This is a genomic window from Marinomonas sp. THO17, from assembly GCF_040436405.1.
Classification (GTDB): Bacteria; Pseudomonadota; Gammaproteobacteria; order Pseudomonadales; family Marinomonadaceae; genus Marinomonas.
In genome coordinates, this window is the sequence record NZ_AP031575.1 from 620,172 (window position 1) to 735,514 (window position 115,343).

General features: G+C 44.3%; 108 protein-coding genes and 1 other RNA gene (2 of these 109 cut by a window edge). 52 read left to right on the top strand and 57 right to left on the bottom strand.

Annotated features, from left to right (window positions below; translation table 11 throughout):
- Window positions 1-24, top strand: partial view of an alpha/beta hydrolase gene (locus ABXS85_RS02895; RefSeq protein ID WP_353668548.1) — the 3' portion only. 882 nt of this gene lie to the left of the window's left edge; the window shows 24 of its 906 coding nt (coding positions 883-906); its start codon lies off the left edge, out of view; the stop codon is at window positions 22-24.
- A gap of 86 nt (window positions 25-110) precedes the next feature.
- Here ABXS85_RS02895 and groL read toward each other — a convergent pair whose 3' ends face one another.
- From groL to ABXS85_RS02910, 3 genes are all read right to left on the bottom strand, one after another.
- Entirely contained in the window at window positions 111-1,757 is a 1,647-nt protein-coding gene (gene groL / locus ABXS85_RS02900; RefSeq protein WP_353668549.1) for a chaperonin GroEL, read from the bottom strand.
- 60 nt (window positions 1,758-1,817) lie between these two features.
- Window positions 1,818-2,108 (bottom strand): co-chaperone GroES, encoded by a 291-nt coding sequence (locus ABXS85_RS02905; RefSeq protein ID WP_353668550.1) that lies wholly within the window; start codon window positions 2,106-2,108, stop codon window positions 1,818-1,820.
- A 128-nt stretch (window positions 2,109-2,236) separates the two neighbouring features.
- Window positions 2,237-2,707, bottom strand: a complete 471-nt coding sequence (locus ABXS85_RS02910; protein WP_353668551.1) for an FxsA family protein — start codon at window positions 2,705-2,707, stop codon at window positions 2,237-2,239.
- A gap of 37 nt (window positions 2,708-2,744) precedes the next feature.
- On the opposite strand from ABXS85_RS02910, the gene ABXS85_RS02915 reads away from it, so the two are divergent.
- Both ABXS85_RS02915 and ABXS85_RS02920 read left to right on the top strand, forming a co-directional pair.
- On the top strand, window positions 2,745-3,083 hold the full coding sequence (locus ABXS85_RS02915) for an MGMT family protein (RefSeq protein ID WP_353668552.1): 339 nt from the start codon (window positions 2,745-2,747) through the stop codon (window positions 3,081-3,083).
- A gap of 125 nt (window positions 3,084-3,208) precedes the next feature.
- Window positions 3,209-4,933, top strand: coding sequence for a BCCT family transporter (locus ABXS85_RS02920; RefSeq protein ID WP_353668553.1), 1,725 nt, complete (start codon window positions 3,209-3,211; stop codon window positions 4,931-4,933).
- 108 nt (window positions 4,934-5,041) lie between these two features.
- Here the strand turns inward: ABXS85_RS02920 and ABXS85_RS02925 are convergent, their stop codons facing one another.
- Complete coding sequence (locus ABXS85_RS02925) at window positions 5,042-5,527, bottom strand: YajQ family cyclic di-GMP-binding protein (protein ID WP_353668554.1); 486 nt, start codon at window positions 5,525-5,527, stop codon at window positions 5,042-5,044.
- 58 nt (window positions 5,528-5,585) lie between these two features.
- Between ABXS85_RS02925 and ABXS85_RS02930 the strand changes: the two genes are divergently transcribed.
- Window positions 5,586-6,557, top strand: coding sequence for a 2-dehydropantoate 2-reductase (locus tag ABXS85_RS02930; RefSeq protein WP_353668555.1), 972 nt, complete (start codon window positions 5,586-5,588; stop codon window positions 6,555-6,557).
- A gap of 60 nt (window positions 6,558-6,617) precedes the next feature.
- On the opposite strand, the gene ABXS85_RS02935 is transcribed toward ABXS85_RS02930, so the two are convergent.
- Both ABXS85_RS02935 and ABXS85_RS02940 read right to left on the bottom strand, forming a co-directional pair.
- The gene (locus ABXS85_RS02935; protein ID WP_353668556.1) at window positions 6,618-7,451 is read right to left on the bottom strand and encodes a S1-like domain-containing RNA-binding protein; all 834 of its coding nucleotides are present in this window, start codon (window positions 7,449-7,451) and stop codon (window positions 6,618-6,620) included.
- Window positions 7,452-7,510: 59 nt separating this feature from the next.
- A complete protein-coding gene (locus tag ABXS85_RS02940; RefSeq protein ID WP_353668557.1) occupies window positions 7,511-8,065 on the bottom strand; it encodes a DUF1415 domain-containing protein in 555 nt (184 codons plus the stop codon).
- 192 nt (window positions 8,066-8,257) lie between these two features.
- Between ABXS85_RS02940 and ABXS85_RS02945 the strand changes: the two genes are divergently transcribed.
- A complete protein-coding gene (locus ABXS85_RS02945) occupies window positions 8,258-9,451 on the top strand; it encodes a DEAD/DEAH box helicase (protein WP_353668558.1) in 1,194 nt (397 codons plus the stop codon).
- 64 nt (window positions 9,452-9,515) lie between these two features.
- Here the strand turns inward: ABXS85_RS02945 and ABXS85_RS02950 are convergent, their stop codons facing one another.
- From ABXS85_RS02950 to ABXS85_RS02970, 5 genes are all read right to left on the bottom strand, one after another.
- On the bottom strand, window positions 9,516-10,655 hold the full coding sequence (locus ABXS85_RS02950; protein WP_353668559.1) for a hypothetical protein: 1,140 nt from the start codon (window positions 10,653-10,655) through the stop codon (window positions 9,516-9,518).
- Window positions 10,655-12,190: a DUF4105 domain-containing protein gene (locus ABXS85_RS02955; protein ID WP_353668560.1), complete on the bottom strand. Its 1,536-nt coding sequence runs from the start codon at window positions 12,188-12,190 to the stop codon at window positions 10,655-10,657. Before ABXS85_RS02955 ends, ABXS85_RS02950 begins: the two co-directional genes overlap by 1 nt.
- A gap of 127 nt (window positions 12,191-12,317) precedes the next feature.
- Entirely contained in the window at window positions 12,318-13,136 is an 819-nt protein-coding gene (locus tag ABXS85_RS02960) for a hypothetical protein (protein ID WP_353668561.1), read from the bottom strand.
- A 194-nt stretch (window positions 13,137-13,330) separates the two neighbouring features.
- Window positions 13,331-13,948, bottom strand: coding sequence for a GTP cyclohydrolase II (gene ribA / locus ABXS85_RS02965; RefSeq protein WP_353668562.1), 618 nt, complete (start codon window positions 13,946-13,948; stop codon window positions 13,331-13,333).
- A 133-nt stretch (window positions 13,949-14,081) separates the two neighbouring features.
- Window positions 14,082-14,555: an Lrp/AsnC family transcriptional regulator gene (locus ABXS85_RS02970; RefSeq protein WP_353668563.1), complete on the bottom strand. Its 474-nt coding sequence runs from the start codon at window positions 14,553-14,555 to the stop codon at window positions 14,082-14,084.
- 212 nt (window positions 14,556-14,767) lie between these two features.
- On the opposite strand from ABXS85_RS02970, the gene leuA reads away from it, so the two are divergent.
- Window positions 14,768-16,441 carry a 2-isopropylmalate synthase gene (gene leuA, locus ABXS85_RS02975; protein ID WP_353668564.1) on the top strand — a complete coding sequence of 558 codons (1,674 nt, stop codon included), beginning with the start codon at window positions 14,768-14,770 and terminating at the stop codon, window positions 16,439-16,441.
- A gap of 478 nt (window positions 16,442-16,919) precedes the next feature.
- Window positions 16,920-17,576, top strand: coding sequence for a S24 family peptidase (locus ABXS85_RS02980; RefSeq protein WP_353668565.1), 657 nt, complete (start codon window positions 16,920-16,922; stop codon window positions 17,574-17,576).
- Window positions 17,577-17,859: 283 nt separating this feature from the next.
- On the opposite strand, the gene ABXS85_RS02985 is transcribed toward ABXS85_RS02980, so the two are convergent.
- The 3 genes from ABXS85_RS02985 to ffs all read right to left on the bottom strand — a co-directional run bounded on the left by ABXS85_RS02985 (window position 17,860) and on the right by ffs (window position 20,664).
- Window positions 17,860-19,464: an ATP-binding protein gene (locus ABXS85_RS02985; RefSeq protein ID WP_353668566.1), complete on the bottom strand. Its 1,605-nt coding sequence runs from the start codon at window positions 19,462-19,464 to the stop codon at window positions 17,860-17,862.
- A 32-nt stretch (window positions 19,465-19,496) separates the two neighbouring features.
- The gene (locus ABXS85_RS02990; protein WP_353668567.1) at window positions 19,497-20,309 is read right to left on the bottom strand and encodes a phosphate/phosphite/phosphonate ABC transporter substrate-binding protein; all 813 of its coding nucleotides are present in this window, start codon (window positions 20,307-20,309) and stop codon (window positions 19,497-19,499) included.
- Window positions 20,310-20,567: 258 nt separating this feature from the next.
- Window positions 20,568-20,664, bottom strand: an RNA gene (ffs, locus tag ABXS85_RS02995) — signal recognition particle sRNA small type.
- Between the two features lie 184 nt (window positions 20,665-20,848).
- Here ffs and ABXS85_RS03000 point away from each other — a divergent pair.
- From ABXS85_RS03000 to ABXS85_RS03015, 4 genes are all read left to right on the top strand, one after another.
- Window positions 20,849-21,712: a hypothetical protein gene (locus ABXS85_RS03000; RefSeq protein WP_353668568.1), complete on the top strand. Its 864-nt coding sequence runs from the start codon at window positions 20,849-20,851 to the stop codon at window positions 21,710-21,712.
- A complete protein-coding gene (hisI, locus tag ABXS85_RS03005) occupies window positions 21,709-22,116 on the top strand; it encodes a phosphoribosyl-AMP cyclohydrolase (protein ID WP_353668569.1) in 408 nt (135 codons plus the stop codon). Before ABXS85_RS03000 ends, hisI begins: the two co-directional genes overlap by 4 nt.
- A 340-nt stretch (window positions 22,117-22,456) precedes the next feature.
- Window positions 22,457-24,124 carry a HAMP domain-containing methyl-accepting chemotaxis protein gene (locus ABXS85_RS03010; protein WP_353668570.1) on the top strand — a complete coding sequence of 556 codons (1,668 nt, stop codon included), beginning with the start codon at window positions 22,457-22,459 and terminating at the stop codon, window positions 24,122-24,124.
- Window positions 24,125-24,214: 90 nt separating this feature from the next.
- The gene (locus ABXS85_RS03015; protein WP_353668571.1) at window positions 24,215-25,000 is read left to right on the top strand and encodes a class II glutamine amidotransferase; all 786 of its coding nucleotides are present in this window, start codon (window positions 24,215-24,217) and stop codon (window positions 24,998-25,000) included.
- Between the two features lie 72 nt (window positions 25,001-25,072).
- On the opposite strand, the gene ABXS85_RS03020 is transcribed toward ABXS85_RS03015, so the two are convergent.
- The 3 genes from ABXS85_RS03020 to ABXS85_RS03030 are packed head-to-tail and all read right to left on the bottom strand — an operon-like array spanning window position 25,073 to window position 29,513.
- Window positions 25,073-26,026 (bottom strand): 2-oxoglutarate and iron-dependent oxygenase domain-containing protein, encoded by a 954-nt coding sequence (locus ABXS85_RS03020; protein ID WP_353668572.1) that lies wholly within the window; start codon window positions 26,024-26,026, stop codon window positions 25,073-25,075.
- A 20-nt stretch (window positions 26,027-26,046) separates the two neighbouring features.
- Window positions 26,047-28,362: an ATP-dependent helicase gene (locus ABXS85_RS03025; RefSeq protein ID WP_353668573.1), complete on the bottom strand. Its 2,316-nt coding sequence runs from the start codon at window positions 28,360-28,362 to the stop codon at window positions 26,047-26,049.
- 8 nt (window positions 28,363-28,370) lie between these two features.
- The gene (locus tag ABXS85_RS03030; RefSeq protein WP_353668574.1) at window positions 28,371-29,513 is read right to left on the bottom strand and encodes a succinylglutamate desuccinylase/aspartoacylase family protein; all 1,143 of its coding nucleotides are present in this window, start codon (window positions 29,511-29,513) and stop codon (window positions 28,371-28,373) included.
- 185 nt (window positions 29,514-29,698) lie between these two features.
- Between ABXS85_RS03030 and ABXS85_RS03035 the strand changes: the two genes are divergently transcribed.
- From ABXS85_RS03035 to ABXS85_RS03050, 4 genes are all read left to right on the top strand, one after another.
- Entirely contained in the window at window positions 29,699-30,913 is a 1,215-nt protein-coding gene (locus ABXS85_RS03035) for an ABC transporter substrate-binding protein (protein ID WP_353668575.1), read from the top strand.
- Between the two features lie 47 nt (window positions 30,914-30,960).
- A complete protein-coding gene (locus ABXS85_RS03040) occupies window positions 30,961-32,721 on the top strand; it encodes an ABC transporter permease (RefSeq protein ID WP_353668576.1) in 1,761 nt (586 codons plus the stop codon).
- Complete coding sequence (locus tag ABXS85_RS03045) at window positions 32,714-33,340, top strand: ATP-binding cassette domain-containing protein (RefSeq protein ID WP_353668577.1); 627 nt, start codon at window positions 32,714-32,716, stop codon at window positions 33,338-33,340. The genes ABXS85_RS03040 and ABXS85_RS03045 overlap by 8 nt, the downstream gene beginning before the upstream one ends.
- 128 nt (window positions 33,341-33,468) lie before the next feature.
- Entirely contained in the window at window positions 33,469-34,005 is a 537-nt protein-coding gene (locus tag ABXS85_RS03050) for a glutathione peroxidase (RefSeq protein ID WP_353668578.1), read from the top strand.
- Between the two features lie 20 nt (window positions 34,006-34,025).
- Here the strand turns inward: ABXS85_RS03050 and ABXS85_RS03055 are convergent, their stop codons facing one another.
- On the bottom strand, window positions 34,026-35,117 hold the full coding sequence (locus ABXS85_RS03055; protein ID WP_353668579.1) for a DUF3524 domain-containing protein: 1,092 nt from the start codon (window positions 35,115-35,117) through the stop codon (window positions 34,026-34,028).
- Window positions 35,118-35,194: 77 nt separating this feature from the next.
- Between ABXS85_RS03055 and ABXS85_RS03060 the strand changes: the two genes are divergently transcribed.
- Window positions 35,195-35,941 carry a dienelactone hydrolase family protein gene (locus ABXS85_RS03060; RefSeq protein ID WP_353668580.1) on the top strand — a complete coding sequence of 249 codons (747 nt, stop codon included), beginning with the start codon at window positions 35,195-35,197 and terminating at the stop codon, window positions 35,939-35,941.
- Between the two features lie 19 nt (window positions 35,942-35,960).
- Here the strand turns inward: ABXS85_RS03060 and ABXS85_RS03065 are convergent, their stop codons facing one another.
- A complete protein-coding gene (locus tag ABXS85_RS03065; protein WP_353668581.1) occupies window positions 35,961-36,515 on the bottom strand; it encodes a YaeQ family protein in 555 nt (184 codons plus the stop codon).
- A 387-nt stretch (window positions 36,516-36,902) separates the two neighbouring features.
- On the opposite strand from ABXS85_RS03065, the gene ABXS85_RS03070 reads away from it, so the two are divergent.
- A complete protein-coding gene (locus tag ABXS85_RS03070) occupies window positions 36,903-37,118 on the top strand; it encodes a hypothetical protein (protein WP_353668582.1) in 216 nt (71 codons plus the stop codon).
- Window positions 37,119-37,201: 83 nt separating this feature from the next.
- Here ABXS85_RS03070 and ABXS85_RS03075 read toward each other — a convergent pair whose 3' ends face one another.
- The gene (locus ABXS85_RS03075) at window positions 37,202-37,435 is read right to left on the bottom strand and encodes a YdaS family helix-turn-helix protein (RefSeq protein WP_353668583.1); all 234 of its coding nucleotides are present in this window, start codon (window positions 37,433-37,435) and stop codon (window positions 37,202-37,204) included.
- An 86-nt stretch (window positions 37,436-37,521) separates the two neighbouring features.
- On the opposite strand from ABXS85_RS03075, the gene ABXS85_RS03080 reads away from it, so the two are divergent.
- The 3 genes from ABXS85_RS03080 (at window position 37,522) to ABXS85_RS03090 (ending at window position 39,116) form a co-directional block, all read left to right on the top strand.
- The gene (locus ABXS85_RS03080; protein WP_353668584.1) at window positions 37,522-38,151 is read left to right on the top strand and encodes a LexA family transcriptional regulator; all 630 of its coding nucleotides are present in this window, start codon (window positions 37,522-37,524) and stop codon (window positions 38,149-38,151) included.
- Window positions 38,152-38,252: 101 nt separating this feature from the next.
- On the top strand, window positions 38,253-38,444 hold the full coding sequence (gene csrA, locus ABXS85_RS03085) for a carbon storage regulator CsrA (protein ID WP_353668585.1): 192 nt from the start codon (window positions 38,253-38,255) through the stop codon (window positions 38,442-38,444).
- A gap of 201 nt (window positions 38,445-38,645) precedes the next feature.
- Window positions 38,646-39,116: a hypothetical protein gene (locus tag ABXS85_RS03090; protein WP_353668586.1), complete on the top strand. Its 471-nt coding sequence runs from the start codon at window positions 38,646-38,648 to the stop codon at window positions 39,114-39,116.
- A gap of 85 nt (window positions 39,117-39,201) precedes the next feature.
- Here the strand turns inward: ABXS85_RS03090 and ABXS85_RS03095 are convergent, their stop codons facing one another.
- On the bottom strand, window positions 39,202-41,223 hold the full coding sequence (locus ABXS85_RS03095; protein WP_353668587.1) for a hypothetical protein: 2,022 nt from the start codon (window positions 41,221-41,223) through the stop codon (window positions 39,202-39,204).
- Between the two features lie 1,008 nt (window positions 41,224-42,231).
- On the opposite strand from ABXS85_RS03095, the gene ABXS85_RS03100 reads away from it, so the two are divergent.
- Window positions 42,232-42,552: a DUF6694 family lipoprotein gene (locus tag ABXS85_RS03100; protein ID WP_353668588.1), complete on the top strand. Its 321-nt coding sequence runs from the start codon at window positions 42,232-42,234 to the stop codon at window positions 42,550-42,552.
- 13 nt (window positions 42,553-42,565) lie between these two features.
- Window positions 42,566-43,210: a hypothetical protein gene (locus tag ABXS85_RS03105; RefSeq protein ID WP_353668589.1), complete on the top strand. Its 645-nt coding sequence runs from the start codon at window positions 42,566-42,568 to the stop codon at window positions 43,208-43,210.
- 530 nt (window positions 43,211-43,740) lie between these two features.
- On the opposite strand, the gene ABXS85_RS03110 is transcribed toward ABXS85_RS03105, so the two are convergent.
- The 36 genes from ABXS85_RS03110 to ABXS85_RS03285 form a co-directional block, all read right to left on the bottom strand.
- Complete coding sequence (locus ABXS85_RS03110; RefSeq protein WP_353668590.1) at window positions 43,741-44,094, bottom strand: hypothetical protein; 354 nt, start codon at window positions 44,092-44,094, stop codon at window positions 43,741-43,743.
- Window positions 44,095-44,300: 206 nt separating this feature from the next.
- Entirely contained in the window at window positions 44,301-44,798 is a 498-nt protein-coding gene (locus tag ABXS85_RS03115) for a hypothetical protein (RefSeq protein ID WP_353668591.1), read from the bottom strand.
- Window positions 44,785-45,909, bottom strand: coding sequence for a hypothetical protein (locus ABXS85_RS03120; protein ID WP_353668592.1), 1,125 nt, complete (start codon window positions 45,907-45,909; stop codon window positions 44,785-44,787). The genes ABXS85_RS03115 and ABXS85_RS03120 overlap by 14 nt, the downstream gene beginning before the upstream one ends.
- Before the next feature lie 196 nt (window positions 45,910-46,105).
- Entirely contained in the window at window positions 46,106-46,636 is a 531-nt protein-coding gene (locus ABXS85_RS03125; protein WP_353668593.1) for a hypothetical protein, read from the bottom strand.
- Window positions 46,587-48,668 (bottom strand): hypothetical protein, encoded by a 2,082-nt coding sequence (locus tag ABXS85_RS03130; RefSeq protein ID WP_353668594.1) that lies wholly within the window; start codon window positions 48,666-48,668, stop codon window positions 46,587-46,589. The genes ABXS85_RS03125 and ABXS85_RS03130 overlap by 50 nt, the downstream gene beginning before the upstream one ends.
- A 17-nt stretch (window positions 48,669-48,685) precedes the next feature.
- Window positions 48,686-49,252 carry a hypothetical protein gene (locus ABXS85_RS03135; protein ID WP_353668595.1) on the bottom strand — a complete coding sequence of 189 codons (567 nt, stop codon included), beginning with the start codon at window positions 49,250-49,252 and terminating at the stop codon, window positions 48,686-48,688.
- A gap of 53 nt (window positions 49,253-49,305) precedes the next feature.
- The gene (locus ABXS85_RS03140) at window positions 49,306-50,268 is read right to left on the bottom strand and encodes a PoNe immunity protein domain-containing protein (RefSeq protein ID WP_353668596.1); all 963 of its coding nucleotides are present in this window, start codon (window positions 50,266-50,268) and stop codon (window positions 49,306-49,308) included.
- Window positions 50,265-50,657, bottom strand: coding sequence for a hypothetical protein (locus tag ABXS85_RS03145; RefSeq protein WP_353668597.1), 393 nt, complete (start codon window positions 50,655-50,657; stop codon window positions 50,265-50,267). The genes ABXS85_RS03140 and ABXS85_RS03145 overlap by 4 nt, the downstream gene beginning before the upstream one ends.
- An 82-nt stretch (window positions 50,658-50,739) precedes the next feature.
- Window positions 50,740-51,702, bottom strand: a complete 963-nt coding sequence (locus ABXS85_RS03150; RefSeq protein ID WP_353668598.1) for a PoNe immunity protein domain-containing protein — start codon at window positions 51,700-51,702, stop codon at window positions 50,740-50,742.
- A complete protein-coding gene (locus ABXS85_RS03155) occupies window positions 51,699-51,980 on the bottom strand; it encodes a hypothetical protein (RefSeq protein ID WP_353668599.1) in 282 nt (93 codons plus the stop codon). The genes ABXS85_RS03150 and ABXS85_RS03155 overlap by 4 nt, the downstream gene beginning before the upstream one ends.
- 194 nt (window positions 51,981-52,174) lie before the next feature.
- Entirely contained in the window at window positions 52,175-53,143 is a 969-nt protein-coding gene (locus ABXS85_RS03160; protein WP_353668600.1) for a PoNe immunity protein domain-containing protein, read from the bottom strand.
- Window positions 53,140-53,547, bottom strand: a complete 408-nt coding sequence (locus tag ABXS85_RS03165) for a hypothetical protein (RefSeq protein ID WP_353668601.1) — start codon at window positions 53,545-53,547, stop codon at window positions 53,140-53,142. Before ABXS85_RS03165 ends, ABXS85_RS03160 begins: the two co-directional genes overlap by 4 nt.
- 83 nt (window positions 53,548-53,630) lie before the next feature.
- Window positions 53,631-54,593 carry a PoNe immunity protein domain-containing protein gene (locus ABXS85_RS03170; protein WP_353668602.1) on the bottom strand — a complete coding sequence of 321 codons (963 nt, stop codon included), beginning with the start codon at window positions 54,591-54,593 and terminating at the stop codon, window positions 53,631-53,633.
- Complete coding sequence (locus ABXS85_RS03175; protein ID WP_353668603.1) at window positions 54,590-54,982, bottom strand: hypothetical protein; 393 nt, start codon at window positions 54,980-54,982, stop codon at window positions 54,590-54,592. The genes ABXS85_RS03170 and ABXS85_RS03175 overlap by 4 nt, the downstream gene beginning before the upstream one ends.
- Before the next feature lie 83 nt (window positions 54,983-55,065).
- Window positions 55,066-56,028: a PoNe immunity protein domain-containing protein gene (locus ABXS85_RS03180; RefSeq protein ID WP_353668604.1), complete on the bottom strand. Its 963-nt coding sequence runs from the start codon at window positions 56,026-56,028 to the stop codon at window positions 55,066-55,068.
- Window positions 56,025-56,231: a hypothetical protein gene (locus ABXS85_RS03185; RefSeq protein WP_353668605.1), complete on the bottom strand. Its 207-nt coding sequence runs from the start codon at window positions 56,229-56,231 to the stop codon at window positions 56,025-56,027. Before ABXS85_RS03185 ends, ABXS85_RS03180 begins: the two co-directional genes overlap by 4 nt.
- A gap of 187 nt (window positions 56,232-56,418) precedes the next feature.
- Window positions 56,419-57,381, bottom strand: coding sequence for a PoNe immunity protein domain-containing protein (locus tag ABXS85_RS03190; RefSeq protein WP_353668606.1), 963 nt, complete (start codon window positions 57,379-57,381; stop codon window positions 56,419-56,421).
- A complete protein-coding gene (locus ABXS85_RS03195; RefSeq protein ID WP_353668607.1) occupies window positions 57,378-58,697 on the bottom strand; it encodes a hypothetical protein in 1,320 nt (439 codons plus the stop codon). Before ABXS85_RS03195 ends, ABXS85_RS03190 begins: the two co-directional genes overlap by 4 nt.
- Before the next feature lie 2 nt (window positions 58,698-58,699).
- Window positions 58,700-60,889 (bottom strand): type VI secretion system tip protein TssI/VgrG, encoded by a 2,190-nt coding sequence (gene tssI, locus ABXS85_RS03200; protein WP_353668608.1) that lies wholly within the window; start codon window positions 60,887-60,889, stop codon window positions 58,700-58,702.
- 141 nt (window positions 60,890-61,030) lie between these two features.
- Window positions 61,031-62,986 (bottom strand): type VI secretion system tip protein TssI/VgrG, encoded by a 1,956-nt coding sequence (gene tssI / locus ABXS85_RS03205; RefSeq protein WP_353668609.1) that lies wholly within the window; start codon window positions 62,984-62,986, stop codon window positions 61,031-61,033.
- Between the two features lie 126 nt (window positions 62,987-63,112).
- A complete protein-coding gene (locus ABXS85_RS03210) occupies window positions 63,113-63,631 on the bottom strand; it encodes an Hcp family type VI secretion system effector (RefSeq protein ID WP_353668610.1) in 519 nt (172 codons plus the stop codon).
- A gap of 238 nt (window positions 63,632-63,869) precedes the next feature.
- A complete protein-coding gene (gene tssM, locus ABXS85_RS03215; RefSeq protein WP_353668611.1) occupies window positions 63,870-67,418 on the bottom strand; it encodes a type VI secretion system membrane subunit TssM in 3,549 nt (1,182 codons plus the stop codon).
- 14 nt (window positions 67,419-67,432) lie between these two features.
- Window positions 67,433-68,845 (bottom strand): type VI secretion system protein TssA, encoded by a 1,413-nt coding sequence (gene tssA, locus ABXS85_RS03220; RefSeq protein WP_353668612.1) that lies wholly within the window; start codon window positions 68,843-68,845, stop codon window positions 67,433-67,435.
- A gap of 3 nt (window positions 68,846-68,848) precedes the next feature.
- The gene (locus ABXS85_RS03225) at window positions 68,849-69,448 is read right to left on the bottom strand and encodes a type VI secretion system-associated protein TagO (protein WP_353668613.1); all 600 of its coding nucleotides are present in this window, start codon (window positions 69,446-69,448) and stop codon (window positions 68,849-68,851) included.
- Between the two features lie 38 nt (window positions 69,449-69,486).
- Complete coding sequence (locus tag ABXS85_RS03230) at window positions 69,487-71,037, bottom strand: sigma 54-interacting transcriptional regulator (RefSeq protein WP_353668614.1); 1,551 nt, start codon at window positions 71,035-71,037, stop codon at window positions 69,487-69,489.
- 2 nt (window positions 71,038-71,039) lie between these two features.
- Window positions 71,040-73,631: a type VI secretion system ATPase TssH gene (tssH, locus tag ABXS85_RS03235; protein ID WP_353668615.1), complete on the bottom strand. Its 2,592-nt coding sequence runs from the start codon at window positions 73,629-73,631 to the stop codon at window positions 71,040-71,042.
- A gap of 25 nt (window positions 73,632-73,656) precedes the next feature.
- On the bottom strand, window positions 73,657-74,448 hold the full coding sequence (gene icmH / locus ABXS85_RS03240; protein ID WP_353668616.1) for a type IVB secretion system protein IcmH/DotU: 792 nt from the start codon (window positions 74,446-74,448) through the stop codon (window positions 73,657-73,659).
- Window positions 74,449-74,466: 18 nt separating this feature from the next.
- Window positions 74,467-75,801, bottom strand: coding sequence for a type VI secretion system baseplate subunit TssK (tssK, locus tag ABXS85_RS03245; RefSeq protein ID WP_353668617.1), 1,335 nt, complete (start codon window positions 75,799-75,801; stop codon window positions 74,467-74,469).
- Between the two features lie 4 nt (window positions 75,802-75,805).
- Complete coding sequence (gene tssJ, locus ABXS85_RS03250; protein WP_353668618.1) at window positions 75,806-76,369, bottom strand: type VI secretion system lipoprotein TssJ; 564 nt, start codon at window positions 76,367-76,369, stop codon at window positions 75,806-75,808.
- The gene (gene tagH, locus ABXS85_RS03255; RefSeq protein ID WP_353668619.1) at window positions 76,296-77,783 is read right to left on the bottom strand and encodes a type VI secretion system-associated FHA domain protein TagH; all 1,488 of its coding nucleotides are present in this window, start codon (window positions 77,781-77,783) and stop codon (window positions 76,296-76,298) included. The genes tssJ and tagH overlap by 74 nt, the downstream gene beginning before the upstream one ends.
- Before the next feature lie 3 nt (window positions 77,784-77,786).
- The gene (tssG, locus tag ABXS85_RS03260; protein ID WP_353668620.1) at window positions 77,787-78,797 is read right to left on the bottom strand and encodes a type VI secretion system baseplate subunit TssG; all 1,011 of its coding nucleotides are present in this window, start codon (window positions 78,795-78,797) and stop codon (window positions 77,787-77,789) included.
- Window positions 78,761-80,530 carry a type VI secretion system baseplate subunit TssF gene (gene tssF / locus ABXS85_RS03265; protein ID WP_353668621.1) on the bottom strand — a complete coding sequence of 590 codons (1,770 nt, stop codon included), beginning with the start codon at window positions 80,528-80,530 and terminating at the stop codon, window positions 78,761-78,763. The genes tssG and tssF overlap by 37 nt, the downstream gene beginning before the upstream one ends.
- Before the next feature lie 2 nt (window positions 80,531-80,532).
- Window positions 80,533-80,958, bottom strand: coding sequence for a type VI secretion system baseplate subunit TssE (gene tssE / locus ABXS85_RS03270; protein ID WP_353668622.1), 426 nt, complete (start codon window positions 80,956-80,958; stop codon window positions 80,533-80,535).
- A 23-nt stretch (window positions 80,959-80,981) separates the two neighbouring features.
- Window positions 80,982-82,460 (bottom strand): type VI secretion system contractile sheath large subunit, encoded by a 1,479-nt coding sequence (gene tssC, locus ABXS85_RS03275; RefSeq protein WP_353668623.1) that lies wholly within the window; start codon window positions 82,458-82,460, stop codon window positions 80,982-80,984.
- Window positions 82,461-82,491: 31 nt separating this feature from the next.
- Window positions 82,492-83,010 (bottom strand): type VI secretion system contractile sheath small subunit, encoded by a 519-nt coding sequence (tssB, locus tag ABXS85_RS03280; protein ID WP_353668624.1) that lies wholly within the window; start codon window positions 83,008-83,010, stop codon window positions 82,492-82,494.
- 80 nt (window positions 83,011-83,090) lie between these two features.
- A complete protein-coding gene (locus ABXS85_RS03285; RefSeq protein ID WP_353668625.1) occupies window positions 83,091-83,969 on the bottom strand; it encodes a hypothetical protein in 879 nt (292 codons plus the stop codon).
- Window positions 83,970-84,598: 629 nt separating this feature from the next.
- Between ABXS85_RS03285 and ABXS85_RS03290 the strand changes: the two genes are divergently transcribed.
- The 30 genes from ABXS85_RS03290 to ABXS85_RS03435 form a co-directional block, all read left to right on the top strand.
- Window positions 84,599-87,031, top strand: coding sequence for an ankyrin repeat domain-containing protein (locus tag ABXS85_RS03290; RefSeq protein WP_353668626.1), 2,433 nt, complete (start codon window positions 84,599-84,601; stop codon window positions 87,029-87,031).
- A gap of 230 nt (window positions 87,032-87,261) precedes the next feature.
- Window positions 87,262-87,780, top strand: coding sequence for an Hcp family type VI secretion system effector (locus ABXS85_RS03295; protein ID WP_353668610.1), 519 nt, complete (start codon window positions 87,262-87,264; stop codon window positions 87,778-87,780).
- A 126-nt stretch (window positions 87,781-87,906) separates the two neighbouring features.
- Window positions 87,907-90,006, top strand: coding sequence for a type VI secretion system tip protein TssI/VgrG (gene tssI, locus ABXS85_RS03300; RefSeq protein ID WP_353668627.1), 2,100 nt, complete (start codon window positions 87,907-87,909; stop codon window positions 90,004-90,006).
- Window positions 90,007-90,090: 84 nt separating this feature from the next.
- Window positions 90,091-91,389 (top strand): DUF4123 domain-containing protein, encoded by a 1,299-nt coding sequence (locus ABXS85_RS03305; protein WP_353668628.1) that lies wholly within the window; start codon window positions 90,091-90,093, stop codon window positions 91,387-91,389.
- A gap of 11 nt (window positions 91,390-91,400) precedes the next feature.
- Window positions 91,401-92,762: a hypothetical protein gene (locus ABXS85_RS03310; RefSeq protein ID WP_353668629.1), complete on the top strand. Its 1,362-nt coding sequence runs from the start codon at window positions 91,401-91,403 to the stop codon at window positions 92,760-92,762.
- Window positions 92,763-92,772: 10 nt separating this feature from the next.
- A complete protein-coding gene (locus ABXS85_RS03315; RefSeq protein WP_353668630.1) occupies window positions 92,773-93,528 on the top strand; it encodes a hypothetical protein in 756 nt (251 codons plus the stop codon).
- Between the two features lie 54 nt (window positions 93,529-93,582).
- Complete coding sequence (locus tag ABXS85_RS03320; RefSeq protein WP_353668631.1) at window positions 93,583-93,999, top strand: hypothetical protein; 417 nt, start codon at window positions 93,583-93,585, stop codon at window positions 93,997-93,999.
- A gap of 15 nt (window positions 94,000-94,014) precedes the next feature.
- Window positions 94,015-94,569, top strand: a complete 555-nt coding sequence (locus ABXS85_RS03325; protein WP_353668632.1) for a hypothetical protein — start codon at window positions 94,015-94,017, stop codon at window positions 94,567-94,569.
- Window positions 94,566-95,519, top strand: a complete 954-nt coding sequence (locus tag ABXS85_RS03330; RefSeq protein WP_353668633.1) for a hypothetical protein — start codon at window positions 94,566-94,568, stop codon at window positions 95,517-95,519. Before ABXS85_RS03325 ends, ABXS85_RS03330 begins: the two co-directional genes overlap by 4 nt.
- A 43-nt stretch (window positions 95,520-95,562) precedes the next feature.
- Entirely contained in the window at window positions 95,563-95,979 is a 417-nt protein-coding gene (locus ABXS85_RS03335) for a hypothetical protein (RefSeq protein WP_353668634.1), read from the top strand.
- Between the two features lie 15 nt (window positions 95,980-95,994).
- Window positions 95,995-96,549 (top strand): hypothetical protein, encoded by a 555-nt coding sequence (locus tag ABXS85_RS03340; protein WP_353668635.1) that lies wholly within the window; start codon window positions 95,995-95,997, stop codon window positions 96,547-96,549.
- On the top strand, window positions 96,546-97,499 hold the full coding sequence (locus ABXS85_RS03345) for a hypothetical protein (RefSeq protein ID WP_353668636.1): 954 nt from the start codon (window positions 96,546-96,548) through the stop codon (window positions 97,497-97,499). Before ABXS85_RS03340 ends, ABXS85_RS03345 begins: the two co-directional genes overlap by 4 nt.
- A 48-nt stretch (window positions 97,500-97,547) precedes the next feature.
- Complete coding sequence (locus ABXS85_RS03350) at window positions 97,548-97,964, top strand: hypothetical protein (RefSeq protein ID WP_353668637.1); 417 nt, start codon at window positions 97,548-97,550, stop codon at window positions 97,962-97,964.
- A 59-nt stretch (window positions 97,965-98,023) separates the two neighbouring features.
- Entirely contained in the window at window positions 98,024-98,422 is a 399-nt protein-coding gene (locus tag ABXS85_RS03355; protein ID WP_353668638.1) for a hypothetical protein, read from the top strand.
- A gap of 17 nt (window positions 98,423-98,439) precedes the next feature.
- Window positions 98,440-98,670, top strand: coding sequence for a hypothetical protein (locus ABXS85_RS03360; RefSeq protein ID WP_353668639.1), 231 nt, complete (start codon window positions 98,440-98,442; stop codon window positions 98,668-98,670).
- Window positions 98,671-98,754: 84 nt separating this feature from the next.
- Window positions 98,755-100,053 carry a DUF4123 domain-containing protein gene (locus ABXS85_RS03365; protein WP_353668640.1) on the top strand — a complete coding sequence of 433 codons (1,299 nt, stop codon included), beginning with the start codon at window positions 98,755-98,757 and terminating at the stop codon, window positions 100,051-100,053.
- A gap of 11 nt (window positions 100,054-100,064) precedes the next feature.
- On the top strand, window positions 100,065-101,456 hold the full coding sequence (locus ABXS85_RS03370) for a hypothetical protein (RefSeq protein ID WP_353668641.1): 1,392 nt from the start codon (window positions 100,065-100,067) through the stop codon (window positions 101,454-101,456).
- A gap of 10 nt (window positions 101,457-101,466) precedes the next feature.
- The gene (locus ABXS85_RS03375; protein ID WP_353668642.1) at window positions 101,467-102,219 is read left to right on the top strand and encodes a hypothetical protein; all 753 of its coding nucleotides are present in this window, start codon (window positions 101,467-101,469) and stop codon (window positions 102,217-102,219) included.
- A gap of 54 nt (window positions 102,220-102,273) precedes the next feature.
- A complete protein-coding gene (locus ABXS85_RS03380) occupies window positions 102,274-102,690 on the top strand; it encodes a hypothetical protein (RefSeq protein WP_353668643.1) in 417 nt (138 codons plus the stop codon).
- Window positions 102,691-102,705: 15 nt separating this feature from the next.
- Window positions 102,706-103,260, top strand: coding sequence for a hypothetical protein (locus ABXS85_RS03385; protein ID WP_353668644.1), 555 nt, complete (start codon window positions 102,706-102,708; stop codon window positions 103,258-103,260).
- Window positions 103,257-104,213 carry a hypothetical protein gene (locus ABXS85_RS03390; protein WP_353668645.1) on the top strand — a complete coding sequence of 319 codons (957 nt, stop codon included), beginning with the start codon at window positions 103,257-103,259 and terminating at the stop codon, window positions 104,211-104,213. The genes ABXS85_RS03385 and ABXS85_RS03390 overlap by 4 nt, the downstream gene beginning before the upstream one ends.
- 43 nt (window positions 104,214-104,256) lie before the next feature.
- Window positions 104,257-104,673 (top strand): hypothetical protein, encoded by a 417-nt coding sequence (locus ABXS85_RS03395; protein ID WP_353668634.1) that lies wholly within the window; start codon window positions 104,257-104,259, stop codon window positions 104,671-104,673.
- Between the two features lie 164 nt (window positions 104,674-104,837).
- Complete coding sequence (locus tag ABXS85_RS03400) at window positions 104,838-105,434, top strand: hypothetical protein (RefSeq protein WP_353668646.1); 597 nt, start codon at window positions 104,838-104,840, stop codon at window positions 105,432-105,434.
- Window positions 105,431-106,381 carry a DUF4123 domain-containing protein gene (locus ABXS85_RS03405; protein ID WP_353668647.1) on the top strand — a complete coding sequence of 317 codons (951 nt, stop codon included), beginning with the start codon at window positions 105,431-105,433 and terminating at the stop codon, window positions 106,379-106,381. Before ABXS85_RS03400 ends, ABXS85_RS03405 begins: the two co-directional genes overlap by 4 nt.
- Window positions 106,368-109,967, top strand: a complete 3,600-nt coding sequence (locus ABXS85_RS03410) for a hypothetical protein (protein WP_353668648.1) — start codon at window positions 106,368-106,370, stop codon at window positions 109,965-109,967. The genes ABXS85_RS03405 and ABXS85_RS03410 overlap by 14 nt, the downstream gene beginning before the upstream one ends.
- A 50-nt stretch (window positions 109,968-110,017) precedes the next feature.
- Window positions 110,018-111,112: a hypothetical protein gene (locus ABXS85_RS03415; RefSeq protein WP_353668649.1), complete on the top strand. Its 1,095-nt coding sequence runs from the start codon at window positions 110,018-110,020 to the stop codon at window positions 111,110-111,112.
- Window positions 111,113-111,181: 69 nt separating this feature from the next.
- Window positions 111,182-112,276, top strand: a complete 1,095-nt coding sequence (locus ABXS85_RS03420) for a hypothetical protein (protein ID WP_353668650.1) — start codon at window positions 111,182-111,184, stop codon at window positions 112,274-112,276.
- A gap of 69 nt (window positions 112,277-112,345) precedes the next feature.
- The gene (locus ABXS85_RS03425; protein ID WP_353668651.1) at window positions 112,346-113,440 is read left to right on the top strand and encodes a hypothetical protein; all 1,095 of its coding nucleotides are present in this window, start codon (window positions 112,346-112,348) and stop codon (window positions 113,438-113,440) included.
- 69 nt (window positions 113,441-113,509) lie between these two features.
- Complete coding sequence (locus ABXS85_RS03430) at window positions 113,510-114,604, top strand: hypothetical protein (RefSeq protein ID WP_353668652.1); 1,095 nt, start codon at window positions 113,510-113,512, stop codon at window positions 114,602-114,604.
- 69 nt (window positions 114,605-114,673) lie between these two features.
- A protein-coding gene (locus ABXS85_RS03435; protein WP_353668653.1) for a hypothetical protein crosses the window boundary here: on the top strand, window positions 114,674-115,343 show its 5' portion. The gene runs 425 nt beyond the window's last position; 670 of the gene's 1,095 nt are visible here — the first part of the coding sequence; its start codon is at window positions 114,674-114,676; its stop codon lies beyond the right edge, outside the window.

Consider the following 115,343-nt stretch of genomic DNA (forward strand, 5'->3'; position numbering starts at 1 on the left):
AAGCACTTTCCAGTGAATCAATAAAGCTTATTGGCCTTCAACACAAAAAAGCCCCGCTACCTTTCGGCAGCGGGGCTTCTTTTTCAGCTGAGCTGAGTGTTGGGGGATGATTACATCATGCCGCCCATGCCACCCATGCCGCCCATGCCGCCCATGTCTGGCATAGCTGGTGCGTCTTCTTTTGGAAGGTCAGCAACCATAGCTTCAGTCGTGATCATCAGACCAGCAACAGAGGCAGCAGCTTGAAGAGCAGAACGAGTTACTTTCGCTGGATCTAGGATACCCATTTCCAACATGTCACCGTATTCACCTGTCGCAGCGTTGTAACCGTAGTTACCTTCGCCTAGCTTGACTTTGTCAACAACCACAGAGGCTTCGTCACCTGCATTGCTAACGATTTGGCGCATTGGCGATTCCATTGCACGAAGTGCTAGGGCGATACCCACGTTTTGGTCTTCGTTATCGCCTTCCAAAGTCTGTACTTTTGTCAAAGCGCGAACCAAGGCAACACCACCACCGGCAACAACACCTTCTTCAACCGCAGCGCGAGTCGCGTGAAGTGCATCGTCAACACGAGCTTTCTTCTCTTTCATTGCCACTTCAGTCGCCGCACCAATCTTGATAACCGCAACACCACCAGCCAACTTGGCTACACGTTCTTGAAGTTTCTCTTTGTCGTAGTCAGAAGAAGAGTTAGCAATTTCTGCGCGAATTTGCTCAACACGAGACGTGATGTTTGCCGCATCGCCAGCACCATCAACTATGGTTGTGCTTTCTTTTGTCAAGGTAACACGCTTCGCCGTACCTAATTGCTCAAGAGTTGTGCCTTCAAGACTTAGGCCCACTTCTTCAGAGATCACAGTCGCACCCGTTAGGATGGCGATGTCTTCCAACATAGCTTTACGACGATCACCGAAACCAGGTGCCTTAGTGGCTGCCACTTTCACGATACCGCGCATGCTGTTAACAACCAATGTCGCCAAGGCTTCGCCTTCAACGTCTTCAGCGATAATCAACAATGGACGAGAGGATTTTGCAACGCCTTCCAATATCGGTAGCAGATCACGGATGTTAGAGATTTTCTTATCAACCAATAGGATGAATGGATTTTCAAGTTCCGCACTCATGGTTTCTTGGTTGTTAATGAAGTAAGGAGATAGGTAACCGCGATCAAACTGCATACCTTCTACAACATCTAGCTCGTCTTCGAAACCAGAACCTTCTTCTACCGTGATAACACCTTCTTTACCAACACGCTCCATTGCTTCCGCAATGATTTTACCGACAGACTCATCAGAGTTAGCAGAGATAGTACCTACTTGCTCCACTGCACGAGTATCAGCACAAGGTGTTGCAAGGGCAGCGATTTCCGCAACAACCGCTTCAGATGCTTTGTCGATACCACGCTTAAGATCCATTGGGTTACGACCTGCTGCAACAGATTTAAGACCTTCTGTTACCAAAGCTTGCGCCAAAACGGTAGCGGTTGTTGTACCATCACCCGCAACATCGTTCGCTTGAGACGCAACTTCTTTAACCATTTGCGCGCCCATATTTTCGAATTTATTTTCCAATTCGATTTCTTTCGCAACGCTGACACCGTCTTTGGTAACCAAAGGTGCACCGAAAGATTTTTCGATGACTACGTTACGACCTTTAGGCCCCAAAGTTACTTTCACTGCATCAGCAAGTACGTTAACACCTTTAAGCATTTGCTGACGCGCACTGTCTCCAAATTTCACTTCTTTAGCTGACATGCTCTAATACCTTTTTAACTGTTTTAATCATGTAAAAATAAATAAGAAAGACAAGAAGAATTAAGCTTCTACCACTCCGTAGATTTCATCTTCTTTCATGATAAGTAGTTCTTCACCGTCGATTTTCACTGTCTGGCCAGAGTATTGACCGAACAAAACAGTGTCACCAACACTAACAGCAAGCGCTTGCACGTCACCATTAGACTGAATACGGCCAGTGCCCACAGCCAAAACCTCGCCTTGTGTCGGTTTTTCTGTAGCAGATCCAGGTAAAACAATACCAGATGCGGTTGTTGTTTCTTCTTCTTTACGGCGAACAACGACACGATCGTGCAAAGGACGAATATTCATCTCTCATTTTCTCCAAATTAAAACAATACCAGGACTCCCCTGGCAGGACTTATCTCGCACTCTCGCGAGAATCTCTATTCGTGCTCATATATAGAGCTACTCAATTATTTTTCAACCCCAGAAAAAAATTATTTTTTATCAATTAAATCATTATCTTCGTTCTCGTATTCGCCTTCGATGATGTCACCATCTTGAGAAGATCGATACTGACCGCCAGCACGCCACTGGGCTCCTCGCGCCATCATGGAACTCATCAATTTAATTACCAAACCAGCGGCAAACAGTTTGCGCAAGCCGGGAATCAACAGCAAACCACCAATGGCATCGGTTACAAATCCTGGCATCAACAAACACAGACCTGCAAACAACAACATCACGCCTTCAGCCACTTCTGAGGCGGGCAACTCTCCACGCTGCATTTTCTCTTGGGCTTTCAAGGACATTTGCAAACCTTGCTTACGGATCAAACTCACCCCTACAATGGCGGTAAGGAATACCAGTCCCACTGTGGCCAAACTGCCAATTTCGCTGCCGACCTGAATCAGCACCGTCATTTCGATTATGGGCACAAGGATAAAAAGAAATATCGCAAATCTCATGATCACCTTCATTTTGTTTTTGAGTTAACAGGTTACTATGGGCAACAAAGCAACTAATCAAGCGATGAGCGAGTTTAAATCGCAAGTATTTCAAATTTTGAATCAAACTCAGATGGGAGAATGTGTGAGTTATGGTGACATAGCGAAACAGGCTGGCTTTCCAGGTTACGCACGTCAAGTAGGCCAATTACTAAAAAAACTCCCTAAAGACACCAAATTGCCTTGGTATAGAGTCATCAATGCACAAGGCCGAATCAGCTTTGCAGAAGGCACAGATGCTTACCTGAGACAGAAACAACACCTTGAAGCGGAAGGTTGGTTAATTGTCGGGAAAAAACTACAGACTAATAATCAAACCAAACTAAAAACTAAGTAAATTCAAGAGTGTCAGAAAGCCTTATCAACTAAAGTGTCGTTTTTTTGATCAAAAACAGGCATGATGTCTCTAATTAAAGGATTTTGTAGACAATTCATCACCCAATAAAGAAGGAACTCAATAAGATGAATAGTAAGAAGGTAGATTCGTTGATCGCAACCCGAGGCATTTTAAAAGGCCTCAACTCCACCCTTGGCCTCACCTGTATTAGTCTCATCCTTATCTTCGTGCTGTATAGCATTCTACTAGGCAAAACCGCCAGCTCTCAATTTTTCAATATCAAAAACTGGATTGAGCAAACCCTTGGCTGGTATTACATTGCCTTGATGCTGGCAGCGTTTCTGATCTGCGTATATTTCATGCTTTCCAAAGTGGGTAGCATTCGTCTTGGGCGGGATAACGAAAAACCAGAGTTTTCTAATTTTGCTTGGTTTTCCATGTTATTTAGCTGTGGCACTGGCGCAGGAATGTTGTTTTTTTCCATGTCGGAGCCCATGCTGCACTTTGCCAGTCAATGGAACGGTGGCAATCCTTTCATGAATGTTGAAACCAAGCAGGCGGTACAGGCTTTTTTTGCTGCCAAACAAACCGCGCTGGAAAATGGTTTACAGCCTGGACAAAACGGCTTCCCTGTACCAAACGATTTGGTTGCCGATGCGGCCTCAGCAGGCTTAACACTTACCTTTTTCCATTGGGGAACAGTTGCATGGGGCATGTATGGCTTAGTGGGATTGTCTCTGGCCTATTTTGCCTACCGAAAAGGCTTACCTTTATCCATTCGTTCAGCGCTTTACCCTATAATTGGCGATAAAATTTACGGCCCAATAGGCAATATTGCGGATATTCTCGCTGTACTCGGCACGATTTTTGGTATCTCCACCACATTGGGGCTGGGCATCCAACAAATTGGTGCAGGCTTAGTTGCATTAGGCATTATTGAACACACTTCTTTATCTATCACAATTGGCTCCATCGTCATTGTGACGGCACTGGCTACCTTATCCGCCACCAGTGGCGTATCACGAGGGATAAAATCCTTAGCCACTTCCAACAGTTATATCTGCATTATTATCCTGCTGTATTTTCTGTTCGCCAGTGACGGTACCAATTACATCATTGCCAACACCTTAACTTCGTTAGGCGACTTTATATCGAATGCCACAGCAATGAGTTTATGGACAGCTCGTAGCCCTGAAGAACGAACCTGGCAAGGGAGTTGGACAATTTTTTACTGGGGGTGGTGGATCGCTTGGTCTGCTTTTGTTGGTTTATTTATTGCTCGAATCTCTCGTGGTCGTACCATTCGTGAATTCGTACTGGGAGTGATTTTAATTCCATCTTTGGCAGCCATGCTGTGGTTTGGCATCATTGGCTCCGCAGGCATTTACGAATCCATCTACGGCACGGACATGAGCATTTATAATGAGGCCGTCACGAATTGGAATTACGCTGGTAGCCTATATGCCGCTTTTGACGTATTAACACCTGGAAATATGGCTTTCATTGCCAAAGGTTTTGCGCTTATTGCCGTGGTGATTTTCTTTATAACCGCTGCAGACTCCGGCACCTTAGTGGTAGGACGATTACTTGCATTTGGCCGTCGTCCCCCCAAACAACAGATCATTATCTGGGGTATTCTATTGGGCGCAGTCACCTTAATTGTTTTATTAATGGGCGGCAGAGAAGCATTACAAGGTTTGCAAGCAGCCTCTATTGCTGGTGCGCTCCCCTTCTCTCTGGTAGTGATCGCCATGATGTTTGGTTTGATTAAATCGCTCATGAAAGAAGATCAATTGCTGACCTCAAAGCAAACAGAGATAAGTAACAACGTAAAAACCGATAATCTCTAAAACGAACAATCTGAAATACGATTCTAGAAAGACAACACAAAAGCCATATTCACCTTGCAAGGCGAATATGGCTTTATGACTTAGCCTTCCTTAACTAAGTGAGCTTACTTAGTCACGAAAATTAGTAAATTGTACGGGTTGGCCAAGGTCAGCACCGCGCAATAAACTCATCACTTGTTGTAGATCATCACGCTTCTTACCTGTTACACGTAATTGATCTCCTTGAATTTGCGCCTGCACCTTAATTTTGCTGTCCTTGATCATTTTTACGATCTTTTTAGCTTCAGCGGTTTCAATGCCTTCTTTCATTTTAATGGCCTGCGACACACGCATACTGCCTCTATCAACCTCTTCCTTTTCCAGACTTTTCAAGTCAATGCCGCGCTTTACTAACTTCTGGTTCAAAATATCAGACAATTGAGTCAATTGAGGCTCTGCTTCAGCGTGCATAACAACGCTGGTCTTATCCTTAATTTCAAAGCTGGCTTTCACCCCTTTAAAGTCGTAACGTGTGGTCAGTTCACGATTGGCTTGGTCTACCGCGTTGCTGACTTCGTGCCAGTCCAATTCAGAGACAACATCAAATGATGGCATTTTCTGCTCCTATGCATTTTCAATCAATTCATTTGGCGCGATAATAGCAAGAAATGAAATGAAACACCTAATGGATCACCCTATGAAACAAACTCGTTGGTTAGTGGTCGGCTCAGGCGCAATTGGTCTTTTTTGGGCCTGCAAGCTGAAACGACTCGATCACAAAGTGCATATGGTCTACCGCAGCACCAACCCCGGGAAATACATCACCCTTGATGCTCATGTTGATGAGTATGGCGAACAACTGGCTGAAACTCAGGTCTATAAAATCAAACCTTTCACCGCAGCCGAACTAGAAAAACAATATGACCGAGTGTTGCTCTGCACCAAATCCTTTGATCTGCTTAATGCTTACCAACAAATCGCGCCACACTTGACCAAAGACGCGGAGGTGATTTGCCTGTGCAACGGCATGGGGGCACAAGCTGAATTGGCTAATGTACTCACAGCAGAGCAAACCCTATGGGCGGGCGTTACTAACGAAGGGGTGTTAAAAGTCGATATTAATCACATCAAGCACACTGGACTTGGGGATACCTTCGTTGGCCAATGGAACCGTGAAGCCGCAATGAAGACCTGTCCATTAGAAGGCTTTGGGGTCATCAATATTCATCAAAGAATTCTTGAGAAGCTTGCTGTCAATGCTGTCATCAACCCCATTACAGCCATTTTCAACTTGCATAATGGCGACATTCTCAATGATGAATATCAAAATTTGGTGCAGGCTACCCTCTCTGAACTGGCGAGTATTTTTACCCATCCTAAGTTTACTTACGCCGAACAAAGCCAACATCTCACCTACGACAACTTAAAAAATCGTGTCGAAACCGTGGCTAAATTAACGCGTTTAAATCGTTCTTCCATGTACGAAGATTTGCGCTTACAACGCCAAACCGAAAACGATTTTATCTCAGGTTTTTTAATCCATCACAGCCCAATCGATCTCAAAGTTCAGCCCTTACTCCATGAGGGCATAGCTCATCCCGAACGACGTGATGAAGTACAAAAAAAGCTGCTAAGCCTTGCTTAGCAGCTTTTAATCAGAGCCGTATTCAATCAACATCAACAAGCGACTGCGCTCATTCAAACCTTAGAGCTTGGTAATTTTTTCCTTAGTTAAGGCAATTTTCTTCTCTTTGTACAAGGCACCCAAGGCTTTTTTGTAGGTGGCCTTACTTACTTTAAAGACTTTATATATGGCTTCAGGTGAAGCTTTGTCGGTTAAATCCGATTCACCACCTTGCGCTTCCAAATAATCCATCACATCATCCAAAATATTGCGAACTTTTTTATAACCCACCTCCTGTAAGCTGATGTCGATTTTGCCATCATCACGCATTTGCTTAATATAGGCGGTGGTTTTCTCACCTTTGCGCAGTTGACGAAACGCATCTTCAAAAAACAGCACGCCCCAGAAGCGATGATCAATAATACACTTGAAACCGATATTGGTTTTGTCGCCAACGATAATCGACACTTTATCCCCCACACGATAAGGGGCCTCTTCACGATTCAACAAAGGATCGATTTTAGTAGTTGCCACGATACGATGTGTGTTTTGATCCAGATAGATGAACATTAAATGAGTTTCACCTTCCTCGACACGATTCTTTTGCTGACTAAATGGCACCAACAAATCTTTTGGTAAGCCCCAATCAAAGAAAGCGCCAACCTGATTCACCGCCACCGCTTTTAACGCCGCAAACTCACCCACTTGCGCCTTTGGAAAATCCGTTGTGGCAATCAACTTATCGTCCGAGTCCAAATAGACAAAGACTTCAATATCGTCGCCCAGTGCCAAATTTTTTGGCACATAACGTTTTGGTAAAAGGATTTCACCCAGTGCTTCAGCATCCAAATAGACGCCAAACTCTTTTTCTTTCACAACACTTAAGGTATTTAAGCGTCCAATTTGTGTGGCCATGGTTTCTCCGGCTAGCGATTTTTCCCGCACTATACTGACTTATACTGGTATCGCAAGGATTAGTTTGTGCTCATGCAGGCTTGAAAGATATCCTCCAAGCTTTTTTTCCCCAACGCTTCCATTTTACTGATGTTGTCATTCGGAATGTTTGAAGTATCACCATAAAAGGCAATGGCTTTATCCAAACTGGCTTCACGAAGAATATGCAGCATTGGATAAGGGGAACGATTGGTATAATTCGATACATCATCGTCTTCAGTGCCAGCGAAACAATAATTAGGGTGGAAAGTCGCCAATTGATAAACGCCTTCACAGCCTTGATCAAACATTAAGTTCTCCGCCGTTTCAACAAAATCCAAATAACGATGAAAATCTTTAAACAGGGTTGGAAAAATCAACAAGGTCGTTTCCGTCTCGGAATGTTCGTCTAACCATTGAATTTCCGTCATTAACTCTTCTAAAGCAATGTCCATTTTCTTTGAACGCAAGACCACCAGACGCACAGTGTCATTGTCGATTTCTCGTTTCGCAAAAGGACAAACATTGTGTTCCACAATAAATCCTTTTACCCAATTCATGGTTTGGTGGATCACCAAGTCGTCTGATAGCAACATAAATTATCTTCTTATAAGCAATGGTCATAGTCGTCTTACAAGCAGTAAGCCAAAAACTCACTTTGGTAAAACGGCTTTTGATTTCGAAACAGCATAAAACAAGGTATCATGCTGCTCATCTGCCTGTTACTGATTATTGCTCAACAACAGGTCCTTTTTTCTGCAATAAAATTCCTGCAACAGAGAGATTACATGTCATTTGCTGAATTAGAGCTAGATTACACGATAGTAGAAGCAATCAATAGTCTAGGTTTTGACACACCGACCGAAATTCAACAGCAAGCCATCCCTGTTATTTTAGAAGGTTCTGACCTTTTGGCTACCGCCCCGACCGGAACAGGTAAAACCATCGCCTTCTGCGCCCCAGCCGTTCAGCACGTATTAGACAGGGATGAGACCGCCACCACAGCACCAAAAGTATTAATTTTAGCGCCAAGTCGCGAATTAGCGCGGCAAATTTTTAACGTAATTGGCGAACTGACTCAGCATACACGCATTCAATCACAGCTCATTATTGGCGGCACTCCTTACGGCATGCAGCAGCAACAATTAAGCGAAGCCTGTGACATCTTGATTGCCACCCCTGGGCGCCTAGTGGAATTGGACGAAAAGCAATGGCTGGATCTAACCGATGTTAGCTATTTTGTTATCGACGAAGCCGATCGCATGCTCGATATGGGCTTTGTTAATGCCATTAACCATATCGCCAAAGAATTGCCCACAGAGCACCAAACCTTGATGTTTTCAGCCACCCTTGAAGGTGAAAAAATGGGCCGCTTTGCCAGTGCCCTATTAAGCCCAGATACGGAACAAATTCGCCTTGGCGAATCATCACGCACTGTGCCCAATCAGATTCGACAAATTGCTTATCGTGTGGACGACGATGCCCATAAGGAAGCAATACTCAAGCATCTGCTCGGCAAAGAAGGGGTTCAGCAGGCAGTAGTATTCGTATCGAACCGTGATCATGTGGATGTGTGGGTACAAAAGATACGTAACATGAACATTATGTGTGATGGCCTACATGGGGAAATGAAGCAAGGTGATCGTAGCGAGCATTTAAAACAAATGAAGCGCGGTCGCTTGCAAGTGTTGGTCGCCACTGATGTGGCATCGCGCGGCATTGATCTACCGGAAATCAACACCGTCATTAACTTACGCTTACCACGCAAAGCGGACTCTTATATCCATCGTGCTGGCCGCGCCTCTCGGGAAGGTGCTCCGGGCGAATGCATCTCATTGATCGACATTAATGACCTGCCGATGATTGAGAAGATTCAGCGCTTCATGCAAAGCAATATTAAATTTGGCCGCATTGAAGGGTTAGAACCAAAAACCAAAGCCCGCTCACCACGTAACAAAAAGAAAAAGAAGAAAACTAAGTGATCTTTTCACTTTACCCAAGTTTCAAACAGCAAAAGCGTCGATTCATTAAACGGCGCTTTTTACTCTAACAACCTTCGACTGAGGTGGCGCGAACCACAAACTGTTTGGCTGGACAAGCAACCGAACTAGGTACTTGACTAGTATCGCCAAAACAACTTCCTGCATTCATATTAATGTGATTTCTGAGCACACCACGGTGCACGACAGGCCCTGAGGAAGAGCATTGTACAGAGAAATTTACATTCACACAGGACACTAACTCAGGCTTAATCACTGGCAAGGTCCCAAAAACATGTTTTTCACCAAAACAATTTCTTGCCGCTAAGCGAGCTCCTGAAGTCAGTTTGCTCAGATATATCTGCTTGTTTCTGGCCTCTTCTTCTTTGGCTCTTTGCTGGGCTAACGCACGGGCCTGTCTTTCCTGACGACGTTTCTCTTCTGCTAAACGACGCTCCTCCTCTCGCTGCCGACGTGCTTCTTCTGCCTGCCGTCTTTGCTCTGCCTGACGTCTAGCCTGCTCTTGTTGTTGCTGAATATTTGCCAGTGCCTGTTGTTGCTCTTGTTGTACTCGACGCTGTTGAGCTTGTTGCTGACGTTTTTGCCGTTCTTTTTCTTGTCGTTGTGCTTCAATCTGTTTCAGTTGACGATTAAAATCCGCTTGTTGACGAGCCAAATCTGCCTGCAATTGATTATTCAATTGAGTCAAAGCGGAGCTAAATGCCGCCATTGTGCTATTAGATCCAGATGAACCACCTGAGTTGTCGCTTGCTTCCTCATCACGACAATCCCAAGAATCCAAATTGCCAGCAACACACTGGGCATATTCTCTAGCAATGGGGCAACGTCTGGCACATTTCGCTTCCAATTTTTGTTGGACAACGAGACGCTGCTTTTGTTTGTAGTATTTTTCCTGATCCTGACGGTAAGCCATTAAGTCATTCAGGCGCTGTTTTGAGTCTTGATCGAATACCAGAGGGCGTGCTTTTTTGATTTCTTGATCTGCACAAGCAAAGTTTTCATCGTCCGTACAGCGATAACCTGCTTCAATAGCGTCATCAAATTCCATTTGATCCAAGCGATCCAACTGATCTAACTGGTCCAACATTTTAAGCATGTCCTGCGGCGAGGTTTCTGCCATTGTTGTCATGGTGCCAAAGCTAAGTAACAGACTTAATATCCCACTCATTATTGTGCATTTTTTCATCAGAACAGCCCCTCTAAAGTCTCAATATTATCGAGCGTTTGCACCAGCTCTTGCTCCAGTAACTTCAGCTCTTTCATACCTTGATGATCATCTGGCACCGCCGACGCCACCAGAGTAAATATTTTCTGTTGTGCTTGTTGTGAACCACACACCAATTCGCTCTTGGCTTGAAAGTCAGCTAACTGTCTTAGCTTAGGAATGCCATCAAAACGAGGCACAGCCATCTGCACTTGCAATAAAGGCAACACGTAACAGTGTCGCAAAAGCTGCTTATCCACCCCCTCGGGCAAAGCCTTGAGCTTGGCTTGCATGACATCCAGCAGTTGCAGCTCAATGACAATGTCAACCACCTTAAGAAACAGATCAAAACGCAAATACACCAGCTGGCGTTCCTCAAGCAACAATTGCGCCTCTAATAAGTAGTCATTGCTGGCCAAGTTGTTATAAACCGAATCAGACAACAACAAATCATACAAGCGTTTCGCTGCACGGGATTGATCGTATTGCTCTAAGCTTGCATACGGATACTCATCAATGGCATCCAACAAGGCTGATAAAGCTTGTTGGTAATACACACGATTGCGTGGAAAGTAGTAACCTTTCGACTCAGCCTTATCGAGTGAAAGCAACTCACTACCCCGCGCTAAAGGGCTATTTCTTAACTGATGAAACAATGAATCAGGACGCAAAAAACCCAATGCTTCATTTGACTGATTCTCTAATTGCAAAGCCTCATTCAAGAGATCTTGCAATAAGGTGGCGCAATTCACCGTAATAAAACGGTAATTACCACGATAACTCCAATGAATTTCTGATAAATCCCTAACAATTTGTTCGACCTGTTGCGCAGACAAATTCAACGGCAAGGAATACAAGTCGCGATCCGCAAGTAAGGTATTGGCACGAAACACTTCGCGAAAAGTTGAAGCAAATAAGTGCGCATCATAACCACCAAAAAAGCCCTTTAACACATTCATAGTAAAACCGTCTATGCGCGCTACATAGCCTAAAAACACATGATTAAAGAGGTTTTGTTGACAAGCTTGTAGACTGGATGAGGCATCAGGACAAACCAAAAGCCGCACCGAAACATGGCCAAAAGAGGAGGCAACCCCCCGTCCTTCTGAAGCGAAAACCAGATGAATTTCTCGCACATCTTGTGGATTAATGGATACCAGGTGTCCGCCTTGGTTGGAATCAAACAGATAAAAAGGTACTGGATCTAGACAGTGTTGGTAATTCACTTGCGCCTGATAACGTCGTGCAAAATAAGCAGCATAAACAGGATGACGACAGGCAAAGTCTTCTTCTACAAGATACGCACGCAATATCGCTACAAAAATGTCATACTGAGCTTGATGTCGATCTTTAATTAAATCTTTGGCGTATTGAAAACGTTTATCCGCCAGTAATTCAGATGACGAAAACTCAAAATCCGCCACGGCATTGTCGACCGCCAACAAATAAGTTAACTCTGTGCACAAGCTATTGTCTCGACGTGCGGCCGCTAATAAAGCTGGTGCTTTATTCAGCACACTTTTGTCCATCGTATTATCACAATAAACAACAGGCTTACTTGCCTTATGAGGTATGGCGCATCCTTGCAATATCATAAGCAAACCAAACAGTATGCTTAACGAAATGCAGCGCTTCATTGCAAACCTAAGGTGTCGTTTTTGCCACCATAGCATCAGGCTTAGCCCAACGCACTGCATGCCCTTCGATGGCATCTAATCTTTCTTGAATGTCTTTGCGAGCTGAATAAACCGTTGGTGAAGAAATAATGTCGCTGAAGGTATAGGATGGTAGTCCGGTTATAATGGTTGAGCTTTCAGACGCATCGGAATTTTTCATGGCCCTTGGAAACAAACCCAACCAATAAAAATAAGGATTGTCATCCAACTCCTGTTGTAATTTGGCAATTTTAGCTTGACGTTCTTGCTGCGCTTTTTGAACTTGATATTGACGCTGCCAATAGTCTACCTGAAGCGGATTTTTCTCTACGCCCCGACCCGTTTGATAACGCTCAATGACTCGCTGCATTGCCGCTAAATCCCCCGCTTTGGCTTGCGCCAAATCGGACTCTAAAGCTTGCTTAGCTTTGCGTTCCTGTTCAAGTACCAATTTTCGCGCCGCTTCCGCTTCTCTTTGTTTTTTCATCGTCACACCATAAGCCGTCAGCGTGGCTTCTTGCGGCATGGTTATGCGCACTCTTTGTGGTCGATCAGGAGTAGCATCCACTTGCTGAGAAAAGATTTTTTCTTGTTCTTGATTGATACTTTGTACCGCTTTAACTTGATAGCGACCTTCCTCAACCACCAGGGCTTCACGAGCAAAATCCGCACACTCAAATTTCAGTTCCTCGTTCACATACACCTTGGCACCATTGCTGTTTTCCTGACAATAAATGCCAATTAATGCACTGTCAGCCAGAGCAGCTGATGGTCCTAATACAAGCAAAACAAGAAACATCTTCTTCATAACTACACCTTTCTATTGACTCAATCTCTTCGTGACGTTTAAAAAAGCCATGTTTCATCCGCATGGCTTTTGTATCACTTTTTGTCAGATAAAGGTCAAGATTACTCAAAAAATGTACAAAGACCAAATCATCAAAGCCAAAAAAAACCCCTTTCGGGGCTTTCGCAACAAATCGTAACATTTTAATGTTAACGTCATTCTTCAAACTTAAGCGTGTGTTGCTTGCGTTTTGCCTTGGTTTCCAAATATTGACGATTATGTTGATTAACATGGACTTTTGTCGGTACCAGCTCCACAACATCAATGCCATGCTCTTTTAATTGCTGAGCTTTATCTGGGTTGTTGGTTAACAAGCGTACTTGCTTTACTCCAAGGGCTAATAACATGTTGGCAGCAATGCCAAAATCACGGCCATCCTCAGGCAAATGCAACATTTCGTTGGCTTGGTAGGTATCGTAACCTTGATCCTGTAAAGCGTACGCTTCTAGTTTGGCATACAAGCCAATACCACGACCTTCTTGACGCAAATAGAGGATGTAACCCCCTTCCTCATTAATGCGGTCAATGGCTTCATCCAGTTGCTCACCACAATCACAGCGGCCAGAACCAAATACATCACCTGTCAAACATTCAGAATGCAAACGCACTAAAGGCACATAATCCGTTTGCTGAGTGTATTTCGAGTTACCTTCAAAATATATCCCTATGTGTTCTTTACCTGAGTCATCACCATTAAAGGAAATGAACTCAGCGGTCACGTCACCGGCTCGAACCGGAATCATTACTCGACGCTTAATGGTCAAATCTGTCATTACTGCTCTCTCTAGGGATTATTTACTGCGGTAAAGTATAACGCCCTTACATTTGGTCAATTATGAAAAAATCAATATTAATCCAGCATTTCTTTCATGCTTTTTTGGAAAAGTTCAACACCTGTTCAACGCATCATGCCAAATGATCCAATGGCAAAGCGGTACGATTAATAATACGCCTCAATAAGAAACTGGAATGCACTCCGGTGACACCCGCTATACGCGTCAATCTACCCAGTAGAAACTCCTGATATTTATCCATATCCTCAACCACCACTTCTAATAAGTAGTCTGCTGATTGGCCAGTCACGAGATTGCAAGATTTTACTTCTGGATAGGATTCCACCAATGATTCAAACACTTCAAAGCGTTCCGGTGTATGTCTGTCCATACTAATCTGAATAAAAGCGGTTAATTTTAGCCCCAACTTCTTTTGGTCGAGTAAAGTCACACTGCGATCAATCACACCAGCCTCTTCCAAGGCTTTCACCCTCCGCAGACAGGGAGAAGCAGACAAGCCAACCCGATCAGCCAGCTCTTGATTGGTTAAGCTAGAATCTTGCTGTAATTCTCGAAGAATACTCAAATCAATCTTATCAAAACCCAAAACATAAGCCTCATATTGCTAATTTATTCTTTATATACGCAATATAATGCCATACGGATTGAAATTTCTATAAAAAACGCAATCTTTTACCCCAGAAAGTTCGCTATTATATACAGATAGCGAAATCATTAAGGACGCCACCGTACCTCCTTAACAACGCAACTGTTTACCATCGGAGCTTATCCGCTCCTTAACATAGGAAGGGAAAGATCATGACCTCTTTTGATCACACTAAGTACAGACCATTCCAGCCTGTCGCCATTGCAAACCGCACTTGGCCCGACCAAGAAATCACCAAAGCACCGATTTGGTCTAGCGTTGACCTGCGCGATGGCAACCAAGCACTGGTTGAACCCATGACAGTGGAACAAAAGAAACAATTCTTCGCCCTACTGGTTGACGTAGGTTTCAAAGAGATAGAGGTCGGCTTCCCAGCGGCTTCTCAATTGGATTTTGATTTTGTTCGTTGGTTAATAGAAGAAGATCAAGTACCAGACGATGTGTATATTCAGGTATTGACGCAAGCGCGCCCTGAATTGATTGAGCGCACTTATGAGTCTCTAAAAGGGGCCAAAAAAGCCATCGTCCACGTCTACAATTCAACGTCCAAAACCCAACGCGAACAAGTCTTTCGCCTTGGTAAAGACGGCATCAAAGAGATTGCCGTAAAAGGCGCGCAATGTGTAAAAGAACACGCCGAAAAATACCCTGAAACAGAGTGGGTATTCCAGTACTCACCAGAAAGCTTCACGGGTACGGAAACCGACTTTGCCGTCGAAGTGGTTGATGCGGTTGCTGACGTTTGGCAACCCACACCAGACAACAAAATCATCATTAACTTGCCAGCGACAGTGGAAGTGGCGACCCCAAACCGTTTTGCTGATCAGATTGAATATTTCTGCCGCGAGGTAAAACAGCGCGATAGCATGATCATTAGCCTTCATACTCACAATGACCGTGGCTGTGGGGTTGCAGCGGCGGAACTTGGCCTCATGGCGGGCGCTGATCGCATTGAAGGTACCTTACTAGGTAATGGTGAAAGAACCGGCAACATGGACGTGGTGACTATGGCCATGAACATGTACAGCCAAGGCATTGATCCAGAGTTAGCGTTAGGCGATATGGACCGCATCATAAGTGTGGTTCAAGCCTGCACCTTACTACAGGTTCATCCGCGCCATCCTTACGCGGGTGAATTGGTGTTTACCGCTTTCTCTGGCTCTCACCAAGACGCCATCAAAAAATGTTTGGCGAATCAGACCGATGACAAACCTTGGGACGTGGCTTACTTGCCGATTGACCCTCGCGATGTGGGTCGCAGCTACCAAGAAGTGATCCGCGTTAACAGCCAATCTGGTAAGGGCGGTGTGGCTTATACCCTTGAACAAGAATACGGTTTAGCCTTGCCACGCTGGTTGCAAGTGGAATTCAGTCCAATCGTACAGCAATTTGCCGAGCAAGATGGTGGTGTTGTCAATGCGGAATCGATGAAAGATTTATTCGAATCCAGTTTTATGACTGGCACCAAGCCCTATCAACTGGGCAAATACGATCACGCCAAAGATGACGTGGACACAGTTCATGCCGACCTAAACAGCGCATCCGGTACAATCAAAATAACCGGAACTGGCAACGGCGCTTTGTCTGCCTTCAGTGAAGCCTTAGGCAAACACTTTGGCATGCGGGTTGATATTATTCAGTACCAAGAACATGCCCTAACGGTGGGCAGTGATGCGCAAGCCATCGCCTATGTACAAGCCAATATTGATGGTGATCGCTTCAATGGCGTAGCCATTGATAACGATATTGTATCCGCTTCCGTACAAGCACTGATGGCTACCGTTAACCAAAAAATTCTGCAAAGCACAGACGCTAATGTGGCTTAAGTAGAATCAAAAGTAGAATCACATCCTCTACACAATAAATAAGCCAGCAATAATAAGCTGGTTTATTTATTTTCTCTGTACATGGATTTTACTAACACATCTCAATAACATTAATACAACAGGTCTTTGCGCAGCATTATTACAAGACTGATGCTCGTCTCCCCTCTTCGCATACAAAACCTTTCAAAAACGTAACACAATGACTCTATACGATTTTTCTAATAAAGCTTAGGATGATATTTCAGTATGCCGTTAATGAGCCTTTTGAGTCACAAAGCTTATTTCTCGGTAATAATCGCACCTCACTGTGATGCAGAACCTCTACTGATTCTTAGTCGTTGGGCTAATTCTTGTTGGGTGCAAAAAAATACTGAATAACTATAAGTAATAATTATCTTTATAAAACATCAAAAAAGTTTATTTGATTAAACAAAATAAAGTTGTATAAATAAACCAAAGTTAGTTTAGCATTCTTAACATGGATATATCAGATCGTATTCGACAAAAAATGACGGAACACAACCTTCGGGCCGTCGACATAACAAGGATGACAGGCGCAACCAAAGGATCAGTCAGTCAGTGGCTTCATGGTATTTCTTCGCCTGGCGGTAAATACATTATTCCACTCACTAGAGCATTACAGTGTGATGCAAACTGGTTGTTTGGAGGAGTGTCAACCAACTCGCACTCATCTTCTCCAGCCCAGCAAGGAAATGGCTTCACGCCATCTTTTATCAGCAAAAAACTGCCTATTCTCAGCTATGCTCAAGCAGAGACTTGGCGTGAGTTTGAAGATAAAGCTAGCATAAAAGACCAATTAGAGTGGGAATACGCTCCAGCCGCCATTAGTCATCAGGCCTTTTGGCTAATGGTTTCGGGAGACAGCATGGTATCCCCGGTTGGCCCCAGTATTTGTGAAGCGCACATCATCCTGGTTGATCCTTGTATGCAGGCTCAAAACGGCGACTTAGTCATAGCGAAAGTGGGTTCAACCAAAGAGGTCACTTTTAAAAAGCTGATCATAGATGCAGGACAAACCTATCTAAAACCACTCAATCCCAATTACCGTCCAATTGAAGTCACTGACCAATGTCGTATCATTGGTGTCGTTCGTGAGGCCAGATTAAAGCTCTGACCTCACTCATCACTTCAATATCCAACAAAACATCAGCAGGGAAAGCAGCTTCCTTGTTGATGTTTTTTACAAATAAAAACATGAGTTTGTTTTTGCATACGAAAAAGTACAATTTTGTATATATTTTGGTGAAAAGGCCATACTGACCGAATTCATCAAGCGAAAAGAGAGTAAAAGTGTTTTTTTACTGAAGAAAATCCGCACTCGCTTAAGAGAACGAGTCGGTTTGAAAAAGCCGGTAAGATAGTGCGTTATATCATTGGAAAATTATATCATTGGAAAATTATATCATTGGAAAATAGAGAGTAAACCGAGTGCCCTTATCGACCACACTTTCTAATTCTATTCTGCCGTTGTGATCTTGCATAATGCCATAAGCAATGGATAAGCCCAAACCACTGCCTTTGCCAACTTTTTTGGTGGTGAAAAATGGGTCGAAAATCTTTTCTTGCAATTTTGGTGATATTCCTGTGCCATTGTCAGTGATAGCAACATATACTTCTTTCCCCGCAACGCCACTTTTAATCTTAATGATGCCCTTCTCACTGATGGCGTGCCCAGCATTAATAAGAAGGTTAAGTAACACTTGCTGCACCTGACCAACATTACATCGTACATTAGGAATATTACCTAAGTCTGTTTTCACCCTCGCTATGTATTTGAGTTCGTTATGCGCTACTTTCAGGGTTCTTTCAATCGCTTCATTCAAATTTTCCTCACGCATCACATGGTCAGTATTGCCATGGGAAAAGTCTTTTAACCCCGAGACAATTTCTCTTATACGCTTTGTGCCTTCAAGAGTATCTGTCATTAACTCAGCGACATCTTCCTGAATAAAGTCGATATCCTGCTCCTGCAACCACTTCATTAGATCTTCTAAAGACGGCTCAATATCCGCAGATTCTTGATTCATTAAGTATAAGATGCGCTTAATGGCTTCCTGATAGGTTTCACTGTACTCCTGCAGCCTTTGCACATTACTCATCACATAACCAATCGGATTATTAATTTCATGGGCCACGCCCGCCGCAAGGGTACCAATGGACGCCATTTTTTCCGATTGCACCAATTTTTCATGAGTGGCTTGCAGCTTCTTATTGGTGGCTTCCAACTTATAAAGGTTATTTCTCAACTGCTCTGTTCGACGCTCCACCCGCCCTTCAAGAGTTTGATTCAACTCTTTCAATTGATTTTCATAATTCGCTCTTTGCTTTGCTTCCTTGGTCAAGCGCTTCGACATATGATTAAAAGCCTCTGCCACATCAGACACTTCATCCTTGCCTTTGGTTGATAGCCGCACCTTGGTATTGCCATTGGATATCTCGTTAGCCGCATCACGAAGCTTACTTAAACGTCCTGTTAGATAGGTTCCTAACAAGTACGAAAACAAGGCCACCAATAGCATTTCCCCAAAGGCAATGGAGGCACTCCACAACCTAGCTTCATGAATGGACTGACTCAAGGCACTGGTATCAATGCCCAATTCAATCCTGCCAAAGATCTGACCGCCTTCCTCTATGCTTGCACTGATATCAAATACCCCATCTGTTATTGCCGAGACCTCTGTATCTTCAATAAAAGCACGTGTTAAAAATTGCTCTTCACCCGCTTGTGTAAATACCTGACCTTCAGGGGTTAACACCTTCACATAGACAATATCTGGATTCGTCATCAACTCAGTGCTAAAGGCTTCTAATGAAGCAAGGTCATAAGAAATCACCGCGTCTTTGGTTGTTGTCGAGAACAGAGTTGCCGTGGTGGTTGCTCGCTTATACAAACCCTCGTAGTTGGTTGACTCCAAATAATTCAATGTCATTGATATCAAAAAAGCCAACAAGACAGCTTCGATCAACGCAATGCCCAATATTGTCTTCAACCTTAATGACATTTTTCCTTCCTTTGCCCTATTCGATAGCAGGGTTACTCAAGCATGTGATCAAGCAACTTAATATCCAGGTCACGAATGTCATCCCATCTATCGTTTGAAGCGGCCTCCAGGCCATTGAAATTGAGCGCCTTGAGCAAAGACATTGCCTCAGCTTCATCGTTCATTTGCAACATGGCCTGTACAATTTTGCGCTGTTGTTCCTGAGCGACTCTAGGATGTGCCGCGATGGCATGAGAGGTATAAGGTTTGGTCTGCCAAAGTACTTTCAACTGCTCGCGAACCTCAGGGGAAGTATTGTTAAAGGTTCGAATTACGCCACCTCCTGCTGGGAAAAAACCCCGTGAGACATTGAGGTACACAGAATCATGGGACGACACATAAGAAGGCGTAAAGACAATATTTTCCTGTGCCATTTGTGCTCTCGGTAAAATGCTTGCCGCGAAGGCAGCAGGAGAAGGAAATGCCAAGCGTGTGTTTTGCAAATCCTCTAACGAGTCAATATCACTGTCTTTTCGCACCACAACAATGCCACGTATTTGCTTGTCTTTTTGCTTGGCAATGGCCTGATACCCAGGTTTTTGATGAAACACCACATAGTGATAAGGGTTCATATACGCCAGATCGTATTCCCCAGCCAACAAGCGCTTTTCGAACTCAGGAATATTTTTAGCGGTGGCAAACTGAATCGTTATCCCCGTATTTTCACTGATGTAGTTCAGTACGGGCGACCATCTTGCCGCTAGGGTTTTAGCCGATTGTTGTGGTACTACGCCAAAGGTTAAAGTCTGCGCCAGACTCAAAGATGGCAACAACACGACTGCCAGCAAGAATAAACGAATCCTCATACGATGCTCCTAAAATGCTTTCTTAGATACTATAAATATAGAATTCATCTAGGAAACTTCCTGCCCTATAACAAGAAATTACGTAATTGCTCAAACCGCTCACAGGAAGGCATCAAAACACACAGTTAAATGTATTCGCCGTTCGAACTCTGTTAGCAAGCCCAGACACGATCAAATAGGAAATACCTTAGACATTGACGAAAAATAAAAACCACTGAAATAAGGTAAGGAAATATAAGTGGGAAATTTAGGTGGCACCTCCACCAGCCGCACCTCGGCACACAAGTCCATCGCTGTGGCTGCTTCCTTCCGGACCTGACCAAATTCACGATTTATTGTTGCGAGGGGACCAGCAGAGACACCATAAAGGAGGCCTGTTGACCTTGGGGCGAGATTATACGCTGCCGATCTGAAATATCAACCGCCTTCTTAGGTTTTTCCCATACTGAAAAGAGGATTCGAAAACAGGCTTTTCTTCCGCTATATCCTCCTAGGTAAATAAGGTAAAATACGCGCCGTTATTTTTGAGGAGTAGCAAGTTGAAGCTATTTGTAAAAAACCTAACCCACGTGGATTTTTCCTACTATGACGCAGAGCGTGGTTTATTAGGGGAAAGTTGGCAAACCGACATAGTGCTAACGGGCAAGTTGAATGACGAAAGTATGATTTGTGACTTCAGTATTGTGAAAAAACAAATCAAGAAATGGTTGGACGACAATATTGACCATATGTTGGCCATTCCAACGCAACACCCCAATAGCAAATTAACCCGTTTGCCTGAGGATCGCCTGTCTTTTCAATTTGATCATCAAGATGGTCGTCATTTTCGTTGCGATGCTCCTCAACAAGCTTTTTGTTCGCTACCTTGTGACAAAATCACCCCAGAATTTGCACAAGCCTGGGTTGAACAGCAAATACTCAATTTATTACCAGCGGAACTGGAAGCCATTCGTGTTCGCTTTACTCCAGAAAAAATCCAAGGCGCCCAATACCAATACAGTCATGGTTTAAAGAAACATGCTGGTAATTGCCAACGTATCGCTCATGGACATCGCTCTAGCATAGAGATTTATCAGAATGACGAAGCCGCACCTGCACTGGAACAGGACTGGGCACAACGCTGGCACGACATTTATTTAGGCACACAAGAAGATTTGCTTGAAATCACGCAAATCAATGGTCTGCCACACCACGCCTTTCGCTATACCAGCCAACAAGGTCTTTTTGAGCTCACCATCAACTCCAATCAGGTTTACATGTTAGAGTGTGACACGACAGTGGAATCGTTATCCGACCACATTGCACACACTTTGGCGTATGAGCATCCAAATAGCATGATTCAAGTTCATGCATTTGAGGGAATAGGAAAAGGCGCTATTTCAGAATATAAGGTAAAAAAATGAGTTTAAAAGCATACGAAAACCTTAATAAAGGTGAGACTATTTCGTTAGACACAGTGTTAGCCAATCTTAAAACGGATGATGCGGGTCTCATTGCGGCCATCGCTCAGCAACACGATACTGGCGAAGTGTTAATGCTGGCCTACATGAATGAAAAGTCGATTCGTGAAACCTTGGCAACGGGACAGGTATGCTACTGGTCGCGTTCTCGACAAACTTATTGGCGCAAAGGCGAAAGCTCTGGTCATCGTCAGTCTTTAATTGCCATGTCCTTTGACTGCGATGGCGACTGTATCCTTTTACAAGTGGATCAAAAAGGCCCTGCTTGCCACACCAACCGTCGCGATTGTTTTTTCTTTAAGGTAGAAGGCGATCAGGTAGTAGTCAGCTCAGCGCCGCAAAAATAGCAGAGTTCACCGCTGTTTGACGCACTAAATTTGGGCAATAAAATCATAGAAATGACGCTACGCCCACTCTTATGGCAGTCATTTTAGTAATGGATTTGTTTTTTTGAAATTGCTTTTAATTTGTATTGTTTGACAAGATTTATACTGTTGTCTATCTCCTTCCTATACGCAATAATGACCATCAATTTCCCTTAAGGCCTTGCTCAAAAGGCTATCCTTTACCCAACCTCCCACAAGGAGAACAAATTACCGTGAATAACAGACAGCATTTGTATCTGGATGTAACGACAACTGGCATAAGGATTGCTCCTCTTAGTTCAACCACAACTCAGGAGCCACTATGCTAAACCTATCCGTGCGCACCAAAATTCTCTCCCTAATCGCATTATTTTCTATTGTTATTATTGGCATGAGTATTAACTCTGCCCTTTCTAGTAAATCTGTATCATCAGAATTACAGAGTCTTTCTTCCCAAAGCTTGCAATTAATGCAGCATCTAGAGAAAAGCCGCCAATTACTCCTACAGCAATCCGTAGAATTTGAACGTGGTTACTTTCAAGTTTCCATCGCCAAGTCCCTAAGTGGGTATGGTACTGAACTCATCGCAGAATCTGAGAAAAAATTCAAAGCTTATACCGATGAATTACTGGCTAGCTTTGAGAGTGTCAAAAGCATTCTTGGCGACATGCCAAAAAATGACAATTTAACCAATCTACTTGAGCAAATTGCTCAACTAGAGCAAGAGCAAAGCGTCTTCCTAAAAGCCAGTACGGAAACCTATGGTTGGTGGATTAAGTTGAAAACCTTACAAGCCAACAAAGCACGCCGTGTGGCCGATGCGAGTTTGGCCAATGTTAATACCCAAATGGAAGCCATCATTACTTCCATTAATGACTATGGTAACCAGGTCGCCGCCAACCAAAACAGTAAATTAAACCAAACCATTTACGCTAATGGCGGCATCGCAGCCATTCTCATCATTATTGGCGTTGTTATCAGTGTGTTGATCATTAATGGTATCTGCGGCCCTCTCATTAAAGCGGTTCGCCGCGCAGAAGACATTGCTTCTGGTGACCTTTCGCAGGAGCCAGTAAACAGCACACGCAAAGACGAAATCGGCATGTTAGAAACGGCCATGGACAAACTGGTCACGCAATTAAGCGGCATCCTTCATGATGTTGCCAATTCAAGTGAGATGCTGACCAAGGCTGCAAATGATCTCAATCGTATTACCCATGAATCGTCAGACATGGTGGATCGCCAGCAAGAAGAGACGCAATTGATTTCACAAGCCATTAACGAAATCCAAGCCACCGCTGTGCATGTGTCTGAATCAACAAGCGATGCCAGCCAAGCGGCTCATGTGGCAGAAACCGCCGCCAATCAAGGCGCAGAGATTGTCACACGCACCATCAACAGCATTCAAGAACTGGCCAAAGAAATAGCCTCTTCAACGGAAACCATCCATCAGTTACAGCTCAATACCGATGAAATCAGCAACATTCTTAATGTTATTTTAGGCATAGCCGAACAAACCAACCTATTAGCACTGAATGCGGCCATCGAAGCAGCCCGTGCTGGAGAACAAGGTCGTGGTTTTGCTGTGGTGGCTGACGAGGTACGTCATCTGGCACAAAACACCCAAGACGCTACCCAGCAAATTGAGAAAATGATTAGTCAACTGCAATCTGGCACCTCTTCTGCGGTTAAAGCCATGACCTCCAGTCATCAAAGATCATCGGATGCGGTTGAACAAGTCAAACACGAAGAAGATTCTTTATTGAACATCAATCAATCTGTGTCTAAAATTCGTGAAATGAATGATCGTATTTCGGCAACTGCAGAAGAACAGGCATCTGTTACCGCCGAAGTGAACCGAAACGTGTCGAACATCACCAGTATTACAGAGAGAACGACAAACTCGATTCATTCCATTAGCCAATCTGCCGAACAATTAGCAGGCTTAGCAAAACAGCTTTCTCATAAAGTCAGCTACTTCACCGTCTAGTAGATGAGTGATATCAATTAAAAAGGGAAACTCAGGTTTCCCTTTTTATGTTCTAATTATCTTAATGCTTCTTGCAGTCAGGAGAAGAAAATGTGTCGTTGGATGGCCTATCAAGGAGACACTGTCTACCTTGAGTCATTATTATTTGAACAGGAGCATTCCCTTGTTCACCAGAGTTTAAGTGCCAAAAAATCAGAAGTCACGGTGAATGCCGATGGCTTTGGTTTGGGCTGGTACGATGAACGCAGTGAGCCCGGCTTATATCACGAAATTCTGCCCGCTTGGAGCGACAGTAATCTCAAAAGCCTTGCCAGACATATTAAAAGCGGCCTCTTTTTCGCTCATGTACGGGCCTCAACGGGCACGGCCACCAGCCGTTCAAACTGTCACCCTTTCAGTTATAAGAATTGGCTCTTCATGCATAACGGACAAATTGGCGGCTATGAGTCCATTCGTTACCAATTGGATCGCCTTATTCCTGAAGCGCTTTATGGCGAGCGACAAGGAGCAACCGACTCAGAAGTGATTTTCTTGTTAATGATCGCCAATGGCTTAGAGCAAAACCCAGAACAAGCCATTGCCACCACACTGGCACAGATTTTAGAGATTATGAAAAGCAAAGGCATTCAGGAACCGCTGAGATTTACCTCTGTGGTCTCCAATGGTGAAGAGATGATTGCCATTCGTTTTTCCAGTGATGAACAAGCGCCAAGCCTATACTGCAAAGCTTTTGACTCTCATATTGTGATTGGCTCAGAACCACTTGAACTGTCCAATAAAGATTGGACATTGGTACCGGCTGGCCACATGGCGAAAATTCGCAACAATGGGTATCAAATTCAAGCCCTACCAAACCTAATGAAATTGAGCGCCTAAGGCGCTCAATAGATTGCCATCTTTGATCTTTGCTTTCTCAATAGACGAGCTTTCTCATTCTTAGTCGAAGAGTCAGTGCTTTTCCTCTCGATAAGCATAAGTGGCATCAAAACGCGACTGAATCCAATCCCCAGCTAAAACAGGCTGATATTTTGCTGGCTTATCAGCCGACTGACAACTGGGCACGCAAGTCACTTGCGTTTCGTAGTCAGGTTCAACAAAGAAAGGGAAAGAATAACGATGCACGTCCGGCAACGAAGCACGCACTCGGTGGGCGGTGGAAACGTATTCATCGTTCGTCCAATGCTGCATTAAATCCCCAATATTCACCACCAGCGCATTTTCAATTGGTGTCGCATCCACCCACTCTCCTTGGCGATTCTTCACCTGTAAGCCGCCAGTTTGATCTTGCAGTAACAAGGTCACACAACCATAGTCTGTGTGCGCCCCCGCGCCATTGTCGTGACCGGCTTCTGGTCGAGGTGGGTAATGAATCATGCGCAGTACTGTCACGTGATCCGTAAAACAACGGGTGAAGAAATCGTCTTCTAGTGATAAGGCTTGCGCCATGGCCGTCAGCAACTTTTGTGCGACCTCAAATGCCGCCACATAATAGTCTTGCAATACTTCCAAGGTTTGAGGATCGCGCGGATTTTGATTGGGGCCATACATGGTCGGGTATTTTGCCACCAAAGGGTGATCAGCCGGGTAGTCCAATGCCATGTCAAAGGTCTCTTTCCAGTCCGCATGAGTCACTTCATCAAGCTGCTCTTCACCTATGTTGCCATAACCTCTGTGATTCGCGCTGTTTTTAATGTCTATGGCATTTTTCACCTGCTGAGGCTGATTAAAAAAACGCTTCGCTTCACGCATCAAGGCTTGCATCAGACTATTTGGCAAGCCTGTATTTACTAAGTAAAAGAAACCAATTTCTCGACATGCCGTGTCCAACGACTGAATTTCTTGTTGGCGCACCGCATCGCTGGCGCTGGTTAATTTGGCTAGGTCAATAAGTGGAATGGACATTGATACTCTCCTCGTCGGGATTAAGTCCGTGAAGATACTTTCACTAATTTAGTATGTTTGGGATTAAAACGTTTTAATCCAGCTTCGCCAAAATCGACAAAAATCATCTGCCTATCATTTTGCTCTTGTCGGACAACCACACCTTGACCAAATTGATCATGACGTACCTTGTCCCCGGGCTTGAGTTGGCTTTTTCCTGCCACCTTATGACGGAAGGAAAGCCTGGGTGACGGCTGAACAAACGCCAAGTAGCGCTGAAAAACCGAGCCTTTCTCCGTATCAATCACATCACCATCACGAGCTTGATACCAAGCATCGCATATTTGGCTCACCGCAAAGGGCTGAGCCTCAAAAATAAAACGTGATAATGACAAGGACTTTATACCGGCTCTGGGGATATTCCCCAGCTTCAATTGTTTGTTCTCGTCAGCACTTGGCGTTTCTAATATCACTAACTTATGACGGGCTCGTGTCATGGCCACATAAAATAAACGCCGCTCAGCCGCCAGTTCATTAGCGGCTTGCTTGTCGATTGCACTCAAGTCTTCTTCATAATAAGGAAAACGACCTTCTTGCAAGCCACACAAAAGTACTTGCCCAAACTCCAAGCCTTTGGATTTATGGATCGTCATCAGATGCACACCTTGTGCCACATCGGATTGGCGCTCATTCAAGCTTGCCAGCTGTTGTAAAATGCTAGCCGCTTCCCCTCCCACACCTCGAACATAAGCAATAAAGGCCTCACAAGTGGCGATTTTTTCTTGCGCTTGAATGTCCTTACTGCTGGTGCTCTCAAAGTATCGATAGATACCGAGTTTCTCCAAGGTAACAAGCAAGCCTTGTGCAGGATCCTTGCGATACGCACTCAAACTGCGCAGCCAATCTGCTCGTTCGAGCAATTTTTTCCCTCGCCAGCCTTCTGTACTGTCCGCCATGTTCTCAATGATTTGTGGTAGCAAATGTGGGGCTTGTTTGGCTTGTTGAATCAAGTGTCGACGTTGCGCTACCGCACCACCTAAACTGGGTACGGTCAGCAAGTACTCAAGGTCATCTGCTTGGAAAAACACCTTGGCTTGTTCTAATCCGCCTGCCATCACCGCCAAATACGCCATCAGCATACGAATCTGTCGGTTTTCCAACAGGGGCGAGTCGCCGTGCAACTGATACGGCACCCCCTTGTGCATCAGCGCCAATTGTACAGGTACCATGTCACTGTAAAGCCGAACCAAAACCGCGCAATCATCCAGCGACTGACCTTCATCCAACCAGGCTTTGAGCTCACCAAGCAGTGCCTTGCCGGTTTTTGCAGACTTGGCGAAGGAGACTCGTGTTCGCTCTCCCATTCCCACCACCAGAGCATTCCCGTCATTTTCACTAATCACACTGGACGCCATCAGCCCCACCGCATGACCAAAGCGGAAGCTGGTACTCAAGGGATAAGTCACGGTATCGGCAAACTCAACATCAAATTGACGCGCCATAATGTCTGGACTGGCTCCGCGCCATTCATAAATACATTGTTGCACATCGCCTACTATCATCCATTGACAAGGAGCAGGATAGAGACGTTTAAGTAACGCATACTGACAAGGGTTGATGTCTTGAAACTCATCAATCAATAAGATCTGGAAATTGGGCACCAAAGCACTAATACGATGCAAATCTTCTGCGCTTAATTGAGCAATGAGCGCATAAGGATCGCTCAACAAATCGGCAAAGAAGCGTATTTTTTGACGTCGCCTCAGATTTTCCAATTCTTCATACAAGGCCACAAAAAAGCGCCGTTCTTTCGACCAAGCTAACTGCTCAAACACATCCTGTGCCGCCATGTTTGACGCTTTCACCTGATCGATAAAGAGCAGCATGTCCTCCAGCCAGTCTTTTTCGTCTTGGATGGTCACTTTTTCACCGCGTTTCAGCAACCCCTGCATGGCCTCACGCAATAACTTGATCAGACTGAAATCGTCCGTTAGCAACTTGGCCGTCTCAAGCCAGCCTGCTTGCTCCAAACGACGACACAAGCGCATACCAAAAGCATGAAAGGTCATCACACTGGGCGCACGCCAGCCTTTATGGGCCAAGGCTTGATGCAAGCGTTGGGAAAACTCTTCTTGCGCGCTTTTATTGAACATAAAAACGCCTATCTGAGCAGCATCCACACCCTGTGACAACAGATACTCGATGCGAGCAATCAAGGTGGTGGTTTTACCCGCCCCCGCTACGGCAATGACCTTAGCAGGACGAGTTAGGTCGTGTTGCACCACAGCCATTTGCTCATCCGTTAAGCGATTAGCGGATGCACTCATTTGTGTTTGACGCAAAATGTCTTCACTCAAGGAATTACCTAGTCTTCAAATAAATGACCGATTTCCCGGTAAGCTAGGTGTTCTTTACCGGCAATTTTGGCGATGGATTCACCACACACCACCAAGCGCCGCTGCAACCGAGCAAAGAAAATTCCGTTGGTTCGTGATACCAAAGGATAATGAGATTGCTCGACATCGTCTTCCAGTAGATTGACCACTTCGCCAATCACTTCTCCTTCTTCCACTAGGTCACCTATGTCTTTGTGATAACACACAATGCCCGCGCAAGGCGCTTTCACCAAATCCATGGCATCCAAAGGGTAATAATGTACTTGTGACGTATCCGGCTCGACGACCTCACCTTGCACCACACCTCGATAAAGCAAGTAATCAAACAAAGCTTGCGCATCTTGCCCGGCAAAAGCTTGATTAATATCATTTTCACCGCGCAACTCCAGCGTCAAAGAGCGACAGCCCCACGGAATCAAATGAGCGTAATGATTCTTCAAGCTGCGCCACACACTGGCATTGGTTTCATCAAAAGAAGCGGCCCCCGTGTCCAATTCAGATAGGCCTACCTTCGCCTCTAATAAGCCTAACAAGGGTTTGAAATGCTCCTCAAATTCCTGCGGTACATAAGCATGCATTGACGCTTCACCAGAACAATGCAAATCAATCACCTCATCGGCATCCATAGACAAAGCCAGCAAGGTTTTCTTCATGCCTTGCAATTCGGTCATCTCCGGCAGTAAAGCAAGCTCCTCACGAATCGCTTGCCGTACCAAGGCCAAGTTGCTTTCCACATCGGCACTGACGTCCCCTTTAATGCGCTTTTCAACTTTGTCTCCCAATCTTGGCCAATTACGATTGAAGTTTTCACCGCCATCCGAAAAAGCAAAACGCCCCGGGATATAACCGTGAAAATTCTGCGCTAAGCCTATCGGGTTCGCCACTGGTACTATAATGATCTCACCTTGAATTGAGCCCGCTTGCTCAGCTTTTATCAACAACTTAATCAATGTATTAAGCACCAAAAAACCCGGCCATTCGTCTGCATGCAAACCAGCCTGAAGGTACACTTTTGGACGCGCCCCAGCCTCACCAAAATGATGTGCTTTTAAGACTCTTTGTGTGCCCGGTGTTGCACTGGGTAACAGGTGAGAATAAATTTGATAGGACATAGAACCTCAATCTTGGTCAAAGTAAGCGGTAGCTCAAGCTCTGTGTTAACAGCACAAATAATGCCGCTCATTTTACGCTAAATAACAATGTTAATAAAAACCAAATACTATAATAAAATCAGTGTAATAAAGGATGCCTATGTTACGTCTAATCCAAAAACATATAACACAATAGGAGCTTTTTCGTGATCAAATCTGTTGTTGCGACCTCACTCACCAGCGCCATTTTACTCTTTTCTCAATCTGTACCAGCCCAATCAGAGCCAACTCACTGGCCAGATACCCTTCAGCAAGCGAAAGGGCAAACCGTCTACTTCAATGCTTGGGGTGGCGCCGATAATATCAATAACTACATTCAATGGGCAGCCGATCGCATCCAAGACGATTATCAAGTGACATTAAAGCACGTCAAGCTAACGGACACAGCGGACGCTGTAAACCGAGTATTGGCCGAAAAAGCCGCTGGCAAAGATCAACAAGGTTCCATTGACCTCATTTGGATTAATGGCGAAAACTTCCGCGCTATGAAAGACAATCAACTGCTGTTTGGCCCATTCAGCCAGAGCTTACCCAATTACCAAAACTACGTAGATGAAAATGCTCGCCAAAGTTTAACGCAAGACTTTGGTACCCCCGTGGAGGGCATGGAATCCCCTTGGGGCATGGCACAAGTCATCTTTATGTACGACACTGCCAACCTCAGCAATCCGCCTAAATCCATGGCCCAGTTATTGGCCCATGCACGAGCCAATCCGGGTCGCATTACCTACCCTGAGCCACCGCAATTTTTGGGCTCAACCTTCTTAAAACAAGCCCTATATGAACTTTCCCCTTATCGCAAAGCGCTGGCCCAACCGGTTGATCAAGTGGATTTCGAAAAGATCACTGCGCCTTTGTGGACCTATTTAGATCAATTGCATCAAGTGGCTTGGCGAAGCGGTCAAACCTTTCCATCCAGTTCTGAAGAAATGATGCGCTTATTGGACGATCAAGAAATTGACATCGCCCTAAGCTTTGATATTTCTGCCGCTTCCGTACAGATTGATCAGGGCAACCTAGCCGAGACCGTACGTTCTTATGTGTTTACTGGTGGCACCATAGGCAACACGCATTTTTTGGCCATTCCTTACAACAGCAGCGCCACCGCCGGCGCACAAGTAGTGGCCAATTTTTTGCTGTCACCAGAAGCACAAATTCGTAAGCAAACCCCCACCGTATGGGGCGATTTGAGTGTGCTCGCCTATCACAAGTTGAGTTCAGCGGATCAGCAAAAATTTGATGACCTACCCCGCGGTATCGCCACCTTAACCATTGAGGAACTGGGCCAAACCTTGCCAGAACCTCACAGTAGCTGGGTAGGCGCATTGGAAACGGAATGGCGCAAAAGATACGCTAACTAAAGCAAACATCTTGTTAACTCTGTTTTCACTTGAGAAGCCCGTTGTTTATGCCTAGCAAATTCCGCCAGATGGCCACAGGGCTAATTTGCCTATTATTACTGCTGCCTATTCTGGCGGGGTTAGTGGGCACCCTACTGCCCGCTTTTCAATACTTCCCTCCGCTTGGAGAAGAGGATTTCTCCTTGACGGCTTGGCAAAGTCTCTTTGCTCAGCCTGAATTTTTTGCCAGTCTCAAGCTCACCCTCATAACCGGCATAGTGTCGCCAATGCTCGCCTTATGGTTGGCCTTGGCCCTATTAGCATGGTGCTATGGCAAGCCCTTTTTTCGCACCATTGAAAATCTGCTCGCGCCCATTCTGGCCATTCCTCACGCAGCGATTGCCATCGGCTTGGTCTTTTTATTAAGTCCATCAGGTTGGCTGGTTCGACTCTTTAGCCCTTGGCTGACAGGCTTTGATAGACCACCGAATTGGATTAGCGTGCAGGATCCCTACGGACTGTCACTGATACTCGCCTTGGTCATCAAAGAAATGCCCTATTTACTCTTTGTGATGCTGGCTTGCATGAACAGCATTCGTGCTGGTGACACCTTACAAGCTTGCCAAACCCTAGGTTACGGCCGTTTTACCGCGTGGCGAAAAGTGCTCATTCCGCAATTGTATCCCTTAATACGCTTACCACTTTTCATTGTCATCAGCTTCAGTCTCACTGTGGTCGATCTGGCCTTAATCATTGGTCCTAACACGCCCTCTACCCTAGCCGTTACCTTATTCCGCTGGTTTAACGACCCAGCTTTGACCATGCGTTTTAATGCCAGCGCAGGGGCTGTGTTGCTTATGCTGGTGATTATCTTAGTTTTAGCTGGATGGGAAGTCAGTCACCGTATTCTGAGTAAGCTCACTCGAGCCGAACGCAGTGATGGCAAACGCCACGGCATGACAGACAGCCTATTGACCTGTGGCGCAGCTCTGGCGTGTATGTGTTTAGGGTTAGCCGTTTGGGCATTATTGATTCTCCCCTTATGGTCGCTAACCAAACGCTGGCGTTTCCCAGATGCTCTCCCTTCCCAATGGACACTGGACAACTTGGAACGGGCTGCACCCTTGTTGATGGAACTGACACAAAACACCTTATTTATCGCCTTGGTGAGCACTCTGTTTGCCTGCCTCATCAGCTTAGTGATGCTGGAAATTAAACGCAGCGCTCAAACAACTAGCAAACACACAAAACATCATGCTTTTGACAGTCTCATTTACGTGCCCATTTTACTGCCACAAATTGGCTTTCTGTTTGGTTTGCACGTGTTACTCATTCATCTTGATTGGAATGGCTCCCTGTCTGCAGTCACGGCTCTGCATTTACTCTATGTTTTACCTTACGTTTATCTCACCTTAAAAAACCCCTATTTGGCATACCCGCAAGCCTATTTAGAGCAAGCCAATCGTTTAAACCAGCGGAGCCTGCAAAACTACCTTTGCATTAAACTCGCCATGTTAAAACCCGCTCTCTTTACCGCGTTTGCCATTGGTTTTGCAGTGAGCATAGCGCAATATCTGCCCACCCTGATTGCTGGCGAAGGTCGCTACAGTACCTTAACCACAGAAGCCGTTACTCGCGCCGCTTCAGGTGATCGTAAACAAGTGGGCAGCATGGCCTTGTTGCAAACCCTGTTTCCCATTATTGTCTTCTGGCTGGCGATGACGCTACCGCCCCGCTGGAGCAAGTGGCGACTCATACTTAAGACCCGCTGTAAAGCGACTTTCCAGTCCGTTATCAGCTTATTGCGAAAAAGGACATCCCGTGCTTAGTCTAAAAAACTTCAATCTACAGCTTGGCGAACAAAGCTTAATTCAGAATCTCAGTTTTGACATACAAAAGGGCGAAGTCTTGTCCATCATGGGGCCAAGTGGCATAGGTAAATCTAGTTTACTGCACTATTTAAGCGGCACACTTGATCACGCCCTTAGCGCACAAGGTGAGGTGCTGCTGGACAACAAAACACTACATGACTTAGGGCCTCAAGAACGCCAAGTGGGTCTGTTACAACAAAGCCCTTTGTTGTTTCCCCATATGAGCATTCTAGAAAACTTACTCTTTGCCATTCCCCATCATCACCACAAAAAAACGCGCCATCAAAAAGCACAACATGCCCTTGAGAAACTCGGTATTCCTGATAAAGCCAATGTGTTACCAGAAGCTCTATCTGGTGGACAACAAGCCCGTGTGGCCTTGCTACGAACCTTATTAGCGGAACCAAACTGTCTCTTACTAGACGAACCTTTTAGCAAACTCGACCCAGCGCTGCGTCGTGAGGTACGGGAATTTGTACTGAACGAAATTCGCCAGGCTAATATTCCCGCCTTGCTGGTCACCCATGACCCAGAAGACGCAAAAGCCATGCAGGGGCAATGCATCGAGCTCTCTTAACAGAAATTATGCCAATCGATATTTACGCTGATCTGAGCAGCATGATTGATATTTTTTCTCGTGCAACCCTTTTACCCGCTATGCTAAAAGTGAACAAAAGATCATTTACAGGAATCAAAGGAGGAAAAATGACCACAGTCTTAAACCATGTTGTGAAAACCATTCAAGGAGAGGCCATTAACCTTTCGGACTACGAAGGCAAAACCCTACTCATTGTGAATGTCGCGTCAAAATGCGGCTTAACCCCACAATATAAAGGCCTTGAAGCCTTGTACAACAGATATAAAGCACAAGGTTTTGAGATATTGGGTTTTCCAGCCAATGATTTTGCCGGGCAAGAACCCGGTTCAGATGCCGAAATCCAAGCATTTTGCAGTCTGAATTATGATGTTAGCTTCCCCATGTTTAGTAAAATTGTGGTGACTGGCCCCGAAACACACCCTTTGTATCAAGACCTCACTCAAGCAGTTCCCATTACCCCCAATCGTGAAAGCATGGAAAATATGCTCAAACAACATCAGATTGAACCAACGCAAGCTCCTGAGGTGGTGTGGAACTTTGAAAAATTTCTCATCAGTAAGCATGGTGATATTCAACGTTTTGCGCCTGATGTGGAGCCGAACAATGAGGCTTTAATCGCCGCCATAGAAGCAGATCTCACTTGAGGTCTGCCTCACTAATGAGGTTATTTCACCAAGTCCTTAATTAAAGCCTGATAGCTTGCAATAAGGTGCTCCTCGGAATATTCGCTTATGTTTGGAGCAAGTGCTTCTTGCTCCAGCAATGCCAAAAGACGATCCACCGCCCCTTTCGCCTCTGCGATTTCATCGCCCAATACACTTGGGTAGAGAAACACAGGGTCGAACAATTCAGGATAAACTTGACGCTGTGGTAAGAGTGGCAAACAGCCCATAGCCACGGCTTCGAGTACGGACAAACCTTGAAATTCGTGCAAAGCAGTGGATAAAAACACATCGGCTTGGTGCAGAATAGACAGATACTCTTCTCGGTTATCGGCAAAACCAAACTGTGTTATCTGTTCGGCAAACTCGATTTGTATCTGATCAAACACCTCTGGGTAACTGCGAAACTGCTCGCCCATGATGGCAATCTCAAACGCCAGATGTCGTGCCTTTAACTCACGCAATATGGCCAATAAATTCTCAGGGCCTTTGTCATACTCCCAGCGCGCCGCCCATACCAATTTAATTTTACCTTGGCCAAATGCCCCAGTACGGCGACCTTGGGATGACAGGGAAACCGGTACAGGAAGTACTTCCGATTTGGCTTGTGTATCGTCCAACCAGTCCGGGGAGACGTAGTCAGGCAGTTTCTTCAATAACGCCTTAGCCCCCTGAAAAAAACTGTGGCAATTGAATTCGCTGTTAAAAACACATTTGTCTGCCGCCAATGCGCTGTATAAGGTGACCATTTGCATTTCCACCACACCCTGTTGATTATCATTAGCAGGGTAAGCAAATTGATTCTCATGGAAATATAAGATCCAAGGCAGGTTTTGCAGATCGGGGCAAAAAGCTTTCAGACCCACACAATCGGTCATTGAGGTGGCGATCACCAGGTCATAAGGTCGTTGCAATGTGTCTTTGAATTTAGGATCAAACGCAAAACTCATGGCGTTACCACGAATGCGCCAAGCAAAATGCCTTGCGGGCAGAGACAAATAGTGCCAATCATGCTCTGGCATTGCCGCCATCAGCGTATTCGCCCAAGCTTTATGGCTGCTTGCCTCATAAGCACTGATCAATAAAATTCGCACGGCTTCATTTTCCTTCTAGCCCATACTCTTAGACTCGCTTATCATGTAATAAAGCAACACATCCGATAAGGACCAAGATGATTATTCAACGTCACGATCAAGATATTACCACGCCAACCGGCACCATGCGCTGCACAGTTTACCGACCCAAAGCGGAAGGACGTTTCCCCGGCATTATTTTTTATTCTGAAATTTTCCAACAAACCGCGCCCATTGCGCGATCGGCTGCCATCATGGCAGGGCACGGTTTTATCGTCATAGTGCCGGAAGTGTTTCATGAACTGAACCCCATTGGCACGGTTCTGAGCTACGACGACGAAGGCAAAGACAAAGGCAACTCAGACAAGTTTAGCAAACCATTGGAATCTCACGATTCGGATACCACTGCCATGTTGGACTACCTTTCTCAACAAGATTATTGCAATGGACAATTTGGCAGCATGGGCGTTTGTTTAGGCGGACACCTAGCCTATCGCGCCGCGTTAAACCCTCGTATTCAAGCGGCTTTTTGTCTTTACGCTACAGACATTCACTCCAACACAATTCCTTGTCAGCCTGACAATGATTCCTTTACTCGCACAGGTGAAATCCAAGGGGAATTGGTCATGGTTTGGGGAAAACAAGACCCACACGTGCCAACCGAAGGACGTCAGAAAATTTATCAGCAATTAATCGCGACAGATCGTTTGTTTAGCTGGTATGAAGTGAACGGACAACATGCCTTCATGCGTGACGAGGGAGACCGATACGACCCTGCGCTGGCGTTGGAGTATTATGCGAAGGCGGTTGCCCTATTTCAACGCACCCTTAACCGAGCCGTCTAATCATAAGCAAGTGGCGAGTTTATTGCTCGCCACGCCATGTTGGAGTAAGGGCAACCTCGCCTAACTCGCCCGACACCCACATCTCACCATCTTGAATGGTCACATTCAATTGCATGGAACGCGCACAAATCTTGGCGAGCTCAATGACTTGCTGTTCCGGAAAATGTAAGACGCGCAAATTGTCAAAGCGACTGTTTTTGCCTTTATTCTGCTGCCACCAAAGATCGGATTTGTCATTGTAATTCACCACTACCACTTGTTGGGCGCGACCGCAGGCTTTACGTAAGCGTTTTTCATCCGGCTGGCCCAATTCCACCCACAGCAAAATCTCATCTGAAAAGTTCTTTTGCCACAAATCAGGCTCTTCTTCGGTACTCAACCCTTTGGTAAAACTCAGCTGCTCATCCCCTACCTTGTCATCGGCCAACAGAGCAAAGGCGGCTAACCGCACCATCATACGTTCTTCCGTTTCCGATGGATGCAATGCCAAAGTAATGTCATAACCTTGATAATGATGCCTGTCCATGTCCGACACCTGAACGGACGCTTTATAAACCCTTGCTTTAATTGCCATAATACTTCTCAAACAAATAAGATGGAAAACCGCGCGCATTGTACAGGAAAATCACTAAACACAGGACGTCGAAGCAAAATTAAATTTTCGTTATTTGCATATAAGTGTTTGACATAAAGAAAATAATCAGGCTCAATGAAAAAGCTCAAAGAGCACAATTACATTATTGAACTAGACAGAGAAAAGGAGAAGCAAGATGACACAATTCTATCTGAATAATCACCAAACTTCTTCTATGGCGATTACTTGTAATAAACAAGTGCGATCACTCTATCGCTGTACGCGTTCAATGCCTGTGTAATTGCATCATTGACCGCGGAATTTACGCGGTCACCTTTTCCATATCCTCGTAAGTTCCGCTTTTACTTTTTCTATTTGGAGAAACTTATGAGTATTATTGCCCTATTCAACGCCGCTAAAGATTACTTGGAAGCCCGTCGTACCAATCAAATATTTCGTCATTTAGACGATCATTACCTCAAGGACATTGGCTTTTACCGCGATAACGGTCATATCCGTCCTCTTGCTGGTAGCAATCACGATGACAATGAAAGACCAGTTAAAACTCACATACCGCCGGGAGAAAACCCGAGCGACGGCTAGCTGAATCGTCACCTGAAATCTTCTTTCAGGTGACGGTAAACATCCGGCCAACATGGCCAATACGCCTTTCCCTCTCACCTTGATTAATGAGCGAAAGGCGTTTTTGTTTTACCAACTTTTTGCACTTCATGATCCATCAACAAATCCACTTCCGTTACTTCACCATTGGTCGCCAGCGATGTTCGTCGAATGTATTTGGCTGGACACCTATGATGCAAATGCATCCAATTCCAGACATGAGATTGATTGACTCCTAACTGCTTAGCTAATTCAGTTTGACTTCCAACAATGGCAACGGCTTTTGCGATGGCTGACATATAACCTCCTTATTTACAACCTTTGTTGTATCTAAAAACAGTTTTTATTGTTTGTCAAATACAGATAAAGTTGTAATCATCCTTTTATGGGTATTGCAAAGCGCGTCAAGGAAAAACGAATAGCATTAGGACTGACTCAAGTTGAGTTAGCAAGCCGTGTTGGCATTAGCCAACAGTCTTTACAGAAAATTGAAGATGGTCATACCCAAAATCCTCGTAAATTACTCAATCTCGCTAAAGCCCTAAACTGCCAAGCAGATTGGCTCTTAAATGGACATGAAGACGAAGTTCGCGAAGTCTCAAGTCACTACCAAAAGCGTATTGAACGCCCCTTGCTTGACGCCGCTCAACTCCTCCGTAGCCATAACCTAGAAGAGACATTAGCCACGGCCAAACAACTCTTCGAAGCGCCCGAAGCCGCTAGCAGCAAAGCATTTTGGTATAAAGTTATTGGCGACAGCATGAGCAACCAAACTGGTTTGTCCATACCCGACGGTTACCTAGTATTGATAGAACCAGGTCTGCAGCCAACACATGGCAGCTTTGTACTAGCGAGAATCAACAAGGCAAAAGAGGTGACCTTTAAACAACTTGTCATGGATGCGGGTCAATCCTACCTAAAACCCCTTAATGGCCACTATTTACCCGTGACTTTAAGCCGCGACGATGAGATTATCGGTGTTGCACGAGAAGTAAAACGATCACTGATTGATTAGCTAATTCATGAATAGAAAATAAAAAAACAATATTAATTGTTGACTGAAATACAATTTATACTGTATTTTTAAACAGTACTCATTCATAAAGGAATTACACCATGCTAGTAGTAACAAGACGTCCGGGAGAAACCATCAATATTGGCGACGATATTCAAGTCACCGTATTAGGTGTGCAAGGTAACCATATAAGAATTGGCGTTAAAGCGCCACGTCAGATCAGCGTACACAGACATGAGATCTACAAGCGCATTCAAGAAAGCAGAAACGAAACCACAGCAGAACCGAGCTAATCTATGTCATGTGGCATGTAAAAAGGAACAGCTTGCCATTTTGCTGCTTGGCTTCTAAGGTTAAACAGTGTCATAACTAAAGTAAAAAAGTGTCATAACTAAAGTTAAAAGTGTCACAACTAAAGTTAAAAGTGTCACAACTAAAGTTAAACAGTGCCACAACGCTTTATGCCATCGTATTCATTGTTTAAGGACTAAGACATGAAATACCCAATGCAATCTCTGAAAAATACACTGCTCACTTGCTCATTCCTGCTTACCGGTCTGCTTTTGGTAGCCTGTTCTACCCCATATCATACGACCGACTTGCCAGCACCCGATATTAAAGGCAGCTACACAGATAACTACAACTACAGTCAAGATATTGAGGCAAAACAATGGATTATTAACAATCAATCCGTATTTGTTTATCAGTTGGTTAACAATGCAGAAAGTTATCTCACTGCCAAGAACAGCAGTGCCAACCCATACTATCCTGACAAATTTAGTCGTTTTGAATGGACTCATTATTTTGGCGATATCTGGTATTGCCAGCAGGTCTATGATGCCAGCACAGCAGCCAATGCCAATAACTTTACTATTTACCCAAAAGCAGACAGCAGCAATCCAGCCACAGGGGGTTGTGGTCTAAACGGCCATAACTTCCCATGGAGCAAACTGATACCAAATTGATTCAGCAAACTTAGCGTCAATTGCATAAAGGCTGTCCGCCCGAAAATAGGCTGACAGCCTTTGTTTCTGGTGACACTCAAACGAGTTAACAAGGCATCATGACCCAAGCAATCACATCGTTAATATAGCCATCGTCACGTTTGTATTCGCGATAACCTGCTGACTGAGCCGCCCCAATTAAAAAAGAGTGACCTGAAAGGGTAAGCACACAAGCGGTGGTCCCTTCTCTTTTCAGCTCTGCCACATCAATTTCCGGCATGAAGTGCTGACCGATATTATACGCCTCTGACGTACTGGAAAGAATCTCACCTGTTTCCGTCGTAAACAAGGCAAAACTCCCCTCCTTCACCACACCATTTTCCTTAGGCAAAATATCTTGCAAGATGGCTTTAAACTCGACACTGGAGTCAAAGACGATGCCTATTCCTCCGACAATGTTCGCCGCATCATTGCTATCCCGGATGGCAGCATTGTAAATGTAGGTTTTTTGTTGGTCGTAACAGTCAAATGGCACAAAATCTGATACTCGATACGAGTATATATCGTCCAACTCAAATACCGACTGACCAGCAGACTGTGGCTCAATGTCGTGACCAATGCGTTCCTTATATTGATCATCCGAAAACGCCACATAACGCCCTTGTCGATCAAACACATAAAGCGTGTGATAAACCGTATAAAGAGAATGAATTTTCGCTAACGTATGTTCAATACGCGTTTGATCGAGGGTTTGAGATGACAATTCTGCTCTCAATAACGAGTTCAACCCCCACCAACGACAATCATTGGCTCGTTCATACAAGTTGCGATCCATAATGTCCACGGCCAAACTGGCTTGAAGCCGCATGGCATTTAATTGACCTGAAATAATGGTAGTGAACAAGGAGCTTATCGAGTCGGCAAACACACCATCTATGTCGCGGCCTATTTTCTTTATGGCCTCAAGCACGGGCATGAATTCTACCGCTTCTTTGCGCGCCGCAGTGATGATGCCATTCAACACGATTAACTCAAGATCATCATTAATCGCAGTGGAACGATTCCGAATATCCAATAAATCATCCGATACAAGCCCAGTGATGATGTCGGTATCTGTCCCCGTGGATGATGCCCTTTCTTGCGCACTGCTACTGGGCAGAGCCCCTCGGGTGTTCGACTCAATCTCATGAATGGCAACCAAGGAACTCATCAACCAATCCTTAGGACCAGCATAACCTTGATAAGCGGTCCCTTTGGCACAAACTTGCACCAATTCATTGCCTTTGTTCGTCACCAGTTGCGGCTCTAATGCAATAGAAAAGCGCTCAGGCAGGTCTTTCTGGTAATAAAATGGCGCAAAAAGCACATTCCCTGCACTATTTAAGAGCAAGAAGTGGTTTGTTTCGTCTTCCGCTAATAAGTGATTTATGATGCCCTCTAATTCATTTTGAAAACGAAAGCTCAATACGATCACACCAATCACAACACCATTGTCCACCACAGCATTGGCGTACAAAAGATTGTCCTCATGACCGCCCATCAGTTCCGTGATACCAAAATACTCCACATAATCATCAGGATTATCGAGCGCTTGTTGAATAAAGGCGTCATTAACCTTGCCTGTTCGACTTGGCTGGCTTAATTCAAACACCACCTCGCCTTGCGGAGTTAATAAAAGTGCATTGTGATAAACAGAATAGATATCGATATAGGCTTGCAATCGCTGCTGCATAAACAAACGATCTTCTTCCTCGAGATTGGCTTTTTTCAAGTAGCGTACCACATCGTCATCGGTGGCTAGAAAGCCTATATCAGCGGTACGTTCGAACAAGTTGCGAATCAAAACATCAATCGCCACCTGACACCTTGACCAGTTTTGGCCGATCACCTTACGGGCATGCTCGCTGACCAAACTTTCAATGAGTTTTTCTTGCAAGCCGTGAAACTGTTCTAGAGTCGTTTCCATATCCTCTAGAATGGTTGAAGCAACATCTAAACTGTTAATTTTCCCTATTAACGCAATCTTTTCCCACCAAGTACTCAGCGATTTCAGATCTCGATCATATTGATCGACTTCTTTAATAGCACGCTTCATCGCATCTTGGTGTTGAGCGATAAATACATCCACAACTTAGGCACCTTATATACAACTACAACTACAACTACAACGTAAGTTACTGTTTAAGCAAAAATATTGCCAATTAAGCATATTTAATTTGCCATTAAGGTATATCTAGTTCTCCTTACAAGTAAGTCAACGATATTGAGAATTTTTATCACCTTCCTTTCATAGAACACCTACACGTCTCATCACAAACCAGCCAGCAAATTAACTATGTTGGCCTAATCAACATACAAGACAGGCATGGACAAAGGGAAGTCAAAGTGAACACTTCAATAAAAAACAACCAAACACTGTGATCAAATGGAAGTATTGAATTAAAAATATTCGACATAAAGAAAAATGCTATTGAGAAAGGTAGGATTTAATCTTCCCCAGAAACCTGCAAATCACTAAATCACTAAATCACTAAATCACTAAATCACTAAATCACTAAATCACTAAATCACTAAATCACTAAATCACTAAATCACTAAATCACTAAATCACTAAATCACTAAATCACTAAATCACATTAAAAAATCAAGCCTTTAGGAATAAATGTAAATCAACAACCAGAGTCGATAAGGTCATATACAGATTAACTAATGATTTTATTCTTAATAGCTTTCAAGTCTAAATGCGAGCACCCGCTCAAAATATAAAGCCCTTACTATCTGTCCGTATTAATTATCAATTTTTTATATCTTAATTATCATATTTTATATATCTAAATTCCTTTATCAAAAAAACTTAAAAATAAGCAGAATTTTATATTGATTCTTTACACAATCTTGTTATAGCATGATTTTGTGCTTATAAGATTCATAATTTTTAAACAATACATGGAACTGTTTTATGATCTATATTCTCGTCTAGTTTATTGCCTATATTGTTTTTAGAAAGTTGCCTTTAGAAAGGCATTTACCTTGCTGCCAAATTATAAATTTAGTTCTATTTTTTAGCACACTTAAATATTGGAAATATCGCTAATAACTATTTTTAATATCTTATTCAATGTAAAAGGAATGGAAAGTGAATAAATTTTTCAAAACCATGTCAGTTATTATTTTGTCTGTATTCTTGATCGCATGCGGTGAACCAGAGCTGGATACATCCTCAGATCAAGCCATGAAAGAATCAGCAAAAGAAATAATGTCAACCCTATCTTCTGAAGACAAAAATAGATTTCAAAAAACCGTCACCGGAATCTACATGATGGCTGGATTTGCTGCTATGGGGAGTAATGTCTCTGCCGAGGATGCTAGAGCCAAAGTAAATGAAATGCTAGACGGTAAAACAGCCGAAGAGATATTTGCCCTAGCCGATGAAATAAAAAAGGCCAGTAATGAATAATAGAGGCAGTGATATGAAATTATTTTATATTGCACCTTTATTATTACTGCCTCTACTCACCGGCTGTAAGTCTATTATAGAAACAGAGGTGAAATTATCGGATTTGTTAAATTCACCTACCAAAAAAATCACAGGCGACCTATATGTTAGTGTCGCCGCTTGTTCCTCTTATGAAGACTCTAGACTGGAATCAGAAGCGGTAAGAGAATCTAAAACGACGGTAAAAGACATTTTTCCTGAAGCTCGATACGTAGAATGTTTTCAAAAAAAGTTTGATTCTTTAGCGCACTTTAACATTCCTATTACATTAGACAAAGATGATGACAGCCAACTGGCTTCAAATGATAGTCTCAATATCATTTCAAACAAAAAAGAACTACTAAAAATTGCCATTCCAGCATCCATCAACAATCGCATTAATAAACTTGAAAAAAGTAGTTTTGGAATGGGCGATATTGAATTGTCAGTTCATATCAAAGTAGACAATGATTTATCTACTGATCATCCTTTTAAAGTGGTATCTGCTTATATAGATGATACCCCATATGTTTATGGTGCCTTGTCTTCTAAAAAAGGAAGCTCTTTTGACATAAAGTTATCTGATGTTTCCGTTGGACAAGCAAGATTGAACGGTGATCCACTGGTGTTACTTCACTAAAACGTATAAATAAGGAAATAATTAATATAAAAGCTCTTGCTATTATCGCGCTTGTATTTGGTGCATTATCTATATTTATCCCAGTAGGTGGCGTATTTATTGCTATGATTTGTACTGTTATGGCAATGATTTCGTTTCGCTCTCAACCTACTCTATCTGTAATAACTTTTGGTATTAACATTATTAATACCGCATTCCTCAGTCCCAGTATTTTAATAAGCGATGCAGCATCCTCTCAAACCGTTGGGTTTGATGGTGTGGCAAACAATGCGCCAACCGAGCCGGGAGCTGTTTATTGGTTCTATGTTGGATTTCATGTTGTCTTATTTTGTGTTGCTATTGGATAGCGCTATTTCCGAGGTGCTTCAACACCAGAACAATCCGTAAATAAATAGAATCTAGTTACACTCTATAAAATTCTATTTCATGGATTACTAGAGGCAAATAATATTTCAATTATTATCTCACTCTTTTAGAATGGTATTTATCAACTAGATACCATTCTATCCTCTCAATACAATAAATATTCTCTAACTTATACATATCGGTTTTGCTAACCCCAAACCACTGGCATCTTGCATCCACACCAGCTTATACACTCGCTCTTTTTCGTGTTCGATCAGTTCAGCAAAATGGGGGCTTGTGAATTTACCAAGCAGGGTGCCCCATAAGGATTCTTTGTCAGGGGCTTTGTCGTACCATTCGCTGGCGTGTTTATGGTATAGGAATTGAGCACTGTCCCACTTAGAAAGGTTCTTAGCAATCTCAGTACCCGGTACATCACTTTCATCTAGGGTCACTGTTTGATAGAAGGCTTTAAAAAAATCATTGGGTTCTTCAAGATTCAGGTAGCCATCCGAACCATCACCTTCCACTTTTTTCACTTTATTGCTTACTTTTATAAAAAAGTGCACTACCATAAAACCGCTTCAAAAACGCCTCTGGCGGTTCTTCTATAGGCTTTTATTAAAGCTTCAGTTTGAATAAAGAAATTAAATAAGTATAAACAACCACCCAATTCGCTATCATTACATTTTTATAGGCTATAAAAATCATCTTAAAAACAAAAAAATTATTCATGTGATAAATTTTATTTAAGTTCCTTAATACGATCACAAGCAAATTTTTCTACATTATCTAAAGTGAAGATATGTTGTTCATCTATATAAAATCCAGAGTCATCTTCTTCAGCCCGATATGTACTTTCATATCTCTTCAATAATTTCAATAATTCATCAAAAATATATAACCTATTAATTATAAACTTTGTACTTAAACTAGCTTTTTCATGACTAGCATCAGTCTGTAACATAATAGTCGGATAATCAATTCCATCACAATTTAAAGCTTTCTTATATTTTACAATAGTCGGGTTATCAGTATGAATAAAGAATTGGTTTTTTTTATCAAAATAACGAACATGAACACTACTGTAATAATCAGGATTAGCCATCGATGATTGATTTATTAGCTTAGAGCTTTCTAAAGGTGTTAACTTACCAATGACTATATCCCAATCATTTACAGATCCTAAAAGAGAGCCACTAAAAAATATACTTAAAAATAAAAAATTCTTAAATCGCTTCATTGAAAATTCTTTCCTTAATAATTTCGTTAAAATGTTTCCTTCTATCCTCTTTAGTATCAGTAGCTAAATTAATAATCTCCGTTACCTTATCAACAATAATTCCAGCATCACCCTCATCCGCTTTGTCCCACATTTTTTTCTTCAACCAAAAGAGCGCACCGGAGCGAACAGCGTATTTGATCTCTAATAATTTTTCAGGGGTTGCAACAAAATCCATTTGTTCATCTGGCCATAGGTCGTTATACCAATCAGTGATATCTTGATAATTATCCTTGCCTGTCAATTGCTTAAGCCCACGACCTCGGTATTTCCATCCATCACCGAATTCGGTATTACCTAGGGCAAATTCTGTCCCTTCTCGATGAGCACCGTAAATTTTATTGGCAATCACTTCATATTTCGCTTGCTTTTCTGCATCCGTCATCAGTGCCCTGCCAGCTCTATCTGGAAAAGCATCCGTCGCCGCTTCAGAAGTATGTTCTGCAAGTTTGTAATAACTAAACTCCTTCAATGCGCTTTCTTGGTACGTTAAATCTTCTTCTAAACGAAAGTTTTCACCCACTTCTTGCTGAATTTGCGCAAAAAAGTGATCAAGTCTTAACTTAGTATCCAGTTTGACCATGACAGCAATTTCATTAATTTCATCCGCAACACTTTCTAGGAAGTCATCAGTAACTGAAGTACGACGCCAAATTTTCCTCAGCATGTCTTTGGTGATACAACAACCTGACTTAAAAGCCACACCATGCCCTATCGGCCACCAGTTCCACACTTCTTTTGATAAGCCTAAGCCACTGGCATCTTGCATCCATACGAGATTATCCACTCGCTCTTTTTCGTGTTCGATCAGTTCGGCAAAATGGGGGCTGGTGAATTTGCCGAGCAAGCTTTCCCAAATGGATTCTTTTTCAGGGGCTTTGTCGTACCACTCGCTGGCGTGTTTATGGTATAGGAATTGGGCACTGTCCCACTTAGAGAGGTTCTTAGCAATCTCAGTACCCGGCACATCACTTTCATCTAAGGTCACTGTTTGATAGAAGGCTTTGAAAAAATCATTAGGCTCTTCAAGGTTCAGGTAGCCATCCGAACCATCACCTTCCACTTTTTTCACTTTATTGCTTACTTTTATAAAAAAGTGCACTACCATAAAACCGCTTCAAAAACGCCTCTGGCGGTTCTTCTATAGGCTTTTATTAAAGCTTCAGTTTGTTGAATAAGTATAAACAACCACCCAATTCGCTATCATTACATTCTTACAGGCTATACAAATCATCTTAAAAACAAAAATTTTATTCATGTGATAAACTTTATTTAAGTTCCTTAATACGATCACAAGCAAATTTTTCTACGTTATTTAGAGTAAATATATGTTTTTTATCTATGTAAAATCCAGAATCATCTTCTTCAGAGCGATATGTACTTTCATATTTATTCAATAATTTCAAAGTATCATCAAAAATAAAAAGTCTATTAATTAAAAATGTTACGCTTAAGCTAGCTTTTTCAAAACTAGAATCCGTTTTAAGCATTACAACAGGGTAATCAACCCCATCACAATTTAATAAATTATTATATTTTACTGATGTTGGAATATTACCGAGCCAAATAAATTGATACGTAGCTTTATCTTGATATGTAATATGCACCGTTTTATATGAATCCCGCACCGCTCGAGGAGCCGTTGTTTCCTTGAGTTCTATTAGTTCACTATCTGTAAGAGGCTCGATTGTCACTGAGATTTCATCTGCCCAGCAGACATCAAGCATAATCAAAAATACCAACAAGCATTTAAATAGCCTCATCAAATACCCCTCCTTCTCTTTTTCCAGTTGTTTCATTTTCTTTACCCTGACTGATATCTTTAAAATGGCCGATACGACTATTTTTCTGCTCCTCATCAAGCCCAGCATTAATAATCTCCGTTACCGCATTCACGTCATCATTAGTATCACCATTATCTGCTTTGTCCCACATTTTATGTTTCAGCCAAAAGAGCGCACCGGAGCGAACAGCGTATTTGATCTCTAATAATTTTTCAGGGGTTGCTACAAAGTCTATGTTTTCATCTGGCCATAGGTCGTTATACCATTTCGTAAAATTTTGATAATTCGATTTACCAGTGAGTTGCTTAAGCCCACGACCACGGTATTTCCATCCATCACCGAATTCGGTATTACCTAGGGCAAATTCTGTCCCTTCTCGATGAGCACCGTAAATTTTATTGGCAATTACTTCATATTTTGCTTGCTTTTCTGCATCCGTCATCAATGCTCTGCCAGCTTTATCAGGAAAACCATCAACATCAGCGGCAGCATAATACCTTGGTGACTGCTTATAATAACTATACTTTTTTAGTACATGAGGCTGATATGTTAGATCCTCTTCTAATCGAAAGTTAGGGCCCACTTCTTGCAGAATTTGTGCAAAAAAGTGATCCAGTCTTAACTTAGTATCCAGTTTGACCATGACATAAATTTCATTAATTTCATTAGCGACACTTTCTAGGAAGTCATCAGTGACTGAAGTACGACTCCAAATTTTCCTCAGCATGCCTTTGGTGATACAACAACCTGGCTTAAAAGCCACACCATGCCCTATCGGCCACCAGTTCCACACTTCTTTTGATAACCCCAAGCCACTGGCATCTTGCATCCACACGAGATTATCCACTCGCTCTTTTTCGTGTTCGATCAGTTCGGCAAAATGGGGGGTGGTGAATTTACCAAGCAAGGTTTCCCACAAGGATTGTTTTTCAGGGGCTTTGTCGTACCACTCGCTGGCGTGTTTATGGTACAGGAATTGGGCACTGTCCCACTTAGAAAGGTTCTTAGCAATCTCAGTACCCGGCACATCACTTTCATCTAGGGTCACTGTTTGATAGAAGGCTTTGAAAAAATCATTGGGTTCTTCAAGGTTCAGGTAGCCATCAGAACCATCACCTTCCACTTTTTTCACTTTATTAAAGTTAGCACTACCATAAAACCGCTTCAAAAACGCCTCTGGTGGTTCTTCTTTGGAAAACAATTCAAAGTGAATCTGGTAACGTGCGTCCGCAACCGGCGTCTCCGCCTCAATCTGAGTTGCTACGTGAAATTGCCCAAGGTAGCCAATGGCATCGCCACCTTTGATATCAATCTGATCTGCACCACTTAACTCTACCAGAGCCCCTTCTGTGACGGTTTTTGCCCCGATGGTTTTGACCAAGTCATCGTCCACACACAACCAAGTCTCGGTGATGCTACTGCCACCATAGTTCAATGCTGGGTCTAAAGTACAACGAGCAAAGTGTCTCGCTTTGTCACCAAACACTTGGCTTTTCAGGCGTCTTGGATCGTAGCTAAACTTCTGCTCTTTACTGACTGCAAAACCCGCTTTCCCTAGGCTATCCGTACGGCAAATCAAACCGTTCGTCGAGGTCACCTCGGCGGTTTTTTCAGTATAAAGCCAGTTTGGTAGCTGAAAATGTTCAACAAGATCGGACAGGTTTTCTTCCGTGGCAGGGGCCAAATGCATGTACAGGGAGTAGAAATCAAAATGTTTCTCCTGCTCCCCTTCCTTATAGGAAAACACATGCTGTATCAAACAAAAGTCCCCTGAATAGGGCAATTCGAGACCACGAAATGTCGAAGTTGAATAGTCATTATGAATACGATAAGCCACGATTTTACCATCGGCGATGGCGATGATTGGATGCGCTTTTTGGCAGTGTTCGGCATTTTTCAATGAAAAGTGTAAACCACCGTGCCAACACCCATTCCCTGGGTTATAACCATATTGTCCGGCTAGCTCTTGCTGCAGCTGAGTCTGAAACGCGTTGCCATCGTCATAAACAAGACCATTCGGTTTAGGAACAGGGTAAATAAACTTCATTCACAACATCCTTATTACTAACCAGAAAAACTGAAGTCACTGGTGGTTATCATATCGGCTAGCGCTTCTGTTTCATAGCTTTCTGCACCAATATTGACTTCTGGGGCGACCAGAAACACCCCTTCGCTGTTGATGCTCACAAAGCTTTCACCTACTTTTATGGTGAGTTCCGCGTCCGCTTCAATCACGGTCAAATCGCCACTTTGCAGCTGGATCACTTGCGCCACCTCGGTCGCGGCAATGCCGCTAATCTGCTGTTGTAGACTAGCGTGAATGGTTTGGGCTTGATCTTTCTCAATATGCACACGGCGCTCGCCTGTTACCTGTATGTGCTGGTTGTTCTTCACTTCCATGAAGCTGTCATTGGCCACCGTTAGGTGATGGTCATTGCCAATGTTGGTTTGGACATCGTTGAGGACTTGCTGTTTGAGGTCTTTTTGCGCATGCAAGTAAACTTGCTCTTGCCCCGCTTGGTCTTCGAAAGACAGCTCGTTAAAGCCCGCCCCTTGGTGTGTATGTTTGAGTGAAAAGCGCGCCACACGCTTTTGGTTTTGAAATGCAAAACTGAATGGATAACCACCCATCTCTCAATCAGATGGGTGATCAAGACGTCGGAATAAATGTATTGTTAATCTTTTTATTCACTCACCCAAAACAAGGCCTCTTCCTGCTCGTTTAGTCTGTTTGACGGTAAACGCTCACCTTGTTTTAAACGCACTTGGTCGTCAGTCAGGTTGCAATGCCATACCGCATCTATTGGGCTTTCGTCGTTAGGGAGTGCAATGTGATGCGTGGCAGTGGACAGCGGAAAAAGTTGGCCGTAACCCTGAGCGCGGGCATGGGCAACAAGGTCTTTAGGATAATACAGCATGTGTGAATACGCGCTGTCATCTAGGTCGTACAAAAGGCTCACCAAGGCAGTTTCCAGCGCCCAATAACCAATAAAAATGGATTTTTGATGGGTGTTGTACCAGTAGCAGTCTTTCATGCCCTTGTACCAATCCCGTAGGTATTGAGTGAGGCTCTCTTGTCGTTCTGCTTTTGTTGGGCTAACGCCATCGCCTTTAATGGCATCGTACAGATGTTGGTAAGGTGTTGGAAAAGCCAGATGATCCAAACGCGGCAAACCAATATAGCCCAAGCGCGCCAGCAGCATACTCAACAAAGGATCATCATTGTCTTGAGGATTTTTTCCGAGCATGCGCACTATGGTGTGCAAGGCCTCTGGTTTCCCCGACAAGACAGCAAAGCTCATGGAACGCAGTAAGAAGTGAAAAGCGTCCGGCTCCCAGTATAAAAAATTATCATCTGGAAATTGATTTTTATGGCGCTCTAATTCCGCCAGCGCCTCGTGCATAAGGGTTTGGCAAAATACCAAGTCGTTGCCAGCAGAGTATTCCAAGGTAGCATATTCGAATTTATGGCGAGCAACACTCCAACTAACGCGAGAACGATGACCCAGCCTATTGTTCAAGTTATTTATGATGTCATAGCGTTTGGCTATATCTCTTTGAAAAAAAATGCTTTGTTCATCATACACTTTAAACTTGAGTAACGGATCTCTCTTGTTATTATTAAAGCCTACTTCATCAAGAGTCATAAAATCACCTCGGCGATACTGTTTGCCTTTTCATCCAATTTAGTAATATTCACCACCTCGCCAGAGCTGTCCACTATCATTAACCAACGTTCATAATCTGAGTCGGCAACATCCGCTGCAATACCTCGATCCCCTAATGCAGGCTCCAATCGAGGCTTAATCCAGTCATCATTCATTTGTTTACCGTCTTTGGTATTCCCCAATACCGTATCTTTGGCGACCCCATCACTGTCTATGTATTTGCCAGATGCGGTTCGGTATTTGGTTTCGGTAATCACATAAGGCGGCGGTGGGTTGGTATTTTCATAAATTCCGTCAATGCCTCGTCCTCTGGGTTCGGTATTTGGTTTCGGTATATTGGTGGTGTTTTTATAAGCTTCAATCGTCACCAAGAAGACAACAAAAAGCCAACTCTTATTCTGAGTGGCTTTGTAAACAAATCAAACAGGTAAGATAAGCCTTAACGCTCGGCTATTCACTCACCCAAAACAAGGCCTCTTCCTGCTCGTTTAGTCTGTTTGACGGTAAACGCTCACCTTGTTTTAAACGCACTTGGTCGTCGCTCAGGTTGCAATGCCATACCGCATCCACTGGGCATTCGTCGTTAGGAAGTGCGATATGATGTGTAGCAGTGGACAGCGGAAAAAGTTGGTCGTAACCTTGAGCGCGGGCATGGGCAACAAGGTCTTTAGGATAATACAGCATGTGTGAATACGCGCTGTCGTCTAGGTCGTACAAGAGGGTCACCAAGGCAGTTTCCAGCGCCCAATAGCCAATAAAAATGGATTTTTGATGGGTGTTGTACCAGTAGCAGTCTTTCATGCCCTTGTACCAATCCCGTAAATATTGCGTCAGGCTCTCTTGTCGTTCTGCTTTCGTCGGGCTAATACCATCCCCTTTGATAGCATCGTATAAAGACTGGTATGGTTTGGGAAAAGCCAGATGATCCAAACGCGGTAAACCAATATAACCCAAGCGCGCCAGCAATATACTCAATACAGGATCATCATTCCCATCAGGATTCTTTCCCAACATGCGCACTATGGTGTGCAAGGCCTCTGGTTTCCCCGACAAGACCGCAAAGCTCATGGAACGCAGCAAGAAGTGAAAAGCGTCCGGCTCCCAATATAAAAAATTATCATCTGGAAATTGATTTTTATGGCGCTCTAATTCCGCCAGCGCTTCGTGCATAAGGGTTTGGCAAAATGCCAAGTCGTTGCCAGCAGAGTATTCCAAGGTAGCGTATTCGAATTTATTTAGAGCTATCACCCAACTTAGTCCAGACCTATGATCATATTCATTATCTGTGTTATTTATGATCTCATACGATTTGGATCTGTCTTTTTGAAAGAAGGCATTCTTTTTCTGGTATATATCAAAACCAAGTAGTGGATCTCTTCTATTTGATTCAAAACCAGTTTCATTTACTATCATAAAACTACCTCGGCGATACTGTTTGCGTATTTGTCTAGCTTAGTGATGTTCACCACCTCGCCAGAACTGTCTACTATCATCAGCCAGCGTTCGTAGCCACTTTCTACTATATCGAAAGCGCGATCATCATCTTCTAATGCAGGCCCTAATCGGGCCCTAATCCATTTATCATTCATTTGTTTACCGTCTTTGGTATTCCCCAATACCGTATCTTTGGCGACCCCATCACTGTCTATGTATTTGCCAGATGCGGTTCGGTATTTGGTTTCGGTAATCACATAAGGCGGCGGTGGGTTGGTATTTTCATAAATTCCGTCAATGCCTCACCCTCTGAGTTCGGTATTTGGTTTCGGTATATTGGTGGTGTTTTTATAAGCTTCAATCGTCACCAAGAAGACAACAAAAAAGCCAACTCTTATTCTGAGTGGCTTTGTAAACAAATCAAACAGGTAAGATAAGCCTTAACGCTCGGCTATTCACTCACCCAAAATAAGGCCTCTTCCTGCTCGTTTAGTCTATTTGACGGTAAACGCTCACCTTGTTTTAATCGCACTTGGTCGTCGCTCAGGTTGCAATGCCATACCGCATCTATTGGGCTTTCGTCGTTAGGGAGTGCAATGTGATGCGTGGCAGTGGACAGTGGAAAAAGTTGGTCGTACCCCTGAGCACGGGCATGGTCAACAAGGTCTTTAGGGTAATACAGCATGTGTGAATACGCGCTGTCGTCTAGGTCGTACAAGAGGGTGACCAAGGCAGTTTCCAGCGCCCAATAGCCAAAAAAAGTAGGAAACCTACCTTTATGACGGTTATACCAATAACAGTCTTTTATGCCCTTGTACCAATCCCGTAGGTATTGAGTGAGACTCTCTTGTCGTTCTGCTTTTGTTGGGCTAACGCCATCTCCTTTGATGGCATCGTATAAAGACTGGTATGGTTTTGGAAAAGCCAGATGATCCAAACGCGGTAAACCAATATAACCCAAGCGCGCCAGCAGCATACTCAACAAAGGATCATCATTGTCTTGAGGATTTTTGCCGAACATGCGCACTATGGTGTGCAAGGCCTCCGGCTTCCCCGACAAGACCGCAAAGCTCATTGACCATAATAAAAACTGAAAGGCATCCGGTTCCCAGTAAAAGAAAGACTTGTGTGGAAATTGATTTTTATGGCGCTCTAATTCCGTCAACGCATTTTGCATAAAAACTTCACACTCTAACAAACTATAGCCAGCAGAATACTCAAGGATAGCATATTCAAACTTATCTAAAGTTATAGACCAACTAACTCCTTCTCTATGATCCAATGCGTTTTCTAAATTATTTACGATATTATAAGATTTAGCTCTATCTTCTAGAAAAAAATCTCTTTGATCATCATAAACAGGCAAGGTCAATAACGGGTCTCTTCTGTTTTTTTTAAACTCACTTTCATCCATTGTCATAAAATTACCTTTTCAATACTTTTTGCAGAAGCATCCAATTTCGTAATATTCACTACCTCACCAGAGTTGTCCACTATCATCAGCCACCGCTCATAACCACTTTCAATAATATCACGAGCTTTACGACTACCTAGCTCATCTTTTATACGTGGCTTAATCCAACCATCATTCATTTGCTTAGCTCCAGGTAAACCTGAAGAGCCTTTGGTTTTACTCAGCACCGTATCTTTGGCGACCCCATCACTGTCTATGTATTTGCCAGATGCGGTTCGGTATTTGGTTTCGGTAATCACATAAGGCGGCGGTGGGTTGGTATTTTCATAAATTCCGTCAATGCCTCGCCCTCTGGGTTCGGTATTTGGTTTCGGTATATTGGCGGTGTTTCTATAAGCTTCAATCGTCACCAAGAAGACAACAAAAAAGCCAACTCTTATTCTGAGTGGCTTTGTAAACAAATCAAACAGGTAAGATAAGCCTTAACGCTCGGCTATTCACTCACCCAAAACAAGGCCTCTTCTTGCTCGTTTAGTCTATTTGACGGTAAACGCTCACCTTGTTTTAAACGCACTTGGTCGTCGCTCAGATTACAATGCCATACCGCATCTATTGGGCTTTCGTCGTTAGGGAGTGCGATATGATGTGTAGCAGTGGACAGTGGAAAAAGTTGGTTGTAACCCTGAGCGCGGGCATGGTCAACCAAGTCTTTAGGATAATACAGCATGTGTGAATACGCGCTGTCGTCTAGGTCATACAAGAGGGTCACCAAGGCAGTTTCCAGCGCCCAATAGCCAATAAAAATGGATTTTTGATGGGTGTTGTACCAGTAGCAGTCTTTCATGCCCTTGTACCAATCCCGTAAATATTGCGTCAGGCTCTCTTGTCGTTCTGCTTTCGTCGGGCTAATACCATCCCCTTTAATAGCATCGTATAAAGACTGGTATGGTTTAGGAAAAGCCAGATGATCTAAACGCGGCAAACCAATATAACCCAAGCGCGCCAGCAGCATACTCAATACAGGATCATCATTGTCTTGAGGATTTTTTCCGAGCATGCGCACTATGGTGTGCAAGGCCTCTGGTTTCCCCGACAAGACCGCAAAACTCATGGAACGCAGTAAGAAGTGAAAAGCGTCTGGCTCCCAGTATAAAAAATTATCATCTGGAAATTGATTTTTATGGCGCTCTAATTCCGCCAGCGCCTCGTGCATAAGGGTTTGGCAAAATGCCAAGTCATTGCCAGCAGAGTATTCCAAGGTAGCGTGTTCGAATTTATCCATAGCAACATCACAACTCAGCCCAGACCTATGATCATATTCCTTGTCTAAGTTATTTATGATGTCATAATCTTCAGTAATATCTTCTTGAAAATAACTCTTCTTCTTCTGATATATCTCAAATTTCAACAAGGGCTCGCGCCTATTTTGTTTAAATGTTGCTTCATCGACTATCATAAAATCACCTCGGCGATACTGTTTGCCTTTTCATCTAATTTAGTAATATTTAGCACCTTACCAGAACTGTCCACTATCATTAACCAGCGCTCATAACCGGCTCGCCTAATCTTTTTTGCTGCACTATCATCTTCTAATGCAGGCCCTAATCGACGCTTAATCCATTTATCATTCATTTGTTTACCGTCTTTGGTATTCCCCAATACCGTATCTTTGGCGACCCCATCACTGTCTATGTATTTTCCAGATGCGGTTCGGTATTTGGTTTCGGTAATCACATAAGGCGGCGGTGGGTCGGTATTTTCATAAATTCCGTCAATGCCTCGCCCTCTGGGTTCGGTATTTGGTTTCGGTATATTGGCGGTGTTTCTATAAGCTTCAATCGTCACCAAGAAGACAACAAAAAAGCCAACTCTTATTCTGAGTGGCTTTGTAAACAAATCAAACAGGTAAGATAAGCCTTAACGCTCGGCTATTCACTCACCCAAAACAAGGCCTCTTCCTGCTCGTTTAGTCTATTTGACGGTAAACGCTCACCTTGTTTTAAACGCACTTGGTCGTCGCTCAGGTTGCAATGCCATACCGCATCCACTGGGCATTCGTCGTTAGGGAGTGCGATATGATGTGTAGCAGTGGACAGCGGAAAAAGTTGGTCGTACCCCTGAGCACGGGCATGGGCAACAAGGTCTTTAGGGTAATACAGCATATGGGAATAGCTACTGTCGTCTAGATCATACAGCAAGGTCACCAAGGCAGTTTCCAGCGCCCAATAGCCAATAAAAATGGATTTTTGATGGGTGTTGTACCAGTAGCAGTCTTTCATGCCCTTGTACCAATTCCGTAAATATTGCGTCAGGCTCTCTTGTCGTTCTGCTTTCGTCGGGCTAATACCATCCCCTTTAATAGCATCGTATAAAGACTGGTATGGTTTGGGAAAAGCCAGATGATCCAAACGCGGCAAACCAATATAACCCAAGCGCGCCAGTAGCATACTCAACAAAGGATCATCATTCCCATCAGGATTCTTTCCGAACATGCGCACTATGGTGTGCAAGGCCTCTGGTTTCCCCGACAAGACCGCAAAACTCATGGAACGCAGTAAGAAGTGAAAAGCGTCCGGCTCCCAGTAAAAAAAAGCTTTGTGTGGAAATTGATTTTTATGGCGCTCTAATTCCGCCAGCGCCTCATGCATAAGGGTTTCGCAAAACGCCAAGTCGTTGCCAACCGAGTATTCCAAGGTAGCGTATTCGAATTTATGGCGAGCAAGACTCCAACTAACGCGAGAACGATGGCTTTGCTCATTATCTAAGTTATTCATAATAGAATAGGAATTAGATCTATCTTTTTGAAAAAAGTTATTTTTTTTCTGGTATACCTCAAATTTCAACAAGGGCTCGCGCCTATTTTGTTTAAATGTTGCTTCATCGACTATCATAAAATCACCTCGGCGATACTGTTTGCCTTTTCATCTAATTTGGTGATGTTCACCACCTCACCAGAACTGTCTACTATCATCAACCATCGCTCATAAGCAGAATCTGAAACATTTAGTGCGAGATCATCATCATCCAATGCATCCTCCAATCGAGCTTCAATCCAGTCATCACACATTTGTTTACCGTCTTTGGTATTCCCCAATACCGTATCTTTGGCGACCCCATCACTGTCTATGTATTTGCCAGATGCGGTTCGGTATTTGGTTTCGGTATATTGGTGGTGTTTTTATAAGCTTCAATCGTCACCAAGAAGACAACAAAAAAGCCAACTCTTATTCTGAGTGGCTTTGTAAACAAATCAAACAGGTAAGATAAGCCTTAACGCTCGGCTATTCACTCACCCAAAACAAGGCCTCTTCCTGCTCGTTTAGTCTGTTTGACGGTAAACGCTCACCTTGTTTTAAACGCACTTGGTCGTCGCTCAGGTTGCAATGCCATACCGCATCCACTGGGCATTCGTCGTTAGGGAGTGCGATATGATGTGTAGCAGTGGACAGCGGAAAAAGTTGGTCGTACCCCTGAGCACGGGCATGGTCAACAAGGTCTTTAGGATAATACAGCATGTGGGAATACGCGCTGTCGTCTAGGTCGTACAGCAAGGTCACCAAGGCAGTTTCCAGCGCCCAATAGCCAATAAAAATGGATTTTTGATGGGTATTGTACCAGTAGCAGTCTTTCATGCCCTTGTACCAATCCCGTAAATATTGCGTCAGGCTCTCTTGTCGTTCTGCTTTCGTCGGGCTAATACCATCCCCTTTAATAGCATCGTATAAAGACTGGTATGGTTTGGGAAAAGCCAGATGATCCAAACGCGGCAAACCAATATAACCCAAGCGCGCCAGTAGCATACTCAACAAAGGATCATCATTCCCATCAGGATTCTTTCCGAACATGCGCACTATGGTGTGCAAGGCCTCCGGTTTCCCCGACAAGACAGCAAAGCTCATGGAACGCAGCAAGAAGTGAAAAGCGTCTGGCTCCCAATATAAAAAATTATCATCTGGAAATTGATTTTTATGGCGCTCTAATTCCGCCAGCGCCTCGTGCATAAGGGTTTCGCAAAACGCCAAGTCGTTGCCAGCAGAGTATTCCAAGGTAGCGTATTCGAATTTATCCAGAGTAACACTCCAACTAACGCGAGAACGATGACCCAGCCTATTATTCAAGTTATTTATGATATCATAGCGTTTGGCTATATCTCTTTGAAAAAAAACGTTCTGTTCTTCATACACCTCAAACTTGAGTAACGGATCTCTCTTGTTATTATTAAAGCCTACTTCATCAAGAGTCATAAAATCACCTCGGCGATACTGTTTGCCTTTTCATCTAATTTAGTAATGTTCACCACCTCGCCAGAGCTGTCCACTATCATTAACCAACGTTCATAATCTGAGTCGGCAACATCAGCTGCAATACCTCGATCACCCAATGCAGGCTCCAATCGAGGCTTAATCCATTTATCATTCATTTGTTTACCGTCTTTGGTATTCCCCAATACCGTATCTTTGGCGACCCCATCACTGTCTATGTATTTGCCAGATGCAGTTCGGTATTTGGTTTCGGTAATCACATAAGGCGGCGGTGGGTCGGTATTTTCATAAATTCCGTCAATGCCTCGCCCTCTGGGCTTGTCGGTCATTTTGCGTATTTGTCTATCTTCCGGCAAGAGGTTTTTAAAGCCGTTATTAATCATTAGGTTGTCACTGAGAATTTCGCCATACAAACCTTTTTCTGCATTGGTCATTTTAATGATTTTGGGATCAATGCTTGCCACACTCTCATCTAATTGATGTACGACCTTGCTGTCTGGTAAGGCTTTATAGCCCGTATCCAGTTCGTCGGCTTGAAGTTTGATTTCATCGGCGGATTTTTGCAGCACATCTTGCACCATGCCCACCACAGAATCAATCTTCTCATCAGCGCTTTTTCTCACATCTTGCAGGACTTTATAGGAGTCTTGTAGCCAAGTCTGTACTGAACTTGGGGCTAACTTGCCTATTTTATTCGCCAAGCTTTTATAGGCATCAATGGCTTGATCAAACAGATCGAGCAATTTCTGGGTATTGATACTGCCAGCCAGTTCCTTGAGCTTGACAGAAACCTCTAATAAGACGTCTTTGGGGCCTTGAGTACCTAAGATTTTTTTCACTTTCGGATTGTTCAAGAAAACAAAGATCGGCTTGAGCGCTGGGGTAATGGCTTTCGCCACATCCCCGCTAGCTTTTCTGATATACAAAAAGAGGATTTTCAACACCCCTTTTACCGCCGATCCTAGGGTAGGTATCAGACCTATTAAGGTCAGACAGAGTGCCACCCATGCCCATGTATCGGATTTATCTTTACTGATCTGTCGACAGTTCGCCACCAGGTCTCGACAATCCAGCACCTGATCCACGATGGGAACCATGCCCAATACCGCATTGGCAGCAATCTGCCCCACACTCATATCTGGGTTAAAGTCGCCTTGTAGGGCTTCCCATGTCCATTCCACGGTTGCAAGGGCACTGTCTTTGGCCGATTGCGCTTTTTGTTTTATGTAGTCTTCAGCGGATTGATAAGCCTCTTCAAGGTTATCGTACAGCCATTCAAATACCTCGTTCCCTGACACGCTTATTCTCCTAATAGGTTGTCAAGACGACTGACAACACCGCTAATATCTTCTCTTGGCAAGTCGGCAAAGCTTTGTTCTGACTCGTAATACACCTTAGCCACCCCTTTAGGCACATTCTCAATTTTCGCATAACCATCGCCATCCAAAACCCCTTTGACCTCGCTACCGTCACTCAAAGTGGCGGTATACTGGGTGTTGGCCTGTGGGGTCATGTCCGCATCCAAATAGTGCAATTCAAGAGTATGATTCACGGGGGTGAGTGGTTCCATAGTGGTTGGCTCATAGCTTTCCGCGCCAATATTGACTTCTGGGGCGACCAGAAACACCCCTTCGCTGTTGATGCTCACAAAGCTTTCACCTACTTTTATGGTGAGTTCCGCGTCCGCTTCAATCACGGTCAAATCGCCACTTTGCAGCTGGATCACTTGCGCCACCTCGGTCGCGGCAATGCCGCTAATCTGCTGTTGTAGACTAGCGTGAATGGTTTGGGCTTGATCTAGCTCAATGTGCACACGGCGCTCGCCTGTTACCTGTATGTGCTGGTTGTTCTTCACTTCCGTGAAGCTGTCATTGGCCACCGTTAGGTGATGGTCCTTGCCAATGTCGGTTTGGACATCGTTGAGGACTTGCTGTTTGAGGTCTTTTTGCGCATGCAAGTAAACTTGCTCTTGCCCCGCTTGGTCTTCGAAACTCAGCTCGTTAAAGCCCGCCCCTTGGTGCGTCTGACTGCGCCACACGCTTTTGGTTTTGTGAGCCGGTAAGGCATAGGGTGGCAGGTTGTCGGCGTCGAAGGTACGACCCGTGATAATGGGTTGGTCTGGGTCGCCATTGAGGAAGCTGACGATGACGCGGGTGCCAATGCGCGGGATGGCAAGGCTGCCGTATTGGCTGCCAGACCAACCTTGGGAGACTTGCACCCAGCAAGAGCTAAAGTCGTCCTGTTGGCCGTATCTGTCCCAGTTAAGTTGGATTTTGACGCGACCGTATTCGTCACAGTAGATTTCTTCTGGGGTGTCCCCCTCGTTGCTGGCGGGCCCCACTACGGTAGCCATCATGGGCCCGTCGACACTGGGTTTGGTCTGCGGCGTGGCTTGCCAGTTGATTTGCCCCGGAATCAGGGTGAACTGGTTGTAATAGGTGGTTTCCCCTTCGCCGCCTTCTTCTTCGAGTATCTGCGGTTGAGTGCCTCTATGTTGGACCTGCACTGGGATCCAGCTGTTGTCTTTGATTTGGCTGTCAAAGTGCCCTGCAATGGTAATTTTGCTGCCCACGCGGATGGCGGGCGCATCGCTCTCACCGGTAACAAGGTGCGCTTGTCGACGCAGGTATTCAAGGCGGATGCGCGCAAAGCGTTGTCCGGTGGCACTGTCTTTGAAGCGACCGGGGGCGTCAAAGTGTGGGTATTGGTCCCCTTGGTGTTCAAGGTTGGTGCCCGTGTAGTCTTGTAAGGCCGCGTAGTCGGGGCGTTTGAAGCTGTAGTCTTTGAGCACCGCTTGGCTGGGTAAGGCTTGTTTGTGTTCGCTTAAGCGGCGGATGTATGGGGTGTCTGCCACGCCCGCGGTCAGTAGCTTGTAGGCAATCGGGTCGCTTTGTTGGCTAAGGGCTTGGCTTTTATCAATGAAGTGCAGGGTGTGTTTGCCCGCTTCATGAACGAAGTAATAGACCCAGCCTTCTTCGGCGGCCAGACGGTGCAGAAATTGCGCGTCGGTTTCGCGGTATTGCACGCAGAATTCGCGTTCTTTGACGCTGTTGTCATTGAGGGTGAACACGGCGTTGGGCAAGCCCATTTCACCAAGCAGTTGGTTGATGATGTCTTGTGGTGTTTGTTTTTGGAAGATACGACTGTTGTGACGTAGGGTCAATCGTTCCAGTGCCGGCACTAGGGTTAAGCCATAGAAGGTGTAGTTGTGGCCTGTGTCGCCTTTTTCGAAGGCGCGCACTATGCCGTGCACCCGTTGCACCAGTTCGCCATCGCGATAGAAGGTAAATTCGGCGCTTTGGTCGACGATCTGTTCGGCGCTGAGGTCCATGCGGCGACTGGCCAAACTCAGTTGGTAACGAAAACCATAACAGGCACTGCCGTCTGGCAAGGGGGCGTCAGACAGGGTATCTTGTCCCTGATACTCGCGTACCAGTAAGGTGTTGTCGTCAAGACCCTCTACGGTCAGTTTGAACATTAACGTCGGCATATACCTTCCTTTAACTTATGCTGTTTGACTAACACCTATTTGTCTCCATTCTAGTCACTGTCTCCATTCTAGTAACAGCCTTAATTCTACTCATACTTGGCGCAGACAATTTTATGGCCTTATAACACACCTTATGCGCTACTATTTCTCGCTATCTTTCTGGATGGTTATTCCAGTCCCTATGGCCGCTTCTCCCCCTTCGTTAAAGGTCACGTTCTGACTCATTAACTGGATACCATTGGCGTCTATGGTGATGAAGTTGCCTCCGGCTTTTAGGGTAATGGCTTGCTGCGCTTCCAGAATGGCTTTTGTGCCACTGCGTAAATGAATTTCTTGTTTGGCCTTGAGCTGCTGCTCGCCAGTTACTTGGCAATAAAGATTCGCATCAGCGAAATCAACATTGTCTTTCAACACGGTTAGCTGGCATTGACCATTGATGCGAATGTGCTGGTTGTTCTTCACTTCCGTGAAGCTGTCATTGGCCACCGTTAGGTGATGGTCGTTACCAATGTCGGTTTGTACATCGTTCAGTACTTGCTGTTTGAGGTCTTTTTGCGCATGCAAGTAAACTTGCTCTTGCCCCGCTTGGTCTTCAAAAGACAGCTCGTTAAAGCCCGCCCCTTGGTGCGTCTGACTGCGCCACACGCTTTTGGTTTTGTGAGCCGGTAAGGCATAGGGTGGCAGGTTGTCGGCGTCGAAGGTACGACCCGTGATAATGGGTTGGTCTGGGTCGCCATTGAGGAAGCTGACGATGACGCGGGTGCCAATGCGCGGGATGGCAAGGCTGCCGTATTGGCTGCCAGACCAACCTTGGGAGACTTGCACCCAGCAAGAGCTAAAGTCGTCCTGTTGGCCGTATCTGTCCCAGTTAAATTGGATTTTGACGCGACCGTATTCGTCACAGTAGATTTCTTCTGGGGTGTCCCCCTCGTTGCTGGCGGGCCCCACTACGGTGGCCATCATGGGCCCGTCGACACTGGGTTTGGTCTGCGGCGTGGCTTGCCAGTTGATTTGCCCCGGAATCAGGGTGAACTGGTTGTAATAGGTGGTTTCCCCTTCGCCGCCTTCTTCTTCGAGTATCTGCGGTTGAGTGCCTCTATGTTGGACCTGCACTGGGATCCAGCTGTTGTCTTTGATTTGGCTGTCAAAGTGCCCTGCAATGGTAATTTTGCTGCCCACGCGGATGGCGGGCGCATCGCTCTCACCGGTAACAAGGTGCGCTTGTCGACGCAGGTATTCAAGGCGGATGCGCGCAAAGCGTTGTCCGGTGGCACTGTCTTTGAAGCGACCGGGGGCGTCAAAGTGTGGGTATTGGTCCCCTTGGTGTTCAAGGTTGGTGCCCGTGTAGTCTTGTAAGGCCGCGTAGTCGGGGCGTTTGAAGCTGTAGTCTTTGAGCACCGCTTGGCTGGGTAAGGCTTGTTTGTGTTCGCTTAAGCGGCGGATGTATGGGGTGTCTGCCACGCCCGCGGTCAGTAGCTTGTAGGCAATCGGGTCGCTTTGTTGGCTAAGGGCTTGGCTTTTATCAATGAAGTGCAGGGTGTGTTTGCCCGCTTCATGAACGAAGTAATAGACCCAGCCTTCTTCGGCGGCCAGACGGTGCAGAAATTGCGCGTCGGTTTCGCGGTATTGCACGCAGAATTCGCGTTCTTTAACGCTGTTGTCATTGAGGGTGAACACGGCGTTGGGCAAGCCCATTTCACCAAGCAGTTGGTTGATGATGTCTTGCGGTGTTTGTTTTTGGAAGATGCGACTGTTGTGACGTAGGGTCAATCGTTCCAGTGCCGGCACTAGGGTTAAGCCATAGAAGGTGTAGTTGTGGCCTGTGTCGCCTTTTTCGAAGGCGCGCACTATGCCGTGCACCCGTTGCACCAGTTCGCCATCGCGATAGAAGGTAAATTCGGCGCTTTGGTCGACGATCTGTTCGGCGCTGAGGTCCATGCGGCGACTGGCCAAACTCAGTTGGTAACGAAAACCATAACAGGCACTGCCGTCTGGCAAGGGGGCGTCAGACAGGGTGTCTTGTCCCTGATACTCGCGTACCAGTAAGGTGTTGTCGTCAAGACCCTCTACGGTCAGTTTGAACATTAACGTCGGCATATACCTTCCTTGTTTCCGTGTGACTGCGAACGGAACCTGTCCTAAGCAGTCGTCGCCAACCTGGGCTGGCGACGCAGTGTCAATCTGTCATTAGACCTGTTGGCATTAGGCTAATGAAGAGTTTGCTTAGGCTTCGATTGGTTGCGTCCAATCGTCTGAACCAGAGGTGCCTGAAGTAATGTGATCCCAGTTGATCTTACGATACGCCAGAGACACGGTTAGGTTTTGTGTGAAGGAGTCATTGGCAGGATCCAAGCAATGAGGCATGTTGCATTCGATGTCAACAATCACTGCGCCTTCTAGGGTAGTGGTGAAGAAGTTTTCTTGCTTACCTTCAGACGAGGTACGGTACCATTTTAGTTCCACGTTAGACAGTTTTTCACCTGCGGATAAGGCGTTGTACAACAGAGGCACGGCTTTGTTTAGGGCCACGGTGAATTTGAATGGCTTATGAACACGCTTGCCAGATGGGCTGCCAGATTGTGGGTTGGTTGGTACAGTAACATTGTGTGAGAACTCTTGTACCAGCATTTCGTCTTCGTGACCTTCCAGACCGATTTCGCCCGTTGAGTCAACTGTCATGGCGCCTGCGGTAATCAGTCCCTGAGTTTCCCCTTCGATAGCTATATAACAAGGTGTTGGCATAATAAAATTCCTTATAAATAAAAAAGAAGTAAGTGTGGGTTACACTTGATAGTCCTTTAGCAAAACCGATGCCATAAAAAAATAATCATATAAAACAGTGTGTTACGTTTTATTTTTGCGTGTTAAGCAAATTATCGCTTGGCCACCAAGCAAAAGTTCGCTTGCTAAGCGAAAGTTTGCTTGGCTTTGGCTCTGACTTTAAGTTAACAAGCGCAACAAGACTCAAGCGCCTAGCCTATCAATACAAGGTATCCGACAGGGTGAAAGATTTAAATAAGTCCCGTGTAAAGGGATTAATCTCTTTTTCGATATTCAATCTAACTTGCATCTGGCCGTCATCAATACCGAATTGGTAAGTCACATTCGACGCACTGGAACTCACCACTTTGGCTTTATCCAATAGACGGAAGAAGGCCCAAGGTCCAGACGACTCAACACTTCTTGGCGAGAAATTAAGCTGTGTTGGCACCAAGGTCACTCTCGATAAAGCGCTGTCACCTAGAGTATTTGGCCACACCATTTCCACGTTATTACGTGGGCCATGGCTGTAAGACAAATTTTGCCCATCGACCACTAATAATCCTCTGCGTTTATTCGCCGTCAAATTAATAGGTTCCACGCCAAAAGATACGTCGAGCACCCCTTTGCGATTGAAAAAGGCTTCTTGAATCAATTTGGCTTGGTCAAGCTGAGCCAGCACGTCTTCTCGGATCAGCGACTCGCCTTGCAACTCGCCACTAAGCTCTAGGTTTTCCTCAATGAACATTTTCAGTTGGTCATTGTAAAATTGATCAAGTGAACCGTTGCCCGCAAAGAATTGTTCGAAATCTTCAAGTGAGACATCGGTTTTAGCCGCTGGATTAAAGGGGTATTTATCCGCAAACTTTTGCTCAAACACTTTATAAATATCATTGTGCCATCTCACTTCCAAATAGCGAATCGCCTCTTGCTTGATCACATACCAACTTTGATTAGCGAGTTTGGTCAGCATGCTATCAAGGGGTTTGGGAACGCCCGCCGAGATTCTATTAAGGGTATAAATAGGGTCCACACTATTCAGTGAGGTTCTCGCCTTGGTTGTCTCAAGCGCTGCCCTACCCACATCTGGAGCGTCTTGTATGGCTTTTAAATAGCTTTTGAGTTGATCAATCGCCACCAAGACTTCGTCAATATAAGCCGGTTTCTCATCTGAGACGGTTATCATGGCATTTAAATCAGAGAAAGGCGCATTGATTTTCAACGCCAGGTTGTATTTGGTGCTCTTTTGCAACTCCTCTAACGCTACTCTGTCTTCTGGTAATTCAGGAAAAATATTGGTGTTGCCATCTAATGCGGATAAAAAGCGCGTTAGGGGCTGAGAATTTCCTGTTAGGTTTTCTAATACGCTCACCGCTTCATTAATATCTTCAAAGTCTTTGATATCAAAACTATTGATCGCCGAACGCCAAGAGTTGGTGTAGTCAACCACATAAGAGGCACGAATTTTCTCTTTTAATGCCTGTTTATCCGCTTCACTGAACTGCGCGGTTTCGGTTTGCCCAAGCACCCAACTGTCAATTAACGCCAGATCCGATACCGATTCTGAGCTCGGCAAGAAATAGTCTTCAAACCCTTTCTTGGATAGCATAGCCGGAATACGCAGTTTTCTTGTATTCTCCCTTTCTTCAAACACCAGTGGGAAAACCGGGCCGATGAGGTTTCGTAAATCCTGATCAACCCCTAACTTGGTTTCGGCGGTTAATTTTAGATTACGATACACTCGTTGATCGATGGACAAGGCGCCCAGCTCAGCTTGTGTTGAGGCAATGAGTTTTTCATAGGGTTGCAACACTGCCACGGCATTGTCGTCCCCTTGCGCTCTCTGGCTTTCCAGATCCGTATGTTGAAGGGCATATTCCAGATGCTGTAAAAGCTTATCTTGAACTTCCTTCATACCAGAAAATCTCACTTGCCATTTTCTTGAAAAGTAATTAAGCACAAAGTCATTATATCGACCACTCTTGTCCACCAGCATTCGATATACCCTAAGCACCGCTAGCTTATCTTCATCACTGCTGGCTTTTCTAAGATCCACCACCAGATCCGCCATCAAAGAAGGCAGGTATTTGTACTCCAATAAATTTAAGTAGGTGATTTCCACTTGCGGGCCGATCAAATGCCCCTGATACAGACCCAAATCGGAAATATACATAGGTTTATCGCGGAAGAAACCAAACTCAAGGGTGGCATCACGAATGGTATTTAAGGGCGGCAGAATTTCATCTTGAGAGGTTAATGAGGTGCCCGCCGGAAACTCTTGCAAGTAATTATTCACCTTGCTAATTACCGCATCAGACTGTCGAATATTTTTCTCATAAAATTTATGCCAGGTGCCAGCCAAGATAAGGGTGGTAATACTGCACGCCAATACGCTCATGAGCAAAATGCGTCTTTTTTGTCTGGCCACACGGAAGTTATCAGACGCCAAACCGGCTTCTGGGTAAATAATTTTATTAAACAAACTTTTGGTAAAGTAAGTCGTAGAATTTTTAGCATTTTGTGCCTTATTGATGGCATGCTCTAAACCATATCGTCTGGAGGCGGCATCATCAAAAGCATTGGTTGGTACGCCTTGCTGATACACAGAAGCAAAGTAGACCCCCCTAACAAGGGGTGAAGTAGAAAAACGATCACTGCTTAAGGCATCTTCAAAAAAGCTTTGCAATACTTCTTTAAGACCGCTTATCTGACGGGTAAAGCTGTATATGGCATTGCGATCTTCATCGTCCACATTCTGCGATGCAATTTGCGGAAAGATGGCATTAACGTATTCGATAAAGGCATTGTATTCCCCTTCAAACTCACCCATCCAAGAATCATGAGATTCAACAGAGTCAAGACTGAAGGTGAAACCCAGCACGTCATCTCTTTGATCTTTTTTGTAATTACTGAAGAAGGCTTCAAAACCATAAAGCAAATCCAGCTTGGTTAGAGCAACATAAATGGGCAAGCGCGTGGAAAGGGTCTCCATTAACTCTCTGATTCTGGATCGTAAAATGGTCGCGTAGGCTTTTCTTTCGTACACGGTCGACGTCGCCAGCTTAGAAATATCAATCGCCAAGACAATACCATTTAAAGGGCGTTGACTGCGCTTCTTCTCAAGCCAGGTTAAAAAATGCAGCCATAATGATTTTTCAACTTCGCCGTTTGACTCAGAACCGGAGAGGTTCAAACCTTGTGTTAACAGCTCACCATCTGGATCAATGAGCACAGATTTATCACCCACCCACCAGTCAAATGAATAGGTATTTTGGCTTTTAAACCCAGAAGATTTGAGCACAGTAGAGAAGCTATAACTTTGGCCTGAGCGATTAATCAAGCTGGTCTTACCGGCATTCTCCAGCCCCATCACAAGATACCAAGGCAGAGTGTAGAGGTAATTACGTTTATTCAGACTTTCTTTCAAGCTAAGGATGACGGTGTTTAAATCGTTTTCTTGGTTTTCAATGGCCGCCTGTACAGGGTCTTCTTTCAACACTTCTTGGTGTTCAATTTCTGCTTTAAATTTTAGAAACTTGCGCCATTGCACCAATCCCCAAATGGTACAACAAGAGAGAGAAAACAATCCCATGATGACCAGTCGAGTCATGACACTCACCAGTGGATACTCGCCGTTGACTTCCAGCCAAGGCCCCATCCACCAAATAGCAATATTAATCAATACAACAACAAGAATTACCAAAAAAGGTAATGCCATTTTAAAACTGGAGCCTAATTTACCAAAAATGGACTTAATAATTTTCAACATACAACGTCCCTATTTTAATCAAAAGAAGTGTGTTTCTTTAGACGCTTAAAAAACAATGGATCCCAATCAGAAACCTGCATTTCTGATACTTGATGATAAATAAAATTGCTTTGCTGAACGGAGGCATCCACCGCGCCACTTTTTTTGAGCAATTCACAAGCAATCAATCGCAATTCGTATTTATCTTTATTTGCGTTGGCTTTTTTGATTTTGTCTTCAATAAAAAGCAGCGCTTCTGCTAAGCCTTGTTCGGCAAGAATGCTGTCAATTTCGTCTTTCACTGAGCTGCTTGACGAAGCATTAGCCGCACCGATTGACGAAGCATTCGACTCATTTAATAGCCATTCTTTTGCTTCATCAGAGGCGAAAGGCGAGCCGTCTTTGAAACAAAGCGTGAAGACGTCTGGATAAGCATCGACAAATCGTTGCGTTTCATAATGAATTCTTTGCGCCAAACTGGATTGACCCAAAGCGAGCGTAATTGAATAACTCAACCACTGACCATCCAGCCAAAATGGTGCCATACTGATGGTATTTTCCACACGTAACCAAAGCTCGTGAGTCGGTTCGGATAAGGACGAAAAGTACTCTTTTACGCGCTCTTTCGGTGGCGCCATAATCAGGGTTTTATTGTCTTTGGCATCTGGCAAAGCCTGAATAGACGACCATAAAACATAACGCCGAATGCTTAATGCCAGAAGCGCATCACCATCATTAGACTGAACGATATCGGCCACTTCAAGACACTTTGACTTAACCTCTTTCTCCGGTGTAACCGCCGCTTTATTGTCTGTTTCTGCAAAAGCGCCATGACGATTGGCAGCGGCTTTTGCCTCCTCTTTGGTTGACGCGCTTAATGCGAGTCTCTCTTTCTCACTGGTGAACTTTCGTTTTACCCGAATCAATAAAGCGTCACTGCTTTCGCTTGCGATATCCTGCTTTATCAGCGCATCATCCAGTTCACCACGCACTCTTAAAACATCATCAAGGGTGGCTAAGTCCACATCAAAGTGAGCAATGGAATCAATGAATAAATCCAACTTTTTGGTGATTTTATTTAACACTCTTTTTCTAAAAACGGCCGCGTTATTGCCTTTTTGGGGAAAACAGTTTTGCCAATATGAGTCAATAAAATCCGTTAAAGAGGTTAACGCCACGAGAAACGCATTCACATCTCCTCGTCGTTTACAACAATCAATGAAATAATCAATCAACTTGATGTCTTTTGTCTTTTCAGACAATAAATGAATCAGGTTTTTCTCCACTTCCTGCCACTTAACCGCACCATGAGAAAGCGAACCAACCTTCATCATTTCTTCTTCAATAAACTCATAAATTGGGTCGACTGAACAATCTTCCCCCTCAATGAATTCAACTGAAATGGGTTGTTTTAATATGGGCCTTATAACATCCGGTACAAAATTCATAACTCACCAGGCACATTGTTTATAATCTTCCCCTATTTTTTTACGTAAACCAGTCGGTAAAAAAACAAGAGCATTTAAGTTAGGGTTATTGGAATAAAAATTCACTTCGTCTTTGGCTAAGATGGATTTAATATAGTCATTGGCAACCGCGCCCCGAGAAGAAGAAATCACCAAACCAGTATCATCACTGCGCCACATCTGCTGTTCCATGCCCGCCAAAGAAACGTTAATACGTCCGTCTCGAATGGGTTTATTTAAAATCAAATCCAAGCGACTGATATTATCAACGCAACTCAACATGAGTATTGGCCCACCTTTATTTAATTCATAATTAATGGTGGGCAGGGTAATGTATAAGTTAAAAGAGTTTTTTTGACGTTTCACAATGGGTGAATAGCCATCGACTCTCGCTTTCTCAATCTCCATGGCTCTTAACCAGACTTTGGACTTACCCGAATACTTTGACAGCTCAGAATGACTTGGCGGATAAAAATTATCGTAGCAAGTCAGTCGTTTCAGGTTATTCGAAATGTGTTTGCATTCTTTTATGTCTGTCACCTTATCTTTGGCATATCCATTTACATGAATTCCTTGCAGTAACATAAACAAAAGCCATATTGAGAAAAATCGATTTTTTAACATTACAGCCTAATCTCCAACTTCAGACATTTGTCCGCCAATGTTCTTTTGGGAATACCTAAACTCTTTGCTGCCAAAGCTCGATTGCCATTACACTTTTTCAGCGTGGTGTATAAAATTTTGCTTTCATATTGCCGCACCGCTTCTTTTAGGTCTGTGATCTCCTTCTCACTTTCAATAGGATGGGGATAGGTGATCCTGTCTGATGCATCCTGATGATGAAACACACTGGTCTCATCGAGCCTTTGCGCAAGGGTGTCGTGAGAAATTAACTGTCCTGAATCGGTTTGATCACAAGCATATTGGAGTAGATTTTTTAACTCTCTGATATTGCCAGGGAAATCATAGGACTGAAGCAGATGTAAAGCCTGATCTGAAATACCTGCAACTTGTTTATGACCAAACTCATTACACTGTTTTATAAAAAAGTGCGCTAAATAGGGTATGTCTTCCGCTCTTTCTTTTAGTGAAATTAATTTAATCGGGTATTGGTATAGACGATAGAAAAGGTCTTTTCTAAATCCCTCTTTACTCACCTGTTCTCTCAGGTTGACATGGGTTGCCACCACCAATCTAAAGTCGGACGTAAACTCTTGTTTGGAGCCCACTGGACGATAACGTTTGGTTTCTAAAACCCTTAATATTTTGGCCTGAAGGTTAAGCGGCATATCGCCAATTTCATCCAAAAACAAGGTGCCTTTATGGGCCGTATCAAACAGGCCTTTTTTATCACTCACAGCACCAGAGAAAGCACCCTTAACATGACCAAATAATTCACTTTCCAATAGGGTGTCTGGAATGGCCGCGCAGTTAATGGCAACAAATTCCTGATGCTTTCGATCCGATAAATCATGTACCGCTTTCGACACCAGCTCTTTTCCGGTGCCCGTTTCCCCTAACACCATCACGGTCAAATTGGAGGCGGCGGCGCGGACAATCTGCTCGCGTATTTTTTTGATGCCTAAGCTCTCACCAATAATGGTATTGGCAAGGTTATTTTCCCCTGTTGCGACTTTGCGATGGTTTGCTTCATCATGGGCTTGTTGAATGAAACCATTTTTGATTGAAACGAGTCGTTCTTTCTCTCGCAACAAACTCAAATAAGCAACACAAACCCCCATAAACTGGTCAAACTCCGGATCAGAAAGCCGAGTAGGTAAAGACAGGTCACCATGAAATAAATAGAACAACTCCACTTTACTGTCCGCTATCTTAAGTGGGTAAAAGACAAACCAATCATCCTCCTGTTTATCTTTTAACAAGCGCATAAGTTGTGTGTCTGATGACCAAAAATCCAGATGGCGACCTTGTATCGTCATGGTATTGTCGCTTTGCAGGGCATGCGCTAAGGCGCAATCAAAATCCGCCACATCCCAACGTAAATAGACATCATTATTCACGTGCTCAAAATACCTTCCGTCATTAGCAAGTGTGAGAAGATAAACCGCCTTTAAAGCGGTTTCTTGCTGAAAGACTTTTGTCAGATGATGAACAAATAGTTCTGAGCTAGAATGCACCGTTAAGGATGTCATTTTTTCTAACCAAGCATCCATGATCAGTGAACCTCACCAACAAAGGTTTCATTATTTACACTGATATGGATAGTGTTAATGTCTTTACTTTCTGCAAGGAAACTCAATATTGGCAAAGATATATTAGGTAAGACTTCACCTTCAATAATTGCCTCCAACAGTCGCGCGCCATTTTCAGATCGATTCGCGCGACGCAATATTTCTGAGTAAACCTCATCCTCCACTATCACCTTAGCGCCATAACGCGAGCTTAGTAGAGACTTGATATGCTGAATTTTCGATTCAACAATTTTCTGCAATGAATCCGCATTTAATGGCAGATAAGGCACCACTTCCATTCTGGCCAATAAAGCGGGTTTGAAATATTCCGCCAACTCAGGATAAAGCTGATCTTTAATTTCTTCAGGACGATCAGAAAAATCCACAATGGTTTGATAGCCAAGGTTCGATGTCAAAAAGAACAACACATTTTGACAGTCAATACTTCTGCCTTCTCCGTCCGCCATTTCGCCTTTATCAAAGGTTTGATAAAAGAGATTAAGCACTTCAGGATGCGCCTTTTCCACTTCATCCAGTAACACTACAGAGTAGGGTTTCTTGCGAATGGCTTCAGTCAATATGCCACCTTCCCCATAGCCCACATAGCCAGGTGGCGAACCAATTAATCTCGATACCGTATGTTTTTCTTGGTATTCCGACATATTGATGGTGGTTAAAAATTGTTTGCCACCATAAAGTTCTTCGGTCAATTTGATCACGGTTTCGGTTTTACCAACGCCACTGGGGCCAACCAGCAAAAACGAACCTTTTGGTCGACCGGCTCGTCTCAGATCAGCCATGGAGGTCAATAAATGACGATGAATACAGGCAATGGCGGTATCTTGGCCACGTATATTACCTGCTAAAATCTCTGGTAGGTGGGTGATCTTATGCAACTCATCGGCGTTCATTTTGGTGATGGGAATGCCGGTCCAATCTGAAATCACTTCAGCGACTTGCTGCCTATTGACTTCTGGATAGACGAGATGTTCATCAAGCGCAATGGCGTCGTACTGCTCATAGCCTTCTTTAAGCTGCGCCTTCAGTTTCTCCAATTCTATGGTATCGTCTGCGCTGATGAGGGCTTGCTCTCTCAGCTCAACCACGCGATCCACTATTTGCTTTTGCTGTTGCCATTCCGTAAGCAATTCATCACTTTCGTGCTCCGCCAGCGTTTCCTCTTTGATGAGAGTATCCAGATAGTGCTTATCAATCGTTTTACCAACAATTTCTTGTCGGTTTAATAAATCAATTTCTCTTTTACGCGCCAGTTGCTGACTTGCCAACATAGACATCTTTTTCGGCGGAATGCTTCTATTGATACTAATTCTGGCGCAGGCCGTATCCAACACATCGATGGCTTTATCCGGTAATTGTCGCCCTGCTAAATAGCGTGCCGATAATTCCGCAGCGGCTTGCAAGGCACAATCACTAATAAACACACCGTGAGCTTTTTCGTATACATGATGCAAGCCACGCAGTATGTCGGTCGACTGTTGAATGGAAGGTTCTTCTATTTTTACCAGCTGAAAGCGTCTTGTGAGCGCAGGGTCTTTTTCAAAATACTTTTTGTATTCTTTCCAAGTGGTGGCCGCAATGGTGGATAATTCTCCCCTTGCTAAGGCGGGCTTAAGAAGGTTCGCAGCATCACTACCCCCTTCTTGATTTCCCGAACCAATCAAGGTGTGGGCTTCATCAATAAAAAGAATAATTTGCTTTGGCGATGACTTCACTTCGTCAATGACACCCTTCAAACGCTTTTCAAACTCCCCTTTTACTGATGCGCCCGCTTGTAATAATCCAAGATCAAGGGAATACAGCACCACGCCAGTCAATTTTTCTGGCACTTTTTCTTCAACAATTCTCAGCGCCAAACCTTCAATGACCGCACTTTTGCCGACACCGGCTTCACCAACCACAATAGGGTTGTTTTTTCTGCGGCTACAAAGAATGTCAACGATCAAATCCAACTCGTCATCACGACACAAGACAGGATCCAATTCTCCGTCTAAAGCCTGTTGAGTAATATTGCTACAATATTTTTCCAGATTGGTGCTGCTCACCGCCGTGATAGGCGTATTCGAGTTTGCGCTCACTGCGCTGTTTTCAGCACTGTCTTTTAAAATGGCATCAAAGTTTTTACGCAGGTTTTCCGTGTTGATTTGATCGAGATAATTTAAAAATTCGAACGAAAAATACCTTTCCTTGCGGATGATGGCCGCCAGTAATATGGCTCCTGAGCGTAATTCTGTTTGATTCAATTCCGTCGATGACAAAAGCCAAGCTTCTTGCAAGGCTTCCACTAACAAGGGCGAAAATGGCGGATACGCATCCAGTTCAACAGACGTTGGGTAGCTCTTTATAATAAGATCATCGACCACATCCAATGACATATTGGCCATCTTAAAGATGACTCTGATGTCGGATAATGGGTTCTCCAACATAGCACTGATAAAATGCACCAGGCTGACTTCACTGTGCTTTTTTTCAATGCACAATGATGCGGCATTTTCTAATGCTATTTTAGATTGTGAATTTAATTTTGAAATAAGTAGCGACAAATCAATCCTGATCACTTTAAACACCTTTCCTTGCAAAACATTATAATTTTAAAATTTGACTAAGCTGTAACAAGACATCTTGAGACTTTGAATTCAATAAAAAGTAATAAAATAAATAAATGGCAACCCATCCACTGGCAAAAAACAGAAAAATAAACCAAACAGGTATTTGTCGACTTAATTTGTATTTTTTACTGACAACAGATTGAGTAGGAGAACTCAGTTGCGCCACACTTTCTTTATTACTTTCAATCAGTGCATGCAACTTATAAATAATTTTTTCTCTTTCCTCTTTACCGTTTTTCATCACTTTAAATTTGCCTTGAAAGCCAAGAATTAAACATTGATACACAAATTCAATTAATTCTCTGTATCTATTTGGATCTCTTTCAAGACGTTGAACAATATCGAAAACTTTCTCGCCTCCCCAGGTTTCATTATGAAATCGAGACAGCATGGAATATTGTGCCCAAACGGAATCGCTTCCCCATTCCGTTCCCATCACAGCCTCGTCCAGAAACACACAAAGAATATAGCGATAGGCCATAATGACAGTATGATCAAAACCTTTTTCATTCAGTTCGATTTCAGCAATATTGATCTCTTCGATGGTTTGCTTATAAATATCATCAATATTTGGACAGTCTGTTAAGGTTTTTACCCTAAGAGACAAGGCAAAAAAATTGGTTGCCGCATCAATAAAAGGATTGTCATTGTGTCCTCTTATTTGAAACCAATAATCTTTGTCTTTATTTATATTTTCGGCATCATCAAATAATAATTCATCATATATCCCAGACCCTTTTACCGGATCTAATTGATTTTCACTCATGGTGATTTCCCTATTAAATTAGTCCCTGATCGCCCAAAATTGTAAATCCAGTCCTTCAAACGCACCGGCCACATGGAATGCAAAACCAGATGAGTTTTCTAACATCTGCCATGCACTGCTGGTTTTATCCAGCTGATAGTAGGTATAACCCGAGTGGTAAGGTAACTGTCTCGGCGCAACCGGCAGCGGTATGATGGGGATACCGGGTAACTGGTGAGAAATAAGATCGCGTATTTTTTCCACGGAAGAGACCTTGGTTTGCTGACTGAATAAGTTTCTTAGCTCATCCAGCGGCATATCGGCTTTCACGGACAAAATAAATTCCGCGTTGGCAATCAATCTCTCGTCGTGAATTGGCGCAACCATCAAACCGTACTTACGTTTCTGAATCTGTAAGGACACAGCTCTTGGCTCAACCACCACACTTAGGGTCTGACGTAGATAACGAATCACTTGCCAAAAAGCATCGCTTGGCATGTCATGGTTATAACCTGTCAATGCCGGAGGCAGTCGGCTTTCATCAATAAAGGTCGCCATTTCGCCACACATAGAAGACAGCAACTCATACAATCTTTCCGGATGAAGACTGCGCAGATTGACTAGGTGCTGTAAGACGGGTTGTAACCTATTCAACAGTTGTAGCAACATGAAATCAGACACATCCGCAACCGCACCTTGCCCAGATGATCCCAAACGACTGGCAATGCCTTTGCCTCTTTCCCTCATCAAACCAGAAATTTCATTGATGCATCTGTGCAGCATGGCACTGCAGTACACATCAAAATGACAAGGAATGAATTCATCGTCCAATACAATACTGCCATCAGGTCGCTTTTCTCGAATTCTAGCAATCGCAATGGAGGCGTAATTGCTTCGATCCTCTTGCTCCAGCATCAATTTAAGCCTAACCGAAGCCAAATCTACTCTGGCGGTATCACCATCAACCGAATGAGTGTCTTTCACATCATGTTGTCGATTAATGTATCGGCCCGTTCCTTTTTCGTTTGGCCAATCCACTTCCAGCAAAGATTCATTTTTTAATGGCAAGGCCAAATACACCACCTGCCCCGACAAATTGGCATCCTTGATCTCCAATGGATCTGGCTGTATGTCTTCTTGCGGTATTCTAAATACCGTTCCATCAGGCATAGCGCCTGCCGCTTGATCAATAGCCACACGACCAAAAGAAAGATACTCTGGATTAATCGACAATGAAGATAAACCATATAAATAGCTGCTCACGGATTGCATGCGCTCATTTAAAATGTGCTCTTCATAGCGACTTTGTTGTTGAAAGTGTTGCGGTTTGATAAATAAACCTTCACTCCAAATAACTCGATTACGAGGAATCATAATGTCACTCAACTCTCTCTAACTTAACTTCATAATCATTGAAGAACATCAACAAGTGATACACTCTCCCTCGATTAATAATTTTGACGGCTTTTTTCCATTCACTGAGGTTCGGTTCAGAAAACTTTGCGACCACTCCGATATAATTTGTGTCACTTTGTATTTCAAAACTGTCAATAAATTTAAATTGCCCAGGCGTAATAAAATAATCGTAGCTTTTGACAAAATTTTTCTTTAATGCTTCTTCATAATCGTTTGATATCTCTTCAAAATCAGCAGACATAAACATGGAATCATCAACCAGCTCAAAAACCTGAACTTCGATTGGAGAAGAATCGCCCAAAAAATTAGGGTTTACCTCGTCGTCTGCCACCAAGCTGAATGTCAATCGGGTTAATTGATCAGCCGGTGTGCTTGGTTGAAAGATAGTTTGCGCAGAACCACAGCCAGACAACAGAGTCACCATAAAAAGCGCGATCAATACTATCTTTGTATTAGTGCTCAGCATGCTTTTCACGTACTTTTCTATCATATGATTGTTCAAATATTTCCCAGAAAAGTTTTTCAAAACCTTGTTGCCTATTCGAGGTCAACTCTTTGTAGTAGCGTTCATACATTTGCCAAGCCCACGCACCATTGCCCTCATTTGCAGGCGTGTTCATTCGTGCATAACGCTTAAACCTTTTGATCATTACCTCAGGAGAAAGTGACTGCAATATTTGATTCAACGCCGAGTTAATGGCGTGTTGCACTGCCACGTTATGGATTTGAATCATGTTCATGCTTTCTTCTACTGAAGACGCTGGAGAAAGGTGGATATGATTGCCTTTGTCATCAAACATGACTTTGACGGTTTCTTCGTAACTCAAACCTAGATTAAGCGGGTTATCTTCTATTGGTTGCAGACTTCGGTGAATCACACCATAACGGGTATCTTTGACTTGTGAGTGCAAAGCCAACAAACCTTTAATGCAAGATCTGAGCGTCATCGCTACCTCAGCAGAAAGTTCCTGCATTTCAGCTATTTTTAGATGCTTACCAACATCCACACCTAAACCATCGGCAATGGGGCCACTCAAGACATGATTATTAGTTTCAACACTGACATCTTGTATTTCTTGCGCCAATAATTCGTCATCATTAAGATAATCATTGTCCGCACTGCTCTCTTCGTCTGAATTCATAATAATTTCATTGTCGAGATAATCTAATATATTGCTATCGCCCATTTTTTCCACATCCTTATTTATTAAACTCTTCGTTGTTTTTTCTAATACGCTTAACGCTTGACCAGGGTTGGGTTTACTAAATCGTATCGCCGAGGAAATGTCGTCTTCACTGTCTGCTTGCATGGTAAACTCAAGTTTTGTCATGCCTTGACTTTGATGAATTAACTCAAGGACCTCATTTTCTTCCAGTTCAGGTTCCTCTTCTTCATCTTCCAACAAGCTATCTTCTTGCTGAACATCTATGACCTCTTGATCCAAAGCAAACAAAGGGTCAAGAGAAATGTCCTCTTGCTTATCTTCTTTAGGTAAGTCGAGTTCACTCATATCGAAGTCATCGTCATCGTCCATGCCTTCTAACAAAACAGAATCAATACTGGGGAACAGTTTATCCAGTGAATGATCGGTTTCTTTTAAATCGGCATCACGATCGACAAATACCCTAATTTCATAATCCCCTATTTGGATCATGTCACCATCGGATAAACGAGCAAGCTTGTCGTAACCCAAGGGCATTTCTGAATAATTAACATAGGTTTTGCCACTTATGTCCTTTATACAAAACGCCCCATCTTTATATAAAATTTCCGCATGAACAGGTGATATGGTTTTATCTTTATCAATCAAATGCCAATCTAAATTGCTATTCGAACCAATCATGCCTCCCTTTACATTAAAAGAAGATTTAGCAGACAAACCCACTTCTAATGAGGCCACATTGACAACGATTAAATTAAGTTCCTTTTGTCTATTCATAGATTAATTTCTTACCTGAATTAACACTTTTCTATTCTCGTTCGAACTGCCTAGAAACGATGTCCAACCGAGTGAGAAATCCTCACTGCCGAGTGATACATTAGGTGCTTGATCTTGGTTCAATACCAGTTCTAAGTCATACGCCATTTGCTCTCTTAGAATAAATTCGATCAATTTACACAATGAGTAAAACTCCTTACCAGAAGGCAAGAAATCTAAAAAACGTTCTCTGCTCAGCCCTTTAATTTGCAAGATAAACTTCCCTTTAACATCATTAACAAACTCACCTAAAACAATGTCATTTCCAACGGAACAATTGCTTCGACCCAACTGAAATTTTTGGTCTGTATTAATCTCTACCTTTCTCTTTACCCATTGTTTTATCGTCACTTCTTCTAAATCAAAACAATGCGCAACAATACCGGAAACCACCTGTGGAGAACGACTTTTCCCCGCCAAGGTGCCTGCATAAGCCAGCATCTTGCACCAATTAATCGGTGTCTCCCCGCGCATATTCTCATCCGCTAATCCCACTAAGGAGAATAACTGATTGGAAAACACGTCTTTTGCTTCTTCCTGAAAGCGAATGTAGTAACGATATTTTCGCCAAGATCGATACACTAAAGATATCAATCTATTATTAAAGAAATCCAAAAACTGTCTTTTGATTTCGGCTTCGTCACTCAGCAGCTGTTCTAAAATATAACTGGGCAAAGGCGACTGGGCGCCAGTAATACCAAAAAAATTCGTTTGTAATTCCGTTTTACCATTCGCCAATGGTGTTAATTTTGAAACATCACTGGCGGAAAAGCCTAAACTGGGATTAGCGCTAAAGATTAATCGGCAATCGCTTTCCCAATCCTTACCTTCAGGATCCACCTCAAGCTCTTTTAATAAAACTTCAACCAGTTGATAAAAATTATATTTTTTAAAACTCTTATTAAATGCCACTTCATTAAAAATAGAGCGTTCTTCTATTATATCAGTGGCTGCATTCCGTCCTGGATTCCCCACGTATAAACCTCTCTATTATTAGAGTTAATCACCACCAACTCATGAAATGAATTAATACTGGCATACAAAGAAAAAAAGCGACTTAATACTGTGCCAAATTGATACAAGCTGCCTTCCGAAGAAAAACAATCTGAATCCAATTCAATCACCGATTTTAAGCCGCGCACCGCCATACCATAAATAATGCGGTCCGTCGGTTCGGTCGTCACACTTAAAATGCCATTCATTCTTTGCTTCGAAACCTGCTCTGCCTGACGATTGACTAAGGCTTTAAAATCATAGGCTCTGATGATGGAACTAAGGGCATCCTTTGACAGCAAAGACAAATAATTAAGAGATAAGTTGGATATCAGAGTCCATAACAAACTGCCATCTAACACCGGCCTTAATGGTGGTGTTGGTATGGTAATGTTTTCAAAACTAGCAAAGGTCGGTGACGAATCGGTAGGCACCTTAATGTCCTTTAAACCAAGCTCATTCGGCAGTTGTCGATTGGTACAAGTGAGCTTGATAGAAACCGCTTCATCAAAATTATAAGCGCTTGATTCATCGCCTCTGACAAAGGAAATGTAACGATCAAAACCGTCTTTTTTGAGACTTTCTCGTACTCTGGCTCGATAATAAAGGGCTTCACGATTTCTGACACGCTCCACTTCATGCTGAAAGCTTTCAAACTCTGAATAGACCCTTTTCCCGCCCTTTACTTGAGTGTCATTATTCTTACTGTGTCGCCAGCCTGCGACTTCGTTAATACTAAACACTTCATAATGATCTTTCGCCGTGCCGGAAGGTATGATTTTATATTCCGTTTTCAACCCTGTTAGGTCGATAGGATCCGCGTCATGATCAAATAAATTAATGATGGGAGTGCAATATAATTGAAATAACTCTTTTGAAATTCGAACGCTGGTGTCTATGGTTTTATTAAAATTCAACTTGATCAAAAAACCACCAGAGGCGTCACTGGGCAAGGCCTGATTTAACCCTTTTATATCGATAAAGTTAAAGGCTTCGGAAAAAGTCAGATACTCCTGAATAATACGATAACCATCGTATACATTTTTCGGATACGGCAGCAGAGCTTCCTTTTTATCAAACCCCACCAGGGAAAGCGCATCCTTATTTAAACGATATTGCGTCCCATCATAATCAATATCTATGCTGTCTAAATAATGATTAATCCAGAGATACATGATTTCCGCACTTATTTTATCGCCACCTAGGTAAAACCTAAGACTGTCTAAATCGATATCATGTATGGTTAAGCCTTTGCCTATCTCGAAATTCAGTTCAATAGTACTAGCTTCTCGGGTGTGTTGCGCCGAAATGTCGACACATTCAACTGGATACAGAGCCACGTCACGACAGGTCTGAAATTGACAAATCGTGCCATGCACCTTACGGCTGTTCAAACTGACACCCGCTTTTATGATGTGTTTAACGCTCACACTCTCATTGGGGGCAAACTTGACAATACTGAGACTGGGCACAGGTCGCAAATAATTAGGCCACAACATATTGATCATAGAGTGTGTTAGCTCAGGAAGTTCATCTTCTATTTTTTCCCTGAGCTTTCCCGTTAGAAAGGCAAAGCCTTCTAATAGACGCTCTACATCTGGATCAATATTGCGACCATTAAGAAAGCGCGATAACTGAGGGTGAATCTCAGTGAAGGCTTTTCCTTGTTCCCGAAGAAACTCTAACTCTTCTCTAAAATATTTTTCTTGAGACACGCTTAATACACCCTATACTTGCGATCGCCGCCTAACAACAAGCTGATTTTTACTTTTTCATGAATGGCATTGGCATTGATATCAGCATGAATCTGGAAGCAAAGTTCCATTGGATTGTGTGTATTGACCACATTCTGTATCTGCACATTACACAATCTAGGTTCATACTTATCTAAGCAACTTTTTATCGCCAACTTTACTCGCAAGGACAAATCCATGACTTCGAGCAAAGCATCATTAAAATCAATAAGACCAAGGTCAGGTGAGGACAACGCCTCACCTGATCTGGCATTGAGAATGTTAGAAACATTTGATTTGATGGAATCCAATACGGCTAACGAATCCGGCCCTTGAGTGACGGAAATGGACTCCGCGTCACTCCCCAACCTATCCAAAAAGCCAACTCCAAATGTAAATTCTTCGTCCATAAAATAACATTCCCACCCATTACTTACTGATCAAGACGACCAACAAGTGATAGTTCAAAGTTCGCTCCCATGTATTTGAAGTGAGGACGAACCGCCAATGATACTTGATACCAACCTGGGTTACCCTCCACATCCGATACCTCAATTTTGGCACCACGCAATGGGCGTCGACTGCGAACATCCGCCGGTGGGTTTTCTTGGTCAGCAACATACTGCTTAATCCAAGCATTCAACTCTCGTTCAAGATCCTGTCGTTCTTTCCATGCACCGATTTGCTCACGTTGCAAAACTTTTACGTAATGCGCCAAGCGATTAATAATCATCATGTATGGCAATTGAGTACTTAAACGATAATTGGTTTCCGCTTCTTTACCTTCTTTGGTATTAGGGAAAATTTTTGGCTTTTGCACCGAGTTTGCCGAGAAGAAAGCCGCATTATCACTGCCTTTTCGCATGGTAAGGGCAATAAAACCTTCTTCCGCCAATTCAAACTCTTTTCTATCCGTGACCAAGACTTCGGTTGGAATTTTCGCTTGCAGCTCACCCATAGACTCAAAAACGTGCACCGGCAAATCTTCTACCGCGCCACCACTTTGAGGGCCAATGATGTTTGGGCACCAGCGGTATTTGGCAAAACTGTCGGTCAGTTTGGTGGCAAAAGCGTATGCTGTATTACCCCATAAATAGTGATTATGAGATTCGCTGACGTTCTCTTCATAGTTAAAGGACTTAATCGGATTCTCGATTGGGTCATAAGGCACGCGCAATAAGAAACGAGGCGCTGTTAGACCAAGGTAACGAGCATCTTCCGACTCTCTCAATGAACGCCATTTGGTATATTTGGGTCCAGCAAAAATGGAGTTAAGGTCTTTAAGGTTCGACATTTCCTCAAACGAATCCACACCAAAAAACTCAGGCCCCACACTGGAAATAAAGGGCGCATGTGACATTGCCCCCAAAGACGCCATGTATTGCAACAACTTCATATCCGGAGAAGAAGGCGTAAAGGCATAGTTACCAATAATGGCACCAGTTGGCTCACCACCAAATTGACCGTAGCCAGAAGAGTAAACATGCTTATAAAGACCACTTTGGGTGGTTTCTGGTGCAAATTCAAAGTCTTCAAGCAGTTCGTCTTTAGTGACATGAATCAGATCAATTTTGTTGTTTTCGCGAAAATCGGTACGATCAACCAACAACTTCAGACCGCGCCATGCGGATTCCATCTGTTGAATAGACTCATCGTGTAAGATTTCATCCATCTGCGAACTAATCTTGCGATCCAGTTCAACCAGCATTTGATCAACAAGATTTTTATTCACTGGCTCATCGGTTTGATCTGTGCTCAAAAGATTGCTGATAAAGGCTGCAACCCCTTTTTTGGCGACGTCGTAGCCTTCTTCGCTTGGGGCAATCTTAGTTTGAGCCATAATCTCATCTAATAAATTGCCGTCAATTTGTTCGCTGACAACACCTTCCGTAGCTGTAGTATTTGTAGACATGTTTACTCTCTGTAAGCAGGTTATTAAGTAATTACTGAGATGGCTGATCTTGTTCAGCATCTTGTTCATTTAAAATGTTTAACTCAGCAAGCAATTGCTCTCTACTTGAGTCAGATGCCAGCAGAGATTGAAGACTATTACGAAACGCAGCAACATTACCCAGAGGGCCTTTTAGTGCCACCAAAGCTTCTCTTAATTCAATGAGTTTCCTTAACTCAGGCACTTGCGAGGCAATTGAGTCTGGTGAAAAATCTGCAAGGCTGGAAAAGGTTAAATCAACAGCGATGTCTCCACCCTGCTCTTCATCCAACTTATTCGCAACAGACGTTTTCAGACTTAAATCACTCTCGCGCATAACGGCTTCAAAATTGTCTTTATCAACCGAAATACTTTTACGTTCTTCAAGAGGGGTTTCTTCTGGATGACCTTTAAAGTCGCCAATCACCAAGGTTTTTAATGGCAATTCAACTTCTGCTTGAGCATCACCCGTTGCTGGTACATACTTAATATTAATGCGCTCTTTAGGAGCGACACTTCCTTCTTTTGACATTTCTAATCTCCATTTTATGTCTTTACAAAGATTTCAATAAAAACTGCCTTATTCAGCACTCTTATTATTCTTTAACGCTCCTAATTAAGAGCGTAAGAATAACCATCATCAAACCAATAAAAATCTGCGGATACGGGTTTCTCTATACCGCTTTTTAAAGACTCGACCATTTCTTCCGACGTGGCTTTTTGCTCGTCGTCCAAACTGTTTTCTATCGTTTCCAATTCCGTCAACATAACCTGATACAAGGAATCAAAACGATCGATTCCAGCGTAGTCAAAATACAGGTCATAATAGGCTTTTGCTGCAACGAGATTTAATCCTATGGCTTTGTAGGTTTCACTATTCCCGGAATAAACTCTGGCCACAGTGGCAATTGACGTCAGCTCGCCTTGTTTTGCAGCTTTTAACAACCATTCAAACGCTTGCTCGTATTTTTTAAATTTCTCCAATTCATCGACCAGTTTTTTTACAGCAGGCAAATAACCTGTATTAGCCGCATTTTGATAAAGTTCTAATGCCCCATTCACCCTGGAAAAAGAAAAAATATAAAAGCCTTCACCATTTAAAACTCGGTCGGCCATAACCATTAAAGCGACCGGATCAGAGGCTTCAACCGCCTTTTCTAAATACTCAGCGGCCAGACGTTTATCCTGTTTTTGATACAAGAGAAAATAACCAAAATTCGCACTTGGAATGGCATCTTCTTCAAGCTTTTCTAACCTAGATTGGTATTGATTCAGCAAAGCCTCATACTGCTGAGCACTCAACTCATTGTGTTTAAATAAGGCATACCGCAAGGCACTCAAATCACCATTTTTTAAAGCTAAATCAATATATTGCTTAGCTTTTCCTGCAGTTCGAATGGTTTTTTGGTGACTTTTCAATTCAATGGCATAGAGGAATGAAGCGCGAGGCTCACCTTGATCAACGGCAAATTTTAAATACTCCCTTGCCAATCGATTTTTATATTGAGCACGCAGTAATCGCCCTTCCTCATAAGCTTTTAGGGGCTCAAGATTTTCATTTAAAAAATGCTCAGAAGAATATACTTTGCTCGATAAAAAAAGCGCCGTAAAACAAATACATTTAAAATAAAAACAACAGCTTAATTGAATTATTCGCAGCACAACTAAAGCCCAAATTAGAGGCGTTAACAACGCAAAATACAGCGTATTAATACATTATCAAAAAGCTATAACAGTAATACTAGGAGGAAAGAGATAAGCAGAATATTTAAGTTACATTTAAGTTAACAGAAGTATTCTTCAGCAAAAGGAGCTTGAAACTTTCCATGTTATAAACATTTTGATCCATAAAATCATAGTCTTATAACATCCATATCATCTCTGATTGATTGTGACATCAACCAGATCTAATCCTTAGATACGGCGCATCTTGACACAAGATTACGAAGAAAAAAACCCCAAAAGGCAATTTTTTGCCATTTTCGAGCAATTTTTTGCCCTAACCAAAAAGTCAGCATTATAAAACAGCTTAAAAATCATTAATTCAATCATTCACTTTTTGTCTTCTTTACTTTATATTCGCTTCTCATTATCAAAGCTCTATATTCAGGAAGAAGTTAATGAACCTAAAATACAAATGGAAGTATCTTATCGCTTTCATCTTTACATTCACCCTTCAAGCATGTTCTGTTTTCTCTCCCTATACCTCACAATTTCAAGGTATTAAAGAGCGCATTGTGGAAGGACAAGACATTAACGAAAGCATCAATGAAAATGGTGATACTTATTTACATCAATCGGTTGAAAATAATGCCTCAAAAGAAGTCGCTTATTTATTAAAACATGGCGCTAACCCTAATCTCAGTAATGCGCAAGGTTTAAAACCCATAAACCTGCTCAATAAAAAACAAACTGTCGCTTCCGATAAAGAGCAAGCCAAAATCCTTTCCTTACTTGGGCAATATGGCGCAGACGTTAATGCCTTAGGCATCAATGGGAAAACCCCCATCATTGAGGCAGTCCTGAACAACAAGCCAGAAAGCGTCAAAGCCCTGTTGAAATATAAGGCAAACCTAGACATCAGCTATCAATCCAACACCCCTTTGATGCTGGCCGTACAATCTGGAGACAAACAAGTTGTCGACGACCTGATCGCCGTAAAACAGCAATTCAATTCAACCAATCAATTAGGATATACCGCCATCAATTTCACCGCTTTGGCCGAGACAAATGGCTCAGACCAAGCGCTAAGCGAAATCGCCAAATCCCTGCTAATAGCGGGAGTAAGGGTGCCTGAATCCTATAAAAAAGACATTATTAGCCAAGCCATACAAAATCGCCGACCACAAGTCGCACGCCTACTCATGGCGGCGGGAGAAACCCCCTCTTCACCCAACAGGGATGACTTCACTCCCCTGATGGATGCGGTATATACAGGTCACAAAAGCCGGGTCAAAACCTTACTCAAAGAAGGGGCTGATCCCAACTCAGTCGACACAAAAGGCTGGACTGCCCTGTTACTTTGTGCCCACCAAGACAGTAACAATAGGGATGACCAACAGGCCTCTATCGCAAAACTGCTGTTAAAATACGGAGCCATGATTGACCAAGTTGGACCAAATAAAAACAGCGCCCTCAACCTAGCCATTGACAGTGGCAGAGACGAGATTGCCGACCTACTGATTGACGAACACATTAACATCAACAGTAAAAATGCGGAGGGAGAAACCGCCCTTATCAAGGCCATACAAACCAACAATATTCAACACGTTGAACAACTGTTGTCGCCTGAAACCCTCATCTCCAAGGACAATTATCTTTGGACGCCATTACATTTTTCGACCATTTTACCTGACATAAACAGTCAGCAAGACACCAGCATCATGGCACTTTTATTGACCTCAAAAATCGATATCAATGCACAAAACAACCAAGGCGAAACACCACTATTCCTTGCTATTAAGTACGGCAAGACCCAAAATGCCTTACTGCTTCTATCTCACAATGCGGATGCAGACATTGCCGATGTCAATGGTGTCACGCCACTCATGCAGGCAGCGCAAGCCAATAATTTAGCCCTGGTGACACAGCTTATTAGCGTCCCACAAGACCTGAATAGAACAGACAAAAACGGTCAAACTGCATTGCATTTTGCCACCCAAATCAAAGCTCCTAGGAACGATTATCAACGGGCTGAAATCATCCGTCTGCTCATCAATGCGGGGGCCAATCCCAATATACAAAACAATAACTTATCAACCCCCTTACACCTTTCGGTGAGATCCAACCTATTACAAAGCACGCGTGCCCTCGTCAAAGCAGACACCCTGCCTAACATACAAAACCACTTGGGCAATACGGCACTGATTAACGCCGTACAGAATGGTAACCTGCCGATTGTTGAAGAACTTGCCCAACAAGCGTCTGGTTTGAATTTCAAACAGAATAATGGTTGGGCGGCGTTACATTTTACCGCCCACCCAGACAGCAAAGGCAGCAAAGAAACCCAAGCCAAAATTGCCAGCACACTCATCAAGGCAGGCGCAGACATCAACCTTACCATTCCAACTGGTGAAACCAGCTTAAGTATTGCCATTGGCAACAACCAACAGCCGGTTATCAAAGCGCTTCTCGCCGCCAAAGCCAGAGTCGATATTCAAGACTCCAATGGTTGGACGCCACTCATGTTTGCGGTTTATCTAGGTCAAGTGGATACCGTAAAAGCCGCCATTCAATACACAAAAAACCTAAATATTAAAAACAATGACGGCTTAACCGCCCTTCACCTCACGACCAATCCCAGTAGTCTTGGCGGTGTAAAAATACAAAGCGAGATAGCCAAAATGCTCATTGAAAAAGGCGCAAACATCAACGTACAGGCATCCGATGGCTCAACACCATTGCATTTTGCTGCCAGCAATGGCTTAAAAGATATGGTCAAAGTGCTCTTGGCTAAAAACGCTTCCTCCTCCGTCCACAACCTAAGAGGCTGGACCGCCAGAGACGAAGCATTAAAAGCCAACAATGCCGACATTGCTTATTTATTACAATAAGGTTTTGCAAGTCGCTTTTGTGCACTCCCATTCTTTTTTAACAACACAAGCAAAATACCGCCCTTTGAGCAAAAAACCGCCTAGCAGCCAAGCGATAATTTGCTTAACATGCAAAAACAAAACATAACATACTGTTTTATATGGTTATTTTTTTATGGCATCGGTTTTGCTAAAGGACTATTAAGTGTAACCCACACTTACTTCTTTTTTTATTTATAAGGAATTTTATTATGCCAACACCTTGTTATATAGCTATCGAAGGGGAAACTCAGGGACTGATTACCGCAGGCGCCATGACAGTTGACTCAACGGGCGAAATCGGTCTGGAAGGTCACGAAGACGAAATGCTGGTACAAGAGTTCTCACACAATGTTACTGTGCCAACCAACCCACAATCTGGCAGCCCATCTGGCAAGCGTGTTCATAAGCCATTCAAATTCACCGTGGCCCTAAACAAAGCCGTACCTCTGTTGTACAACGCTTTATCCGCGGGTGAAAAACTGTCTAACGTGGAACTAAAATGGTACCGTACCTCGTCTGAAGGTAAGCAAGAAAACTTCTTCACCACTACCCTAGAAGGCGCAGTGATTGTTGACATCGAATGCAACATGCCTCATTGCTTGGATCCTGCCAATGACTCCTTCACACAAAACCTAACCGTGTCTCTGGCGTATCGTAAGATCAACTGGGATCACATTACTTCAGGCACCTCTGGTTCAGACGATTGGACGCAACCAATCGAAGCCTAAGCAAACTCTTCATTAGCCTAATGCCAACGGGTCTAATGACAGATTGACACTGCGTCGCCAGCCCAGGTTGGCGACGACTGCTTAGGACAGGTTCCGTTCGCAGTCACACGGAAACAAGGAAGGTATATGCCGACGTTAATGTTCAAACTGACCGTAGAGGGTCTTGACGACAACACCTTACTGGTACGCGAGTATCAGGGACAAGACACCCTGTCTGACGCCCCCTTGCCAGACGGCAGTGCCTGTTATGGTTTTCGTTACCAACTGAGTTTGGCCAGTCGCCGCATGGACCTCAGCGCCGAACAGATCGTCGACCAAAGCGCCGAATTTACCTTCTATCGCGATGGCGAACTGGTGCAACGGGTGCACGGCATAGTGCGCGCCTTCGAAAAAGGCGACACAGGCCACAACTACACCTTCTATGGCTTAACCCTAGTGCCGGCACTGGAACGATTGACCCTACGTCACAACAGTCGTATCTTCCAAAAACAAACACCGCAAGACATCATCAACCAACTGCTTGGTGAAATGGGCTTGCCCAACGCCGTGTTCACCCTCAATGACAACAGCGTCAAAGAACGCGAATTCTGCGTGCAATACCGCGAAACCGACGCGCAATTTCTGCACCGTCTGGCCGCCGAAGAAGGCTGGGTCTATTACTTCGTTCATGACGCGGGCAAACACACCCTGCACTTCATTGATAAAAGCCAAGCCCTCAGCCAACAAAGCGACCCGATTGCCTACAAGCTACTGACCGCGGGCGTGGCAGACACCCCATACATCCGCCGTTTAAGCGAACACAAACAAGCCTTACCCAGCCAAGCGGTGCTCAAAGACTACAGCTTCAAACGCCCCGATTACGCGGCCTTACAAGACTACACGGGCACCAACCTTGAACACCAAGGTGACCAATACCCACACTTTGACGCCCCCGGTCGCTTCAAAGACAGTGCCACCGGACAACGCTTTGCGCGCATCCGCCTTGAATACCTGCGTCGACAAGCGCACCTTGTCACCGGTGAGAGCGATGCGCCCGCCATCCGTGTGGGCAGCAAAATCACCATTGCAGGGCACTTTGACAGCCAAATCAAAGACAACAGCTGGATCCCAGTGCAGGTCCAACACAGGGGCACTCAACCACAGATACTCGAAGAAGAAGGCGGCGAAGGGGAAACCACCTATTACAACCAGTTCACCCTGATTCCGGGGCAAATCAACTGGCAAGCCACGCCGCAGACCAAACCCAGTGTCGACGGGCCCATGATGGCCACCGTAGTGGGGCCCGCCAGCAACGAGGGGGACACCCCAGAAGAAATCTACTGTGACGAATACGGTCGCGTCAAAATCCAATTTAACTGGGATAGATACGGCCAACAGGACGACTTTAGCTCTTGCTGGGTGCAAGTCTCCCAAGGTTGGTCTGGCAGCCAATACGGCAGCCTTGCCATCCCGCGCATTGGCACCCGCGTCATCGTCAGCTTCCTCAATGGCGACCCAGACCAACCCATTATCACGGGTCGTACCTTCGACGCCGACAACCTGCCACCCTATGCCTTACCGGCTCACAAAACCAAAAGCGTGTGGCGCAGTCAGACGCACCAAGGGGCGGGCTTTAACGAGCTGTCTTTCGAAGACCAAGCGGGGCAAGAGCAAGTTTACTTGCATGCGCAAAAAGACCTCAAACAGCACGTCCTCAACGATGTCCAAACCGACATTGGTAACGACCATCACCTAACGGTGGCCAATGACAGCTTCACGGAAGTGAAGAATAACCAAGCAATCAAGGTGGAAGGTGAGCGCCGTGTACAAACCACCTTGGATCACTCCCGCATCATTAAGGGCAACTTGACTCAAGATGTGGGCACACTGGCGGTGATGGACGCACAACAAGAATTGCACCTCAAAAGTGGTGACTCCATCTTGCTCGATGCTGGCCCCCTCTTCACCTTAAAAGCCGGTGAAAACTTCATCACCATAGACGAAAACGGCATCAATGTGGTCGGTGGCATCATCAAGGTCAATACTGGTGGCGTGGCGTTACAAGGTAGTGGCTTTGCGGGACAAGAAGCAGAATTGCCATTGGGAGAAGAATTGCCTGAGCCGAATGAAGCCGTTATTAGTCATTCTAGCAACACGGCATCACCGCAGACACCAACGCTTGTTTCTGCTGCTGAAGCGGGCTCGCCAATCTGTGAAGAATGTCAGGCTGCAGCAGGCAATGTATAAGCTTTTGCATCCAGCTTGCCTTTTGTTGCCATTAAAACAATTGGAAATGAATTTAAAATCTGATGGAAGTGTTTGGTAAGTTGTATGGATAATTTGAATGTTTGGGTAGTACGTTGTTACATCAGAGACACGCGTGACGATACGGATGAAGAGCTAACGGGTTTTTGTGCTGTGTACGCTAAGCAAGCAGACCATCTTGAAGGCATTTTACAACAACACTTTGAAAAGCAAACTCAACATTTACTGCGGGTTGAAGAGGCTTTTTCCATCATGGGCTGGTTGCAACAACACGGCCATAATAATGCTGTGATGACTATGGCTCAAGCCGTCGATGCTAACCACCAAGTCCAAGTGGGAGACTTACTTCCAGTGGAAAGGGTTGAGCCAGAATACCTCGAAGTAAAGGAATATGACATACCACCATTGGCCGATCAAAGTCATATTCCTCATCAATATCAAACCTTGATTGCTCCCGAACTGAAAACCCATTTGTTTGCTCAACCCAGTGAAGGGAAAAGACTCAGAACCTATTTTATTGTTGATCCTACTTTGCGTAAGAAAGTCACGGAGGTTTTCGACCTTAGCCCCGATCAAATAGACGTTCCCATACAATGCTTATTCAAAGGAAAAGCCGCGGAAACTTTAAAAGAAGCAGCACCTTATCTTATCGATATGACTTTACATGAAAATGCATGGGCACGTCATGAAAACGTCCCCACCTTCCACAAAGCGTTTTTCCAACATCATTGGGACAAAGGCACGGGGATATTCCTTCGTACAACGGATTCATTTGATGATGTCTTACAGCATTTTAGACGCTTTACCAAAGTCCGAATGGAAGAAGACAATCGTTGGGTATTCTTTCGCTTTTGGGATCCACGTACGATTGGCGTCTTCTTAACCGCGTTAGACAAGGAGGATGCGTATAAATTTCTCGCTTCACATCAAATTATTCGTCCTGAGGCGGCTAAAATAACCCACTACCAGATGGCTGAAACGATGACAGAAGCGCAGTCTAGAACAGGGCCTCCATTTATTATGAAGAATGCCTATCTAAACGCATTCAACGAGAACCAAACACACCAGTTCCTTGAAAAGCTGAAGCACTTTATTCGTGAAAAATCAGCGGAGTTCTCACAGCTCTCAGAGGAAGCACAATACGACTTGTTAAAAAGTCATCTTCAAGAGTCAAAGCACTTTAATATTACGATAGAGCAAGCAATGGCAAACTTTGTTCTCGCCTCCATTCAATATGGAAAACGCCTGTCAGATGAAGCAAGGTTTTTGACTATTTTAGAATCCAAACATCATGAATTAGACAAAACCAAGGCTTTGCTCAATGAAATAAAGGAACGCCAAACCAACGAGAGTCGCCTTAGCTAAGGAAGAAAATTATGGCAGATAATACTTTTTCAACAACACAAAAAGTGGGCGATTCCATCACCCCTTGTCAACAAGGCAATGTCTTTGCAGCTTACTGCCCACAAGGTGGGCCAACCTTGTCGGCGCTTGTTAATGGACAAGAAACACAAATTCCACAAATGGGGCCATTGGTTAAAAATGGCTTATCTCTCCCACAAACGACGGGGGCCCTTGAATTGAAAGTCGACAATCAATGCCGAACTATCATTCCTGATTTAGCTGAGTTTGAAATAAGCAAGCCGGAAGAAGTAGGCATCGCCATTGGGGTGCTGGAGAAAAAACCAGCCCCAGTAAAGACTGACTATAAGTTTACCGCGAAAGGTCGACAAATAAATTATGGCACCTTAGCTGAGAACAAGGTACAAAGCGATGACATTTATAATCTGGCCATCCCTCCGGCCTTGCAGGCATTGGCCCCCAAGGAAGGCACAATAGACATTGAAAATGCTGATGAAGACACCATTCGTTGGATGGCCGTCAGTATTGTTACCGTGTTGGGCCGAATTGATGAAATCACAGGAGCACAAGCTCTGGCGAACGCCACAAACAAGAACGTAGACTTTACCCTATTAGGCACCAATGCCGTTCCCTTAGCAATTGAGCTGATCGACATGTTAAAGAGCAAAGGCAATCGCGCTTTTTTACGTGAAATATTCAAAGACCAAACTCAACTGTCTAAGGTGTGGACCAACGCTGCTGGCAAGCTCATGGTATCCTTCCGTGGTTATGCAGGCTTGCGCTCTTTTTTAAATTTGTCTTCTTATGGAGTAAGTAATACAAAAGTCTCCATCATAAGTTCTGCGGTGCGTAATTCTCAAAACTGGGCGGGCACACTCAAATCTGTTGGCGGACGCATTCCAATTATTTCTTATGTAATCGTTGGGGCCATTGATGTGGTTGAGTGGTTGGCTTTACCCGAAGCTGAACAAGACTTTAGTGACCTATTGGCAGTACTTTTTGTGGATATATCTAAAATTGCTATTTCAGTAATTGCAGGGACAACATTCGCAGCACTGACTATTGCTTTAATTACAACTGCGCCAGTTTGGTTAATTATAGGAGTAGGAGTTGGTGCATCGGTTTTGGCGGGCATGGTTCTAGATTCTGTTGATAACGCCTTTGGTATTACCGAAAAGATTAAAGATCTTGCTAATAAGTTAGAAGGGCCAATAGACAGCTTCATAGAAAGCATGATGGAAGGAGTCGCTTCTGTTGAGGAATTCATAACACATGCTAATCCAGGGGATGGAGAAGTAACAGGGCCGATGGATTATCTAATGGAAATCGATACGGGAATCCGACAATACATTTATGATCGCCTAAGATGGCCGTAGGGGAATGAATATGAAGACCAAAGACGGTAAAAAAATACATTTAGATTTAGAAAAACTGCTACTTGAAAGGCCGGGATTAAAGTTAGCGGGGGGATTTGCGTCTTTTGGGGTGTTTATGATTTTGTATATACCGCTTGCAACCTTCATAGGGATAAAACTAGGAGGAGATTATGGTTGGAGGTTATTTTATTTTGCTCTGTTAGCAATTCCTGCAGCGGGTTTTTTAATGCACTTTTCCTTAGTTAAATATCGTCACCCAATGGCTATAAATATATTTTTATATTTTTGTGTTTCACCTTTTGGTTTTTATTTTACATCTTTTTTTATGTTTGCCTGCATGTCTGGTGTATCTTTGTTGGACTTGTGGTTTATCCCCATGCTTTGGTTAGTAGTTGAGATAAACGCTTATCGATTGTCATACAGAAATAGCGATACGGATTTAATCACCTATTTTCGTCGACAGTTTACGCTGGATGAAGATGGCAATTATTTATTTCGTTTAGATAGTAAACTTGTAGATCACCTCCGGGCGAGCAAAAAAGTACCACATTGGCTGAATTGGTTAGAGAACAGTATGGGAATATTAATCATGATCATTGGGCCTGCGCTCTTCATTACCAGTGCAGTGTTAAAAGATAACTTTGACCCCAGATTTGCTATTGCAGGAGGTATTTTCTTCTTCCTAGCGCCAGCATGTAGATTTGTCAGTACCGAATTTTACACCTTAAGGCGAGGACTAAAACTAAAACAGCAAGGGGCGTTCTAATAAATACTCGATATACTCACGCCTATCATTTTTATTTCAAAAAGGACTAATGACATGCCCCTAGTTTGCATCGACGGAACGACCGTTGCCATCAGTGTGGATGGCCCACAGGTATTAGCCAAAACCTCGGATACCGTGCCATCTTCCACGCAAAACACCTTAAAAGTAGGGGGTAAATCCGCCCTCTTAGAAGCTGATGTGGCCGACTGGCTGGCAGGCTATACAACCGACTACGACAACCCACCCTATGCTGGAGGCAAAGCACAGGGAGATTCCATTACGGGCGTGTCGGCCCTAACCGCTAACTCCATCTCCAGCGCTGAAATCGTCAAAAGCGATACCGTCTTCAACGCTACCTTAAGCGTTACCACACCCGGTGATGGCCCAAACGGCTCCAAAGACCCAGTATCCACCATCAACATCATTGTGGAAATCACCGACCCTGCGCAAACGCAGTTGAAGGCCACCTGATTGAAAAGCGGTTAATTGAAAAACGATTTCATCAATGGCGCCTTTTGCGACCAACTTTACAAACCCGTTGCACGCATCACTGAACAACGCAAAGAAGGCATTTTCAGTATCTTTACCGTTAAGATTGCTTTACCCCACTTTGTGCCGAGACAAAGCGACGTGAGTTTTTCACTCAGCGGCAGCTGGCAATATCGTAAAGTGGGTCAACGGGTTCTTACTACCGACACCCTGCTGTTGGCAACCCACAGCGAAGCCAACCGTTGGCAGATGAACAATGTGCAAGGCCAATTCTCCATGGACAGTGAACAGCATCATGGTTACTTGACATTCACCATAGATGAACGTCAAATCATGTCCATCAGGGACAAAAACAAACAATTGGATCAGGCCCAAAAAATAGGCCGAAACTTCCTCACCTACAACCTCTCATTGGAGTACCAACACCCGGCTGGCCTGCCCATTTGTTTGACCTACCCTCATATCGTCATAGACGATAACAAGTCCGCCATATCCTTTTGGCGCAACCAAACTGAAATCGATGCATTCGCGATGGAGCAAGCGGCCTCATGAGTCAAATTAAACAAGTCAGTAGTAATCTGTGGGTAGGGCCAAAACGTGGCGGCATTACACCCAATTTTATGAAAACTGAACATGCCATAGCACATTACCCAAATGGGGCATCCTTGATTCACGACCCAGTACAGCCGGGCAATAAAAAAAGAACGTTAGACTATGAAGGTGACCCAGAGACAGAACACATGGGCGAGTTTTTTGAAGCTTGTTCAGCGGGAGGGCACGAAGGCTATTTGGACATGCGCATCAATTCGGTTCACAACCGAGGTGAAGGCTTTTACATCATGGGCATTATCGGCCTCTTGTTTTGGTGGTCGTTTCATTATTTTGTGCTCACTGCCATTGAGGATGAGCAGGTCAGGAACCTTAGCATTTACAGTGGTTATGTTTTTTTTGGTGTAGGCGCGCTCATTTGTCTTTTCCGCACCTTGCACACCCCCGTACGCTTTCATAAAGCCAATCAAGAAGTCTATGTCTGGCACAAAAAAGTCTTGTATCGCATTCCTTGGCAAGAGTGCGAGCTCTCTATTCATGTCGACAAGCGCACTATCGGCCTTAAGGGCCAACAAGATGGCTACCAGCTAACCCTATGGCTCAACCCCAAACACGCGGTCAACAAAGATCTTTCCGGTCAAAAACACGTTGCCCTTAATTTGATTCACAATTTAGATCATCATACCCCTATTTACGGTTACTGGGAGTATGTGCGCCGTTACATGACGGGAGACACTCCTTTTTACATGCGAATAAGCGAAAGTCCTAGAACAATTCAATTAAACTATGATCCAGAGAAAGAAAGTTATATAACATTTATTTTGATGGTTATTGTTACATCACCATTTGTTTTATTGTTAAAACCAGACAAAGTTGCCTTACTCAGTCCCTTTAAAGAAAAATGGCCAGAAGAAGTACATGAATGGACAGGGGAACGCTGCAATTGGCATTAGGCAACCCCTGTCTTAGCTTAATTTTATTTTTAAGGACAACACCATGCCCCTAGTTTGCATCGACGGAACGACCGTTGCCATCAGTGTGGATGGCCCACAGGTATTAGCGAAAACCTCGGATACCGTGCCATCTTCCACGCAAAACACCTTAAAAGTAGGGGGTAAATCCGCCCTCTTAGAAGCCGATGTGGCCGACTGGCTGGCAGGCTATGCAACCGACTACGACAACCCACCCTATGCTGGAGGCAAAGCACAGGGAGATTCCATTACGGGCGTGTCGGCCCTAACCGCTAACTCCGTCTCCAGTGCGGAAATCGTCAAAAGTGATACCGTATTCAACGCTACCTTAAGCGTCACCACACCCGGTGATGGCCCAAACGGCTCCAAAGACCCAGTATCCACCATCAACATCATTGTGGAAATCACCGACCCTGCGCAAACGCAGTTGAAAGCTACTTGATTGAAAAGCGGTTAATTGAAAAGCGGCTTCATCAATGACACCTTTTGCGACCAACTTTACAAACCCGTTGCACGCATCACAGAGCAACGCAAAGAAGGCATTTTCAGCATCTTTACCGTTAAGATTGCTTTACCCCACTTTGTGCCGAGACAAAGCGACGTGAGTTTTTCACTCAGCGGCAGCTGGCAATATCGTAAAGTGGGTCAACGGGTTCTTACTACCGACACCCTGCTGTTGGCCACCCACAGCGAAGCCAACCGTTGGCAGATGAACAATGTGCAAGGCCAATTCTCTATGGCCAGTGAACAGCGTCATGGTTACTTGACATTGACCATAGATGAACGTCAAATCATGTCCATCAGGGACAAAAACAAACAATTGGATCAGGCCCAAAAAATAGGCCGAAACTTCCTCACCTACAACCTCTCATTGGAGTACCAACACCCGGCTGGCCTGCCCATTTGTTTGACCTACCCTCATATCGTCATAGACGATAATAAGTCCGCCATATCCTTTTGGCGCAACCAAACTGAAATCGATGAATTCGCGATGGAGCAAGCGGCCTCATGAGTCAAATAAAACAAGTCAGTAGTAATCTTTGGCTGGGGCCTAAAGTGATGGGAATAGCCCCTCAGTTTAAGAGAACTGATCATGCGATTGCGCATTACCCCAACGGAGAATCCTTAATTCACGACCCTGTGCAACCGGGCAATAAAAAAATGCCCATTCAGTATAAAATTAAGGAAGCAGAACACATGGGTGAAGTCTTCGAAGGCTCTTCAGCTGGCGGCCACGAAGGCTATTTGGATATGCGGGTGGATTCTGTGACGAACCGCAGCGAAGGCTTTTACATCATGGGCATCATCGGCCTCTTGTTTTGGTGGTCGTTTCATTATTTTGTGCTCACCGCCATTGAGGATGAGCAGGTCAGAAACCTCAGCATTTACAGTGGTTATGTTTTTTTTGGTGTAGGCGCGCTCATTTGTCTTTTCCGCACCTTGCACACCCCTGTGCGCTTTCATAAAGCCAATCAAGAAGTCTATGTCTGGCACAAAAAAGTCTTGTATCGCATTCCTTGGCAAGAGTGCGAACTCTCTATTCGTGTCGACAAGCGCACTATCGGCCTTAAGGGCCAACAAGATGGCTACCAGCTAACCCTATGGCTCAACCCCAAACACGCAACCAACAAAGACCTTTCCGGTCAAAAACATGTGCCGTTAAACATGTTTCACAACATGGATCACCACATTCCACTGTATGCCTACTGGGAATACGTGCGCCGTTACATGACGGGAGACACACCGCTGTACATAGAAATGAGTAAGGAGCCCAGAGTACCTGGCTTTAACACCGAAATGGCTAAAAGCATGGGATATGCTTTGGCCATACCTCTTTTCATTATAGTCGTCCCTCTTGCATTTGTGTGTAAACCGAACAAGGTTGCCTTACTTAGTCCCTTCAAAGAAAAATGGCCAGAAGAAGTACATGAATGGACAGGGGAGCGTTGCGATTGGCATTAAGCAACACCTGTCTTAGCTTGATTTTATTTTTCCTATAAGGACAACACCATGCCCCTAGTTTGCATCGACGGAACGACCGTTGCCATCAGTGTGGATGGCCCACAGGTATTAGCCAAAACCTCGGATACTGTGCCCTCTTCCACGCAAAACACCTTAAAAGTCGGGGGTAAATCCGCCCTCTTAGAAGCCGATGTGGCCGATTGGCTGGCAGGCTATGCAACCGACTACGACAACCCACCCTATGCTGGAGGCAAAGCACAGGGAGATACCATTACGGGCGTGTCGGCCTTAACCGCCAACTCCGTCTCCAGCGCGGAAATCGTCAAAAGCGACACCGTATTCAACGCTACCTTAAGCGTCACCACACCCGGTGATGGCCCAAACGGCTCCAAAGACCCAGTGTCTACCATCAACATCATTGTGGAAATCACCGACCCTGCGCAGACGCAGTTGAAGGCCACCTGATTGGAAGGTGGCTTAATGGGGAAATTAGTTAAGCTTAAAACAAGTATTTGCAGTGATATTTGCTTCATCATGCTAGAGAATACAAACAGGCGCACCAAGGGCCGGGCTTTAACGGCTTTTTAAAGAGACTGTTTCCTTTTGAAGACCAAGCGGGGCAAGAGCAAGTTTACTTGCACGCGCAAAAAGACCTCAAACAGCAAGTCCTCAACGATGTACAAACCGACATTGGCAAGGACCATCACCTAACGGTGGCCAATGACAGCTTCACGGAAGTGAAGAATAACCAAGCAATCAAGGTGGAAGGCGAGCGCCGTGTGCAAACCACCTTGGATCACTCCCGCATCATTAAGGGCAACTTGACCCAAGATGTGGGCACACTGGCGGTGATGGACGCACAAGAAGAATTGCACCTCAAAAGTGGTGACTCCATCAAGCCGGTGAAAACTTCATCACCATAGACGAAAACGGCATCAATGTGGTCGGTGGCATCATCAAGGTCAATACCGGGGGCGTGGCGTTACAAGGCAGTGGCTTTGCGGGACAAGAAGCGGAATTACCATTGGGAGAAGAACTGCCTGAACCGAATGAAGCCGTTATTAGTCATTCTAGCAACACGGCATCACCGCAGACACCAACGCTTGTTTCTGCCGCTGAAGCGGGCTCGCCAATCTGTGAAGAATGTCAGGCTGCAGCAGACAATGTATAAGCTTTTGCATCCAGCTTGCCTTTTGTTGCCATTAAAACAATTGGAAATGAATTTAAAATCTGATGGAAGTGTTTGGTAAGTTGTATGGATAATTTGAATGTTTGGGTAGTACGTTGTTACATCAGAGACACGCGTGACGATACGGATGAAGAGCTAACGGGTTTTTGTACTGTGTACGCTAAGCAAGCAGACCATCTTGAAGGTATTTTACAACAATACTTTGAAAAGCAAACTCAACATTTACTGCGGGTTGAAGAGGCTTTTTCCATCATGGGCTGGTTGCAACAACACGGCCATAATAATGCTGTGATGACTATGGCTCAAGCCGTCGATGCTAACCACCAAGTCCAAGTGGGAGACTTACTTCCAGTGGAAAGGGTTGAGCCAGAATACCTCGAAGTAAAGGAATATGACATACCACCATTGGCCGATCAAAGTCATATTCCTCATCAATATCAAACCTTGATTGCTCCCGAACTGAAAACCCATTTGTTTGCTCAACCCAGTGAAGGGAAAAGACTCAGAACCTATTTTATTGTTGATCCTACTTTGCGTAAGAAAGTCACGGAGGTTTTCGATCTTAGCCCCGATCAAATAGACGTTCCCATACAATGCTTATTCAAAGGAAAAGCCGCGGAAACTTTAAAAGAAGCAGCACCTTATCTTATCGATATGACTTTACATGAAAATGCATGGGCACGTCATGAAAACGTCCCCACCTTCCACAAAGCGTTTTTCCAACATCATTGGGACAAAGGCACGGGGATATTCCTTCGTACAACGGATTCATTTGATGATGTCTTACAGCATTTTAGACGCTTTACCAAAGTCCGAATGGAAGAAGACAATCGTTGGGTATTCTTTCGCTTTTGGGATCCACGTACGATTGGCGTCTTCTTAACCGCGTTAGACAAGGAGGATGCGTATAAATTTCTCGCTTCACATCAAATTATTCGTCCTGAGGCGGCTAAAATAACCCACTACCAGATGGCTGAAACGATGACAGAAGCGCAGTCTAGAACAGGGCCTCCATTTATTATGAAGAATGCCTATCTAAACGCATTCAACGAGAACCAAACACACCAGTTCCTTGAAAAGCTGAAGCACTTTATTCGTGAAAAATCAGCGGAGTTCTCACAGCTCTCAGAGGAAGCACAATACGACTTGTTAAAAAGTCATCTTCAAGAGTCAAAGCACTTTAATATTACGATAGAGCAAGCAATGGCAAACTTTGTTCTCGCCTCCATTCAATATGGAAAACGCCTGTCAGATGAAGCAAGGTTTTTGACTATTTTAGAATCCAAACATCATGAATTAGACAAAACCAAGGCTTTGCTCAATGAAATAAAGGAACGCCAAACCAACGAGAGTCGCCTTAGCTAAGGAAGAAAATTATGGCAGATAATACTTTTTCAACAACACAAAAAGTGGGCGATTCCATCACCCCTTGTCAACAAGGCAATGTCTTTGCAGCTTACTGCCCACAAGGTGGGCCAACCTTGTCGGCGCTTGTTAATGGACAAGAAACACAAATTCCACAAATGGGGCCATTGGTTAAAAATGGCTTATCTCTCCCACAAACGACGGGGGCCCTTGAATTGAAAGTCGACAATCAATGCCGAACTATCATTCCTGATTTAGCTGAGTTTGAAATAAGCAAGCCGGAAGAAGTAGGCATCGCCATTGGGGTGCTGGAGAAAAAACCAGCCCCAGTAAAGACTGACTATAAGTTTACCGCGAAAGGTCGACAAATAAATTATGGCACCTTAGCTGAGAACAAGGTACAAAGCGATGACATTTATAATCTGGCCATCCCTCCGGCCTTGCAGGCATTGGCCCCCAAGGAAGGCACAATAGACATTGAAAATGCTGATGAAGACACCATTCGTTGGATGGCCGTCAGTATTGTTACCGTGTTGGGCCGAATTGATGAAATCACAGGAGCACAAGCTCTGGCGAACGCCACAAACAAGGACCTAGACTTTACCCTATTAGGCACCAATGCCGTTCCCTTGGCAATTGAGCTGATCGACATGTTAAAGAGCAAAGGCAATCGCGCTTTTTTACGTGAAATATTCAAAGATCAAACTCAACTGTCTAAGGTGTGGACCAACGCTGCAGGCAAGCTGATGGTATCCTTCCGTGGTTATGCAGGCTTGCGCTCTTTTTTAAATTTGTCTTCTTATGGAGTAAGTAATACAAAAGTCTCCATCATAAGTTCTGCGGTGCGTAATTCACAAAACTGGGCGGGCACATTAAAATCCGTGGGAGGCCGCATACCTATTATTTCATATGTAATCATTGGGGCCATTGATGTGGTTGAGTGGTTGGCTTTACCCGAAGCTGAACAAGACTTTAGTGACCTATTGGCAGTACTTTTTGTGGATATATCTAAAATCGCCATATCCGTGATTGCGGGGACGGTTGCTGCGGCTGTAATTGTTGCCGCTTTCACCACAGCCCCAGTTTGGGCAGTCGTAGCAGCTGGAATTTTTGCATCGGTTGCTGTCGGTGTTATTTTGGATGCGGTTGATAATGCATGGGGCATAACAGATAAAGCAAAAGCATTAGTCAATACAATGGAAACGTCTATGGAAAGCTTTGCAGAAAGCATGATGGAACGAATTGAGTCCGCAAAGGAATTTATGAAGGAAGGCTTTGAGACCACAAAGGAATTTATGACAAATGCTAATCCTGACGACGGAAAGATTACAGGGCCAAATGATTTAATAGTGGAGATAGGCGCAAGTATCGAACATTATTATGATAGTCTGAAATGGCCATGATGGAAGCAAGATGAAGACCAAAAATGGAAAAAAAATTTTATTGGATATAGAAAAAGTTGCTAAAATAAGACCAATAAAAACTATTCCTATATTTACATCATTTGGAATATTTTTATTTTTATACCTTCCACTGGCCGCTTTCGTAGGATTAAAGCTTGGTGGTGATTGTGGCTGGACGTTATTTTACATTGCGATGTTTGTGATACCTGTCGCAGGTATTTTTATGCATTTCTCTCTAATAAAGCATCGCCATCCTATGGCAATAAATATATTCTCTTATACCTGTGTTTCACCTACTAGCTTTTATGCGTCTTCCTTTTTTATGTTTGCTTGCATATCAGGCGTGTCACTGTGGGATCTATGGTTTATCCCAGTACTGTGGTTGGTTGTTGAGTTAAATGCGTATCGCTTATCGCGCAGAAATACAGACGAGATGTTAATTACCTATTTTCGGCGCCAATTTCGATTGGATGAGAGTGGTAACTATTTATTTTATTTGGAAAATGGCTTTGTTGGTCGCCTAAAAGAAACAAAGAAGGTGCCCAATTGGCTTTATTGGTTAGAAAACAGTGGCGGTTTGCTCATCATGATTATCGGGCCATTGCTCTTTATCACCAGTGCAGCGTTAAGAGATAATTTTGACCCACGCTTTGCCATTGCCGGAGGCATCGCTTTTCTGATGGCACCAGGGTTTAGACCCGTCAGTACCGAATTTTATACCTTAAGACGGGCTCTAAAACTAAAACAGCAAGGGGCGTTCTAATAAATACTCGATATACACACGCCTATCATTTTTATTTCAAAAAGGATTAACACCATGCCCCTAGTTTGCATCGACGGAACGACCGTTGCCATCAGTGTGGATGGCCCACAGGTATTAGCGAAAACCTCGGATACTGTACCTTCTTCCACGCAAAACACCTTAAAAGTCGGGGGTAAATCCGCCCTCTTAGAAGCCGATGTGGCCGACTGGCTGGCAGGTTATACAACCGACTACGACAACCCACCCTATGCTGGAGGCAAAGCACAAGGGGATGCCATTACGGGCGTGTCGGCCTTAACCGCCAACTCCGTCTCCAGCGCTGAAATCGTCAAAAGCGATACCGTCTTCAACGCTACCTTAAGCGTTACCACACCCGGTGATGGCCCAAATGGTTCCAAAGACCCAGTATCCACCATCAACATCATTGTGGAAATCACCGACCCTGCGCAGACGCAGTTGAAAGCCACTTAACGGGAAAGCGGTTAATTGAAAAGCGGTTTCATCAATGACACCTTTTGCGACCAACTTTACAAACCCGTTGCACGCATCACAGAGCAACGCAAAGAAGGCATTTTCAGTATCTTTACCGTTAAGATTGCTTTACCCCACTTTGTGCCGAGACAAAGCGATGTGAGCTTTTCACTGAGCGGCAGCTGGCAATATCGTAAAGTGGGTCAACGGGTTCTTACTACCGACACCCTGCTGTTGGCAACCCACAGCGAAGCCAACCGTTGGCAGATGAACAATGTGCAAGGCCAATTCTCCATGGACAGTGAACAGCATCATGGTTACTTGACATTCACCATAGATGAACGTCAAATCATGTCCATCAGGGACAAAAACAAACAATTGGATCAGGCCCAAAAAATAGGCCGAAACTTCCTCACCTACAACCTATCATTGGAGTACCAACATCCGGCTGGCCTGCCCATTTGTTTGACCTACCCTCATATCGTCATAGACGATAATAAGTCCGCCATATCCTTTTGGCGCAACCAAACTGAAATCGATGAATTCGCAATGGAGCAAGCTGCCTCATGAGTCAAATAAAACAAGTTAGTGGTAATCTTTGGCTGGGGCCTAAAGAAATGGGAATAACCCCTCAGTTTAAGAGAACCGATCATGCCATAGCACATTACCCCAACGGAGCCTCATTGATTCACGACCCTGTGCAACCGGGCAATAAAAAAAGAACGCTAGATTATGAAGGTGACCCAGAGACAGAACATATGGGTGAAGTCTTCGAAGGCTCTTCGGCTGGCGGGCACGAAGGCTATTTGGATATGCGAGTGAATTCTGTAACGAACCGCAGCGAAGGCTTTTACATCATGGGCATCATCGGCCTCTTGTTTTGGTGGTCGTTTCATTATTTTGTGCTCACCGCCATTGAGGATGAGCAGGTCAGAAACCTCAGCATTTACAGTGGTTATGTTTTTTTTGGTGTAGGCGCGCTCATTTGTCTTTTCCGCACCTTGCACACCCCCGTGCGCTTTCATAAAGCCAATCAAGAAGTCTATGTCTGGCACAAAAAGGTCTTGTATCGCATTCCTTGGCAAGAGTGTGAACTCTCTATTCGTGTCGACAAGCGCACTATCGGCCTTAAGGGCCAACAAGATGGCTACCAGCTAACCCTATGGCTCAACCCCAAACACGCGGTCAACAAAGACCTTTCTGGTCAAAAACATGTGCCGTTAAACATGTTTCATAATATGGATCACCACATTCCACTGTATGCCTACTGGGAATACGTGCGCCGTTACATGACGGGAGACACGCCGCTATACATAGAAATGAGTACAAAATCTAGAACACCACGATTTAATACAAAAAAAGCTAAAAGCATGGGATATGCTTTAGCCATACCTCTTTTATTTATAGTCATCCCTCTTGCATTTGTGTTCAAACCGAACAAGGTTGCCTTACTTAGTCCCTTCAAAGAAAAATGGCCAGAAGAAGTACATGAATGGACAGGGGAACGTTGCGATTGGCATTAAGCAACACCTGTCTTAGCTTAATTTTATTTTTAAGGACAACACCATGCCCCTAGTTTGCATCGACGGAACGACCGTTGCCATCAGTGTGGATGGCCCACAGGTATTAGCCAAAACCTCGGATACCGTGCCTTCTTCCACGCAAAACACCTTAAAAGTTGGGGGTAAATCCGCCCTCTTAGAAGCCGATGTGGCCGACTGGCTGGCAGGCTATGCAACCGACTACGACAACCCACCCTATGCTGGAGGCAAAGCACAGGGTGACTCGATTACGGGCGTGTCGGCCTTAACCGCCAACTCCGTCTCCAGCGCGGAAATCGTCAAAAGTGATACCGTATTCAACGCTACCTTAAGCGTCACCACACCCGGTGATGGCCCAAACGGCTCCAAAGACCCAGTATCCACCATCAACATCATTGTGGAAATCACCGACCCTGCGCAAACGCAGTTAAAAGCCACTTGATTGGAAAGCGGTTAATGGGGAAAGCAGTTAAGCTTGAAACAAGTATTTGCAGTGATATTTGCTTCATCATGCTAAAGAATACAAACAGACGCACCAAGGCCCGGGCTTTAACGGCTTTTTAAAGAGACTGTTTCGAAGACCAAGCGGGGCAAGAGCAAGTCTACTTGCACGCACAAAAAGACCTCAAACAGCAAGTACTGAACGATGTCCAAACCGACATTGGTAACGACCATCACCTAACGGTGGCCAATGACAGCTTCACGGAAGTGAAGAACAACCAAGCAATCAAGGTGGAAGGTGAGCGCCGTGTGCAAACCACCTTGGATCACTCCCGCATCATTAAGGGCAACTTGACCCAAGATGTGGGCACACTGGCGGTGATGGACGCACAAGAAGAATTGCACCTCAAAAGTGGTGACTCTATCTTGCTCGATGCTGGCCCCCTCTTCACCTTAAAAGCCGGTGAAAACTTCATCACCATAGACGAAAACGGCATCAATGTGGTCGGTGGCATCATCAAGGTCAATACTGGTGGCGTGGCGTTACAAGGCAGTGGCTTTGCGGGACAGGAAGCGGAATTGCCATTGGGAGAAGAACTGCCTGAGCCGAATGAGGTTACCCAATTTGAGCCAACCCCAGCCTTAAAACAAAAACTGCTAGAAGACCAACTGCAAGATCAAGCGGTAACCGAACTCTGTCAGAAACTGCGAGATAACACCTGTCCTCTTAGCGATTGTCCTTGTGGGAACTTCTCAGCATGATCATGTCGGAAACCTTTAGTTTAACGTCTGATGCCTTTGAAGAGGCTGACGTAGAACATTACTTAATCGCCAATAGTGTGCCCATTAGCACACCTTCCTTGCAGGCGGATCTTCAGCGATACTGTGATGACAGTGACTATGTCACTCTCTATAAAGAAACAGAATTGTCTAGCTTAATAGACATGAGCCCTTATGTTGTAAAAGTGCATCAAGATCACCCACTGTTACACCAATACATACACAATGCCGAAGCAAATACCCACTGGTCAGGCATTTTATTGACGGTCACCAAAGACATCTCTTTTAAAAGTTTGCTCAACCATTTAAGACAGCGTCTATTAGTGTCTTTTTCACAAGGAAGAAAAGGCATTTTGCATTTTGCCAATCCTGCCGTTGCGAATTATTTTTTCTCAGAAACCATCGAACAAACCGACACCAACACTTGGCTGGGCCCCATCAAGCAAGTCTGTTGGTATGGGCCAAATCATTCGCCGAACCAAGGCCTATGGTGCAAAATACACAATGTACAAGCGGCATTAGAAACACCATCATCAGACGAAGATCCAACATCCTCTTTGCAGTGGATCATGACCGCCTCGCAGGCGTTCGCATTCAAGCTGCAAAATATAGACAAAGCCTTAACCGACTATTTCGCTCAGATGTCCCTCAGTGTCACAGATCGTCAACAATGGCTCGCCTATCGAGAGCACTTCCAAGACGCTGAAACCTTGGGTTTCACTCAGTTTGAAAACATTTATCACTATCTTTCTCTGTGCGAAAAGAAACCGTCACACGGCCAACAAGATGACAACTACCGCATAGAAACCAAAACAAAGCGCCTGATTGAACAAGTTGATATTCAGACGGTTCAATCCCTTCAGGAAGATCAAAAGATACCCCATATTGCGCAGCTTTTAGAAAAGGAAACCTCCTATGTCAACGGATAAAATAGGCTCAGGACCAGCCTGTGATGGCACCAAACTATTTATTGAAGTGACAGGCGTGGATCATGATCCAAGCTACTCTATTCAATTTCATGATGCCGAAGAAAACAGTCGAGACACGGAACTGGAAGATAAAAAAGTCTGCCAATCCTTGGGCGACACCAGTGTCTACAGCTGGGAATGGGACAAAAAATCCACCTCGGTAAACGCCAGCCTAGCCATCGCGTCGGACACTGGTGAGATTCTCTTGCCACTCTATGAAAACGTCAAACCGAAACCACGGGTCGATGGCGAACAAGATTATCTATTGCATGCCGTTGTCCCGCTGACATTATTGCCTACCTACAACGAAAAACTCACCGAAAAAGACCGTTACGCCCCATCCCGTAATGGCTATTTTTATGTGTTTTACAACCACAAAGCTTGGCGAGAAATTGAAATGCGTACCCCAGAGGGTGGCCCTATCGTCTACAGAGATGTAGATCTAGCCGCTTACCGTACTGGTGAAAACGGCATCTTTGCCAGCGAACAGCGGGATACAACAGGCAGTCCACTGACCGAAATTTGGTTGCCCGTCAAAGACAACAACAAAAGTACCGTAGTGCATCTAGCGTATTCAGACATGCCATGGAGTGGTGAACGCCTAAACTACCTTGAAGCCAATGTTTCAGAATTGATAGAACGCGCTCAATCCTTGCACAAGCTTAACGGTATAGAAAACGCACCGAAAAACAGAAAAAGCGAAAGCCATGTTTTACTGGCCAGTGAATTACCAGAAATGCGCGCTCGTGAACCCGCACTAGAATGGCTCGTGGCCGCGCCGCTTCAATTCAACAAAGACCTTAGTGGTGGCTGGTTAAAAGAGACCTATCAAGAAATCAAAGACGGCCTCAAACAAGCCAGAGAAACGGACAACACAGGCTTCGAAGCGCTCGGGAAACGCTCGGCTTATCAATTTGAATACGGCATGAAACAGACTGCCCTCATCGCCTTACTGCAACAAGACGACGATCTAGACCAAGACTGGCAAGCGTCCGACAGTGTGGACTATCTGGAAGACGCCAAAGCGCGTCAGCTCAGAACCCTCGTCATCAACGACCCACTGTTTGATCTCAAACACAGCGCCTTTGTCACTTTGTCTGCCGTCAGTTATATGCAACAGGTGTATGCGGACATGGGGCAACAAGAATACTATCAAACCGCCGAACTCACACAACAAATCATCATGACGGAAAAGTTTGGCAAAAAAGACAACCCCCTTCATCAATTTAAAGACGATGTAAGTCGTGACTTAAAAGGGCGTTTTCATCGCACCTTGCGCACCCAAGAACGCCTAATCGCCAATCGCGACATTAAACAACTTCAGTACTACGTGAAAAAGGCCATCCACAACCCACGCACTGCCGAAGTATTAAAAGACGTCTCTTCCCTAAATGGTCTAAACTCGGCAGGAGCTCATGCCATAGCAGGTCATGCCTTAAGTGCTCTGGCAATCGACATCGACAAAATCGACCGCTTTTCACAATATCAATACCTGTCTGACTATTTGCCTCAAGACAAACCAATGAATAAGCGCCAACACCTCAGCGCGTCAGACTGCAAGTACACCCTTACAAAGCTGCTATCGTCCAATGGCAATGAACTTTGTAAGGTGCTGTTTCCACCTCAAGACAGCATTCCACTCGATGCAGACTACGCACCGCCCGAGCCGTTTAATGATGGTTCCGGCTACGCCACCCCTGAGTCACTGGCGCAATGGAGCCAAGAGGATTTTGTACTCGAAGAAGACGACCTCTTGGTCGTGGATCTGGCGATGATCACCAAGGCCAACGTGGCGGCGTCTCAAAACGACAAAGAAAAATACGTCTTTACTCAGGTAAAACGTGTGAGCAATATTATTGACAGCATCTTAAAAGGCTACTACGAAGCGCTTATGTCTATTAAAGACTTAGCCTCTGAGGCCAAAGTCATCCAATTTCATCAAGCGTATGCCTCACTATTGGCCTTAACCAAAGCTACGAACCCAAGCTACCTTGGTAAACTGCAGTTTACCTCGGTACAAGGAGCCGAAACCAAGGGCTATGTGGTGGGCGTTCACGGCCAAGGGCTGAGCTTTGGTCTCAGTGCCGACGACCGAGAACACATCAAAAACAAACGCCGCAAAGGCTTACAAGGGCAAATACGCGAAGAAAACGGTCGCTTAGTGGTGGCCTCCAACAAAAAGCCCTTTGCCAATGGGGACAAAGCCAGTCTCGGCGAACGCGGTAACCTCAAAGTAGTAGTGCTGCCCGAAGACAGTGCTGTGGCACAGGCCTATAACCAAGCCCAGACCCAGCGTGCGCTGAAAAATATGGACAATACCAATCTCAACAGCAGCAACGCCTATGAGCGCCTCCGCATTCCCTATTGGATCGTGGCCATAGAAACGGTGAACTTGGTGTTGAACTTTAAACATGTTGAAAACTTTGCAAATCGTAAAGATCGCATTTACTCAGGTGCCAACGTCATCAGTCTTGTTCTAGACTTAGGCGTGGCACTGACTCACGCGGCGACCTTACAGGGCAAAATCGCCACGGGCTTTGTCCGGGTGGCTAACAAAGAAGCGTTTAAAATAGGAGGAAAAGTGGTGACCTTTGTTAATTCTATTAGCGGTAAGGCCACCCTAGTCAGCAGTATCAGCTACTTAAAGTTTGCTGGTCTAATCGCCGGCTTGTTAACCGCCGGTTTGGCCGCGTGGGACGCCATACGTTTGTTTGGTAAAAACGACGACGATGCCGCCATGGCCATGACCATGGTAGCCTTAGGCCTTGGCCTCAACACTCTAGCCACTGGTTTGTTTACCACCAGTGCGCCCATTTTATTCGGCATGGGACCGGTTGCTTGGTTGGGCATCGCTATTGCCGTCGGTGGCGCACTACTCTACATGCTGTTCTTAGACACTCCCATTGAGGAATGGCTCAAGAACGGCCCCTTTGGCGATGATCCGGGGGAGCAATACGCCCACCTACAGGATAATCAGGTGGCGTTTGAGCGCCTGATCAATTGCTTATTTTCAGTAGAAGTCAAAGCCTATCAGCTCGGTCTCCAAACCGGCTTTTCGGATGAGGTGCATAACGCCATGCAGAGCGATGGTGTCACCCATGCGATACGAGTCAGCAGTAACCTTGCCACCCTAATGGGGCTGGGCCATGCGCAGATCGAATTTTATGTCCGCGCGGCGGCTCAGGAAAAAATCGAAACACGATCACGAACCGGCATTGATTACGAAGACGCCGTGATTCCATTGGGGCAAAAACCATTGCCGATCATTGCTTCATCTGAAGGCTCAGACAGCACGGTGTATTTTGTCAAGCACGATGCCAAGTTGCCCAAAAATTATCACGACACCCCTTGGCTTGGCGGAAAGGCCCGTCTACACACTTATGCGCCCGCTTTCATGGCACGGGTCAGATTGCACATAGGGGATAAGGTATTTCCTATGCCCAAGTTAGATCAAGCCAGCTTTGAAGGCGAGCTGTTTGATCCCCCTCGCTTTACCGAAAATGAAACCTCATGGATAAATAAAGCGGTTACGCTGACCTATAAGTAATAATCCTTATGAAAACCAAGCCATACCCAGTAGAATATAAGCAGCAATAGATGAAAGAAAAAGGACAGATGAATATGGATGCTTCTCAAGCGCCTGACAGTGCGCACACAAATCAGCAAACCATAAGTCATTATCAAGACACGGCGTATAACTCACAACATTTTCTACCTCAGAAACCGCGTCAAGAACAAGGCTTTTTACGCCGCATGATAACCCGTGGGCAACACTTTTCCTTCAGTGAAACCACGGCTAGCATCACGGTTAAAGGATTGGACGAGATGACACCAACAGACATGGCAGAGGAAGAAAAAAGCCCAAAACCCATGTATTGGAATGCAGAAAAATTTATTGGCGAAAGCTTAAACGGTTGGTCTCAGTTATACGTATTTATGGTGGGCATGGCAAATACTTGCTTAATCGTCGTGCTGCCTTTGTTTTATACAATTTGCTTAATAGGACTTTTTTTGGGTAAAGGGGGAGTTGCTTTTGGCTGGCATGATGGCTGGAAAGATATATTTATTGGAACAACTCTGTACGCCACCTTACCTTGTTTAATTATTCACCTTCACTCTCGTTTTCTGAATGCGGGTTATTTTTTTCTCGCCCCTTTTCTCAAAGCCAGACGAGTCTTTGAGCTCAACCGCACCACGGGCATGGTGACCCTGTTTAAAAAGGGCAAACCTTTTTTCACCCACCCTTTTATTGAGTTTGACTGTGTGCTCATGTCGTCCCCCACTCAACAAGGCTTGCTGAACTATTCTTTAACTCTGATTCACCGCTACCAAAATTATTCCGTGGGGGTGCCCATCAGTGGTTCCATGGGAGCCAATCATAAAGTCATCGAATATTTACGCTTTTGGAACATGGTGCAACGCTTCATGGACATCAGCCAGCCTTTGCCCGACATCTTGGTCTTGGAACCAGCCCGACTGCGAGACCCCACCACCATCGCCTACGACAAGGAACACGGCCGCGATCCTCGCTACTGGCGCGACATGACGGACGAAGAGTTTGCGCACAGAATGAAAGCCATCGAAGGCGAACAACGCAACACCCCAGCCACAGGCAAGGCGATTGATATTTTCAAAGGCCCAAACAGCAAGACCTCGGCTCGAAAAAAGCCAACAAATAAAAAGAAGAAATAACGCAAAATAAATAATGAGGTTGCAAAAATGCAAAACAAGCCATACCCAGTAGAATATAAGCAGCAATAGATGAAAGAAAAAGGACAGATGAATATGGATGCTTCTCAAGCGCCTGACAACGCGCGCACAAATCAGCAAACCATAAGTCATTATCAAGACACGGCCTATAACTCGCAACATTTTCTACCTCAGAAACCGCGTCAAGAACAAGGCTTTTTGCGCCGCATGATGACCCGTGGGCAACACTTCACCTTCAGTGAAACCACGGCCAGCATCACGGTTAAAGGATTGGACGAGATGACGCCAACAGACATGGCAGAGGAAGAAAAAAGCCCAAAACCCATGTATTGGAATGCAGAAAAATTTATTGGCGAAAGCTTAAACGGTTGGTCTCAGTCATACGTATTTATGGTGGGCATGGCAAATACTTGCTTAATCGTCGTGCTGCCTTTGTCGTATGCAGTATTTTTATTTGGGCTGTTTCTAGGGAAAAGTGGGATAGCAGTCGGTTGGGATAGGACATACGCTGATATTTTTTTAGGGCTTACCCTGTACGCTACCTTACCTTGTTTAATTATTCACCTTCACTCTCGTTTTCTGAATGCGGGTTATTTTTTTCTCGCCCCTTTTCTCAAGGCCAGACGAGTTTTTGAACTCAACCGCACCACGGGCATGGTGACCCTGTTTAAAAAAGGCAAACCTTTTTTCACCCACCCTTTTATTGAGTTTGACTGTGTGCTCCTGTCGTCCCCCACTCAACAAGGCTTGCTGAACTATTCTTTAACTCTGATTCACCGCTACCAAAATTATTCCGTGGGGGTGCCCATCAGTGGTTCCATGGGAGCCAATCATAAAGTCATCGAATATTTACGCTTTTGGAACATGGTACAACGCTTCATGGACATCAGCCAGCCTTTGCCCGACATCTTGGTCTTAGAACCAGCCCGACTGCGAGACCCCACTACCATCGCCTACGACAAGGTACATGGCCGCGATCCTCGCTACTGGCGCGACATGACGGACGAAGAGTTTGCCCACAGAATGAAAGCCATCGAAGGCGAACAACGCAACACCCCAGCCACAGGCAAGGCGATTGATATTTTCAAAGGCCCAAACAGCAAGACCTCGGCTCGAAAAAAGCCAACAAATAAAAAGAAGAAATAACGCAAAATAAATAATGAGGTTGCAAAAATGCAAACCAAGCCATACTCAGTAGAATGTAAGCAGCAATAGATGAAAGAAAAAGGACAGATGAATATGGATGCTTCTCAAGCGCCTGACAGTGCGCACGCGAACCAACAAACCATAAGTCATTATCAAGACACGGCCTATAACTCGCAACATTTTCTACCTCAGAAACCGCGTCAAGAACAAGGCTTTTTACGCCGCATGATAACTCGTGGGCAACACTTTTCCTTCAGTGAAACCACGGCCAGCATCACGGTTAAGGGACTGGACGATCTCACGCCATCTGCATTTGCAATAAACGAAAACAGCCCAAAGCCCAGCTATTGGAACGAAACCAGCTTAAACGGTGAAGCCTTAAGCGGTTGGTCTCAAGTGTATATGGTAATCGCCAGTCTCGCAGCAGGGTGCTTAATGATAGCATTGCCTTTGTTTTATACAATTTGCTTAATAGGACTTTTTTTGGGTAAAGGGGGAGTTGCTTTTGGCTGGCATGATGGCTGGAAAGATATATTTATTGGAACAACTCTGTACGCCACCTTACCCTGTTTGTTGATTTACGGGCACTTTCGTCTTGTTAATGCGGGTTATTTTTTTCTCGCCCCTTTTCTCAAGGCCAGACGAGTCTTTGAGCTCAACCGCACCACGGGCATGGTGACCCTGTTTAAAAAGGGCAAACCTTTTTTCACCCATCCTTTTATTGAGTTTGACTGTGTGCTCATGTCGTCCCCCACTCAACAAGGCTTGCTGAACTATTCTTTAACTCTGATTCACCGCTACCAAAATTATTCCGTGGGGGTGCCCATCAGTGGTTCCATGGGAGCCAATCATAAAGTCATCGAATATTTACGCTTTTGGAACATGGTACAACGCTTCATGGACATCAGCCAGCCTTTGCCCGACATCTTGGTCTTAGAACCAGCCCGACTGCGAGACCCCACCACCATCGCCTACGACAAAGAACATGGCCGCGATCCTCGCTACTGGCGCGACATGACGGACGAAGAGTTTGCCCACAGAATGAAAGCCATCGAAGGCGAACAACGCAACACCCCAGCCACAGGCAAGGCGATTGATATTTTCAAAGGCCCAAACAGCAAGACCTCGGCTCGAAAAAAGCCAACAAATAAAAAGAAGAAATAACGCAAAATAAATAATGAGGTTGCAAAAATGCAAACCAAGCCATACCCAGTAGAATATAAGCAGCAATAGATGAAAGAAAAAGGACAGATGAATATGGATGCTTCTCAAGCGCCTGACAACGCGCGCACAAATCAGCAAACCATAAGTCATTATCAAGACACGGCGTATAACTCACAACATTTTCTACCTCAGAAACCGCGTCAAGAACAAGGCTTTTTACGCCGCATGATAACTCGTGGGCAACACTTTTCCTTCAGTGAAACCACGGCCAGCATCACGGTTAAGGGACTGGACGATCTCACGCCATCTGCATTTGCAATAAACGAAAACAGCCCAAAGCCCAGCTATTGGAACGAAACCAGCTTAAACGGTGAAGCCTTAAGCGGTTGGTCTCAAGTGTATATAGTAATCGCCAGTCTCGCAGCAGGGTGCTTAATGATAGCATTGCCTTTGCTATATTGTATTTTTTTATTAGGACTATTTTTTGGGAAAAGTAGCATAGCGGACGGTTGGGATCGGATATACGCTGATATTTTTTTAGGGCTTACCCTATACGCCACCTTACCCTGTTTGTTGATTTACGGGCACTTTCGTCTTGTTAATGCGGGTTATTTTTTTCTCGCCCCTTTTCTCAAAGCCAGACGAGTCTTTGAGCTCAACCGCACCACGGGCATGGTGACCCTGTTTAAAAAGGGCAAACCTTTTTTCACCCATCCTTTTATTGAGTTTGACTGTGTGCTCATGTCGTCCCCCACTCAACAAGGCTTGCTGAACTATTCTTTAACTCTGATTCACCGCTACCAAAATTATTCCGTGGGGGTGCCCATCAGTGGTTCCATGGGAGCCAATCATAAAGTCATCGAATATTTACGCTTTTGGAACATGGTACAACGCTTCATGGACATCAGCCAGCCTTTGCCCGACATCTTGGTCTTAGAACCAGCCCGACTGCGAGACCCCACTACCATCGCCTACGACAAGGTACATGGCCGCGATCCTCGCTACTGGCGCGACATGACGGACGAAGAGTTTGCCCACAGAATGAAAGCCATCGAAGGCGAACAACGCAACACCCCAGCCACAGGCAAGGCAATTGATATTTTCAAAGGCCCAAACAGCAAGACCTCGGCTCGAAAAAAGCCAACAAATAAAAAGAAGAAATAACGCAAAATAAATAATGAGGTTGCAAAAATGCAAACCAAGCCATACCCAGTAGAATATAAGCAGCAATAGATGAAAGAAAAAGGACAGATGAATATGGATGCTTCTCAAGCGCCTGACAGCACGCATGTGAATCAACAAACCATAAGTCATTATCAAGACACGGCGTATAACTCACAACATTTTCTACCTCAGAAACCGCGTCAAGAACAAGGCTTTTTACGCCGCATGATAACTCGTGGGCAACACTTTTCCTTTAGTGAAACCACGGATGCCATTACCACTCATGGGCTGGACGATCTCACGCCATCACAAAAAGCAGAAAATGAAAACAACCCAAACCCGAGCTACTGGAACGAAACCAGCTTAAACGGTGAAACCTTAAGCGGCTGGTCTCAGCTGTATATATTAATAGTAGGCATAGCAAAGATTTGCTTAATCGTCATGTTGCCTTTGCTATATTGTATTTTTTTATTAGGACTATTTTTTGGGAAAAGTAGCATAGCGGACGGTTGGGATCGGATATACGCTGATATTTTTTTAGGGCTTACCCTATACGCCACCTTACCCTGTTTGTTGATTTACGGGCACTTTCGTCTTGTTAATGCGGGTTATTTTTTTCTCGCCCCTTTTCTCAAGGCCAGACGAGTCTTTGAGCTCAACCGCACCACGGGCATGGTGACCCTGTTTAAAAAGGGCAAGCCTTTTTTCACCCACCCTTTTATTGAGTTTGACTGTGTTC

Coding starts and splice junctions, on each gene's coding strand:
- groL (WP_353668549.1), bottom strand. CDS start 1,757: ATGTCAGCTAAAGAAGTGAAATTTGGAGACAGTGCGCGTCAGCAAATG.
- ABXS85_RS02905 (WP_353668550.1), bottom strand. CDS start 2,108: ATGAATATTCGTCCTTTGCACGATCGTGTCGTTGTTCGCCGTAAAGAA.
- ABXS85_RS02910 (WP_353668551.1), bottom strand. CDS start 2,707: ATGAGATTTGCGATATTTCTTTTTATCCTTGTGCCCATAATCGAAATG.
- ABXS85_RS02915 (WP_353668552.1), top strand. CDS start 2,745: ATGGGCAACAAAGCAACTAATCAAGCGATGAGCGAGTTTAAATCGCAA.
- ABXS85_RS02920 (WP_353668553.1), top strand. CDS start 3,209: ATGAATAGTAAGAAGGTAGATTCGTTGATCGCAACCCGAGGCATTTTA.
- ABXS85_RS02925 (WP_353668554.1), bottom strand. CDS start 5,527: ATGCCATCATTTGATGTTGTCTCTGAATTGGACTGGCACGAAGTCAGC.
- ABXS85_RS02930 (WP_353668555.1), top strand. CDS start 5,586: ATGAAACACCTAATGGATCACCCTATGAAACAAACTCGTTGGTTAGTG.
- ABXS85_RS02935 (WP_353668556.1), bottom strand. CDS start 7,451: ATGGCCACACAAATTGGACGCTTAAATACCTTAAGTGTTGTGAAAGAA.
- ABXS85_RS02940 (WP_353668557.1), bottom strand. CDS start 8,065: ATGTTGCTATCAGACGACTTGGTGATCCACCAAACCATGAATTGGGTA.
- ABXS85_RS02945 (WP_353668558.1), top strand. CDS start 8,258: ATGTCATTTGCTGAATTAGAGCTAGATTACACGATAGTAGAAGCAATC.
- ABXS85_RS02950 (WP_353668559.1), bottom strand. CDS start 10,655: ATGAAAAAATGCACAATAATGAGTGGGATATTAAGTCTGTTACTTAGC.
- ABXS85_RS02960 (WP_353668561.1), bottom strand. CDS start 13,136: ATGAAGAAGATGTTTCTTGTTTTGCTTGTATTAGGACCATCAGCTGCT.
- ribA (WP_353668562.1), bottom strand. CDS start 13,948: ATGACAGATTTGACCATTAAGCGTCGAGTAATGATTCCGGTTCGAGCC.
- leuA (WP_353668564.1), top strand. CDS start 14,768: ATGACCTCTTTTGATCACACTAAGTACAGACCATTCCAGCCTGTCGCC.
- ABXS85_RS02980 (WP_353668565.1), top strand. CDS start 16,920: ATGGATATATCAGATCGTATTCGACAAAAAATGACGGAACACAACCTT.
- ABXS85_RS02985 (WP_353668566.1), bottom strand. CDS start 19,464: ATGTCATTAAGGTTGAAGACAATATTGGGCATTGCGTTGATCGAAGCT.
- ABXS85_RS02990 (WP_353668567.1), bottom strand. CDS start 20,309: ATGAGGATTCGTTTATTCTTGCTGGCAGTCGTGTTGTTGCCATCTTTG.
- hisI (WP_353668569.1), top strand. CDS start 21,709: ATGAGTTTAAAAGCATACGAAAACCTTAATAAAGGTGAGACTATTTCG.
- ABXS85_RS03010 (WP_353668570.1), top strand. CDS start 22,457: ATGCTAAACCTATCCGTGCGCACCAAAATTCTCTCCCTAATCGCATTA.
- ABXS85_RS03015 (WP_353668571.1), top strand. CDS start 24,215: ATGTGTCGTTGGATGGCCTATCAAGGAGACACTGTCTACCTTGAGTCA.
- ABXS85_RS03020 (WP_353668572.1), bottom strand. CDS start 26,026: ATGTCCATTCCACTTATTGACCTAGCCAAATTAACCAGCGCCAGCGAT.
- ABXS85_RS03030 (WP_353668574.1), bottom strand. CDS start 29,513: ATGTCCTATCAAATTTATTCTCACCTGTTACCCAGTGCAACACCGGGC.
- ABXS85_RS03040 (WP_353668576.1), top strand. CDS start 30,961: ATGCCTAGCAAATTCCGCCAGATGGCCACAGGGCTAATTTGCCTATTA.
- ABXS85_RS03050 (WP_353668578.1), top strand. CDS start 33,469: ATGACCACAGTCTTAAACCATGTTGTGAAAACCATTCAAGGAGAGGCC.
- ABXS85_RS03060 (WP_353668580.1), top strand. CDS start 35,195: ATGATTATTCAACGTCACGATCAAGATATTACCACGCCAACCGGCACC.
- ABXS85_RS03065 (WP_353668581.1), bottom strand. CDS start 36,515: ATGGCAATTAAAGCAAGGGTTTATAAAGCGTCCGTTCAGGTGTCGGAC.
- ABXS85_RS03070 (WP_353668582.1), top strand. CDS start 36,903: ATGAGTATTATTGCCCTATTCAACGCCGCTAAAGATTACTTGGAAGCC.
- ABXS85_RS03075 (WP_353668583.1), bottom strand. CDS start 37,435: ATGTCAGCCATCGCAAAAGCCGTTGCCATTGTTGGAAGTCAAACTGAA.
- ABXS85_RS03080 (WP_353668584.1), top strand. CDS start 37,522: ATGGGTATTGCAAAGCGCGTCAAGGAAAAACGAATAGCATTAGGACTG.
- csrA (WP_353668585.1), top strand. CDS start 38,253: ATGCTAGTAGTAACAAGACGTCCGGGAGAAACCATCAATATTGGCGAC.
- ABXS85_RS03090 (WP_353668586.1), top strand. CDS start 38,646: ATGAAATACCCAATGCAATCTCTGAAAAATACACTGCTCACTTGCTCA.
- ABXS85_RS03105 (WP_353668589.1), top strand. CDS start 42,566: ATGAAATTATTTTATATTGCACCTTTATTATTACTGCCTCTACTCACC.
- ABXS85_RS03115 (WP_353668591.1), bottom strand. CDS start 44,798: ATGAAGCGATTTAAGAATTTTTTATTTTTAAGTATATTTTTTAGTGGC.
- ABXS85_RS03125 (WP_353668593.1), bottom strand. CDS start 46,636: ATGAAACAACTGGAAAAAGAGAAGGAGGGGTATTTGATGAGGCTATTT.
- ABXS85_RS03130 (WP_353668594.1), bottom strand. CDS start 48,668: ATGAAGTTTATTTACCCTGTTCCTAAACCGAATGGTCTTGTTTATGAC.
- ABXS85_RS03135 (WP_353668595.1), bottom strand. CDS start 49,252: ATGGGTGGTTATCCATTCAGTTTTGCATTTCAAAACCAAAAGCGTGTG.
- ABXS85_RS03140 (WP_353668596.1), bottom strand. CDS start 50,268: ATGACTCTTGATGAAGTAGGCTTTAATAATAACAAGAGAGATCCGTTA.
- ABXS85_RS03150 (WP_353668598.1), bottom strand. CDS start 51,702: ATGATAGTAAATGAAACTGGTTTTGAATCAAATAGAAGAGATCCACTA.
- ABXS85_RS03160 (WP_353668600.1), bottom strand. CDS start 53,143: ATGACAATGGATGAAAGTGAGTTTAAAAAAAACAGAAGAGACCCGTTA.
- ABXS85_RS03170 (WP_353668602.1), bottom strand. CDS start 54,593: ATGATAGTCGATGAAGCAACATTTAAACAAAATAGGCGCGAGCCCTTG.
- ABXS85_RS03180 (WP_353668604.1), bottom strand. CDS start 56,028: ATGATAGTCGATGAAGCAACATTTAAACAAAATAGGCGCGAGCCCTTG.
- ABXS85_RS03190 (WP_353668606.1), bottom strand. CDS start 57,381: ATGACTCTTGATGAAGTAGGCTTTAATAATAACAAGAGAGATCCGTTA.
- tssI (WP_353668608.1), bottom strand. CDS start 60,889: ATGCCGACGTTAATGTTCAAACTGACCGTAGAGGGTCTTGACGACAAC.
- tssI (WP_353668609.1), bottom strand. CDS start 62,986: ATGCCGACGTTAATGTTCAAACTGACCGTAGAGGGTCTTGACGACAAC.
- ABXS85_RS03210 (WP_353668610.1), bottom strand. CDS start 63,631: ATGCCAACACCTTGTTATATAGCTATCGAAGGGGAAACTCAGGGACTG.
- tssM (WP_353668611.1), bottom strand. CDS start 67,418: ATGTTGAAAATTATTAAGTCCATTTTTGGTAAATTAGGCTCCAGTTTT.
- tssA (WP_353668612.1), bottom strand. CDS start 68,845: ATGAATTTTGTACCGGATGTTATAAGGCCCATATTAAAACAACCCATT.
- ABXS85_RS03225 (WP_353668613.1), bottom strand. CDS start 69,448: ATGTTACTGCAAGGAATTCATGTAAATGGATATGCCAAAGATAAGGTG.
- ABXS85_RS03230 (WP_353668614.1), bottom strand. CDS start 71,037: ATGGATGCTTGGTTAGAAAAAATGACATCCTTAACGGTGCATTCTAGC.
- icmH (WP_353668616.1), bottom strand. CDS start 74,448: ATGAGTGAAAATCAATTAGATCCGGTAAAAGGGTCTGGGATATATGAT.
- tssK (WP_353668617.1), bottom strand. CDS start 75,801: ATGATTCCTCGTAATCGAGTTATTTGGAGTGAAGGTTTATTTATCAAA.
- tagH (WP_353668619.1), bottom strand. CDS start 77,783: ATGAATAGACAAAAGGAACTTAATTTAATCGTTGTCAATGTGGCCTCA.
- tssE (WP_353668622.1), bottom strand. CDS start 80,958: ATGGACGAAGAATTTACATTTGGAGTTGGCTTTTTGGATAGGTTGGGG.
- tssC (WP_353668623.1), bottom strand. CDS start 82,460: ATGTCTACAAATACTACAGCTACGGAAGGTGTTGTCAGCGAACAAATT.
- tssB (WP_353668624.1), bottom strand. CDS start 83,010: ATGTCAAAAGAAGGAAGTGTCGCTCCTAAAGAGCGCATTAATATTAAG.
- ABXS85_RS03290 (WP_353668626.1), top strand. CDS start 84,599: ATGAACCTAAAATACAAATGGAAGTATCTTATCGCTTTCATCTTTACA.
- ABXS85_RS03295 (WP_353668610.1), top strand. CDS start 87,262: ATGCCAACACCTTGTTATATAGCTATCGAAGGGGAAACTCAGGGACTG.
- tssI (WP_353668627.1), top strand. CDS start 87,907: ATGCCGACGTTAATGTTCAAACTGACCGTAGAGGGTCTTGACGACAAC.
- ABXS85_RS03305 (WP_353668628.1), top strand. CDS start 90,091: ATGGATAATTTGAATGTTTGGGTAGTACGTTGTTACATCAGAGACACG.
- ABXS85_RS03310 (WP_353668629.1), top strand. CDS start 91,401: ATGGCAGATAATACTTTTTCAACAACACAAAAAGTGGGCGATTCCATC.
- ABXS85_RS03315 (WP_353668630.1), top strand. CDS start 92,773: ATGAAGACCAAAGACGGTAAAAAAATACATTTAGATTTAGAAAAACTG.
- ABXS85_RS03320 (WP_353668631.1), top strand. CDS start 93,583: ATGCCCCTAGTTTGCATCGACGGAACGACCGTTGCCATCAGTGTGGAT.
- ABXS85_RS03330 (WP_353668633.1), top strand. CDS start 94,566: ATGAGTCAAATTAAACAAGTCAGTAGTAATCTGTGGGTAGGGCCAAAA.
- ABXS85_RS03335 (WP_353668634.1), top strand. CDS start 95,563: ATGCCCCTAGTTTGCATCGACGGAACGACCGTTGCCATCAGTGTGGAT.
- ABXS85_RS03345 (WP_353668636.1), top strand. CDS start 96,546: ATGAGTCAAATAAAACAAGTCAGTAGTAATCTTTGGCTGGGGCCTAAA.
- ABXS85_RS03350 (WP_353668637.1), top strand. CDS start 97,548: ATGCCCCTAGTTTGCATCGACGGAACGACCGTTGCCATCAGTGTGGAT.
- ABXS85_RS03365 (WP_353668640.1), top strand. CDS start 98,755: ATGGATAATTTGAATGTTTGGGTAGTACGTTGTTACATCAGAGACACG.
- ABXS85_RS03370 (WP_353668641.1), top strand. CDS start 100,065: ATGGCAGATAATACTTTTTCAACAACACAAAAAGTGGGCGATTCCATC.
- ABXS85_RS03375 (WP_353668642.1), top strand. CDS start 101,467: ATGAAGACCAAAAATGGAAAAAAAATTTTATTGGATATAGAAAAAGTT.
- ABXS85_RS03380 (WP_353668643.1), top strand. CDS start 102,274: ATGCCCCTAGTTTGCATCGACGGAACGACCGTTGCCATCAGTGTGGAT.
- ABXS85_RS03390 (WP_353668645.1), top strand. CDS start 103,257: ATGAGTCAAATAAAACAAGTTAGTGGTAATCTTTGGCTGGGGCCTAAA.
- ABXS85_RS03395 (WP_353668634.1), top strand. CDS start 104,257: ATGCCCCTAGTTTGCATCGACGGAACGACCGTTGCCATCAGTGTGGAT.
- ABXS85_RS03405 (WP_353668647.1), top strand. CDS start 105,431: ATGATCATGTCGGAAACCTTTAGTTTAACGTCTGATGCCTTTGAAGAG.
- ABXS85_RS03410 (WP_353668648.1), top strand. CDS start 106,368: ATGTCAACGGATAAAATAGGCTCAGGACCAGCCTGTGATGGCACCAAA.
- ABXS85_RS03415 (WP_353668649.1), top strand. CDS start 110,018: ATGAAAGAAAAAGGACAGATGAATATGGATGCTTCTCAAGCGCCTGAC.
- ABXS85_RS03420 (WP_353668650.1), top strand. CDS start 111,182: ATGAAAGAAAAAGGACAGATGAATATGGATGCTTCTCAAGCGCCTGAC.
- ABXS85_RS03425 (WP_353668651.1), top strand. CDS start 112,346: ATGAAAGAAAAAGGACAGATGAATATGGATGCTTCTCAAGCGCCTGAC.
- ABXS85_RS03430 (WP_353668652.1), top strand. CDS start 113,510: ATGAAAGAAAAAGGACAGATGAATATGGATGCTTCTCAAGCGCCTGAC.